The sequence below is a fragment of the Methylobacterium gossipiicola genome (assembly GCF_900113485.1).
GTDB classification, from domain to species: domain Bacteria; phylum Pseudomonadota; class Alphaproteobacteria; order Rhizobiales; family Beijerinckiaceae; genus Methylobacterium; species Methylobacterium gossipiicola.
Genome location: NZ_FOPM01000006.1, coordinates 1 through 114,138, shown reverse-complemented (window position 1 = coordinate 114,138; position 114,138 = coordinate 1). Strand labels below are relative to the sequence as shown.

The window sequence follows — 114,138 nt, the reverse complement described above, 5'->3', positions numbered from 1 at the left end:
GCTACGGCCTGACCCCGGACAAGATCGACAACACCCTCTACGACGCCTTCGGCCAGCGTCAGGTCTCGACCATCTACAACCCCCTCAACCAGTACCACGTCGTCATGGAGGTGGCGCCGCGCTACCTCCAGAGTCCCGAAACCCTGAAGCTCCTCTATGTCTCGACTTCGGGCGGCAAGGCGCGGGGCTCGGCCACCACCAACGCGGTGGCCGGCACCGTGGCGGCGGGGGGCAGCGTCAATACGAACGCGGCGGGCAACGCCGGTGCGGTCGGCGCTGCCACGACGGACACCGCCACGGCCGCGGCGCTGGCGGGTGATTCCGCCCGCAACGCCGCCGCCAACGCCATCGCGGGCGGCAAGGGCGGCGCCTCATCGAGCGCCCCCGTCTCCGCCGCCAAGGAGACCATGATTCCCCTCTCGGCCTTCGCCCGCCTCGAGACCGGCAACGCCCCCGTGCAGGTGAGCCACCAGGGGCTGTTCGTCGCCACCACGATCTCGTTCAACTTAAGCCCGGGCAAGAGCCTGTCGGACGCCACGCGCGCCATCGAGCAGACCATGACGGACCTGCGCCTGCCCGCCACCATCCACGGCGAATTCGCCGGCGGGGCCAAGACCTATCAGGAATCTTCGTCGCGCCAGCCCCTGCTGATCCTGGCCGCGTTGCTCGCCGTCTACACGATCCTGGGAATCCTCTACGAGAGCTTCGTCCACCCCCTGACGATCCTCTCGACCCTGCCCTCGGCCGGCATCGGCGCCCTCCTGGCCCTGCTGGTGTCGGGGACGGAATTCACCGTCATCGCCCTCATCGCGGTGTTCCTGCTCATCGGCATCGTGAAGAAGAACGCCATTATGATGATCGACTTCGCCCTCGACGCGGAGCGGACGCGCGGCCTGAAACCTGGGGACGCGATCTTCGAGGCCTGCCTCTTGCGCTTCCGACCGATCATGATGACAACGCTCGCCGCCATGCTCGGCGCGCTGCCCCTCATCCTCGCGGGCGGGGAGGGGTCCGAACTGCGCCGCCCCCTCGGCATCGCCATCGTCGGCGGCCTGATCGTGAGCCAGATCCTGACCCTCTACACCACCCCCGTCGTCTACCTGTACCTCGACCGCCTGCGCCGGCGGGGCACGACCCTCGGCGCGGTTCCGAGTGCCGCCGAATGAGCCTCCGGTCGTTCGAACGCCCCCTATCCCGGACGCCTGCAGCGTCAGCGGAAGGTGGTCCGGGACCCAGCGCCGAAAGCGCCGCGTCAGCGGCTCATCGTGGAGGGCGCACGCATTCGGACGCTTCGCGGCTTCTCGTGCCGGGCCCCGGATCCCCCTCCGCTGCGCTGCGGGCGTCCGGGGAAGGGCTGCGCCGACGCTTCGCCCCCCTCGCCATCGTTCTACTCCTGTCGTCATCCGTCGCCGGCTGCATGGTCGGCCCCGATTATTCGCGCCCCTCCGTCGAGACGCCGCTGGCCTTCAAGGAGGGCGGCGCCCGCGAGGATTCGGCGGCCTCTGTGGCGAGCCGCAAGGGCTGGCGCCCGGCCGCGCCCAATGACGGGGCCGAGCGCGGCGACTGGTGGCGGGTGTTCAACGATCCCACCCTCGACCGGCTGGTCCGCGCCGTCGACGTCGACAATCAGAGCCTGCGGGCCCAAATCGCCGCCTACGAGCAGGCGCGCGGCTTCGTCGCCCAGGCCCGGGCCTCGCTGTTCCCCACGGTGATCGGCGCCCCGAACGTCACCCGCTCGCGGGTCGGCGGCTCCGAGCGCACCACCGTGTCGCTCCAGGGGCAGGCGAGCTGGGAGCTCGACCTGTTCGGCCGCATCCGCCGCACGATCGAGAGCGAGGTCGCCACCGCCCAGGCGAGTGCCGCCGACCTCGCCCTCGTGCGCCTCACCATCCAGGCGGAAGTGGCGACGAACTACCTGAGCCTGCGCTATCAGGATTCGCTGCAGCGGGTGTTCGACGAGAACATCGCGGGCTTCAAGAAGAGTCTCGCCATCACCGAGAATCAGTACGCGGCCGGTGTCGCCGCGCGCTCGGACGTGATCACCGCCCAGACCCTGCTGCAGACGACGCAGGCCCAGGCCATCGCCATCGGGTTGCAGCGGGCGATCTTCGAGCACGCCATCGCCACCCTCACGGGGCGCCCGCCCTCGGAGCTGTCGCTTCCCGTGGCGCCGCTCGCCGCCCGCCCGCCCGCCGTGCCCGTGGGCATTCCCTCGACCCTGCTGGAACGTCGGCCCGACATCGCCCAGGCCGAGCGCACCGTGCAGGCCCAGAGCGAACTCATTGGCGCCGCGGTGGCGGCGTTCTACCCCACCCTCACCCTGTCGGCCTCGGGCGGTGTCTCGGGCCTCGCCTCCAACGGCATCTTCTCGGCGGCCAATCAGGTCTGGTCCGTGGCCGCCGCCGGCACGGAGGTGTTCTACGACGGCGGCGCCCGGGCGGCGGCCCTGCGCATCGCCCGCGCCGCCCACGACGCGGCGGTGGCGAACTATCGCCAGACCGTGCTGACGGCGTTCGGGGAAGTCGAGAACGGCCTGTCGGGCGTGCGCATCCTCGGCCGTCAGCAGGCGGCGCAGGATGCGGCCGTGGCCTCGGCGCAGCGCGGCGTCGAGATCACCCTCAATGAGTACCGGGCCGGCACCCAGAACTTCACCACCGTGGTCACCGCCCAGTCCCTGGCCCTCAACGCCCAGATCACCGCCCTGCAGATCCGCCTCAACCGCTTCACCACGGCCGTGTCGCTCATCCGGGCGCTCGGCGGCGGCTGGGACGTGCGCAGCCTGCCCACCGGCGACGATCTGCGCGGCACCCGCCTGCCCATCGACACCGGCCCGGCGGTGCGTACGGACGAGTGATCCGGCGTCCGCTCGATCCATACGGTTTTCGACGAGGGCGGGTCATCAATCCCGGGCGATCGTCCGGCGACGGTATGGGGCGGGGGACGCGCCCGGCCCCGAGAGAAGCGAAGCCCCTCGCCTTTCAGAAGGCGATGCCTGTCACCCGTCGCCGCTCCGAGGCGGGCGATCCGTGCCAAGCTCGGCGTACCGGTGCGCCGAGCTTGGCCCAAAGTCGAGGTTGCCACATCGAGCGGTCGCCGTGTGGTCGCCGTCCCTGGACAAGGTTTTGAGCCTCGGCGCGGCCATGCCGGGCAGCATTCTTCAGGGTGATCCGGAGCGTTCGGGTCGGGCCGGATTCCAAAATCGGTGATATCGCCGAGGAAAGCGTTCCGACGCGGCGTCGAGGACCTCGCGTACGCTGCGGTTTACGCCAGAGTTTCGCGGCTTCGTGAATTCTTAACCGCTCTACATTAGAAATCTTCGGACCGAGAGCGAGAGTCCGCCATGTTCCGCAAACCCATGTTCAGTGAAACCCAGGCCAAGCTCGACGCCCTCGATCGCTCCATGGCGATCATCGAATTCGCCATGGACGGGACGATTCTGACGGCCAACGCGAACTTCCTCGCCGTCGTCGGCTACACCCTCGCCGAACTGCAGGGCCGTAAACACAGCATTTTCGTCGAGGATCAGGCCGGCGCGAGTGCGGAGTACCGGACGTTCTGGGAACAGCTGCGCAGCGGCCAGCACGCCTCGGGCGAGTTCATGCGCCTCGACAAGAACAGGCGCCGGGTCTGGCTGGAAGCCACCTACAATCCGATCCTCGACGCGGCGGGCAAGCCCATGAAGGTGGTGAAGTTCGCCGCCGACATCACCGCCAAGAAGAACGAGGTCAGCCGTCTCCTGACGATGATCGACGACATGCCCGTCGCCGTCATGACGGCCGATCCGAAGAACGAGTTCCGGATCAACTACTTCAATGCCACCTCGCGCAAGACCCTCGGCTCCATCGAGCGCCACCTGCCGATCAAGGTCGACCAGATGATGGGCGCCTCGTTCGACGTGTTCCACAAGAATCCCCACCATCAGCGCAACATGCTGGCCGATGAGAGCCGCCTGCCGCATCGCACGAGGATCAAGGTCGGACCCGAGACCCTCGACCTGCAGGTCTCGGCCATCAAGGACCCGGAGGGGCGCTACGTCGGCCCGATGCTGACCTGGGCCGTGGTGACGGCGCAGGTCTCCATGGCGGCGGAGGTGTCCCGCGTCGTGGAAGCCCTGGGCGCCGCCATCGGCGACATGCAGCAATCGGCCGAGGGGCTGACCCGCTCGGCCGACGAAGCCAGCGCCCGCGCCTCCTCGGTGGCCGCCGGCTCCGAGCAGATGACCGGCGCCATCGGGGAGATTTCCGGACAGGTCGGCGGCGTGTCCGAGCGCGCCCGGCAGATCGCCACCCAGGCCGCCGCCACGGATGCCACGGTGCGGCTGCTGGCCGAGAACGCCACGAAGGTCGATGCCGTCGTCGGCATGATCAAGTCCATCGCCGACCAGACCAACCTGCTGGCGCTCAACGCCACCATCGAGGCCGCCCGCGCCGGGGCCGCCGGCCGGGGCTTCGCCGTGGTGGCGAGCGAGGTGAAGGCGCTCGCCGCCCAGACCGCCAAGGCCACGGACGAGATCACCCAGCAGGTCGCCGCCATCCAGGGCGCCACGGGCGACGCCGTCTCGGCCATCGGGATGATCACCGCCGCCGTGGGGGAACTCTCGGGCCTCACCCTCGCCATGGCGGGCGCCGTCGAGGAGCAGGCGGCCTCGACGCAGGAAATGTCCGGCAACGTCGCGGGCGTCTCGTCCGCCGCCTCGGCCACGGGCCAGCTCGCCGAGGCGGTGCGCAGCATCTCGGAACAGCTCGCCACCCACTCGGCCAGTCTCGATGCCAGCATGAAGAGCTTCCTCAAGGCGGGCTGAGGTCCGGTCGGCGCTTTCCGTCCGAAAGCCGACTCGCGCGTCGGGTCGGTTCGCCCTCGTGGAAGGGGGCTATCGCAGCCCCTGACGGTCTCGTGTGTCCAGCGGATCGCGCATGCGCGATCCCGTCTCCCCGCAAGCGGGGCGAGGGAACGCTCACCCCTGTCATCGCCCGTCTCTCCAAGACGGGACGGGTGTGTCTTTCACCGATCCGGGGCGAGCAAACCAAACGCCGGATGAGGCGGTCCGGCGTCTGTCGCCCAAGCGACCCACGCATGCCGGAACGGGCCGGCGGGCCATCGGTTGACGTGCCGTTCCGCGCGCGAGGACGCGCCGGAGCCACGAAACGCGAGACCGCCGCCATGAGCACCGAACCCGCCTCCGACACACCGCCGCCGAGTGACAGCCCCCAGGCTCCGCCCTGCACCCTGGTGATTTTCGGCGCGTCCGGCGACCTGACCAAGCGCCTCCTGATGCCGGCCCTCTACAACCTCGCGGCGGGCAAGCTCCTGGCGGAGGACTTCCGAATCATCGGCGTCGATCACAACGAGAACACCGACGACGGCTGGCGCCGGGACCTCACCGAGACCCTGCAATCCTTCACCCAGGATCACACCTCCGAGTTCCACCCCGACCGGATCGACGACGCGGTCTGGGGCTTCGTGCGCGAGCGCCTCCACTTCCGGCACGGCGATTTTTCGCAGGCCGCCACCTTCGAGGGACTGGCCGACGCGCTCACCGGCAACGTGGTGTTCTACCTCGCCGTCTCGGCGCGGTTCTTCGGCCCCATCGTGGAGCAGCTCGGAAAGGCCGGGCTCCTGAAGCAGGGAGAGGGCGCCTTCCGCCGTGTGGTCGTGGAAAAACCCTTCGGCAACGACCTCGCCTCGGCCAAGGCCCTCAACGCGACGCTCCTCGCCCAGGGCGACGAGGGCCAGTTCTTCCGCATCGACCACTTCCTCGGCAAGGAGACGGTGCAGAGCATCCTGGCCCTGCGCTTCGCCAACGGTCTCCTGGAGCCGGCGTGGCGCGCCGGGTCGATCGCGGCCGTGGAGATCACCGCCGCCGAGACCATCGGGGTCGAGGGGCGCGGCGCGTTCTACGAGCCGACGGGCGCCTTGCGCGACATGGTGCCGAACCACCTGTTCCAGCTTCTCTGTATGGTCGCCATGGAGTCGCCCGGGAGCCTCGACGCGGAAGCCGTGCGCGACGCCAAGGTGCGTGTGCTCGCGGCGATCCGGCCGATCCCGCCCGAGGATGCCGTGCGCGGCCAGTACGCGGCCGGGACCGAGTTCGGCAAAGCCGTGCCGGCCTATCGCGACGAGCCGAACGTGGCGGCTGACTCGAAGACCGAGACCTACGTCGCCCTGAAGCTCACCATCGACACCCCGCGCTGGGACGGCGTGCCGTTCTACCTGCGCACGGGCAAGCGCCTGACCGACCGGGTGACGGAGATCGCCGTGCATTTCCGCCGGCCCGCCGCGTCGCCCTTCGGCGCGGACACGACCCCCGACACCCTGCGCCTGCGCATCGACCCGGAGCAGGGCCTGAGCCTCGACCTCAACGCCAAGCGGCCCGGCCCGGAGATGCGCCTCGGGCGCGTCGTCGCCGCCTTCGAATATGGCGACTTCTTCCACGAGACCCCGAGCGTCGGCTACGAAACCCTGCTGTACGATTGCATGACCGGGGACGCGACCCTGTTCCAGCGCGCCGACGGCATCGAGGCGGCCTGGGCCGCCGTCGAGCCCCTGCTCCAGGCGTGGCGGGACGCCCCCGTGGCGTTCTACGCCGCCGGCAGCGACGGGCCGGAGGCGGCGGCGGACCTCGTCGCCCGTGACGGCAACGCATGGCTGCCCCTCGACGCCGCCGCGTCGGCGCGCGGCGAAACGGCGTCGGCGCCTGGCAAAAGCGCGTCAGCGTCCGACAAGCACTGACCGCGCGGGAGACGCGCCCTTGCCCCGCCGCGCCCTGCCCGCGGCGGGGCCGACCTCCCGTACGGGCACGAGGTCGGCGAGGTCGTCGTGGTGGAGGAGTTCGACGTTCGTCGCCGCCGCGAGCTTGCGCGCGGCGGGGGTGAACCCGGCATTCGACACCACCACGGCCCGGTCGCCCGACCAGTAGCGCAGGGCGGCGGCGACCTCCTGCACGGCGGCATTGCCCACGGGCTTGCCGTAGCGCTTGCACTGCACGACGAGGCGGACGCCGCCGTGCTCGGCGACGATGTCGGCGCCCTGGTCGCCGCTGGCCTGGGTCGGCCGCGCGTTCCAGCCGGCCGCGCGCAGGCGCGCCGTGCAGAACCGCTCGTAGGCGATCCCGTCCTCCGGGGCCTCCGATTCGTCGGGGAGCGGATGGGCGGCGGCGATGCGCTCGATGGTGAGGAGAATCGTGTCCCAGAGGGCGTCGCCCTCCTCGCCGTAGCCCCGCGCGTCGAGGGCCGGCAGGACGGTGCGTTCGGCGAAGTATTCCCGCTCGCGGACCCAGCCGTCGTCGATGCGGTTGCCGTAGGCGTCGACGAAGCATTCCTGCCGCCGGCGAAGCGCCAGGGTCGCGGCATGGGTGCGGATGGTGGCCCGCATGAGGCTGCGGATGCGCCGGGGCCTGTCGAGGTGGTGCAGGCCGATGAGGGCGAAGCACGCCCCCGTGGCGGCGAGGGCCGGCAGACCGTAGACGAACGCGGCGGCCCCTCCGGCGAGGCCGGTCCAGAACAGGCGTGCGACGAGGCTCGACCGGCCCGACATGGCGTGATCCCGGCGCGACCGCCGGGCTCCCATGGCGCCGATGCCATGGCGGTGCCGGGCCGCGATGCCGGAAATCCTAAGTCGCCGAATCTTGCGCCATGTCTAAAACGCCGTGGCGCCGGAGATTTCGCGGTGGACAGGTTCCGTGCGCCCCGTCCACCGGGCGGGATCAGGCGTCGGCGGTGACGCGCGGGCGACGACCGCGCGGCGCGGCGGGCTTGGCCTCCGCTGTGGCGGCCGTGCCGACGGCCTGCTTCCGGCGCTGCTGGCCGAGACCCATGTTCTTCGCCAGTTCCGAGCGGGCGGCCGCGTAGTTCGGCGCCACCATCGGATAGTCGCTCGGCAGGCTCCACTTCGCGCGGTACTGGTCCGGCGTCATGTCGTAGCGCGTGCGCAGGTGGCGCTTGAGCGATTTGAACTTCTTCCCGTCTTCCAGGCAGACGAGATAGTCGGGCGTGATCGAACGCTTGACCGAAATGGCAGGCGTGAGCGGCTCGCTCTTCTCCTCCACGACGGGCGCCGTGAGGCGGCCGAGCGTGGCGTGCACGGATGCAATGAGGCCTGGCAGTTCGACGGCCGGCACCGAATTGTTGCTCACGAACGCCGACACGATGTCCGCCGCGAGTTCGATGTAGTCCGGTTGTACCTCGTCGTCAGCCTGCATTCTGAACCCCCGTTGGTGATCTGCTCGGACATTTTCGCCCCTGACGTGTTCCCGTCAGAATCGTCCGAACAAGTCAAACATATGTGACTTGTCGGCTACTATGACGCAAGAAGCGTGAGCGCAAGTGGCGTCGACCTGTTCGTTGGGAACAGATCCTTCAACTACCGCGGTGAGACACGGCGCTGAAACGCCGTGCAATCGACCGCAACGGTATAAAATTTTCGTCAGAATCCTGAGATTTGACGGGCCCGAATGCAGATCAGCCGTCAAAAAGTTTCATGCCTCCCGGAAAATTATTTCAGGTGGATTGAGCAATCCTGAGGCGCCGCCTCTGAATGGCGCGAATCTCATCATTCGTTCAGGAGAAAATGGCATCTGGCCTCAGGATTGGGCGTCCGTGCGGGCGCGCGGGCCGTAAGTCTTGAAGCGCTCCACCGTCCGGGCGATCTCGTCGTCGGGCAAGATGACGGGCGTGCCGACCTGGAGGGCGATGGCGTATTGCCGGCACAACGTCTCCATCTCGACGGCGAGCCACAGGGCTTTCTCCAGAGTCGGCCCCGTGGCGATCATGCCGTGATTGGCGAGCAGGCAGCCCGCCCGTCCCTCCAGGGCCGCGAGGGCGAGGTCCGACAACGCATCGGTGCCGTAGGGCGCGTAGGGCGCGCAGCGGATCGTCGGTCCGCCCACGGCGGCGATCATGTAATGCACCGCCGGAATGTCACGTCCGCACAGGGCGAATGCCGTGCAGTAGGTCGGGTGCGCGTGCACCACGGCACCGATCTCCGGGCGCCGGGCCAGGATATCGCGGTGGAACCGCCACTCGGAGGAGGGGGCCAGCCGGTGGTCCCAAGTCCCCGCGAAGGTCATCGGCACGATGTCGTCGGGCGTCAGGATGTCGGCCGGGATTCCCGTGGGACTGACGAGGAAGCCGTCGCCGTGGCGCACGGAGACGTTGCCGGACGTGCCCTGGCTGAGGCCGAGGCCGATGAGGTCGCGCATGGCCGCGACTACGGCCTCGGACGCCCGGAGCGCATCGGCGGCGGGCGAACGGGGGTTGTGTTGCATCGGGAAAACTCCGGAGGGTGAGGGGTGGGGGGCGGCCCGGCGAATCGGCGTGGGCGCGACCCTTGACGACCCCGGCCTTCCGCGAAACCTCCATGCCCAGAAAATCGTCGCCGTCTTGAAGTCGTCGCCCCGATGAAACCGTCACCCCCATGAGCACCTATCGCTTCGAGGCCTTGCTCGCCCCCCGCACCGTCGCGGTGGTGGGGGGCGGGGGCGATACCGCCGCCCTCGGCGCCGCCTGCCTCGCGAACCTCACGCGGGCGGAGTCCGGCCGCCCGATCTGGGCCGTCGATCCGCATGGGCACGCCGCTGGCGTGGATTTCATCCGCGTCGATAACATGGATCAATGTCCGGAGGCACCCGATCTCGTGGTCATCGCCGCCGCCCCGGCGGATCTCGTGGCCTGGGTCGGGGCCGCCGGGCGCCGGGGCGCCGCCGCCGCCCTCATCCTCACGCCCGACGTGCCGCGCGAAGGCTGCGCGGCCGTGCGGGCCGAGGCCCGCCGTTACGGCTTGCGCCTCCTCGGCCCCGGCAGCATCGGCCTCGCCGTGCCCCGCGAAAATCTCGACGCCAGCCTGCTGGCCCAGGCGCCGAAGGCCGGCGACCTCGCCCTCGTCTCGCAATCCGGCACCGTGGCGGCCGGCATCGTCGCCTGGGCGGCCCGGCGGGATGTCGGGTTCTCCGCCGTCCTGTCGCTCGGCACCGCCTGCGACATCGACATCGCCGACGCCCTCGACCATTTCGCCGCCGATTTCCACACCCGCGCGATCCTGCTCTCCCTCGACACGATTCCCGATGCGCGGAAATTCATGTCGGCCGCCCGCGCCGCCGCCCGCGCCAAGCCCGTGGTGGTGCTCCGCGCCGGCCGCCACCGCGCCCCCACCCGCGCCATCGTCACCCATACGGGGGCGCTCGCCCGGCCGGATGCCGTCTACGAGGCCGCGTTCCGCCGCGCCGGCCTGCTGAGCGTCGAAAGCCTCGACGCCATGTTCTCCGCCGTGGAGACCCTCGGGCGCCAGCGCCCGTTCCCCGGCCACCGCCTCGCGGTTTTGGGCAACGGACGCGGCATCGCGGCCCTCGCCGCCGACCGCCTCGCCGACCGGGGCGGGACATTGGCCCCCGGCTCGCCCCTCGAACTCGGCGTCGCCGCCGGGCCTCAGGCTTATGCCGATGCCCTCGAACCCCTGCTCACCGCGCCGGACCACGACGCGGTGCTCGCCGTCCACGTGCCGACGGCCCATGCCGGCAGCGCCGACACGGCCCGAGCCCTGGCCGAGACCGTCGCGCGGGTGCGCAGAAGCGGCCAGCGCAAGAAGCCGGTCTTCGTGGCCCAGGTCGGCGACGATCCGGAGGCGGCCTCCGTCCTCGCCGGCGCCGGCATCCCGGGCTTCGCCACGGAGGCCGATGCCGTCGAGGGATTTCTGCACCTCGTGCGCTACCGCGAGGCGCAGGACGACCTCATGCGCACGCCCGACTCCCTGCCGCGCGATTTCTCGCCCGATGTCGCGGCCGCCCGCGCCATCGTGGCCCGCGCCGTGGACGCCGGCCAGACCTGGCTCGATCCCGTGGCGGTGGCGGGGCTGCTCGCCGCCTACCGCATCGACAGCGCGCCCCTGACGCTCGCCCCCGATGCCGACGGCGCCGCCACCGCCGCCTGGCCGATCATCGCGGCGGGCGGGGCCGTGGCCCTGAAGGTGGTCTCCCCCGACATCGTCCACAAATCCGATGTCGGCGGGGTCCGCCTCGACCTCACGAGCGAGGCCGACGTCCGGGCGGCGGCCGCCGACATCCTCCACCGCGCCCGGCGCCTGCGGCCCGATGCCCGCATCACCGGCTTTGCCGTGCAGCCGATGATCCGCCGGGGCCAGCAGCGCGAACTCATCGCGGGGCTGGCCGAAGACCCGACCTTCGGCCCCGTGGTGGTGTTCGGGCGCGGCGGCGTCGCCGTCGAGGTCATCGACGACCGGGCGCTCGCCCTGCCGCCCCTGGATCTCCGCCTCGCCTCCGAACTCATCGACCGCACCCGCGTCGCCCGGCGTCTGGCCGCCTACCGCGACGTGCCGGCCGCCGACCGCCACGCCGTCGCGCTGGTGCTCGTCAAACTCGCCCAGCTCGCCGCCGATTGCCCGGAGGTGCGCGAACTCGACATCAACCCCCTGCTCGCCGACGCGGGCGGCACACTGGCCCTGGACGCCCGCGTCATGGTCGCGCCCGAGCCGGTCCGCGCCGCCGCCCATCCGCGCTTCGCCATCCGGCCCTATCCCGTCGAATGGGAGCGCCGCCTCACCCTCAAGGGCGAGGCGATCCACGTCCGCCCCGTGCGGCCGGAGGACGAGGCCCTGTTCCTCACCTTCTTCCAGTCGGTGAGCGCCGAGGATTTGCGCCTGCGCTTCTTCGCCCCCGTGCGCGACTTCAACCACGCGTTTCTCGCCAAACTCACCCAGCTCGACTACGCCCGCGCCATCGCGTTCGTGGCCCTCGACGACACCGGCCGGATGCTCGGCGCCGTGCGCCTCCACGCCGACGCCAACCACGACACCGGCGAATACGCCATCCTCATCCACGGCGACCGCCGCGGCACTGGCCTCGGCTTCGCCCTCATGCGCCTGATGATCGACTGGGCCAAGGCCGAGGGGATTTCGCGGGTGGAGGGGACGGTTCTGCGCGAGAACCGGCCTATGCTGGCGGTGTGCCGGGCGCTGGGGTTTTTGCTGAAGCCGGATAAGGAGGATGGGGGGGTGATGAAGGTGGCGTTGGAGATGGAGGATTGATTTTTCCAAGACCTATCGATTTTGCAGCCTTGTCAGGCCGGCAGAGGAGTTGAACGCCTGAAATAAAAGCTGAAATTTGTTTGGCGATGTCTCGGTTTGTCCTAAAACTTGGGCCTTCATCAATGTGTCGCTGTTTTTCGAGCGCCCCGTCGTCTTGGCATCTTGAACGTATTCGAATGTCCCGCCATGCATTTCCTGCAGTTGCTTCATGCGGGCTCTGGTGCCAGTCATTCCACCTTCACTCCCCGCTAGATTGTCGGGGAGGCGCACGCTATTTGGCGTTTCAAGTAATCCTGATGTATAAAAAGTAGCAATAACTTCGCCATTTTTCATGAGTACTGCGTATCGCTTCGATGGATCATTGTCCGCATCGACTTGGCCGACCGGAGGTGGCTCGGCGGCTTTTAACTTTTCCTTCATCTCTGCTATTTCTTCGTCTGACATCTTTGTAATGGCGCTTGGTAGGTCAGACAATTTTCGAATCGTCGTTGGATCTACAGGAAATGCACTGATCATTGGTGGGGTTCCGATTTCTATGGAGATCTGGTCCGCGAAAGAAGTCATCAAATCGACCGGAATGAGCGCATGTTCAGCGATGACGCATCCATTTTGGATGCATCGATCTTGTTGGGCTCATTAAAGCGCGTTCTGTTCGCCGTTGTCGGAGCGAAGGCCGGTTACAATTTGATGGCCCCTCTTGGGCGCGGGCTTATGCGTGGTCGGCCATCTGGGTGTATTGGATCATAGTTAAAGTTGTATTTATTTTTGCCGCAACCTCTCTACAGACTGCGATAATATCAGAGTTAAGGTACCTGCGTTTTTGGAGAAAAATCCACTATGCCAAACACAGGATAACCGGTCGCAATAAAAATTGACATCTGAGGTAAATCTTGATGATTTTATGACAGAAAATATCTTAGAAGATTATTATATATTTTTAGATTACATATTACATATTCTGGTGGATATTTGGAGGATCGCATCGGATTTAAACCATGGCGTGAAGTGAGGGCGTATACGGCTGAGAGAATGCGATCTCTCAGTCTCGAGGAAGGCGGCGTTGGAGATGGAGCGTTAGGTAAGAAAAATCGATCGTGTACTTATAAGAACGGCCGTTGAGGGCAGAGGTTGAAGAATGCTTCGCATGAAATAAAATGATGATTTCAATTAATAATATTATATTACTTGGTTCTGTGTGAATTTCAAAGATTTACTCCCTCGTCTTTGCTGGCATAGCGCGTCGCCTTGCGGTGCTCGCGGAAGGCGGCGGTGATGGCGCGCAGGGTCTTCTTCGTCTTCTCATCGGATAAGGACGCGTGAAGCACGATCGCGACGGAGGGCAGCGGAGGCAGACCGAAGGCATCCCCCACATCGACCACATCCGCCGGGGCGAGGCGGTAGGGAAAGGCGGACACGGCGAGCCCCGCAGACAAGGCGGCAGCGATCGCCGTCGTGCCGCCCATGAAGACCTCCTCCCAGGCGATCCCAGCCCGGTCTAGAAGCTTCGCCGAGACGTCACGGATCCAGCAGCACGGCAAGGTCGAGGCGAGCCGCAAGGTCTCGCCAGCGCCGTACTCGAAATTCGGCGCGGCAAACCACCCATAAGGCTCTGGACTGAGAATCCTGCCGTTTCGCCGGTCATCGTCGCTTCGCACGATCACGGCGTCCAGCGTACCCTCCTCGAAGGCCCCGATGAGGACGGGCGAAATATCGAGAAGCACTTCGAGTGTAAGGGCCGGATCAAGTTTCTTCAGCTTTGCCAGGATGATAGGGACCTCTGGGCCGGCCACGTGGGTCGCGATGCCCAGCCGGAAGCGGCGACGAGGGGCGGCAAGAGCCACGAGCGCCGCCTCATGGGCGGCAATGAAGTCGCGCGCGGCTTGAAGAAACATCTCTCCGCCAGCCGAGAGCCGCACTTGGCGCGGCGTGCGCTCGATCAGGCGCCGGCCGACCCGATCCTCCAGACGCTTCAGTCGCACACTGACCGCCCCTTGGGTTGTGCTCAGCGCCTCGGCCGCCCGCGTGAAACTCTGCTGGTCGGCCACCGCCAGGAAGGCGCGGACCGCCTCGACGTCGAGAACGCTCATCCGGCCTCATCCATCCAGTTTTGTTGTCATTGATATAGCCTGCCATTCGATTGATAGGCCGGCAACCTTCGGTCCAAGTCTCGTTCCCATCCCAGCTGGCAACCGAAACCCTCGGGGCCGGCAGCATCAGGCGAGACGAACAGCCGTGAGTTCATGGACCAAGTCGACGAACCGGGCGGCACTGGCCGCCGTCTGCTTATCAGCCCTCATGCTGGGGCTCGAGATCTCCAGCATCCCCGCCATCCTGCCGAATCTTGAGCAGGTTCTTCCCGCCGACTTCCGGCAACTCCAATGGATCATGAACGCCTACACGATCGCAATGACGGCCTGTCTCATGGCGATGGGGGCGCTTGCGGATCGCTACGGGCGCAAACTCGTCTTCATGGCTGGCATTTTTGTCTTCGGCCTCGCCTCGCTCGCCTGCGGGCTGGCGACGAGCGCACCCATACTGATTGCCGCGCGCTTCGTGCAAGGGGCGAGCGCGGCAGCCATGCTGTCCTGTCAGATCGCCGTCCTATCCCACCAGTTCCGGGGCGGCGCCGAGCGCGGTTCGGCCTTTGGCTGGTGGGGCATCGTCTTCGGCTTCGGCCTTGGGTTCGGTCCGCTGATCGGCGGCCTCACCGTGGCGGTGGCCAGTTGGGAGTGGGTCTTTCTCGTCCATGTCGGGCTCGCCGGTCTGGCGCTCGCCCTGACGAAATCGGGCGTCTCGGAGTCCTCCGACCCCCATGCCGAGCGAGTCGACTGGCCGGGAATGGCGACGCTCTTCTTCGCCGTCTTCGCGCTCGTCTACCTGATTACGCAGGGGCAGGTGCCAAGCTTCGCCAATCCCACCGCTCTGACGCTCGCCCTGGTGGGATGTGTGAGCCTCCTTGCCTTCGTCGTCGTCGAGAAACTCAGTCCGCGTCCGATGTTCGACTTCGACGCTTTCCGCAACCGCGCCTTTTCCGGCGCGCTTCTCAGCTCGGTCGGGATGAACTTCAGCTTCTGGCCCTTCGTCATTTACCTGCCGATCTATTTCGGGGCGGTCCAGGGCCTCGACAGTGCGCGGATGGGGCTTGCGCTTCTCGCCTACACGGTGCCGACGTTCCTCGTGCCGCCCCTGGGCGAGCGGCTGCTGATCGCGCGCGGGCCCCGCTTCGTCATCCCCCTTGGCCTCTTCGCCATCGGCGTCGGCTTCGTCCTGATGCGGCTGGGAACCGGAAGCAGCTGGCTCGCCATGCTGCCCGGCTGCGTGGTGGCCGGCATCGGTCTCGGGCTCACCAACACGCCTGTGACCAACACAGCGACGGCGGCCGTGCCGGCCGAGCGCGCCGGCATGGCGTCCGGCATGGACATGAGCGCGCGGATCATCTCCCTCGCCATCAACATCGCACTGATGGGCTTCCTCCTCCTCGAGGGCATCCGAGCGAGCCTGGAGCGCCTCGCGCCGGAAGCCGCGTCGACCTTAGCGGCGCTTTCTGAAGCCATCGCCGCCGGAAACCTCACCGCAGCCGAAACCGGCGGTCTCTCGCGTGCCATCGCGCGACAGGCCCTCGTCCACGGATTCGAGGCGGTGATGCTCTACGGTGCGGCGACCGCCTTTGGGACCGCGCTCCTGGCCGTTCTCGTCCTTCGCGGATGGCGGACGCGATCCGCCGCTGATTGGCCCGCTCGTTCGGTCGGTCCAGACCGTTCGCCCGATTGAACAGTCAAAAATTCGAAGAGCAGGCAATGCTGAGCGAGATTGGTCAAAATATTCGGGTCGCAGCGGCTCTGGTTGTTGACGATGAGGGGTGTCCTCTCTTGGTGAGAAGAAATGGTACCAAATGGTTCATGCAGGCCGACGGTAGAATCGAACCAAGACAAGACCCCTTATTGACCCTGCGCCGGGAATTGTACGAGGAGATTGGCGTGACGTTCGGATCGGGCGACGTCCATTATCCTGGCCGCTTTGATGCTCCGGCCGCCAACGAGGCCGGCCGAACCGTGGAGGCTGAACTCTTTCGTTTTCTCTTGACCGAAGCGCCGATACCGGCGGCTGAGATCGAGGAAGCGATTTGGGTCAGGCCGGATGCAGCAGAGCGCCGACCGCTTGCCCCTCTTATACGAGATCACGTTCTCCGCTTCGCGCGTGTGATGTCATATGTCCGGTTGTATAAATGGAGAATCTTCTTGGCGAGGCGGCGAATTTGCTAAATCCCCGCAAACCGCGTACAACCCAAAAACCAGCCCAAAACCAGAGTTGTCGGCGCCTCGATTCGGAGACGAATCGGGGGCTCCAGCGCATGGTGGGGTTCGGTCGAGGTGGCCGCGCAGGTTCGCGTGGACCTCGGAATGATGAGCCCGCAAGGGCGAAGGAATACGATGCCTGTCGGTACGGTTAAGTGGTTCAACGAGACCAAGGGTTTTGGCTTCATCCAGCCGGATGCCGGCGGCAACGATGTGTTCGTGCACATCTCCGCCGTCGAGCGCGCTGGCATGCGCGGCCTGAACGAAGGTCAGAAGGTCTCCTACGAGATGGAGACCGACAAGCGCAGCGGCAAGCAGTCCGCCGGCAACCTTCAGTCCGCCTGAAATTCTGCCTGACACTTTGGGGTCGGGTGGCCGTGTGCCGCCCCTCGCTGCCACGAAGAGCCGCTTCCCGAACGGGGAGCGGTTTCTTATATGAAGGTTCTCGTCAATCCGCCGGCCCCGAGACCGGCGCAATGCAGGATGCTGTGTGAGCCAATTCAACGCCAATTCCATGACCGACCGCCTCAAGGCGGCCCAGGAAGCCCGTCAGGCGGCCCTCGCCCGTTTTCGTGACCGTCCCGCCGCCGACGATCCCGCTGTTCTGGCCCGCAAGGCCGAGCGCGAAAAGATCGTGCGCGACCGTGAAGCCCGGACCCGCGCCCGCGAAGAGGCCCGCCTCGCGGCGGAGGCCCAGCGCCGCGCCGAGGAGGATCGCGAGCGCGAGCGCCTCGCCGCCGAGGCCATCCGGTTGGCCGAAGAGAAGATCGCTCAGGCCGCCGCGATCCGCGCCGAGCAGAAAGCTCTGCGCGATGCCCGTTACGCGGCGCGCAAGGCCAAGGCCCGCAAGTAACGCGCGGTCTTCAAGTCGCTCGCGCCGGGCGCCGACCGTCCCATTCGGGGATGCGCCGGCGCGCGGCGCTTCGCGTGCGCCGCTCCGGCGGCACGCGACAGGAGACGTCCATGTCCCACAAGTTCAAGCTCGGCCAGCGCGTGCGCCGTGCCCGCCTCGGGTATGCCGAGGCCAAATCCGACCCCGGCGATGTGTTCGAGATCGTCCGCCTCGTCCCCGAGGACCAGACCGGCGAACCGTTCTACCGCATCAAATCCGGCACGGGCGAGCGCGCCGTCCGGGAGGGCGAGATCGTCCTAGCGCCCTGATTTCATTCACTAAAGCGCCCCTTCGCGAATCGCGCCGGGGTCCGCGAGGGCGTGCAGCAGCCGCGCCGCGCTGTGGGCGAAGCGGAGAGTCACGGCCTTGCGCCGTGCGCCGCTCAAGGCATGTTCGGCCGGGTCGCGCAGGATCGCGGCCCCGAACGCGTCGGCGACGATCAGTCCCGCATCCTCCGGCGTCAGTGTCGTCGAGAGCGTGTCGGGGATCGCGAAGTAGAACCGGTCGCAATAGTTGCGGTAATCCGGCCATTTCCGATCGGCCCGAAAGTCGGCGACGCTCGACTTGATCTCGATGATCGTCAGTTTACCCGCCGGGCACAGGGCGATGACGTCGGCCCGCCGCCCGTTGGCGAGGGAAAACTCCGGAATCGTCACGTGGCCGAGTTCCGAATACAGCCGCCGCACCCCCCGTTGCACGTGGAGCGCGGTGGCCGATTGCCGGCGGTCGGGGGGCAGGATCGCGGTGGCAGAGATCGCGGAGGCAAGCGCGGCGGACATCGGCTGTTCCGAATCGGGACGGTCGCCCTAGAAATCAGGCCCGGCCCGGCTTGTCACCTGCGGCGTCGCCGCGCGGGTTCGCTTAGCCTTTGAAATAGCTCAACAATCCGGCGCCCGGCGCCAGCATCACGAAGGCCCAGACCAGGGCCGACAGCACGTTCGCCACCTGAAATGGCAGGCGTTTCACCCCGAAGATGCCGGCGATCAGCGGCACCACGGCCCGGGCCGGCCCGAAGAACCGCCCGATGGCGACCCCTCCGGCCCCCCATTTCCGGCAGAATGCCTCGCCCTTCTCCACCATGGCGGGGTAGCGCGTCAGGGGCCACATCTGCTTGGCCCCCTCCTTGTAGTAATGGCCGAATTCGTAGGAAATCCAATCCCCTAGGGCCGCTCCGAGGGCCGCCGCCAGCATCACCGGCACGAACGGAATCCCGATCGTCCCCATCAGGGCACCGATGCCGAGCAGCAGCACGGTGGCGGGCACCAGCAGGGACAGGAACGCCACGGATTCGCAGAAGGCCAGCACCCCGACGATGAGCGGCGTCCACCCCTGATGGGCCTCGACGAAAGCGAGGGTCGAGGTCTTGAGGGCTTCGAAGTCCATGGTCGTCCTAGAGGGTGCGAGGTCGCGAAAAACGAGATAAGGGAAGGCGTTACGCAGGAGGACCGGCCCGCTTGAACATCCTCTCGATCCAGTCCCACGTGGCCTACGGCCACGTCGGTAACGCATCCGCCGTGTTTCCGATGCAGCGCCTCGGCGTCGAGGTTTGGGCCATCCACACCGTGCAGTTCTCCAACCACACGGGCTACGGCGCCTGGCGCGGCCGGGTGTTCGACGGCCCGGCCATCGAGGAACTGGTGGCGGGCATCTCCGAGCGCGGTGTCCTGGGCCAATGCGACGGCGTGCTCTCGGGCTACATGGGCTCGGCCGATATCGGAACCGCCATCGTACGCGCCGTCGCCACCGTCCGGGCCGCGAACCCCAACGCCCTCTACGCCTGCGACCCCGTGATGGGCGACACCGACCGGGGCATCTACGTGCGTCCGGGGATCCCGGAATTCATGGCGAATCAAGCCCTTAGGGTCGCCGATATCGCGACCCCGAACCAATTCGAGTTGAACCATCTCTCAGGGCTTGCCTCTAATACCCTCGACGCCGCCAAGGCGGCCGTGGCGGCGCTCCACGCCCTCGGCCCCCGCGTCGTGCTGGTGACCTCCCTCGTCACCGACGCGACGCCGCCGGGCGCCATCGACCTCCTGGCGGGGGAGGGCGGCCAGTTCTGGCTCCTGCGCACGCCCCGCCTCACCCTCGACGTCAACGGGGCGGGGGATGCCATCGCGGCCCTGTTCCTCGTCCACTATGCCCGCACGGGCTCGGCCGCCCTGGCGCTCGGCATGGCGGGCGCCTCCGTCTACGGCCTCCTGCGCCGCACGGCGGAGGCCGGCTCCCGCGAGATCCTGACCGTGGCGGCGCAGGACGAGTTCGTGTCCCCGAGCGAGACCTTTCCGGTCGAGCCGGTCTAAGTGTCTGACGGAGGAGTGAAAATGGCCCGACGCTTCGTCACCCTCGACGTGTTCACGAACACGCCGCTGGCCGGCAATCCCCTCGCGGTGGTCCTCGACACCGACGGCCTCGACGGCGCCGCCATGCAGGCCATCGCGGGCGAGTTCAACCTGTCCGAGACGGTGTTCGTTCTGCCCCCCGACGACCCCCGCCACCGGGCGCGGCTGCGCATCTTCACCCCGAAGGCCGAACTGCCCTTCGCCGGCCACCCGACGGTCGGCACCGCCGTGCTCCTCGCCCTTGAGGACGCCCATGCGGACCGCGCCGACGCCCTGGCCTTCGGTCTGGAGGAAGCGATCGGTACCATTTCCTGTGTGGTCGAAGCCGGTGAGGGGCGGGGGCAGGCGCGCTTTCGCATGCCGGTCCTGCCGGACTTCGTGGGCGACGGTCCTCGGATCGAGGCCCTCGCCCGCGCCCTCGGCCTGGAATCCAGGGCCATCGGCTTCGGTCTGCACGCGCCGAGCCTGCATCGCCTCGGCCAACCCTTCCTGTTCGTGCCCGTGGCGTCGCCCGAGGCCCTGGCCGAGGTCCGCCTCGATCCGGTGGCGCTCGCGCGCCTCGGCGAGCCGGCGGCCCTCTACCTCTACATCCGCGATCCGGACGGGCCGGCCCGCCACTTCCACGCCCGGGTGTTCGCGCCCCATCTCGGCGTGCCCGAGGACCCGGCCACGGGTTCGGCGGCGGCGGCGTTCGCCGGGGTGATGATGCAATTCGAACCCCTGGGGGAGGGGACCCACGACCTCGTCCTGCATCAGGGTCTCACCATGGGGCGCCCGAGCGAGATCCGGGTGCAACTCGGCATTGATGCCGGTGCCCTGCAGGCCGTCGAGGTCTGCGGATCGGCGGTGATCGTCACGGAGGGGCGCTTGCGTGCCTGAGGCGTTCACCCTCACGCGCCTCACCCGTCTCGACGCCCGCCTCGTCCCGCACGACTGGGCCTGGGCGCGGGACAACGCCGCCGCCATCGCGGCTCATTGGGCGGCACGGAAGGCGGCCAAGCCCGCGCTCTTCGATGGCCGCGTGCTCCTCAGCTGCGCCTGCACGGTGACCGAGGGCGCCTGCCGGATCGACCTGTTCGAGGTGGCGTTCTCGGAGTTCCTGGCGTTTCGCGAGGGCGGCTCACCCGATCCCGCCGTCGCCAACGCGTTCGCCGCCGTGGTGCCCTGGTCGCGCGACGGTGCCGTGGTGCTGGGCGTGATGGGGCAGGAGACCGCGAATGCCGGCCAAGTCTATTTCCCTTGCGGCACCCCCGACCGTTCGGACATCCGCCGGGATGGCCAAGTCGATCTCGAGGGCAGCGCCACCCGCGAATTCCGGGAGGAGACGGGTCTGAGCGTTCCGCTCGGAGCGCCCTCCGAATGGCTCCTCGTGAGCGGCGAGGGCCAGCACGCGTTCCTGCATCCGGTGCATATGCCGGAGGAGGCCGCCGGCTTGATCGCCCGCATGGAAGAGCACCGGGCGGCGCAAGCCGAGCCGGAACTCGCTGGTTTCGTCGCCACCCGCTCCCGCGCCGACCTCGACGCCGACCGGATGCCCGGTTTCGTGCGGGCCTACCTCAACACCGTCTACCGGTAGCCGTAGCGCGCCTTGGCGGCGGCGAGCAGGCCAAGGGCCTCACGGTCCTTCCCCGATCCGCATACCTCGGCTGCCCGGCGGAGGTCGCCGCTGAAGCGCTCACCGACGGGCGGGTTGAGGTTGCCGGTGGCGACGTCGCTGTCGACGACGGCCTGGGTCCGGGCGATGCTGGGGCCGCATCCATTGCCCTGTGGTAGGACCGTGGCCGCCGCAGCCACGGGGGCCGCCACGACGGGCGGGGCCGAGGCACTCGGTTTGCACGCGCCCACGAGGGCTCCGGCGAGGAGGGTGGCGAGCAGGCGGGTTGCGCGATGCGATGACACGACGGCTTTCCCCAGAATGGCACAGCTTGACTGGTGCGGGTTGTGCCCCTCGGGACCGGGTGGGTCAATCGCGTGTCCGATGGGCGTACCGTTGCGGGGCAGTTCCGCGACGGCACGCTTGTGGACGATGGTTCCGGTCCTGATTGTCGGAGGACGGCGGCGGCTACTTCGCCTTGTCGGCGATGGCCTTGAGACCGGAATCGTAGATGCCCGTGATGGCATCGACGGCGACCGCGTCGGGGGCGCCCTTGGCCTTGAAGCTGCCGGTCCAGGTCACCAGCGAGCCGTTGGCCTTGGGGGCGACGGAAAGGGTCGAGCTGTAGTCGCTCACGGGCAGGGGGCCCGAGACGATGCCATAGGTGTAGGACATCTTGGCGTCGTCGCGCGCGGTCTGTGACTCGACGATGGTGCCGCCGCCCTTCAGGCTGAGGGTGCGCAGGGTCTTGCCGCCGTCCTTCGACAGGGCGCATTTCTCGATGGCCGGGTGCCATTGGCCGATGCCGCAGAAATCGCCGATGACCGACCAGACCTTGGCGGGAGGTGCCGCGATATCGACGGTCTTCGTCACGTCGAGGGCGAGGCTCGGGGCGGTTCCGGCCAGTAGCGCGCAGACGGGCAGGGCGAGCGTGATCGAAAGACGGCGTGACATGATGGCGTTTTCCCTCGGATTTTTACGATCGGATGACCGGGACATCGTGGCAAGTTCCAAGTCCGGGCGGTGAGCTAGGCTTGTGCTGCTCCGAGGCAATGGCGCGAAGCGCATTCCTTGTGCGGCCGCTGGTATCGGCGGGATCACGAATGCGTCTGGCCAGTCCCCCTGTTCCGGCGCTTGTCAACCGCGACGACGCGGTCTAGGAATTTGTCATTCGTGATCGTTCGCCGTGTTCAACCGCGCGCGATTGCCCCTCGGGAGAGACGAGCCTTGGCCAGCGCCGGCTCCATGGTCAGCCGCACAGATGCCGCTTTCGCGGCCATGCGGCCCCGTGCGCGCGTCTCCGCGGTGCTTTCCAACGGCCTCCTCCTTATCCGCCCCTGAGGGCCGTCCGGGCGTGCGCCTGGGCTCTCAGGGGACGCGTTCCGACCACACCCCATCATGAAATCGGGCTCCGCCGCCATGCGAGAGTCGTCAGGCGCCGTGTCTCCTTGAGACCGCGCGTCGCCATAGGATCAGCCCCATGACCTCTTCGACCACGCCGACGCACAAAGACCGCGTCCTCATTTTCGACACCACCCTGCGCGACGGCGAGCAGTGCCCCGGTGCCACCATGACCCTGGACGAGAAGCTGGCCGTCGCCGAACTCCTCGACACCATGGGCGTGGACATCATCGAAGCTGGGTTTCCCATCGCCTCCAACGGCGATTTCGAAGCCGTGGCCGAGATCGCCCGTCGGGCCAAGCGCGCGACCATCGCGGGCCTCGCCCGTGCGATCCCCGCCGATATCGCGCGGGCCGGCGAAGCCGTTCGGCATGCCCGTCGGGGGCGCATCCACACCTTTGTCTCGACCTCGCCGATCCACCTCGCGCATCAGATGCGCAAGACGCAGGACGAGGTGATCGAGATCATCCTGAAGACCGTGTCCCAGGCCCGCGACCTCGTCGAGGATGTGGAATGGTCGGCCATGGACGCCACCCGTACGCCCATCGACTACCTGTGCCGCTGCGTCGAGGCGGCGATCCGTTCGGGCGCCACCACCATCAATCTGCCGGACACCGTGGGCTATGCCACGCCCGACGAGTACCGGGCCATATTCAGAAGCGTGCGCGAGCGCGTGCCGAATGCCGACCAGGCGGTCTTCTCGGTGCATTGTCACAACGACCTCGGGCTCGCCATCGCCAACTCGTTGGCCGGTGTCGAGGGTGGTGCCCGGCAGGTGGAATGCACCATCAACGGTATCGGGGAACGCGCCGGCAACGCGGCCCTGGAAGAGATCGTCATGGCGATCCGCACGCGCGGTGACGTGATGCCCTACGAGACCGGCATCGAGACCACGATGCTGACGCGCGCCTCCAAGCTCGTCTCGCACGCGACGAACTTCCCTGTGCAGTACAACAAGGCCATCGTGGGCCGGAACGCCTTCGCCCACGAGAGCGGCATCCATCAGGACGGGATGCTTAAGCACACCGAAACCTACGAGATCATGACCCCCGCTTCCGTCGGCGTGTCCAAGACCTCCCTGGTCATGGGCAAGCACTCGGGCCGGGCCGCCTTCCGCTCCAAGCTGGAGGAACTCGGCATCACCCTCAGCGACAACCGGATGCAGGACGCCTTCGAGCGGTTCAAGGCCCTCGCCGACCGCAAGAAGCATGTCTACGACGAGGATATCGAGGCCCTCGTCGACGAGAATCTCGCCACCGCCCACGACCGCATCCGCCTGGTGTCGCTCTCGGTGATCGCCGGGACGCACGGGCCGCAGCGCGCCACGATGAAGCTCGCCATCGACGGCCGGGTGGTGACGGAAGAGGCCGAGGGCAACGGTCCGGTGGACGCGGTGTTCAACGCCATCCAGGCCCTGGTGCCGCACGTGGCCGATCTCGAACTCTACAAGGTCGATGCCGTCACCGAGGGCACCGATGCCCAGGCGGAAGTCTCCGTGCGCCTCAAGAGCGGCGAGCGCAGCGTCACCGCCCGGGGCGCCGATCCCGACACCCTCGTGGCCTCGGCTCGCGCCTACCTCTCCGCCCTGAACAAACTCTCGGCTTCCGCCGTGCGCCTGCACGCCCAGTCCCCGGCGACGGTTTCGTGAGCCAACCTTAGCCGATTTCAAAAAATGCGCCCCGGGGGGTGGACACCCCCGGGAGGCTTTGCTATCAGCCACCTCGTCGCGGCGGACTTGGTGGGCCGCAGCGACCGCCGCAAGGCGAGGGTGCATAGCTCAGTTGGTAGAGCAGCTGACTCTTAATCAGCGGGTCCAAGGTTCGAACCCTTGTGCACCCACCAAACTAACCAATCCAGATTTTCCATCGGTGAGATGGGCGAGCCGGTCAGGAAACTGATCGGCTTTTTTCCATTTTCGGCATTGCCTGTCTTCGGTCGGTCTCAGCCTTGGAGCCAGTCCGCCTGACGGTCAGTGGAAATCCCGGCTGCGATACACGCGCCTGTCGGGCGGGGCCGAGAAGTCCGTGGTTTCGGGGGGAAGCCGCAGACCGCCCTCGCGCAGGGTGGGTAGCTCGGCCGTGAGGTCGCGGAAGCGTTCGGCGAGGAGGTGGACCACGGCCCCTTGGCGCTGGACGCGTCCCCGGACGGCGAGGAAGCGCCCCCCCATGGCGATGGCGCGATGGGCCTCAAACACCTTGGCCGAGACGATGACGTTGGCAATGCCGGTCTCGTCCTCGAGGGTGAGGAACACCGTGCCGTGCGCCGTGCCGGGACGCTGACGAGTCAATACGAGGCCCGCCACGGTGACGCGGGCGTTGTTGGGCACGCGGGTTTCGTCCTGGTGATGGCAGGCGGGAATCGCGCCGATCCGGGCCAGACGCTCCCGGAAGAACGCCACGGGATGGCCCCTGAGGGAGAGCCCGGTGGTGACGTAATCCGCAGCCACCTGTTCGGAGGCCTCCATCATCGGCAGCGCCACGGGGGCCTCTCCACGAAACAGGCCGTCATCGGCGTGAAAGGCGAACAGCGGCAGCGGCGTTTCCAGGAGATGGGCACGCCGGTCCGCTCCCGTCCGCGCGGCGGCCTTGCGGGCGGAGGTGCCTTCGAGCGTCCGTACCGCCCAAAGGGCCGCGCGCCGGTCGAGGTCGAGGGAACGGAAGGCGTCGGCTTCGGCGAGGCGTTCGAGGGCGTTGCGCGGCAGGGCGAGGGCGGCCTGCAACCCCTCGATGCTGGCGTAGCCGTTGCCGCGTAAGTGCACGAGACGCCGCATGGCCGCCTCCGGCACCCCGCTCACCTGACGCAGGCCGAGCCGCACGGCGAGGCGCCGGGGTACGCCCGGAGGCGGGGGCTCGGAGGCCGGCTCCAGGGTGCAGTCCCAGGCGCTGGCATTCACGTCGACCCCGCGCACCTCGACCCCGTGGGCCCGGGCGTCGCGCACGAGCTGGGCCGGCTGGTAGAAGCCCATGGGCTGGGCGTTGAGGATGGCCGCGAGGAAGACGTCGGGGTGCCGGCACTTCATCCAGGCGGAGGCGTAGACGAGGAGGGCGAAGCTGGCCGCATGGCTCTCGGGAAAGCCGTAGGTGGAGAACCCCTCGATCTGCTTGAAGCAGCGCTCGGTGAAGTCGCGGGGATAGCCGCGCGCCACCATGCCCTCGACGAACTTCGTGCGGAAGTTCACGATGGCGCCGTTGTGCCGGAAGGTCGCCATGGCCCGGCGCAGGCCGTCGGCCTCGTGCGGCGCGAACCCCGCCGCCGTGATGGCGATCTGCATGGCGTGCTCCTGGAACAGGGGCACGCCGTAGGTCCGCTGGAGCACACTCTTCAACTCGTCCTTCTTCCCGTAGTCGGGATGAGGGGAGGGGTATTCGACGGGGTCGATTCCCTGTCGGCGACGCAAATAGGGATGCACCATGTCGCCCTGGATCGGGCCGGGGCGGACGATGGCGACCTGCACGACGAGGTCGTAGAATTCCGCAGGTTTCAGGCGCGGCAGCATCGACATCTGCGCCCGACTCTCGACTTGGAACACGCCCACCGAGTCGGCCTTCGACAGCATGGCGTAGACGGCCGGATCTTCGCGCGGCAGGTCGGCGAGGGTCGGGTAATCGTGTCCATAGTGGTGACGCAGAAAATCGACGCCGCGCTTGAGGCAGCTCAACATGCCGAGCGCCAGCACGTCGACCTTCATCAGGCCGAGGACGTCGATGTCGTCCTTGTCCCATTCGATGAAGGTGCGGTCCGCCATGGCGCCGTTGCCCACCGGCACGGTCTCGTCGAGGCGTCCGCGCGTGAGGATGAACCCGCCGACATGCTGTGACAGGTGGCGCGGGAAGCCGATGAGGGCGTGGGCGAGATCCAGCGCCTGCCGGATCGCCTGGTTCCTCGGGTCGAGGCCTGCCTGCGCGATATGGGCGTCGGGCAGGGCGGCGCCCCACGAGCCCCACACGGTGTCGGCCATGAGGCCGGTGATGTCGGGGGTGAGGCCCAGCACCTTGCCGACTTCGCGGATGGCGCTGCGCGGCCGGTAATGGATCACCGTGGCGCAGAGGGCGGCACGGTCGCGGCCGTAGCGGGCGTAGAGGTGCTGGATCACCTCCTCGCGGCGCTCGTGCTCGAAATCGACGTCGATGTCGGGCGGCTCGTCCCGGTTCTCCGAAATGAAGCGCGCGAACAGCAGGCGGATCTCCGTGGGGTCCACGGCCGTGATGCCGAGGCAGTAGCAGACCACGGAATTCGCGGCCGAGCCCCGGCCCTGGCACAGGATGCCCCGGTCCCGCGCGAACTCGACGATGTCGAACAGGGTGAGGAAGTAGCGCGCGTAATCCATCTTCTCGATCAGCGCGAGTTCGTCCTCGATGGTGTTCGCGATGGTCTCCGGAACGCCGTCCGGGTAGCGCCACCGGGCGCGCTCCCGGACCTTGTCGGCGAGATACGCCTGCGCCGTGCGCCCCGGCGGCACTGGTTCGTCGGGATATTCATAGCGGAGTTGGCCCAGGGAGAAGTCGCAGGCCCCCACGATCTCCAGGGTGCGAGCCAGGGCCGCCGGATGGTCGCGGAACAGCCGCGCCATCACGGCGGGCGGCTTGAGGTGGCGTTCGGCATTGGCCTCCAGCCGGTAGCCGGCCTGCCCCAGGGTGCAGCCGGCGCTGATGCAGGTGAGGATGTCCTGCAGCGGGCGCCGGCCGGGGTGGTGGTAAAGCGCGTCCGAGACCGCCACCAGGGGCGTGCCGAGGCGGTCCCCCCAGGCGGCGAGGCGCCCGAGGCGCCGCGCCTCGTCGCCGCGATGACGATGGCTACCGGCGAGGAACGTGCGGCCGGGCGCGGCCTCGGCCAGGGCGACGAGCCGGGCCGCGAGGAGGGCGTCCGGATCCTCCGTGGGTGGATCCTCCGGCGGCATCGCGATGAGCATCTGGCCCTCGCTCGCCGCCAGCATCTCGGCGAAGGAGAAGCGGCACTGGCCCTTCTCGGACCGGCGATTGCCCAGGGTGAGGAGGCGGCACAGCCGGCCATAGGCCGCCCGGTCCATGGGGTAGGCCACGGCCTCGAAGCCACAATCGGTCACGAGGCGCACCCCCACGAGGAGGCGGATCGAGGGTTCCCCGGCCTTCACCCGGCGCAGGGTCTCCGCATAGGCCCGGACCACGCCCGCGACGGTGTTGCGGTCGGCAATGCCGATGGCGGCAAGCCCGAGTTCGGCGGCCCGTCCGACCATCTCCTCCGGGTGGGACGCGCCGCGCAGGAAGGAGAAGTTCGTGGTGACGGCGAGTTCGGCGTAGGGCGTCGTCATGCGCCCGGCCGAAGGCCGCATGTCCTTGCGCCCGGCCGGAGGCCGAGCGTCCTCACGCGAACATCCCGTGGACGAACCAGCCGATCACGGGTGCCACGCGGGCCGCCCGTTCCGGGGGCGGGGATTCGGCCGGGGGCGGATCCTGGCGATAGACCCAGAGACGGCGACCGGCCTCATCCTCGACCACGTAATAGTCGCGAGTGGGAGCGGGTCCCGACCACCATTCCCCGGCGATGCGCTCGGGCCCGTCCGCATGGGTGATCCGGTGCAGGCGTCGGCGCCAGCGGAAGAGCTGAGGCGGGCCGTCGGGGGCGAGCATGTCCTCCGCGGTCTCGCCCCGGGTCAGGAGAACGAGGGGGCGGGGACGCCCCCGGACCGGACGCCGCGCGACGACATCGTTCACCCGCCAGGGCTCGGCCGTCTCCGCCCGCTCGGGGACGTGGCTCTGATGCGGGGTGAGGCGCAGGAGGCCGCGTCCGAGGCGCTGGCGCAGGGCATCGGCGAGGCCGGACGCGCCCGCTCCCGTGCCGTCGTCGCCCGCGAGCGTCACCTGCCGATGGGCGATGGGGGCCGTCCTCACGATGTCGAGCCGCACGGTCTCGAAACCGAAGCCGGCGTCGAGGGCGGGGCCGAGGCGGTCGAGGCGCAGATCGAGGAGGCGCCCCACTTGGACGGGGCAGCGGGTCGGTTCGCTCAAGCCGAGGGCGAGGGTCCGGACCACGCCGTCGATCCGGTGCAGGGTGAGGCGGAGCCCCCGCGCGCCGAGGCCGGCCGCTTCGAGACGCGGCGCGATCTCGGCCAGCAGACGCTTCGTCGTGGCGACGATGGCGGCCTGATGGCCGATGGGATCGAGGAACCCGCGCGCGGCGCTGAAAACCAGCGCTTCGTCCAGGGCGACGAGGGGTTCCGGCCGATGGCCGAGGGCCTGATCGAGGCGCCGGATCAGGGTTTCGCCGAAGCGGCGGGCCAGGGGCGCGCGGGGCGCCTCGGCGAGATCGCCGATCCGGCGCAGGCCGAGGCGGCCGAGATCCGCCGCCATCGCGGCCTCGATGCGCAGGGCGATGGTGGGCAGACCGCTCAAGGCTTCCGCCTCGCCGCCGGGCGCCACGAGGCCGCCGGCCCCGTGACGGGCGAGGGCGAAGGCGCAGCCGGGGCTGCCCGCCACGGCGATTCGCGCCGGCAGGCCATTGGCGGCGAGGCGCCGGGCGAGGTCGGCCACGAGGCCGGCCTCGCCGCCGAACAGGTGGCTCGATCCCGCGATGTCGAGGAACAGCCCGTCGCGGCCCTCCGCCGCGCCGAAGGCCGCCACGCCCGGCCCGTAGCGTTTGGCCCACAGGCACAGTCGTTCGAGGGCCGCCGCATCGGCCTCCGGATCGAACGGATGGACGGCGAGGGGCGTGCTCAAGCGGGCGCGGGCGCGGGCGAGGGGCTCGCCGGGACACAGGCCGAGGGCGCGGGCGCGGACATCGACGGCGACGAGGCGCAGGCCCGTCGCTTCCCCACTGGCCACGACGAGGGGGAGCGCGTCCGAGGACTCGCCGTCACGGCTGTCCGGGGCCCGTGCCCCGGCCGCCCGTTTCAGGCGGGTGACCGGCCAATGCTCCAGCCAGACCGAAACGATGCGCGGCATGATCCCACTCCAGGAGCCAGTCTCCCATGCGTCCGTTGCGGCAGCGAGCGAGGCGTACCCGCCAGCACGGTCGTTCGATGCAGCCGAAGCGGTCGCGCAGGGCCTTGCCGGCGGCGATCCGCCAGCGCGTGGCGGCGACGTTGGGGCTGTCCGCGCCCACCGGGCGCAGGACGAGGAGCAACCGATCCGTGCGCCCCCCGGCGAGATGGAGCCGCCGGCTCTGGATCAGCGGCAGGCCGGCATCGACGAGCCCGGCCACCGCCGCGAGCCCGCCGGAGGACGTTCCGGTCCCCGTGCGCAGGGCCTCCTCCAGGGCGCGATAGGCATCGAGATCGTTGCCCGCTTCGAAGAGCAGGAGCCGATCCGGGTCGAGACCGAGGCCCGCGAGACCGTGGCCGTAGGGCATCGGGTGCCCCTTCGCGAGGACGAGGAGCGCTTCGCCCGGAACCTCGGCGAGGCGCCGGGCGACGAGGGCGAGGGCGAACCCGAGCGCCGCGGGTTCGTCTCCCTCGGCTTCGGGCGCGATCTCGTGCAGATGCCCGAGGCCGAGGCCGCCGCCCGGCAGGCAGCCATCGACGGCGTGGACTCCGAACGACAGGTGCTTTCGCGGGATGACCTCCATCGCTTGCGTGACGAGGCGCGCCCGCAGGGCGGAGAGACGCGCGGCCGAGGTTTCGGTCGCCCGTGGCGCTGCGTCGGTGGGGGAAAGAGAGGCGAGGGGGCGTTGGGTCATCCGGGTGGCTCCATGGCCGGATGATAAGAACAAAACAGGAACATATTCAACCGATTTTCCGGTGGCCCCGAGAGTCGCCCGAGAGTCCTCACGGCATCAACGGCTTGGCCTGTGGAAGGCTGTCCGACGCGTCGGGACGGGTCGGGCGGACGCGATGCACGCCTGTTTCGAGAACGTGTGAAACCCTCGCTTGACCATGAGGGACCCGCAGGGCAGCAATCGATCCTGCCGCGCGGGAGACGCGGGATCGTCCGGGAGAGTCTGTATGCGCCTCGATCGCGTCCTCGTGGTCCTGTCCAGTCTGTTCGTCTGCGCGGGGACGGTTTCCGCCGTCGCGCAACAGGCCAAACCCCGCCGGGCGCAAGCGCCCGTCCAGCCGATCCAAGTCTATGACGCGCGCTTCGAGAACGGGGATCTGCGCATCTCCGGCAGCGTGCGCAAACCCGGCATCACCGTGATCCTCGACGAGGACATTTCCGTCCTCGCCGACAGCCGGGGGCGCTTCGTGTTCCGCCTGCCGCACATGCCGCCCAATTGCGTTGCCACCCTGAAGGCGGGCGACGACGAGCGCGAGGTGGTGGTGTCCAATTGCGGCCCAACCGGTCAGGCCGGTCCCAAGGGTGATGCGGGTCCCCAAGGCGAACCCGGCGCGACGGGTCCCCAGGGCGTTGCGGGCCTTCCGGGGCCGCGGGGCGAGGCCGGTCCGAAGGGAGAAGCCGGTCCGAAGGGCGAGACGGGTCCTAAGGGGGACAGCGGTCCCAAGGGCGAGGCGGGTCCGAAAGGTGAGGCGGGACCGAAGGGCGATGTCGGCCCTAAGGGTGATACCGGCCCGAAGGGCGATGCGGGTCCCGCGGGGGCGGCTGGGCCGAAGGGGGAGGCGGGCGCACGCGGGCCTGCCGGTGCCCAGGGCCAGGCCGGCGCGGCCGGATCGGTTGCGGCCTCGGGTGGCTCATCCCTGCGGGTGGTGCGTCCGGAATCCTGCCCGGCGAGCGGCTGCGCCGTGACCTGCGAGGTCGGCGAGACCCTGGTCTCGGCCTATTGCCTGCCCACGGGCAACGCCACCATGAGCCGTGGCACCGGCGCATCCTGCCCCTCCGAGAGCCAGGGTTTGGTGGCCGTCTGCGGTCGCTTCTGAAGCCGGATCAGATGCGCGCCATCCAGGCGCGCATCCCCTCCGCCGCCGCCCGTCCGCTGGCGAAGGCACCCTGGAGCAGGTAGCCGCCCGTGGGGGCGTCCCAGTCGAGCATTTCGCCGGCGACGAAAATGCCGGGCCGGGCCCGCAGCATGAAGCGCCCGTCGATCTGCCCGAACGGGACGCCCCCGGCGGACGAGATCGCCCGCTCGATGGCGTGGGGGGCGCGCAGGCGTAAGGGCGCGGCCTTGATCAGGGCCGCCAGGGCTCCCGCTTCGGCGGGCAGGTTCGAACCGGCCGCCTCACGGAGAAATCCGGCCGCCACGGGCGAGAGTCCGGCGCCCTTGCGCAGGCGGTTCGACAGGGATTCGCCGGGTTTGGCGCGGCTCAAGGCTTGGATCAGGGCCGCCTCCGAGCAATCCGGGCGCAGATCGAGGGTGACGGCGGTGGTCGCCCCGGCGGCCAGGGCCGCCCGGATGGCGTGCGAGGCTGCGTAGAGCACCCCGCCCTCGATGCCCTCGGCCGTGATCATCGCCTCGCCGCGCACCCGGCTTTCGCCAACCGTCAGGGCGATGCGCTTGAGGGGCTGGCCGGCGAAGCGCTCGGCGAAGACCGCCGACCACGCGACGCTGAAGCCGACATTGGATGCAGTGAGGGGCGTCACCGCGATGCCCTGGCCTTCCAGCACGGGCACCCAGGCCCCGTCCGAGCCGAGGCGCGGCCAACTCGCGCCCCCCAGTGCCAGGAGCAGGGCGGCAGGCCGGGCCTCGGTCGGGCCGTCCGGCGTGTCGAACAGGACCGCGCCCGTCTCCGACCAGCCGACGAAGCGATGTCGGGTTCTGATCACGACCCCGAGATCGGCAAGGCGTGCAAGCCAGGCACGCAGGAGCGGGGACGCCTTAAAGCTCTCGGGGAACACCCGGCCGCTCGAGCCCACGAAGGTCGGCTGACCGAGCCCGTCGCACCAGGTCCGGAGCGCCGTGGGCGGGAAGGCCTCGATGGCCCCCGCCAGGGTGCCGCCCTGCGGATGATAGCGCCCGAGGAAATCCACCAGGGGTTCGGAATGCGTGAGGTTGAGGCCGCCGCGCCCGGCGATGAGGAGCTTGCGGGCCGGGGAGGGCATCCGGTCGTAGACCGTGACGGCGTGGCCCGCCTGCGCCAGAACCTCGGCGGCCGCGAGCCCGGCCGGGCCGGCGCCGATCACCGCCGCGCCGCTGTCGTGGTGTCCTGTCATGCGAAGACTTCGCCGGTCCCTCGGAAGCATCGGCGGGGCTCGCCCCCGTCCCCATGAGGCATGGCCGTCGCGGCGGGGTCCCTGTCAAGCGCCGCCCCCTGCCGGCCGCAGGGAAGCACCAAAGGTCGTGATCGCCGGGGGCCTTGATTCGCGACGCGTCCCGCCCCAACTGCGGGCCATCGGCTGCGGGCCCCTCTGGCGGGATGCTCTCGTGAAGCGTTCCGTGATGTCGGAGCCGGTGCTTTCTCCTCCTTAGAAGCATCGACGGTCCGCCCATGGATTTTCTGTACTCCGAATGGCTCGGCAAGCCGATCTGGATGTGGCTCGGCTTCCACGCCCTGGTGGCCGGTCTCCTCGCCTTCGATCTCGGCCTCCTGCACAAGGACAAGAACCACGAGATCGGCGTGAAGGAGAGCCTTCTCCTCACGGCCTTCTATTTCAGCCTCGGCCTCGTCTTCGGCGGCTGGGTGTGGTGGTATCTCGGGCCTCAGGCGGGTCAGGAATACGTCGCCGGCCTCGTGGTCGAGAAGTCGTTGTCCATGGACAACGTCTTCGTCATCGCGGTGATCCTCACGGCCCTCGGCATTCCCCGCGCCGCCCAGCACCGGGTGCTGGTCTGGGGCATCCTCGCCGCCGTGCTCCTGCGCGGCCTGATGATCGGGCTCGGCGCCGCCCTGGTGCATCAGGCGGCCTGGGTACTGTCGATCTTCGCCGCCTTCCTCATCTTCGCCGGCCTCAAGATGCTGTTTTCGAAGGAGGAGGAGCCCGGCGACATCCGTGAGAACCGGATGGTGCGGGCCCTGCAGAAGGTTCTGCGCATCACGCCCGAGCTGCACGGCCAACGCTTCGTCGTGCGCAAACCCGATCCGAAGACCGGCAAACGCGCCCTGTGGCTGACCCCCATGGCCCTGGCCCTGATTCTCGTGAACGGCGCCGACGTGATCTTCGCCGTCGACAGCGTGCCGGCGATCTTCGCCATCACCACCGACACCTTCGTGGTCTACACCTCCAACATCTTCGCGATCCTGGGCCTGCGCGCGCTCTATTTCGCCCTCGCCGCCATGGTGGACCGCTTCGCCTACCTCAAGACGGCGCTCGCGTTCATCCTCATCTTCATCGGCACCAAGATCGTCGTGGCCGACACGTTCGACCTCGTCCATGTGCCGGCCTGGGTGTCGCTGGCCGTCACCGTGGTGCTGCTGGTGGCCGGCGTCAGCTACAGCCTGTGGCGCACGCGGGGCGAGGAAGCGAAAGCCGACAAGGCCGCGCACCACGCCTGAACAGGGAAGGAGGCTCGCGCCTCCTTCACTTCTTCCGGCCGTAGAGCCCCGTGAAGGTGACGTTCATGCCGCCGCAGGCCTGGTTGCTCTCGGCCTGCAGGAAGGGCGGCACCAAGCGCAGACGAACCTGACAGACGGTGTCGTCGGGACTGCCATAGGGACGGGTCTGGCCGTCCTCACCCTCGCTGAAACCGAGAGTCGTGCCCGCCGGCTTCGCCGTGGCGGCGAATTGCCCGATGTGGACGCCGCCGCGCCGCACGCGCTCCGGGTCCTGGGCGCCATAGGTCGCATCGCCCTTGAGGGAGAGGGCCTCCCCCTTGGTCGCGATGGCGATGGTCTGCTCCGGCCCGCTCGTCCAGGTTCCGACCCAGTCGGAGAGGGCGGGCGTGACGACGGGCTCGGCCTTCAGGGACGCGTTGGCGATCCAGCCGCTGCGCGTCGCGCCCTTGGCCCCCCGGTAGGTGGCGCAGGCGAAATCGCCCGAGGTTCCGTTCACCAGGACCTGATTGCCCGCCACCAGATAGGCCGCCTCGCGGCATTCCGCGCCGGCCGACGGACAGGACTTGTTCTGCCACGTCGATTTGACGAACGGCACGCGCCCCGGCCCGATCACGGTGGCGAGGCCGGCTGGCTGCCGGAAGTCGGGACTGTCCTCACAGTCACCGGTCGGTGCGGCCGAAGCTGCCGTCGTGGCGGTGAGGAGCGCGAGGCTGACGACGAGAAGAGGGGCGCGGTGTGGAGACATGGCGCATCGTTCCGAATAGAGAGCCCCGGTTTGCGGCAAAACCCGCCCCGGGGGCAAATCCCGAGCGCCTCGGCGAAGCCGTCATCCCCGGCCCGGCAGGGCGGCGAGGAGGTCGCGCAGGGTCGTGATGGTCGAGGCATCCGCCACCCCATCGACGCGGGCGGGGCGAAAATGGCGCTGGAAGGCCGTGACCACGGCCTTCGTGCGGGCGTCGAAGGCGCCTGTTACCGGCAGATCGTAGCCGTAGAGGACGAACATCGCCTGCAGCGCCTCGACGGGCTGTCCCGCATCGCCCTCCGCGAAGAAGCGTCCGTCGCGGATCGGGGTCGGCGCCACCCAGTGGCCGATGCCGGCCCGTGCGAGGCGGTCCCACGGAAAGTGCTCGCCGGGATCCTCCTTGCGCTCGGGGGCGATGTCGGAATGGGCGAGCACGCGCTGGGGGGGGATGCTCCAGCGCGTGGTGAGGTCGTGGCAGAGGTCGATCACCGCCGCGATCTGCGCCTCCGGATAGGCCGGCAGGCCACCGGCATGGCCGCCATTGACGATCTCGATGCCGAGGGACCGGGAGTTGATGTCGCTCAACCCCGCCCAGCTGCCCTGGCCCGCATGCCAGGCCCGGCGTCCCTCGGGCACCATCTGGACCACGCGCCCGTCCTCCAGCACCACGTAATGGGCCGAGACCTCGGCCACGGGATTGGCGAGGCGCTGCAGGGCGGCGGCCGCGCCGTCCATGCCGGTGTAGTGCAGGATGAGCAGGTCGACGGGGCCGCTGCGCCGCTCGCCGTGGTTGGGCGAGGGGTGGACGGAGGAGGCCAGGGGGCTCTCGGGCGTCGGCTTCATCGCAGACCTCGCTCGCTGGAAATCCGATCGTAGGCCGCGTTGATGGCGGCGAGACGCCGGGTGGCGATGGTCACCGCCTCCGGCGGCAGGCCGCGCGCCATGGCCCGGTCGGGATGATTCGCGATCACCAGGGCGCGGTGGGCCGCCTTGAGGCCCGCATCGTCCACGTCGTGGTCGAGGCCGAGGACGGCATAGGGATCGTCCGACAGCCGGACGTGCCGCGCGGCGATGCGCCGGAACGCCGGCTCGTCGAAGCCGAAGGTCTCGGCGACGGCCCGCAGGTAGCGCTCTTCCGCCTCGTGGATCGCCCCATCGGCCTTGGCGATGTGGAACAGGCCGTCGAGGACGTCTTCCAGGAGGCCGGGCTCGCCGTGGAAGGTGGTGGCGAGCTGGCGCGCATAGGCTTCGAAGCCGTTGGACGTGCCCTTGGCGAGATCGAACAGGCGCTGGACCCCGGGGCGTTCGCGCTCGCCCACTTGCACCACCTGCGCGAAGGCCTCGACCTCGGACGGCGTCACCACGCCGTCGGATTTCGCCATCTTGGCGGCCAAAGCCACGAGGCCCGTGGTGAACACCACGTCGCGGGGCGTGGCCCCGAACGGGGCGCCCTCGCGATCCACGAGGAAGTGGCCGGCGACGCCGCCCACGAGGCCGCCGAGGGGCCCGCCGACGGCGAGGCCGAGGCCGGCGCCGCCGAGCTTGCCCCAGAGTCCGATGCTCATCGGGCGGCCCTCGCCACCGGATCGGAGGGAACGGGAGCGGGAAGGGAGGGCATCGGCGGCCGGATCGTGAGGGAGCGCAAGGCGCCCTTATAGCGGAGGGGGATCGCGACGCGAGAGGCTCCGAGTCATGACCGGACCTCCGAAACGCGGAAAGGCCGGAGCGGGGCTCCGGCCTTTCTCGAAGGTCGCGTGTCCGCCGTACCGGGGCACGGCGGCCGATCGAGCGATCTCAGCGGCAGTACACGTCGCCGTAGGCGTCGCGGTAGGTGCCGTAGGGGCAGCGAGGAGCCGTGGCCGCACCCGCGATGGCGCCGCCGGCGCCGCCGATGGCCGCACCCGCCAGCGCTCCGCCGGCCCGGCCCGTGGCGGCGCCGCCGATGGCCGCACCCGCGAGGGCGCCGAGGCCGGCGCCGCCGAGCGCCCGATCCTCGGGGGTGTTGCAGGCGCCGAGGGAGAGGGCGAGGGCCCCGGCGAGGGTGGCGGCGATGAGCTTCTTCATGGTGCGAGACTCCCGTGATGTATGGCGGCGCCCGGTCTTCGGCCGGTCCGAGGCGAGGTGCGAGCTTAGCTATTCCGTCCAAGGAATGCACGCCGTACGGCTTAGGTTCCCGCCAAGGTTCCTGCCAAGGCGATTTTTGTCCGGCTTTCCGTTCGCGTCCGAAACCCGGTAGGGGAAGGATCACCGAGCCCATCCGACCCGAGGTTCCCATGCTGCGCGCCACCACCCTGATCCGTAAGGCCGCCGTCCGCGCCGACGCCGTCGTCGACCGCGTCGTCCTCGACCATGCCGCCCGGCAGGCCCTGCCGGCGACCCTGACGGGGCAGAACGGCCTCGGCTTCACCCCGGCGCTCGCCAAGGCGGCGTCCATCGAGGACGGCGATGCCCTGCGTCTCGAGGATGGGCGCCTCGTTCTCGTGGAGGCGGCCCCCGAATCCCTGCTGGAGGTGCGCGCCACCAATCCGGCCCGCCTCCTGCGCCTCGCCTGGCAACTCGGCGGCAGTCACGTCCCGGCCGAGATCGCCGCGGATGTGCTGTACGTCCCGGCCTCCGCCGCCGAGCTCGTGCGCGGCCAGGGCTGCACGGCGAACCCCGTCACCCGCGCCTTCAAGCCCGAGCGCGCGGCCCACGACCACAGCCAGTGCGGCCACGACCACGGGCACACCCACGCGCATTCGCACGATCATGCCCACGACCATGATCACGGCCATTCCCATGCCGATCACGCCCATGCCGACCACGCTCACTCCCACAGCCATGGTCATTCCCACGATCACACGCATTCGCATGATCACGCCCATGTGCATGGGCCGGACTGCAAGCACGATCACTGAAGCCCCATCGCGTTGAACCCCTTGTCCCCGGCCCGTACAGTGCTGCGATGACTCCCGACGACCTTCGTTTCTCCATCGCGCCCATGATGGCCTGGACTGACCGATACTGTCGGGCGTTCCACCGCACCCTGTCGCGGCGCGCCCGGCTCTATACGGAGATGGTCACGAGCGGCGCCGTGATCCACGGCCCGCGCGAAACCCTGCTGGGGTTCGGGGCGATGGAGCACCCCGTGGCGGTGCAGCTCGGCGGATCGGACCCGGCCGATCTCGCGCAAGCCGCGCGCATCGCCGAAGGGTTCGGCTACGACGAGGTCAACCTCAATGTCGGGTGTCCGTCCGACCGGGTGCAGGACGGGCGCTTCGGCGCCTGCCTCATGCGCGAGCCCGCCTTGGTGGCCGACTGTGTCGCCGCCATGAAGGCGGCCGTGCGGGTGCCCGTCACGGTGAAGTGCCGCATCGGCGTGGACGAGCAGGACACCGAGATCGCCCTCGACGCCCTGACGCGGGCCGTCGTGGCGGCCGGGGTCGACGGCCTCGTGGTACATGCCCGCAAAGCCTGGCTCCAGGGCCTGTCGCCGAAGGAGAACCGCGACGTGCCGCCCCTCGATTACGCGCGGGTGGCCCGGCTAAAGCAGGCGAACCCGGCCCTCCCCATCGCCATCAACGGCGGCATCGCTACGATTGCCGACGCCGAGGCGCACCTCGCCCAGGTCGACGGCGTGATGATCGGGCGGGCCGCCTACAGCGACCCGGCGATCCTCCTCGACGTCGATCCGGTGCTGTTCGGCGAAGCGGCCCCCGCGGCCGACGCATACGCCGCCGTGGCGGCGTTCGAGCCGGTGCTTGCCGATTTCCTGCAGACGGGCGTGCGCCTGCACGCGGTGACCCGGCACATGCTCGGCCTGTTCAATGGACGGCCCGGCGCGCGCGCCTATCGCCGCCACCTCTCGACCCGCGCCCTCGACCCGGACGCCGGCCTCGAGACCCTGCGGGAGGCCGTCGCCTTCGTGGCGCGGGCGGAGGCGGAGCGCGATCAGGCGGCGTAGGGTATTGTGTGGGGACAAACCGAGTCCCCTGACCATGGAAGCGGCTGCCGAGGGGACTCCAGCGGCAGAAGTCGCGCTGCAAAGTTCCGGTCCCCGAAATCACCATGAACGGCACTGGCATCACTCTTTCGCCTCCCCATCGCCCGCTCTGATGACGGGCTGGCAGAGTAACGTGCGTTTCTTGCAAGTGGTTTTGACGTTCCGCTTACACGTGAGGAGACCCGTTGAAGATGCGGGCGCGCGCAGGGGCGGTAATTAAGAGACGCTCAAGTTCGGTGATCTAAAAATACCGCGAACGCACAAGCGCGTGGGAACCCTCGCGATGAAGAGCATAGTTCGGCAGCGAGCCGCTTTTCCGACGCGCGGCGAAGATGCCCTAGTGCGGGCGTCAGCGGGGCTCTGGGAGTGCCGCTTGCGCGACGAAGCCCTCGCATGGACCAGTGGCGTCTACGACCTGTTCGACATCCCGCGGGGAGCGCGCCTGCATCGGCCGCAGGTTCTCGAACTGTATGAGCCGGCCTCGCATCGCTTGCTGACGACGATCCGCCGTCACGCGCTGAGGACCGGCGGAGATTTCCGCCTCGATGCGGAAATCGTCACCGCCCGTGGGCGACATCGCTGGATCAGGATCACGGCATCCATCGAGAGCGTGGGCGGCCGGCCAGTCAGGCTCTTCGGGATGAAGCAGGACATCACCGAGGATATCGCAAGGCTGGCCGAGTTTGACCGGCGCGCCAAGCGTGATCCGCTGACCGGTCTGTCCAATCGTGGGGCCTTCGACGAGCTGTTTTCGGAGGTCGGTGGACGCGCTCCGATCGGCGCGCTGCTCCTCGTCGACCTCGATGGCTTCAAGAGCATCAACGACGCCTATGGACACGCGGTCGGCGACCTCTGTCTCCAGCGCTCGGCCGCGCGGCTCGCGGAAATCTGCCGGGATGCCCTTCTCGTTGCGCGTCTCGGCGGCGACGAGTTCGCGGTTCTGATCGCCCGGCCGGCTGACAAAGGCGTCGTGGCTATGCTGGGTCGGCGCATCGGCGCTGCGCTTGGATGTCCGATCGAGCACGGCGGGTGCCGGCTTCGGATCGGCGCGTCGGTCGGCATCGCGTACGGGGAAACCGGCTCCGGTATCGACGCAAAGGCAGAGCTCTTCGCCCGGGCAGACGCCGCCCTGTATGCCGCGAAGGTGGCTGGGCGGAATACCGTTCGGATCGACGGCGAGGCGCCCGGCTCAGCCGCTGGTGCCTCCTAGTGCTGTGACGCAATCACTTCGTTCCTGCGCCAGAGCACGAGGCTTTTGTTTTGGCATCAATTTTCCCAGACACGGCTGAAGCCTCCGTCTGGATCGATGCACGAGGTCACGGCATCGCGAGGCCCGACATAGCGAGCCCGGTGGCCCCCAGGCGACGAACGCCTCCCGGTCGGATCGTCGCCGGGATGATGATGCCGGGGCCGTGCGAGGGCCGCTTCGCGTTCGATGCTGGAAGACGACCAGCGTTTGCTTGCGCGCGGATCGGAGCCGAAGAGCGATCCGTGGGGAATGCGCGCGACCTGCACGCCTGGAAGCGGACCGTCGCCCATTCACCCGACCCGGTCGCTGACCCTACCCATGGCAGTCCGCGAGTCGACCTTTCCAGGGGCCGCAGCGGGTTCCTGGCAGCGCTCCGTCTCGACGGGAGGATTGAATTCGTCGCCCTATGGTGCCCGCAAAATCAACCGGTCGCCGCGCACCTCGAAGCCGGACAGGCGGTCGAGGAAGGTCATGCCGAGCAGGTTGTCGCGGAGGGCGCCCGGGCGGCTGACGAGGGCCGGGACCCGTCGCTCGACGATGCTGCCGACCCGCACACTGTCGAGGAGGACCGGTGCCGCCAGGGTGGTGCCGTTGGCGGTGGAGACGCGCACGCCGAACTCCGAGGCGGCCGGGCGGATGCCCAAGGCCGCCGCCGTCTCGGCGGTGAGCACCACGGAACTCGCCCCCGTGTCGAACTGGAAACCGTGGGGCTGGCCGTTGACCTCGGCGCGGACGTGGAAATCGCCGTCCGCCCGGCGGGTGATGGTGACGCTGCCGTCGGCGCCGACCACGGCGCTGCCCGGCCGCACGGCGCCTATCAGGCGGGCCCCCACGCTCCGGGCCTCGTCGCGATAGGCGTAGCCGGCGACCAGGGCGAGGCCCAGCGCGCCCCAGATCAGGGCGGCGCGGAGATTCGCGCCGAGATTGCCCCGGAACTGATGCCAGAACCCCGCGACGATGACGGCGAGCAGGGTGCCGCTCATGGCGAGGCTCGCGAGCTGATCGGATTCCACACCGATCACCGTGCGGTCGTCGTGCGAGAACACCAGCACGGCGAGGATGAGGCCGAGGGCGGCGAGCGCCAGGCCGGGTACGCTCATGCGGGAACTCGGTTCGGAAAGGCCCGGCGCAGGCGTTCGCCGAGGGTCGCCATGACGGCCCGGCGCTGCGGCTCCGTCATCGAGCCCCAGAGGGCGATCTCGTCGCGGCTCCGCCCGCAGCCCTCGCACAGGCCCGAGACCGCATCGAGGATGCAGACCTTGGTACAGGGACTCGAGGGTTTCGGCGCCGGCTGGATCATCCGGGGGTTCATGCCAGCCCGGAGGGCGGTGGATCAAGTGCAGGCGTTCAAACCGGCACCGTCGCCACGAGCCCGAGCAGGGCGAAAATCTCGGCGATCTGCTGGCCAGCGCCGATGACATCGCCGGTCTGGCCGCCGATCCGGCGCCGGGCCACCGCCGTCACCGCCAGGGCGCCGAGGGCGGCGAGGGGGATCATCACCGACACACCGCGCCAGGAGAGACCGAGGAGGGCGCCAGCGAAGGCGAGGCCAAGACTCAAGCTTCCCGCGACGAGCAGGGCTGCCCGCCCCGGCCGTCCCACGGCGGCGGCGGCCCCGTCGCGGCGGGCAGGGGGGAGCAGTACCATCGGCGCCAGGGCGGCGGTGCGCGACAGGCTGGCGGCGAGCACGAGGGCGGTCGCCGCGCGGGCGTCGATCCGGTCGAGGAGGGTGGCGAGCGCCCCGATGCGGAGCGACAGGGCGAGCACGAGGGCGACGCCGCCATAGGCGCCGATGCGGCTGTCGCGCATGATCTCGAGGCAGCGCTCGCGGGTGACGCCGCCGCCGAACCCGTCGGCGACGTCGGCGAGCCCGTCCTCGTGCAGGGCGCCGGTGATCAGGGCCCCCGTGGCGACCGCCAGGGTGGCGGCGAGGAACGGCCCGAGGCCGAGCTCCCAGGCAGCCAGCAGCACGAGCGCCCCCGGCAGGGCGAGGACGAGGCCGGCGAGCGGCAGCATCCGGGGCACGCGGGTGAAGTCCGGTGCGGCATGCGGGTCGCCCTCGCCGGGCAGGCGCGGCACCGGCAGGCGCGAATAGAACCGCAGGCAGGCGGCCCAGTCATGGACGAACCCCGCCCCGGGAAAGGGCGGCTCGCCGGGACGCTCGGAGTCCATCGCCACAACGCCCCGCCTTCACCACCCTGTGCGCCGCCGTTATAGCTCCGGCGACAGGCGGCCCGCCATCCCGGCGCCGCATCCGCCACCGGATCCGCGCCCCATGACCGAAATGACTTCCGCCGACCGGACCCCATTCGACGATATCCGCGCCCTCGTGGCGACCCTGCCGGGGCCGGACCGGGACGCCGTCGCCATGGTGGCCGAGCGCGACGCCACCCTGACGAAGCCCGCGGGCTCCCTCGGCCGCCTCGAACACCTCGTGAGCTGGCTCGCCGCTTGGCAGGGCAAGGGCCAGCCGAGCCTCGACCGGCCCCTGGTCTGCGTCTTCGCCGGCAGCCACGGCGTCGCGGCGCGCGGCGTTTCGGCCTACCCGACGGAAGTGAACCGGCAGATGCTTGAGAATTTCGCCGCAGGCGGCGGGGCGATCAACCAGATCTGCGCCGCCTACGGCCTCGGCTTCAAGGTGTTCGACCTCGCCATCGACCTGCCGACCGGCGACATCACCACCGGACCGGCCTTCGACGAGAAGGCGTGCGTGGCCACCATGGCCTTCGGCATGGAGGCCGTGGCCGCCGGCACCGATTGCCTCGCGGTCGGCGAGATGGGCATCGGCAACACCACCATCGCGGCGGCGATCTACGCCGCGCTCTATGGCGGCGAGGCCGCCCATTGGGTCGGGCGCGGCACGGGGGTGGACGATCCGGGCCTCGCCCGCAAGGTCGCGGCCGTCGAGGCGGCCCTCGCCCACCATGCCGGTCACCTCGACGACCCGCTCGAAGTTCTGGCCCGCCTCGGTGGCCGCGAGATCGCCGCCATGGCCGGGGCCATCCTCGCCGCGCGCCTGCAGCGGGTGCCGGTGGTCCTCGACGGTTACGTCGCCACCGCCGCCGCCGCGATCCTGCACGCCCTCGATTCCTCGCTCCTCGACCATTGCCTCGCCGGCCACGTCTCGGCGGAGGGCGCCCATGCCGACGTGCTCGAACGCCTCGGCCTCGTGCCGCTCCTGGCCCTCGGCATGCGCCTCGGCGAGGGCTCCGGCGCCGCCATGGCCATGGGCCTGCTCAAGGGCGCGCTCGCCTGCCACCGCGACATGGCGACCTTCGCGCAGGCCGGTGTCTCGGGTCGCTCCGCGGGCTGAAGCCTGGTCACGGGGGCCGATTCGCGTCGGCCCTCACGCCCGATGAGGGCAGGCAAGCAAACGAACTGCTTTCGATTCCCGCGGAATGGCGGAGTGCGGCGGATGCCGCATCAGGCGGCCCGCGCCGCCGCCCGCCCGCGCTTCACCTCGGCAATGGGCTCGATGGACCGGTCCGGCGTCTCTTCGCTCGGCAGATCCAGGGCCGGCAGGGCATCCATGACCCGGCTCGCCGGGAAGGTCACCACCACCTCGGTGCCCTCGCGCGGCTTCGACTTCAGGACGAAGTTGCCGCCGTGCAGATCGACGAGCCCCTTGACGATGGGCAGGCCGAGGCCGGACCCCTGCTCGGCGGTCTTGATGGCGAGCGACCCGCGTCCGAACGACGACATCACCGTGCCGAGTTCGTCCTCGGGGATGCCCGGCCCGCTGTCCCGCACGCTGACATATTGTCCGCCCGATGAGGTCCAGCCGACCTTGATGGTGATCTCGCCGCCGGGCGGCGTGAACTTTACGGCATTCGACAGGAGGTTGAGGACGATCTGGCGCAGCGCCCGCTCGTCCGCCCACAGGCGCGGCAGGGTGTCGTCGATGAATTCGTGGAAGGTCTGGCCCTTGCTGCGGGCGCGCAGGCCGACCATGTGGCGGCACTCGTCGACGGCGTAGCCGAGCTGGATCGCCTCCTCGTTGAGTTCGTAGCGCCCGGCCTCGATCCGTGACAGGTCGAGAATCTCGTTGATGAGGTTGAGGAGGTGCAGGCCGCTGTCGTGAATGTCGGAGGCGTATTCCTTGTAGGAGGGCGCGATATGGGCGCCGAACACCTCGTTCTTCATCACCTCCGAGAAGCCCAGGATGGCGTTGAGCGGCGTGCGCAGCTCGTGGCTCATGGTGGCGAGGAACCGGCTCTTGGCGAGGTTGGCTTCCTCCGCCCGGCGGCGCGCCTCGTCGGAATTCGCCTTGGCCTGTTCGAGTTCGCCGAAGATCGCGTCCTTCTCCGCCTGCGATTTCAGGGCCCCCACCGTGGAGGCGTAGACGCGCCGGGCGAGCCCCATGAAGAAGATCTGCCCCCCCACCGTCATGGCGACCAGCATCGCCGTGTCCATGTCCTGCGAGAGAGCGAGCAGCGACAGGGCGGCGACGTTGAGGGGAATCAGGGCGGCCACCGCCGCCGCCGGCAGGGTCGCGGCCAGCATGGTCGCCACCGCCGCGACGATCACGAGGCCGAACAGCACGAAGGTGCGGGCCCCCGGTGTCGTGCCGACGAGGATCATCAAGGCCCAGGAGGTGCTCTGCACCACCTCGCAGACCATGAAGTAGCGCCGCCAGAGGGAGACGGTGACCGCCTCTGGGTCCTGGGCGAGGAAGCGCCGGGTCGCGAACATCGACAGGGCCACCGCGCCCATCAGGCAGGCGCCCCACAGGGCCGCGATCAAGGGTGGCACCCACAGGGCGGAGGTGCCCGCGATGGCGAGGCCGAGGAGCGCGAGGGGGATGACGGCGCCGGAGCGGTACTGCGCGTAGACGCGGACGAGTTCGTAATCGAAGGCCCGTTCCAGGCCGCTCGTCGAGGTCAGCTTCTCGCGGGCAGAGCGAATCTCGCGCGCGACCTCACGGCGGCGCATCGCCTCCGAGGCGGACGGTCCGCGCCCGCGTTGAATCATCTCCGCTGTCAGGTCGGGCATTGCCGTCTTGGAAGACCACGCAAGGGGTGCCGCGCTTCGGAGAGCGCGAGCCTGTCGGAACACGACTGGATTCAAAGTGGGCCCGATACGTTAAGAACGACCTCCCATGTTCCTTCGCATTGTCCCGATTCCGCACGGCGAACTCAGCCGGCCGATCATCCCGCATGAGAGAAGGTCTGTGCGGTGGCACACATGGGTTGCGCCGGGCACAGTTTAGCCTCGTTCCAGGATACGAGCCCGGAGCGCGACCCATGGTGAAGCTGACCGTCAACGGCGTCGCCCACAGTATCGAGGCCGATCCCGAGACGCCGCTCCTGTGGGTTCTACGCGATCATCTCGACAAGACCGGCACGAAGTACGGCTGTGGCATCGCGCAATGCGGCGCCTGTACGGTGCACCTCGACGGACAACCCGTCCGTGCCTGCCAGACCCGGATCGGCGACGTGGGCGAGGCCCGGGTCACCACCATCGAGGGTGTGTCGGGACGCGTCGCCGAGGCCGTCCGAACGGCTTGGCGCGGCCTCGACGTGGTTCAGTGCGGCTATTGCCAGTCCGGCCAGATGATGTCGGCCATCGGCTTGCTGTCGGACAATGCAAAGCCGACGGATGCCGAGATCGACGGGGCCATGGACGGAAACATCTGCCGCTGCGGCACCTATCAGCGCATCCGCGCGGCGATCCATGAGGCGGCCCGCAGCCTCGCTTGAAGCCCAGCCCGTCGTCCTGAAGACCTGCCCGAACTGGAGTCCGCCATGCCGAAGGTCCGTCAGGCCCTGGAGACCCTTCCCTCCCGTCGTGCCTTCCTGGGCGGGGCCGCCGTATCGGCGGGCGCGATCCTGCTCGGCTTCCATCTCGCGGGTCCCCGCCAGGCCCGCGCGTCCGGGGGGCCGGACCTCAGCGGCGGACCGGCGAAACCCAATGCCTTCGTGCGGATCGCCGCCGACGACACCGTCACGGTGATGATCAAGCACCTCGATATGGGGCAGGGCAACACCACGGGCCTCGCCACGATCCTGGCCGACGAACTCGATGCCGATTGGGCTACCGTTCGCACGGCCTTCGCGCCGGCGGATGCGGCGCTCTACAACAACCTGCTCATGGGGCCCGTCCAGGGGACGGGCGGCTCGACGGCCATCGCTAATTCCTGGCTGCAGCTGCGCCGGGCGGGGGCCGCGGCCCGCGCCATGCTGGTGGCCGCCGCCGCCGCGCGCTGGGCCGTGCCGGCGGCCGAGATCACCGTGTCGCGTGGTGTCGTCGCCCACGCCGCGTCGAACCGCTCGGCGCGGTTCGGCGACCTCGCCGAGGCGGCGGCCGCTCAGCCCGTGCCGCAGGAGCCCACGCTCAAGCGGCCCGACCAATGGACGCTCATCGGCACGCGGGTCCCGCGCATCGATTCGGCCGCGAAGACCGATGGCAGCGCCACCTATGCCATGGATATCCGCCGGCCCGGCCAGGTCACGGCGGTGGTGCTGCATTCGCCGCGGTTCGGCGGGGTGGTGAAGCGCGTCGACGACAAGGCCGCCCGCGCCATGCCGGGGGTGCTCGACGTGGTGACGATCCCGACGGGCGTCGCGGTCATCGCCAAGGACACGTGGTCGGCCATCAAGGGCCGCGAGGTCCTCGAAGTCGCCTGGGACGATTCGGCCGCCGAGACCCGCTCGTCCGGCGCCATCCTGGCGGAATACCGTGAGCGCCTGAAGAGTCCGGGCCTCGTCGCCTCCCGGCGCGGCGACGCGGATGGTGCCATCGCGGGCGCCGCCAAGGTGCTGGAGGCGGAGTTCACCTTCCCGTACCTCGCCCATGCGGCGATGGAGCCCCTCAACGCCACCATCGAGCGGGCACCCGACGGCAGCTACGACGTGTTCGCCGGCTGCCAGTTGCAGACCATCGAACAGGCCGTGGTCGCCGCGACCCTCGGGGTCACCACCGACAAGGTTCGTTTGCACACGCAATGGGCCGGCGGCTCGTTCGGCCGCCGGGCAACGCCGGGGGCGGATTACTTCGCCGAGACGGCGTCCATCGTGAAGGCCACGGAGGGCAAGGCCCCGGTCCATCTCGTCTGGACCCGCGAGGACGACATGGCGGGCGGCTTCTACCGGCCCATGGTGGTGCACAAGCTCCGCGCCGGCCTCGACGCCGCCGGGGCCGTGGTCGGCTGGGAACACCGGATGATCGGCAAGTCGATCATGATCGGCTCGCCGTTCGAAGCCATGCTGGTGAAGGACGGCATCGATTCGACCACCGTGGAGGGCGCCTCGGACACGCCTTACGCCCTCCCGGCCTACCGGTTCGAGGTCCACAATGCCCGCGAGGGCGTGCCGGTTCTGTGGTGGCGCTCCGTGGGGCACACCCACACGGCCCATGCCATGGAGGTGTTCATCGACGAACTCGCCCACGCGGCCGGCGCCGACCCCGTCGCGTATCGCCTCGGGATGCTCAAGAGCGCCCCCCGCCTGTCCGGCGTCCTGGCGCTGGCCGCCGAAAAGGCCGGCTGGACGGCCGGGGCGTCCGAGAAGGGGCGTGGTCTGGGCGTCGCCGCCCACGAATCCTTCGGTTCCTACGTCGCCATGGTGGCCGACGTGACGACGGAGGACGCGAAAGTAAAGGTGAACCGCATCGTCGCCGCCGTCGATGTCGGCATCGCGGTCAATCCGGACATCATCCGGGCCCAGGTCGAGGGCGCCGTGGGCTTTGCCCTGTCGTCGGTCCTGCGCAACCGGATCACCCTCGAGGACGGGGTGGTGCAGGAGCGCAATTTCGATACCTACGCACCGACGCGCATGAGCGAGATGCCGCTGGTCGAGGTCCACATCATGCCTTCCACCGCCGCCCCCACGGGTATCGGCGAGCCGGGCGTGCCGGTGATCGCGCCGGCCATCTCGAACGCCGTCTTCGCCGCCACGGGCCGGCGCCTGCGATCCCTGCCCCTGGAACTCGGCGGGTTGAAAGGCGTGTGAAGCCATCGACGGGGCGGCGCCACGGTCGCCGCCTCCCAGGGTTTCAAGCAGACGGGGAAGTGCTCGAACGTGTCACATCAATCGTCAATGACTCTCGCCTATAACCAGCTCTGCGAAACACTGTTTCGAGAGCCGCCATGCTGTCCTGGGTTCCTTCCGTCTTCAAGCGATTCGGTTCGGTGAGAACCCCCCGGAAGGTGGTTGGCCAGGCAGAGGCGCTGCTTCCGGCGGTCCTGCGCCTCGGCGAGCGCACTTATGCCTGCACCGTCATCGGGAAGATCGACGACAAGACCGTCGTGAACCTGTCGCGGCCCGTTCTGATCCGGCAGAGCGATCCCATCGATATCAAGCTCGAAACGGACCGCACCTTCCGCCGTTTCCAGCTGCGGTGGAAGCAGGGCCTCCAACTCAGCGTCAAGCCCGTCACCACATGGGCGGCACCGAACTGATCGGTCCTCACGCCGATCACGGCGGCGCGTTGTCCGGTCTCACGCGGCTTCGAGGAAAAACGCCATGCCGAGACCGGTCCCCTGGGCGGCATAATCGACGAGGGCGTAGCCGCGCTCGGCGAGGGTGGTGTCCAGAATCTCGCGATGCTTGCGGAACATCTGGCCGAGGGCGAGGGGTGTCAGGCGCGGGTTGCCCCGCCGGAGTTCGTCCACGCCAATCCGGAGCGGGGCGCCCTCTCGGTCGGCGATCCGCACGAGGGCGGCGGCGAGATCCGCCGCCTTGATCTCCGACGCCGATTTCGCCTTGAACGCCATCCTGCCTCGCGCTTGCCCGTCATCGACGGGGTGGCAACGCCCCCGGACCCGAAGCGATCCCGATCCGGGGGCGTTGCTCGGAAGTGATTCGAGCGGGCTCAGTTGGGGTGGAACACCACCTTCACGCAGCCGTCCTTCTTGTCGCGGAACGTCTTGTAGAGGTCGGGGCCGTCCGCGAGGTCCGTCGAGCGGTGGGTGATCATCGACGTCATGTCGAAGCGGCCCTCCTGGATCAATTTCGTCAGCGTCTCCAGGTAGCGCTTCACGTGGGTCTGGCCGCTTTTCAGAGTCAGGCCCTTCTGCACGATGGAGCCCATGTTGATGGGCAGCGGGCCGCCATAGACCCCGGGAATCGAGACGATGCCGCAGGGGCGCACGGCCTTGATCGCCTCCATGAGGACGTAGGGCCGCTCCGTCGAAGTGAACTTCTCCTGCAGGGTGCTGACGATCCCGGCGACGCCGTGGCCGGCGGTGGCTTCCATCCCGACGCAATCGATCACCGCATCGGCACCCTCGCCCTTGGTGATCTCCTTGATCCGCTCGAACACGTCCTCCTTCATGAAATCGATGATGTCCGTGGCGCCGGATTTGCGCGCGAGCGCGATACGCTCGGGCACCGTCTCGATGACGATGATGCGCTCCGCCCCCATGATCTTCGCCGACTGGATCGTGAACAGGCCGACGGGGCCGGCGCCCCAGATTGCGATGCTCTCGCCGCCCTGGATCTCGCAATGCTCGGCGCCCTGCCAGCCCGTCGGCAGGATGTCGGTGAGGAACAGCAGGTGCTCGTCGTCGATTCCCTCGGGCGCCAGCATCGGGGCGACATCGGCCATGGGCACGCGGACGTATTCGGCTTGGCCGCCGGCATAGCCGCCGGTGAGGTGCGAGTATCCGAACAGACCGGCGGTGGTGTAGCCGAACTGCGCGGCCGCCATGGCGCCGTTGCGGTTGGATCGCTGGCAGACGGAGTAGTTGCCGAGCTTGCACTGGCGGCACTCGCCGCAATTGATGTTGAAGGGCACGACGATGCGATCACCTGGTCTGAACTTGGTGAAGCCCGCCCCGACCTCGACCACCTCGCCCATGAACTCATGACCCAGAACGTCACCGCTCTCCATGGTCGGCATCTGGCCGTCCATGAGGTGCAGATCCGAGCCGCAGATGGCGCACGACGTCACCTTGATGATGACGTCGCGCGCATCCTCTATTTTGGGGTCCGGTACCGTATCGCACCGGATGTCGCCCTTGCCGTGCCAGCACAATGCCTTCATGCGGATCGTCCTTGTGCGATATTCGCCGGGACGTTTCGGTAGAGGCCCAAGGTTTCCATATTTGAAAAACTTAACCTATATGATCTGGCGTCTACCGTGTCCCGTCTCGATATCGGTTCAAGACGGTGTGCTGACTTAGGTTCCGGTGCGCTTACGCCTTCAGGAAGGCAATGAGATCGCCCGTGAGTTCCTCGGCATGGGTGAACGGCAGGGCATGGGAGGCCCCCTTGTAGACGATGAAGGCCGAGCCGGGGATCGCCGCCGCCGCTGCCCGGCCCGACGTGTCGATGGGCACGGTTTGGTCGTCGTCGCCATGGACGATGAGAGTCGGCACACGGAAATGGGCCATGTCGGCGCGGAAATCCGTTCCGCCGAAGGCTTGAACACAGGCCGTCGTGGCTTTCGGTGAGGCACGCATGGCGATGTCGCCAGTCCAGCGCATGAGTTCCGTCGAGGCCGGCGCGGTGAAGACGCCAGCCCCGAAGAAGGTCTTGGCGAAATTGGCAAGGAAGTGCGGCCGGTCGGCCTTCAGGCCGGCGATCATCTCTTCGAAGACGCTGGCATCCACACCGTCCGGATTGTCGTTGGTCTTCAGCATCATCGGCGTCACCGCTGAAATCAGGGCCACGCGCGACACCCGCGCCCCGCCGTGGCGCGAGAGATAACGGGCGATCTCGCCCCCGCCCATGGAGAAGCCCACCAGCGCCACGTCCTGGAGGTCGAGGCCGTCGAGCACCGCCTTCAGATCGTCCGCGAAGGTGTCGTAATCGTAGCCACCCCAGGGCTGGTCCGAGCGGCCGAAGCCGCGGCGGTCGTACGCGAGGGTGCGAAAGCCCGCCTCCGTGACGGCCGGCATCTGGTATTCCCACATGTCGGCATCAAGGGGCCAGCCATGGATGAAGACGACGGGGCGGCCGGAGCCCCAATCCTTGTAGTACAGGCGTGTGCCGTCCGGAGTGTCGAGGAAGGGCATGGGAACTCCATTGCTAGGGAGCCGGTCGATCCGACGGGAAACAGATAGCGCTGATCCGTGATTCTTGGACCACAAAGGGCGTGCTCTCGTCTTTCTCTTGCGCGTTTTCGCGCTGACTTGGCCTCTCTTCGGCGGGTACGGATGCGGAGGATCGACGCGAAGGGCCGAACGGCACCTGCGTTCCCGTGCCTCCCCCCGTACCCCTGGGCCGAACGGGAGCCTCCTCCTATCTCCGTCCCCCATGCCCTCCGCTTGCGAATTCGAAGTCACCGCCGCTGCCTTACGCGCCTGCCGCCTCTGCCGCGACGCGCCGATCTACGGGCCGCCCCTGCCGCAGGAGCCCCGCCCCATCGTGCAGGGGCGTTCCAGCGCGCGCCTGTGCATCGCCAGCCAAGCGCCGGGCAACAAGGCCGACAAGAGCGGCATCCCGTTCATGGACCCGTCCGGCCTCCGCCTGCGCGACTGGCTCGGCCTCGACGAGGCGGCGTTCTACGACGCGTCGCGCCTCGCCATCGTGCCCATGGGAGCCTGCTTTCCGGGTTACGACGCCAAGGGCGGGGACCGTCCGCCCCGGCGCGAATGCGCCGAGCGCTGGCGCGCCGAGCTGTTCGCCGGGTTGCCGCATCTCGAACTCATCCTCGTCATCGGCCAGTACGCACAGGCGTGGCATCTCGGCCGGGCCAAGGGCGGCCTCACCGAGACGGTGCGGAACTGGCGGGCCGTCCTCGACGCGCCGCGCCGACCGCGGGTCCTGCCCCTGCCGCACCCGTCCTGGCGCAACAGCGGCTGGCTCAAGGCCAATCCGTGGTTCGAGGCCGAACTGCTGCCGGTGCTCCGGGCGGAAGTCGCGCGCGCCATGCGCCCGCAATCCTGATCCTCGCGTTGACACGGCCGCCCGGACGCGGGATGGCCGCCCGGTCCAGCGCCGCCAAGGAGCCGCCCATGCCCGCCCTCACCGATCCGCGCGACCGCCTCATCGTCGCCCTCGACGTCGCGACGGTGGCGGAGGCGGAAGGTCTGGTGGAGCGCATCGGCGACGCGGCGACCTTCTACAAGATCGGCTATCGCCTCGCCTACGCGGGCGGCCTCGCCCTCGTGCCGCGTCTGGCCGCCGCCGGCCTCAAGGTGTTCCTCGATCTCAAGCTCCACGATATCGGCAACACCGTGGAGGAGGGGGTCCGGGCGCTCGCCGATCTCGGGCCCACGTTCCTCACGGTGCACGCCTATCCCCAGACCATGCGGGCGGCCGTGCGGGGGCGGGGGACCGGCGGCCTCCAGATCCTGGCCGTGACGGTGCTGACCTCCTACGACGCGGCGGACGCGCGCGACGCCGGCTACGCCCTGTCCGTTCCCGATCTCGTGGCCCAGCGTGCCCGCCAGGCGGCGGAGGCCGGCATCGACGGCATCGTCTGCAGCGCCGTCGAAGCCGAATCGGTTCGCGGCGTGATCGGGCCGGACCGCCTCATCGTCACCCCGGGCATTCGTCCCGCCGGCAGCGCCCTCGGCGACCAAAAGCGGGTGATGACGCCCGGCGAGGCGCGGCGAGCCGGGATCGATCACGTCGTGGTCGGGCGTCCCATCACCGGGGCGGCCGATCCCCGCGCCGTGGCCCACGCCATCGTCGCCGAGATGGCCTGAGCCCCCTCACGGGACGCCGCGCAGGCCCTTCAGCAGAAACGCGATCATCGCCTCCAGGGGGGGGATGCCGGCATCCGGATACTGGCTCACCAGGGTCGGGTGGCAATAGCGCACGACGGCGGTGTGGAGACAGGCGGCGGCGAGCTTTGGATCGTCGACGTTGAACTCGCCCGTGGCGACACCCTCCCGAACCAGGGTCTCGAACACGATGGCGACCCGCTCGATATGCTGGGCACACACATCCCAGCTTTCGGAAACGGCGGCTGCCACCATCTCCTGCATGCGCGGATTGGCTTCGCAGCGCTCGGCGCAGGTCCGGTGCAGGGCTCGGATCACCGCTCCGATCCGATCGGCGGCGCCCGCGCCGGCATTCTCGACGGCGAGGGCAACACTCTGCTCGGTCTCGCCCATGAGACGCTGAATCACCGCCTCGTGGATCGCCTTCTTCGACTCGAAGAACCGATAGACGTTGGCCGGGCTCATCCGCAGCGACCGGGCGATATCGGCCACGGTGGTCTTCTGATAGCCGATCTCACGAAAGGCCGCCTCGGCGGTTTCGAGAATGCGGCAACGAGTGGTGGGGCCGGACTCTTCCGGAACGATATCCGTCTCCGGAAGGGGCGTCATGGGAACCGCGGCGCTCGTCATGGCGGTCACGCTAGGCGGCGCTCCGGGCGAGGTCAAAGGCCAACGCGACTCCGGACCCACGAAGTGTCGGGTGTGTGCCTTATGAGCCGAATTGGCAGCCGAGCTGCTCCAAGTATTCGGCCAGATCCACGCCGCCGATGCGCTTGCCATAATCGAAGCGCATCCCCTGGCGGATGTCGACGCTGCTGGATTTCGTGGTGAGCGTGAACGGCTTGACGCAGACCCAGGCGCCGTCGCGACGATGCTCGAAGAAGTTCAGGATCTCGTGACTGGCCATGGACGCCTCTCGCGTTGTCTGACCTGTCAACGACGATCAACCGCAACGGTTCACGGCGGGTCTAAATTTCTCAAATCCTGGAGAAGCTTAGCCGTAAGGAGCGAACGCCGGGTCGGGGATTCCCGTCCCGGCGTTCGCGGGCTTAGGCCGCGCTCTTCAGCGGCCCGATCTTGTCGTGGAAATCCGGGCCGTTGATCGTCTTCGTCACGTAGCCATCGCGGATGAGGTAATCGCCGAACCGCTCACCGGGCTGCTTGTTCTTGGCATAGGCGGCGAACAGTGGATCGAGGATCGTCTTGATCTCGGAGGCGGTCACGTCCTCGCCGTAGAGCTTGCCGAGGCGCGAGCCGTCGAAGGCGGCGCCGAGGTAGAGGTGGTAACGTTCCGGCCCGCGACCGACGAGGCCGATCTCGGCGATGTAGGGGCGGGCGCAGCCGTTGGGGCAGCCGGTCATCCGGATGGTGATCTCGTCGTCCTGAAGCCCGTGCGACGCGAGGCTCGTCTCCAGTTCGGTCATCAGATCCGGAAGGTAGCGCTCGCTTTCGGCCAGGGCGAGGCCGCAGGTCGGCAGGGCGACACAGGCCATGGAGTTGCGTCGCAGGGCGCTGGCACCCTTCTGGAGGCCGTACTGATCGACCAGCGCCTCGATCTCGGCGCGCTTCTCCGCCGGGACGTTGGCGATGATGACGTTCTGGTTGCCGGTGAGGCGGAAATCGCCCTCGTGGATCTCGGCGATTCTGCGCAGGCCCGTGAGCAGTTGGGGGCCGCCGTCGATGTCCTTGATCCGGCCGGACGGAATGTAGAGGGTGAGGTGGTGGCGGCCGTCGTCGCCCTCGGTCCAGCCGTAGCGGTCCCCGTTGTTGGTGAAGGTGAACGGCTTCGGATCGGCCAGCGGCTTGCCGACGCGCTTCTCGACCTCGGCCCGGAAGGCGGCCAGACCGTAGCGCTCGATGGTGTATTTCAGGCGGGCGTTCTTGCGCACCTTGCGGTTGCCCCAGTCGCGCTGCACCGTCATCACGGCTTCCGCCGTCTTCAAGGCGTCTTCGGGCTCAACGAAGCACATGACGTCGGCCGTGCGCGGGAACGTATCGGTCTCGCCATGGGTCATGCCCATGCCGCCGCCCACGGTGACGTTCCAGCCCGTGACCTCGTTCTTGTCGTCCAGGATGGCGATGAAGCCGAGGTCGTGGGCGAAGATGTCGACCTCGTTCGAGGGCGGCACGGCGATGACGGTCTTGAACTTCCGCGGCAGGTAGGTCTTGCCATAGACGGGCTCGACCTCGGCCTCCTCCTCACCGCCGACCACGCGCTCGCCGTCGAGCCAGATCTCGCGCCAGGCGCTCGTCTTCGGCAGCAGGGAATCCGAGATGTCCTTGCCGAGCTGGTAGGCGGCCTTGTGGGCGCCGACCTGCGCCGGATTCGTCGCCGCCATTACGTTGCGGTTGACGTCGCCGCAGGCCGCGATGGTGTCGAGGAGCGTCGCGTCGATGGCCGCCATCGTGCGCTTGAGGTTCGACTTGATGACGCCGTGGTACTGGAAGGTCTGGCGCGTCGTCGCCCGGAGCGCCCCGCCGGCATACGTGGTGGCGATCTTATCCAGCGCCAGCCACTGCTTCGGGGTGACGACGCCGCCGGCGATGCGCAGGCGGATCATGAAGCTGAACGCCTTCTCGAGCTTTTTCTTCGTACGCTCCGCGCGGATGTCGCGGTCGTCCTGCATGTACATGCCGTGGAACTTCACGAGCTGGCCGTCATCCTCCGAGATGGCGCCCGTGGCGTGCTTCAGGAGGCCGTCGGCGAGCGTTCCGCGCAGGTAGCCCGAGGCGATCTTGAGGTGCTCGTTATGGGCGAGGCCGGCCGACCGGGCGGCTTCCGCCTCGGTGATCGGGCGCTCCGTCGGCGGGGTCTCGTAGGTGCGGGGCGGGGTCTGCTCGGCCATGGCGGGATTCCGGTCTTTTCAAATCGAATGCTGTGCGCTCGGGGGCGCGTCCCTCCCCGCAGCGCGGGGGAGGGGCTTTCGGCTCTCGTCCTAGTAAACGTCCTGCTGGTAGAGGTGGGCGCGCTCCAGGGCCGCGACCGCCGCCTCGGCATCGGCCGGGCTGAGCGCCTTCGCGGTCTGATAGGCGCGCACGACGGCGTTGCGCACGTCCTTGGCCATCCGGTTGGCATCGCCGCAGACGTAGAAATGAGCGCCGCCGTCGAGCCACGCCACAAGTTCGCGGGCGTGGTGATCGATCCGGTCCTGCACGTAGATCTTCTCGGGCTGGTCGCGCGAGAAGGCGACGTCGATCTTCGTCAGCGAGCCGTCTTCCAGGGCGTCCTGCCATTCGAGCTGGTACAGGAAGTCGTGGGTGAAGTGACGGTCGCCGAAGAACAGCCAGGAACGGCCCGGAGCCTCGACGGCGCGGCGCTCCTGAACGAAGGCGCGGAACGGCGCGACGCCGGTGCCAGGGCCAACCATGATGATGTCCGTGGCCGGGTCCTGCGGCAGGCGGAAATGGCGGTTGGGCTTCAGCTTCACCCGCAGCTTGGCGCCGTTCTTCACCCGGTCGGCCACATGCGTGGAGGCGACGCCGGAGCGGGCCCGGCCATGGGTCTCGTAGCGCACGGCCGCGATGACGAGGTGGACCTCGTCGCCGACTTCCTTGCGCGATGAGGCGATGGAATAGGCGCGGGGCGGCAGAGGCCGAGTGATGGTGTTGAGGTGATCGGCCGTGACGGTGGCGGGGAAGCTCTGGATGAGGTCGATGAGGTGGCGCCCCTCGATCCAGGCCTTGGCCTCACCGCTGTCGATGAGTTTCTGGGCGTCGGCATGGCCGGTGGCCTTGGCGAATCGCTCCACCGTGGTCGCCGACAGGGTGGTGATGTCGCGTTCCGCCAGCAGGGCCTGACGCAGGGCGTCGTCGCCGGTGAGGCCCGTGGCGGCCAGGATCTCGTCCACGAGGGCCGGATCGTTCTCAGGGTAGATCTCGAGGGCGTCGCCCGGCTCGTAGGCCGGCGCGCCGTCCTCGAATTCGAGGGCGAGGTGGATCGTCTCCTTGTCGGAACGGGACGAGTTCAGGTTCACGTGATCGACGACCTCGACCACCTTCGGCTCACGGCTGGGCTCGTCGTCCTCGTCGTCCTCGACGGCGCGGGCCGCGAAGTCCACGGCCACGACGTTGTCGGTGCTGGCCGGGGTCAGGGCCTTGAGGGTGTTCTTGATCCACTCGGCGGCCGGCTTGTCAAAATCGAGGTCGAGGTCGGCCCGCTCGAAGGCACGCTTGGCGCCGAGGGCCTCGAAGCGGGCGTCCAGCGCCTTTCCGATGGCGCAGAATTCCGCATAGGAGGTATCTCCCAGGGACAGGACGGCGAACTCGATACCGTCGAGGCGCGGCGCGCCATCGCCCATGAGTTCGCCATAGGCCCGCGTCGCCCGGGCCGGGGGCTCGCCCTCGCCCCAGGTGGCGGCGATGGCCACGACACGCTTCTCCTTGGCGAGGCTCGCCACGTCGAGGTCGAAGAAATCGACGACCTTCGGCTTGAAGCCGTTCTTGCGCGCGAGCTTGGCCACGTCACTGGCGAGTTTCTCGGAGTTGCCGGATTCGCTCGCGAAGAGGATCGTCAGGGGCTCGGCCGCCTTCGGGGGCGCGGCCGGGGCGGCGGCGGGTTGTCCACCGGCGGCGTCGAGGCCGGCGAGGAAGCCCGCGAGCCAGGCCCGTTGGATCGGGGTCGCGGCGCCGAGGACGGCGTCGAGGCTCGCCCGTTCCTTGTCTTCGAACGGGGCCGTGCGGGGAAGGATCGCGTGTCGTGCCATTGCCAAAGCCATGTCGTCCTGAGTGACCGCCTGGTTAACGGAATGTCCGTTTTACAGAACGCCGCCACCGTAGAAGGAGCTGCCTGCGGGTGCGCCGCAAAACAGAAGATTATTCTTATGCCTTATTCGCCCGCGACCACCGAAAGGGTCGGGACGAAGCGCCCGCTGGTCGGCGGAGCCGGCAGGGGCAGGGCGGTGGTAGACTTCACCTTCTCCATGGCGAAGCGCGAGGTGACGTTCTTCAACGGCAGCGTCGCAATGAGGTGCTTATAGAAGGTGTCGTAAGCCCGCATATCGGCCACGACGACGCGCAGCATGTAATCCACATCCCCGGCCATGCGGTAGAATTCCAGCACCTCGGGCATGGCCGAGACGGTCTCGGCGAAGCGCTCCAGCCATTCGCGGGAGTGATCCGCCGTTTCGATGGAGACGAACACCGTGAGGCCGAGGCCGAGTTTCACCGGATCGAGCACGGCGACGCGCCGGTCGATGACCCCGTCCGCCTCCAGGCGCTGAATGCGCTTCCAGCAGGGCGTCTGCGACAGGCCGACCCGCTCGCCGATGGTGGCGATGGACAGGGTGGCGTCCTGCTGCAGCAGCCCGAGGATCTTCAGATCGATGGCATCCAAGGTCGCCTCGTGTCGGTTCGCGAGCGGCAGCGGGTGCGGGTGAGCACGGCGCGCCGGTCGTATGAGAAGGATCTTTCTCCGTCAGGCAACCGATCCCGGGACCGGGCCGTTGCCCGATCGCGCCGCCCACGGGGGCCGGATCCCCGGCTCAGAGGCGGCGATGCCTTGACAGCGTTCGTTATAGCGAACATCTCAGGGATCAGACAAGCGGACATTCCGAACATCGTCATGAGCTCACAACTGGAACACGCGGCGCGCGACCTCGCCGCTCGCATGGCGGGCCTCGACCTCAAGGGCCGCGTCGCCCTGATCGAGGCCGCCGTGCCCGGTCGCCTCGTCTTCACCACGAGCCTCGGCATCGAGGATCAGGCCCTGACGCACGCCCTCGCCATGGCGAAGGGGCGCACCGAGATCGTCACCCTCGACACGGGCCGGCTCTATCCCGAGACCTACGACACCTGGACCGAGACCGAGTCGGCCTACGGCATCCGCATCCGCGCCTACGCGCCCGAGCGTGAGGCCGAGGAGCGGTTCGTGCGGGAGGAGGGCATCAACGGTTTCCGCCAGTCCGTCGCGGCCCGGCAGGCCTGCTGCGGCTTCCGCAAGGTCGAGCCCCTCGGCCGAGCCCTGGAAGGCGCCGCCGGCTGGCTGACGGGCCTGCGCTCCGGGCAATCGGCCAACCGGGCCGACACCCCCCTGGCCGAGGCCGACGCGGCGCGCGGTCTCATCAAGATCAATCCCCTGGCCGATTGGAGCCGGGCGGACGTCGATCGGTTCGTCGCCGACAACTACATCCCCTACAACGTTCTGCACGATCGCGGATTTCCCTCCATCGGCTGCGCTCCCTGCACCCGCGCCATCAAGGTCGGTGAGGACGAGCGGGCGGGCCGCTGGTGGTGGGAGCAGGCATCGAAGAAGGAGTGCGGCTTGCACATTCACACGCCCGAGGCGGACGTTCAGCCCGGTCAGGAGCCGGCCGCGTTCGAAACCCCCAACCGCAACCTGTCCCCGGAGATGGCCCGATGAGCGCCGCCCTCGCAGCCACGCGCGCCGAGCGCCTTACCCATCTCCAGCGCCTTGAGGCGGAGAGCATCCACATCCTGCGGGAGACCGTCGCCGAGACGGAGAACCCGGTGATGCTGTATTCCATCGGCAAGGATTCGTCGGTGCTGCTGCACCTGGCTCTGAAGGCGTTCGCGCCCGGCCGGTTGCCGTTCCCCCTGATGCACATCGATACGACGTGGAAGTTCAGGGAGATGATCGCGTTCCGCGATGCCCGGGCCAAGGAGCTCGGCCTCGACCTCATCGTGCACACGAATCAGGACGGGCTGGCGCGCGGCATCGGGCCGATCAGCCACGGCTCGGAAGTCCACACCGATGTGATGAAGACCCAGGCCCTGCGCCAGGCCCTCGACAAGCACAAGTTCGACGCGGCCTTCGGGGGCGCCCGGCGCGACGAGGAGGCGAGCCGCGCCAAGGAGCGGATCTTCTCCCTGCGCACCGCCCAGCATCGGTGGGACCCCAAGCGCCAGCGCGCCGAGCCGTGGCACCTGTACAACCTGCGCAAGAAGCGCGGCGAATCCCTGCGGGTGTTCCCGATCTCGAACTGGACCGAACTCGACGTCTGGCTCTACATCGAGCAGGAAAACATCCCTATCGTGCCGCTGTACTTCGCCAAGCCGCGGCCCGTGGTGGAGCGCGACGGCCAGCTCATCATGGTCGACGACGCCCGTCTGCCCCTGGAGCCGGGCGAGACCCCGAAGGACGTGTCCGTCCGCTTCCGGACGCTCGGCGACTATCCCCTGACCGGCGCCGTCGAGAGCGACGCGGCGACCCTGCCGGAAATCATCGGCGAGACCCTGGCGGCCCGGACCTCGGAGCGTCAGGGCCGCGTCATCGACAAGGACGGCGCCGGCGCCATGGAGCGCAAGAAGCAGGAGGGCTATTTCTAAGATGACCATCCATCAATCGCCCGACGCCTTCGGCTTCGACAGTTTCCTCGCCGCCCATCAGAGCAAGGAGGTGCTGCGCTTCATCACCTGCGGCTCCGTGGACGACGGCAAGTCGACCCTCATCGGTCGCCTCCTGCACGATACGAAGCAGATCTTCGACGATCAGGTGACGGCCCTGCAGCGCGATTCGCGCAAGCACGGCACGCAGGGCGCCGAGATCGACCTCGCGCTCCTCGTGGACGGCCTCCAGGCCGAGCGCGAGCAGGGCATCACCATCGACGTCGCCTACCGGTTCTTCTCCACCGATAAGCGCTCGTTCATCGTCGCCGACACCCCCGGCCACGAGCAATACACCCGCAACATGGCCACCGGTGCCTCGACGGCGGACGTGGCGGTGATCCTGGTGGATGCCCGCCAGGGCCTGACCCGGCAGACGCGGCGCCATGCGCTCCTCGTCTCGCTCCTCGGCATCAAGCGCGTGGCCTTGGCCATCAACAAGATGGATCTCGTGGGCTGGTCGCAGGACAAGTTCGAGGCGATCACGAAGGCGTTCGAAGCCTTCGCGGCTCCCCTCGGCTTCACGGAAGTCCGGGCCATCCCGCTCTCGGCCAAGAACGGCGACAACGTCGTGCTGCCGGGTACCGCCGTTCCCTGGTACACGGGCACGCCCCTGCTCAAGTACCTCGAGGAGGTGCCCGTCCACGTCGAGGCGCAGGCCGCTCCCTTCCGCATGGCCGTGCAGTGGGTCAACCGGCCGAACTCGGATTTCCGCGGGTTCTCGGGCCTCATTGCCAGCGGTCGGGTCTCCCCGGGTGACGCCGTCGTCATCGCGCCGTCGGGCCGCACCTCCACCATCGCGCGCATCTACACCGCCGATGGCGATCTGCCCCACGCGGTGGAGGGGCAATCGGTGACTCTGGTGCTGGCCGACGAGGTCGATGCCTCGCGTGGCTCCGTCATCGCCGCCGCCACCGCGCCGATCCGCGTGACCGACACCCTCGATGCGCGCCTGTTCTGGGCGGCCGAGACCGAACTCGCCCAGGGGGCGACGCTGCTCGCCAAGATCGGGACCATGACGGTCAACGCCGTGGTCAGTGCCATCCGCAGCCGGATCGACCCCGAGACGGGGAAGGCCGAACCGGTGACCCGCCTCGTCGCCAACGATATCGGCGACGTGGTCCTCTCCCTCGACCGCGCCGTACCGGTGGATGCCTATACGGAAAACCGCGACACCGGCGGTTTCATCCTCATCGATCGCGAAAGCACCGATACGGCGGCCCTCGGCCTCGTTCAGGCCGCACCCTCCGCGCCGGCGGAGACGAAGGCCGAACTGCCCGAGCCCAGCCTCGGCAAGACCGACTCCGAAGGGGAGGAGGCGGGTAAATCCGGTGGCCTGCTCTCGGGCATCAAGCGCCTGTTCGGCGGCTGAGACGGTTTCCCCACGATCGCACCGAAAACCGTCTCACGAGGCCCACGGAGCGATCGAGGACGACCGAACCCCGCTCTTCCGAAGGACGCCAGCGGGGTTCGGATCACTCCGAAGGGTTTGATCGACCATTGCGCCGCCGCTCTCAACCGGGAGCGGCGGCGTTTCCATGCGCGGGGGATGACGGGGCCATCCCGATCGGCCTCGGTGCTGCTCCCCAGCCGTGGGGCGGCATCGGACCACGAGCTCCGGTCATCGGTCGGTGTTCGACCGGACCGTGTTGGCTCAGCGCGCCCGCACGGTGCCGCACCTCGACCAGTTCGTCGCGGGCACCCTGATCACGAGCGGGGCACAGGGGCTCGGCCATGACTTCGTAAACGTCATTGGCAGCAACTCCGCGCGTTAGGTTTTGGGTGCGCCTCAAGGGCAGTCCATCGCAGTCCCGGGCAAGGGCTCGCTCCCTCCCTTGCCCGAAGAATCCCCCGCGATTACGGTCCCGCCCGTTTCAAGAATCCACTCGAAGAATTCCGGAGCTGTTTCATGGGCTTTCTCGCCGACGCCCTGTCGCGTGTGAAACCGTCCGCGACCATCGCGATGACGCAGAAGGCGCGCGAACTCAAAGCCGGCGGGATGGACGTGATCAGCCTCTCCGTGGGCGAGCCGGATTTCGATACGCCGCAGCACATCAAGGACGCTGCCGTCGCCGCCATCGCGCGCGGTGAGACCAAGTACACGCCCGTCTCCGGCATCGTGCCCCTGCGCGAAGCCATCGTGACGAAGTTCAAGCGCGAGAACGGCCTCGACTACAAGCCGTCGCAGACCATCGTCGGCACCGGTGGCAAGCACGTCATCTACAATGCCCTGCTGGCCACCCTGAATCCCGGCGACGAGGTGGTGATCCCGCGTCCCTATTGGGTGTCGTACCCCGAGATGGTGGTGCTGTGCGGCGGCACTCCGGTCTTCGCCGAGACGACCATGGAGCACGATTTCAAGCTCCAGCCGGAGGAGCTCGAGCGGGTGATCACCCCGAAGACGAAGTGGATCATCCTCAATTCGCCCTCGAACCCGTCGGGCGCGGCCTATGCGCGGGACGAGATGAAGCGGATCACCGATGTGCTCCTGCGCCATCCGCAGGTTTGGGTGCTCACCGACGACATGTACGAGCACCTCTGCTACGGCGATTTCGAGTTCGTCACCCCGGCCCAGGTCGAGCCGAACCTCTACGACCGCACCCTGACCATGAACGGCGTCTCGAAGGCCTATGCCATGACCGGCTGGCGCATCGGCTACGCCGCCGGTCCGGAAAAGCTCATCAAGGCCATGGATTTCGTTCAAGGGCAGCAGACATCCGGAGCCTGCTCGATCTCGCAATGGGCGGCCGTCGCCGCCCTCGACGGCACGCAGGCGCATCTGGCCGAATTCCGCAAGGCGTTCCATGCCCGGCGCGACCTCGTGGTCTCGATGCTGAACCAGACGCAGGGACTCAAGTGTCCGACCCCGGAGGGCGCGTTCTACGTCTATCCATCCTGCGCCGAGACCATCGGACGCACCGCCCCCTCCGGCAAGGTGATCGAAACCGACGAGGATTTCGTGGTCGAACTGCTCCAGGCCGAGGGCGTGGCCGCGGTGCATGGCTCCGCCTTCGGTCTCGGCCCTAACCTGCGGATCTCCTACGCGACCTCGAATGCCGCGTTGGAGGAGGCCTGCACCCGGATTCAGCGGTTCTGTGGATCCTTGCGGTAAAGGGCTTGGGACAGCTGCGCCGCGGAGCGATGTCCCGCGGCGCGACGGCGGAGGGCCGGCCTGTGGCGGGGCAGCCGCATCGAGGTCCCGGCCCTCGTCGGGGCTGAAGGTTGCGCGTGGTGCGGCCCGGGGACAATTCGACTCTGCAAGTCCCGCGATGGCCTGATCCGGGATGGATCGGAGATGTTGGCGAAAGCGGTCCCTTAACGATCCTACGCGAGTATAGACCCAGGCCGGGGAACCGGCTCCGTGTCACTGCGTAGCCTCGGGCCAACCATCATGAGACGCCTCCTCACGGGTGGCATCAAGGCGATCCTCGCCATCGCCGCGCTCTCCACCGCAGCCCATTGGACCATGCGCCTGCAGCGTGAGCCTGCAGCCCCGACCTGGCCCGTCGCGTCGATTCCCGACCCGGTGACCACGGGCTCCATCGATGTGCGCAAACATGCGCCCGACCGCGATGTGACGCGTGGCCTCGACCAGCGCCGACTTTCGGAACTGTTCGCCGATACGGTGCCGGAAAAAGCCCGGGTTCAGAAGGCGGCGGCCAGGCGCTGAGGTTTGCGCATCGACTGGGAGCCCCGCCCGGGCCCTCGGAACCCGCCGCAGGGGGCTGGTGTTGGTCGACACAGCCCTTTGCAGGAGAGTCCGAATGGCCAATCCCGGCCTACCGATCCCCGAACCCTTGCCCGGCGGTATTCCCGGAGATCTCCCGGCGCCGCCTCCGCCCGATGAACAACCCGATATCGGGCCGACCGGTCCCCGCACGCCCTATCCCGTCAACGATCCCGGAATCGACGCACCGGGGGGGCCCGGTTCCGAGCCGGATTATCTCCCGGGCGTTCCGACGGATCCGGGCGTTCGGATGTGACGTCGCCCGACGCCGGGCGTTCTAGTGATCCCCATGAGATGCCCTGACATCGCGGGGGGCACTCAGGATTTCCGAGAGGCTCGTCGCCACGTGACGGGCCTCTTCGTCCGTGAGGCGGAGTTGGAACGGCGGCAGGGCGCCGGCCTGCAGGGCGACGACGGCCTGGCCTTGCTCATCCGTCCCCACCTCGATGACCGAGGATGTGACTTCGAGCATCGCCAGATCCTCGTCGCCGAGGTCATCCGGCCCATCGGCATCGTCCGGCTCGTCGATGGCCGTGAGGAGGTGACCGACGGCCCGGACCAGGGCGCGGGCGGCCCGTGCATCCATCACCACCGCCGTCGCCTGATCGTCCTTCTGGAAGGACAGCTGGATATTCGCGCCTTCGAGGGAAACCGAGATGCCCGCCATGAACCGCCTAACCGCATCGTCATCGAGTCGCTCACGTCAGCGCCGGTCCGCAATGGGTTCCCCGCGGGCGAGGCGGGGTCGGATGACGATATTCGTGGGCGACTCTCGCCGCTTGAACTCCAACTCACATATGCACCGTGTGGTGCCGGATGCCCAGCACTTGGCGCCCGTGCCGCAGGGGGCTCCCAGCGTCTCGCGGGAGGTCGGCGCGTTTCCATCGACCGAGACGCCTTGTTGCCGCCGCATGAAGCGACTACATGTGCATGCAGCGGGTATCGGTGAGCCGGGCGCTTGTAAGACAAAGCGTTTCACGTCCTGCTGATCCCCGTCAGGACGTTTTAGAAGAGGGTCTTCGCATCGACATCCTTTGGATGGCGGGTGAAGATCGACGAACGATACGAGGATCTATACGTGAATACCGGCACTGTGAAATGGTTCAACGAGACCAAGGGCTACGGCTTCATCCAGCCTGACGATGGCGGCAAGGACGTCTTCGTTCACATCTCCGCCGTCGAGCGGGCGGGCATGCGTAACCTCATCGAGGGCCAGAAGGTCTCCTACGAGATCCAGACGGATAAGCGCAGCGGCAAGGATTCCGCCGGCAACCTCCAGGCGGCCTGACGGCTTCGGCGCCAGCCCACAGGGCTGGCGTCACCTCCGGCTCCAGGGCGAGCCCTTCATCGCCAATCGACGTGGCGCCGATTTCAGAAAAACGGCTCACCGATTCGTGCTCCGCAACCCCGTAGAACGTTCCCGGTCCCGCTCTAGGAACCCTATACCTCACGACACGAGAAAGTACACAAGAAAACATATGTTGTTCGAATATACCCGGCGCCGCGGCGTCCGTTCGCCCGTCACCGACGCGGCGACCTTTCGGGTGGATCGTCTGAAGAAGACCGCGACGCGCGGTTCCCAGGCGATGGATCTGAGCCACCTCATCGATACCTCTTACAATTATCATTCGGCCCGCGAACTCCGCTGGCACCTCGCCGATCGATTCGGCATGGCCCCCGAGGCCGTTGCCCTGCGCGAGCACGCCTGACGCCGCGTCCGCTCGGTTGAGGGCGGCCTCTGGACTGCGGGTGAGGCGCTGAAAGACAACCGAACTCCGCCATTCCGAGGGAAGCGAACGGAGTTCTTGTGAGCCGGATCATCCGAGGCCGATCCCATTTCAGGGATCGGTCGCGTTTCGAGGGCTCCGTCTCGGCTCGTCGATGTCACTGAGCATGAATGCGATGTCCCTGGTCCGGCCCCATGAGCGGGACGACCTGGGCACGGCCACGTTCCAGAACGCCACGTTTCGCTTTCCCCATCGTTTCTCTCCGGTCTTGCTTGCCGAACCGGCGCTCGGGCGGTCATCGCCCCTGGGGGCCCGTGCCGATCTCAAACGGGGTGCGGGTTCCGGAGGGGCGTATGGTTCGCCCGGTGGAGGCCGCAAACGAAAGGCCCGGCGCGTGAGCGCCGGGCCTTTCGTTTGAGCCCCCCTCGAACGAAGGAAGCCCGGCCTTTCGGCCGGGCATCCCAAGTTCCGTAAGACCGGAAGCGGTTCGGCTTAGTACGAGCCGAACTTGTAGTTCAGGCCGGCGCGGATGACGGCGAACTCGGTGTCGCGGCCACGGGTGTTGCCGACGGTGGTGGTGGCGTAGGGGGTGTTGGTACGGAACTGCAGGCCGGTGCTGTTCGAGACGGCGAACACATCGCTGGCAGCGGTGCGGTCGAGGTTCACGTACAGACCTTCGACCTTCAGCGTCACGGCGGACGAACGGAAGAAGTTCAGGAACGAGTCGGTCGGGAGAGCGTACTCGATGCCACCGCCGGCAGCGTAGCCGGTGCGGAAGCTGTCGTTGCCGCGGAAGCCGCCGAACGAACGGTCGGCGCTGCCGGAGCCGTAGGCGAAGCCGCCGGTGCCGTAGAACAGGACGCGATCGAAGGCGTAACCGATGCGGCCGCGCACGGTGCCGAAGAAGTCGAGGCTGGACAGGCCGTTCGGGTTGATGAACGTCAGGTCCGGGTTCGGGGTGCCGATGAAGGCGGCGTTACGACCACGGTTGCGACCGAAATCGACGTACTGAGCGTCGGCTTCGATACCGACCACGACGCCGGAGCCCGGGGTGAACTGGTAGTTGTAGCCGATCTGGCCACCGCCCGTGAAGCCTTCCTGCGAGCTGCGGTCGGAGTAGATCACCGCGCCGTTGCCGCCGACGAGGCCGGGGTTGCGGAAGATGCCCGAAGCGCCGGAGGCAACCACGGCGGTGGTGCCGTCGAAGCTGCCGGCGTCGAAGGCGTAACCGGCGTTGAAACCGGCGTAGAAGCCCGTCCAGGTGAAGACCGGCACCGGCACGAACACCGGCGGCGCGGCGCGGCGCGGAAGGTCGGCGGCCGAGGCGGCGGCCGTGAGAGCCGTGAAGGCTGCGAAAGACGTCAGAAGCTTTTTCATTTTTTGATCCCCAGCGAGTTGCCCGATCGCTGGGCAAGCTATCCGACTTTCCACAGCCAAGATGTAGCGTGGCGGTCACACTTGCCGGGGGAAGAGGCTGCTCCCCGGGCCGAGCTCAGGTTGGCGGAGTTCCGTTGGCCGTCAGGACGGCACCGGCGAGGTAGAGCGAGCCGCAGATGAGGATGCGGGGAGGGGAGGTGAAGGTCGCGGTGCTCAGGCCCTCGAGGGCCGCCTCGACGCTCGACGCCACCTGGGCTTCGAGGCCGACCTCGGCGGCGATCTGCGCCACTTCCTCGGCCGGACGAGCCGCCATCTGGCCGGCGATAGGCACGGCGATCAGGGTTCGGGCGAGGCCGACGAAGTTGCGCAGGAAGCCCTCGGCATCTTTTGTGCCAAGAAGGCCCACGACGAGGACGAGGGGGACGTCGCCGCGTTCGCCGAGATCGGCCATGGCGGCGGCGAGGATGCGGCCGCCGTCGATGTTGTGGCCGCCGTCGAGCCACAGCTCCGCGCCCGCCGGCACGAGCTCGGACAGGCGGCCCCGGCTGAGGCGCTGGAGGCGGCCGGGCCAATCGACGGAGCCGAGACCCGCTTCGATGGCGGCCGTGCCGATATCGCCGAAGCCCGCCGCCCGCAGGGCCGCGATGGCCGTGCCCGCATTGGTGAGCTGGTGGCGGCCGTTGAGGCGCGGACGCGGCAGATCGAACAGGTCGATCTCGTCCTGGAACACGAGGCGCCCGCGCTCGGCATGGACGGAGAAATCCTGGTTGCCGACCTGGACCGGGGTGGCCCCGACGGATTCCGCGATCCGACACAGGACGGCATCGGCTTCCGCATAATCCTGCGCGGCGATCACCGCCGGACACCCGGCCTTGAAGATGCCGGCCTTCTCCGTGGCCACGGCCTCGACGGTATCGCCGAGATACTCGGCATGGTCGCGGCCGATGGGGGTGACCACGGCGCAGGCCACCCGGTCGATGACGTTGGTGGCGTCCACCCGCCCGCCGAGGCCGACCTCGAGGAGGAGCACGTCGGCGGGGGATTCCGAGAACAGCAGGAAGGCCGCCGCCGTGGTGATCTCGAACACCGTGATCGGCTCGCCGTCATTGGCGGCCTCGCAGCGGGCGAGGGCGTCGGCCAGCCGCTCCTCGGGGACGTAGTGTCCGCCCCCCACGGCTCCGATGCGGATGCGTTCGTGGAAACGCACGAGGTGGGGCGAGGTGTAGACGTGGGCGGCCAGCCCCCCGGCTTCGAGGATCGCCCGCATGAACGCGATGGTGGAGCCCTTGCCGTTGGTGCCGGCGACGTGGATCACCGGCGGCAGTTTGCGCTCGGGATGGCCGAGGCGTTCGAGCAGGCGCTCGATGCGACCGAGCGACAGGTCGATGGTGCGCGGGTGCAGGGCGAGGAAGCGCGCCATGAGCGCGTCTGAGGAATCCATGGGCGGCGTCGCGTCGGTGAGCGGGTTTCGCAAAAGTGGCCGCCGGTTTTGCGTGAAAACCCGCGATACATCAAAACCGACTTGGTTCACGCTGGCGAGCCGGCGTGAACCGGGTCGGGGCTCAAGCCGGTTCGGCCATGGGGGCCGGCCGGGGGGACAAGGGCGCGTCCTGATTCATGAGGAGACCGCACAGGCGGGTGATGGTCTCCTTGAGGGCGTGCCGGTGGACGACCTGATCGATCATGCCATGCTCGAACAGGTATTCCGAACGCTGGAATCCATCGGGCAGTTTTTCGCGGATGGTCTGCTCGATGACGCGCGGGCCGGCAAAGCAGATGAGCGCGCCGGGTTCGGCCAGATGCACGTCGCCCAGCATGGCGTAGGACGCGGTGACGCCGCCCGTGGTCGGATTGGTCAGCACCACGATGTAAGGAAGCCGGGCCGCCTTCAGCCTGCGGATCGCCACGGTGGTGCGGGGCATCTGCATGAGGGAGAGGATGCCTTCCTGCATGCGGGCGCCGCCGGAGGCCGAGAACAGGATGTAGGGTGTGCGCTTGTCGAGGGCCGTCTCGGCGCCGCGCACGAAAGCCTCGCCCGCCGCCATGCCGAGGGACCCGGCCATGAAGGCGAAGTCCTGGGCCGCCAGGGTCATGGGCAGGCCGCCGACGCGGCCGAAACCGATCTTGAAGGCGTCGGGCATGCCGGTCTTGGCGCGGGCATCCTTGAGACGGTCGGCGTAGCGCTTCTCGTCCCGGAACTTGAGCGGATCGGCGGCGACGTCCGGGAGGGGGACATCGATCCAGGTGCCCTCGTCGAACATCATCTTCAAGCGGGCGCGGGCGCTCATCTTGAGGTGATGCTCGGAGCCGGGAATGACCCAATGGTTGCTCTCCACCTCCTTGTGGAACACCATCTGGCCGGTATCGGGGCACTTGACCCAGAGGTTCTCTGGGGTCTCCCGCTTGAACAGGGTCTTGATCTTGGGGCGCACGACCTCCGAGATCCAGTTCATCGGCTCAACCATCATCGTGATGCCGTCCTTGAATGTTCCGGGAATCGGGTCAGACTTCGGCCGCCCGGCGTACGCCCGCCGCGAGGTCGCGCACGAGGGCGCTCACGGCGTCCACGGTGCTGGCCTGCGCGCGGCCTTCGGCATCGAGGCTGCTCCGCAGGACGTCGATGAGGGCCGAGCCGACCACCACGCCGTCCGCTCCCCGCGCGATGGCGGCGGCATCCGCTCCCGTCCGCACGCCGAAGCCGACGACGACGGGCAGATCGGTGTGACGCCGGATGCGCGCGACGGCGTCGGCCACCTTGCCGAAATCCGGCGTCGCCGTGCCGGTGACGCCGGTGATCGAGACGTAATAGACGAAGCCGGCGGTGTTTGCGAGGACGGCGGGCAGGCGCTTCTCGTCCGTGGTCGGCGTCGCGAGGCGGATGAAGGCGAGGCCCTTGGCGAGCGCCGGCAGGCACAGCTCGTCGTCTTCCTCCGGCGGCAGATCGACCACGATGAGGCCGTCGATGCCCGCCACCACGGCGTCGTCGAGGAAGCGCGCGACGCCGTAGGTGTGAATCGGATTGTAGTAGCCCATCAGAATCACGGGCGTCTCGGCGTTGCCGGCCCGGAAGCGGCGCACGAGGTCGAGGGTCTTGTCGACGCCCTGGCCGGCTTTGAGCGCCCGCAGGCCGGCCGCCTGGATCGCCGGACCGTCGGCCATGGGATCGGTGAAGGGCAGGCCGAATTCGACGATGTCGGCGCCCGAGGCCGGCAGGGCCTCCAGCACCTTGAGGGAGGTTTCCGGGTCGGGGTCGCCCGCCATCACATAGGTGACGAGGGCCGCGCGGCCCTCCGCCCGGCAGCGGGCGAAGGTCGCGGCGATGCGGGCCTGGGCGGGGGCGGTAACGGGGCTCGGTTCGGTCATGGGCGCTTGCGCTCTCGCGGCCGGCCCGGATCGCGGGCTTTTGGGTGGAGCCGTCGCGCCTACACCATCGGGACCGGCCCGTGAAGCGCGGGCGGCCTTCGGCGCCCCCCACGCCGGCGGTCTTCGAGCGTCTCCAATCCGATGCCTTGCGGCAGGGAATGCTTAAGCCTCTTTCGAAAGCCGTCGTTCAAACCCCGTCGGCATCGTGGCCCGACGTCGCGGATAGGCCGTTCCGGTCGCGTCGGGGAGAGACGCATGACCAGCCAGACTCTTCTGCTCCTCGTGGCGGTCCTGGTCGTGACCGTCGCGTTTCTCCTGTGCCGGACGCTCCAGGGCGGACGCCCTTCACCGGGGGAGGGGGCTGAGATCGAGCGTCTGCGCGACCGCGTCCGGCGGATCGCCGAGAGCGAGGAGCGGTACCGCTCCCTCGTGGAGGCGACCACCGAACTCATCGTGCAACGCGATTCCCTGGGGCGGATCACCTTCGCCAATGCGGGATTCGGATGCCTCGTCGGCACGGATGCCTTCGCCCTCGTCGGGTCCACCGTGGAGGTGCCCTGCCTCGAGCATGGCCCGATGGCGGAAGGCCCCGACGGGGTGCGACGGATCGAGCGGCGCCTCGCGCCCGTGAACGGGCCGCCACGCTGGTTCTCCTTCATCGAGATGCCGGTCGTCGGCTCCGACGGCCAAACCCAATGGCTGCATGCCGGCTCGGACATCACCGGCCGGATCGAAGCCGCCCGGTCCCTCGACGAGGCCCTGAGCCGCGCCGAGGCGGCCAACGTCGCGAAATCCCGCTTCCTCGCCACCGTCAGCCACGAATTCCGCACGCCGCTCAACGGCATCCTCGGAATGGCCGATCTCGTCCTCGACACCGGCCTCGACGCCGAGCAGCGCACCTACGTCGAGGCGGTGCGGACCTCCGGCAAGGCCCTCCTGTCGCTCATCGACGGCATCCTGGATTTCTCGCGGATTGAGTCGGGCCGCCTCGACCTCGCCGCCGCGCCCTTCGACCTCGCGGCCCTCGCGGAGGGCGTCGTCGAACTCCTGGCGCCCCGGGCTCAGGACAAGGGCATCGAGATCGCCCTCGATCTGGGCGAGGATTTCGCGGGCGCGGTGATCGGCGACGCCGACCGCGTGCGGCAGATCCTCGTCAACCTCGCGGGCAACGCCGTGAAATTCACGCAAACCGGCGGCGTCGGGATCGAGATCGCGCGGACGGAGGACGGTGTCGCCCTCACGGTGCGCGACACCGGGCCGGGCATTCCGCCCGAGCGGATTCCGCACCTGTTCGAGGAGTTCGAGCAGGGCGACGGCAGCGCCAGCCGCCGCCACGAGGGCACGGGCCTCGGTCTCGCCATCACCCGCCGCCTCGTCGCCCGCATGGGCGGACGGATCGAGACGGAGTCGCTTGTGGGGCAGGGCAGCCGCTTCACGGCCATCCTTCCTTTGGCCGAGGATGCTTCGGCGCCACCGCCGGAGCCGGTGTCCCTCAATGGACGTCGGGTGCTCATCGTGGCGCAATCGCCGTTCCAGGCGCCGTATCTCGCCCGCCGCCTGGTGCGCGCGGGGGCGCGCGCCGAGGTGGTCTCCATTGAGGCGGGCGCCCTCGCGGCCCTCGCGACCCAGCCCTTCGATGCCGTCATCGCCGACCGGTCGCTGGGCGATTCCACCGTGCGGACCCTGGCTCGGGCGGCCAAGGGGCACGGCGTGCGCTGCAGCCTCGTCCTGCTTTCTCCGTTCGATCGACGGGAATTCGGGGCGCCGGGGGCCGCGGGCTTCGATGGCTACCTCATCAAGCCCGTGCGCGCCCGCTCCCTCCTCGACCGACTGAAGGCGCCGGCAAGTTCGCCCTCGGCGGCCGCGGAGCCCGCCGTCGATGCCCCGTCGGAACCGGCGCCCCGCTCGGGCGCCCGGGTGCTCCTCGCCGAAGACAACCCCATCAACGCGCTCCTGGCCACGAAGGCCCTGGAACGCCTCGGCGCCACCGTGGTGCCGGCCCGCGACGGGCTCGAAGCCGTCGCCCTGTTCGAGGACGGCCGCTTCGACCTCGCCCTCGTGGATATCCGTATGCCGGGCCTCGACGGCCTCGAGACGGCGCGCCGCATCCGGGCCCTGGAGGCGGCGCGCGGCGCCCGCCGGCTCCACCTCGTGGCCCTCACGGCCAATGCCGGGCGTGAGGACGAACGGGCCGCGCAGGCCGCCGGCTTCGACGATTTCCTGCCCAAGCCCCTCAACCTTCGCGCCCTCCCGGCGCTCCTCGACCGGCGGTCGGACGCCGCCTGACGGATCGGCGCGTTGACACGGGCCCGCCGCCACGCGCACACGGATACCATGGTCGCTCCTTCCCCCTTCGCGGCTTCGACGCCGGACCCCGCCTCCGCCCGCACCGACCGAACCGTGTTGGGCGGCATCGCCGCGATCGTTCTCGCCGCGGTGCTGATCGGTACCCTAGTCCCCGCGCCGCACCGGCCCGTCGCCGTGGCGCCGAGCGCCGACCTCACCTGCGCCGAGTGGGGCGACGGCTGCCGGGTGTGTCAGCGTCAGGCGGACGGCCCCGCCTGCTCCCTGCCGGGCATCGCCTGCGTGGCGGGCGAGATGCGGTGCCTGCGCCGCACCGGTGACTGATCCGGCCGGTCCGGTATCCGTGCCGACGTTTCGGTTCGCTCCGAGCCCCAACGGTCGGCTCCACCTCGGCCATGCCTTCTCGGCCCTGCTCAACGCCCGCTTGGCCGCGCGTTTCGGCGGCCGTCTCCTCCTGCGAATCGAGGATATCGATCCTGGCCGCTCACGCCCGGACCTGATCGCGGCCGTCATCGACGACCTCGCCTGGCTCGGGCTTCGTTTCGACGGGCCGGTCCGCCGACAATCGGAGCAGATGGACGCCTACCGGGCGAATCTTGAAAGCCTCGCGGCCCGGGGCCTCGCTTATCCGTGCTTCTGCTCGCGCTCGGAAGTGGCGGCGGCGGCCAACCGTGCGGAGGCGATCCGGCGCGATCCCGATGGCGCACCGCTCTATCCCGGCACCTGCCGCCATCTCACGGAGGGGGCCGTCGCCGGCCGCCTCGCGCGGGGCGAACCCCATACCTGGCGTCTCGCCATGGACCGGGCCCTGGCGACGGCTCCGGGGCCCCACCGCTTCACCGCCTTCGATACGCAAGGGCCGGAGCACCTCGCCCCCGCCGACCCCGCCCGCTGGGGCGACACCGTCATCGCCCGGCGCGACGTGCCGACAAGTTATCACCTCGCCGTGGTGACCGACGACGCCACGCAGGATGTCAGTCACGTGGTGCGCGGCGCCGATCTCCTCGCCGCCACCGACCTGCATGTCCTTCTGCAAGCCCTCCTCGGGCTCGCTTCCCCCCGCTACCACCACCATTCCCTCTTGCTGGACGCCACGGGGGCCAAGCTCGCGAAATCCCGTGGGTCCCAGAGCCTCGCGGACCTGCGGGCGCAGGGGACCGAGCCGCAGGCCCTGCGCGCGAGCCTCGGCTTTTCCTGAAGGCCCCCTCCTGAAGGCCCCCGATCCCATCCGGGGTTCCCGAAGGGATCATCCCCTCGGCGGGTGTCGGGCAGAGCCCGACCTTTTCTCCGAGCCTCCCATGCGGCTCGAATTTCCGTGACGAGGCGGTGTATCACATCGGAAAAATCACGAGGGAGAGACCCAAGCCCGTGTCCGACCGCTTCAACGCCGCCGCCCATTGCCTGTCCGAGAACGCCCGCCTGCGTCCGGACAAGGCCGCCCTCGTCATGGCGGGCGCCGACGGAGCGAGCGCGATCCTCACCTTCGCGGAGGCGGACCGGGCCGTGCGCTCCATCGCGGCCGGGCTCCTCGGCCTCGGCCTCGAGCCCGGCGCGCGGGTGATGGTGCGCCTCGGCCACGAGGCCGACTACGTCCTCACGTATTTCGCGGCCCTCGCCGCCGGCCTCGTCGCCCTGCCGGCCTCGCCGCAGCTGACGCCGGCCGAGGCGGCGTTCCTGGCGGAGGATTCCGGGGCCGCCGTGATCGTGGCCGGCGCCGACGTTACCCTCGATCCGGACGATGTCGTCGGCCGCATCGTCCTGCGCCCCGCCGATATCGCCGCCTTCAAGGCGGGGCCGCCCCTGCCGGCCTATGCCGACACGGCGGCCGAAGACCAAGCCATCCTGGTCTACACCTCCGGCACCACCAGCCGGCCGAAGGGCGTGCGCCACGCCCATCGCTCCGTGCGCGGCCGGGCGCCGATGCACGCCCACTGGCTCGGCCTCACCGACACCGACGTGATGCTGCATGCCGGCACCCTGAATTGGACCTACACCCTCGGCGTCGGCGTCACCGATCCGTGGGCCTGCGGCGCCACCGCCGTGCTCTACGACGGCCCGCGCGATCCCGCCTTGTGGCCGGCCCTCATCGCCCGCCACGGCGCCACGATCTTCGCCGCCGTGCCGAGTCTCTACCGCCAGATCCTCAAATACGCGGACCTCGCCGCCCACGATCTCTCGGGCCTGCGCCACGGCGTCACGGCCGGCGAGGCCCTGTCGCCGGAGCTCCTCGCCGCCTGGGAGGCCGCCACGGGCAAGCCCCTCTACGAGGCCCTCGGTATGAGCGAGATCTCCACCTACGTCTCCAGCGGCCCGACCATTCCCGTGCGGCCGGGCTCGCCCGGTCGGCCCCAGCCCGGGCGCCGCGTCGCCATCCTGCCCACGGATGGACCGCCCGAGCCGTTGCCGCCGGGAGAAATCGGCCTCCTCGCCGTCCATCGCTCGGAGCCGGGCCTCACCCTCGGCTACTGGAACCGGCCGGACGAGGACGCGGCGGTGACGCGGGGCGAGTGGTTCACGGGCGGCGACCTCGCCCGCCTCGACGCGGACGGCTACCTCTGGTTCCACGGCCGCAACGACGACCTCATGAACGCGCTCGGCTACCGGGTGTCGCCGAGCGAGGTCGAGGCGGTGCTGGCGCGTCATCCCGATGTCGCCGAGGTCGGGGTGGCCGAACTCGCCGTGCGCGCCGACCTTAGGGTGATCGCGGCCTTCGTGGTTCCGAAACCCGGCGCTACGTCCGAGGCCGCCGACCTCCTGGCCTTCTGCGGCCAGCACCTCGCCGCCTACAAATGCCCGCGCGAGGTCCGCTTCCTCGACGCCCTGCCGCGCACGCCCAACGGCAAGGTCCAGCGCCGACGCCTGGGGCAGACCTGATCCGGCGGGGGCTAAATCGGCAACCTCGCGCGGCGCCTGGCGACTCGACCGGAATTCGCACGAGGTTGTGGCCGGGGAGGGGGCTCGCTAGAGCGGGGCGCCTCCCCCGCAAGGATCACAGACCCGATGTCGGCTCCGCGATGACCGCGCTTCCCCTATCCGTCTTCATCATCGCGAAGAACGAGGCCGACCGCATTGGTGCGACCATTCGGGCGGTGCGGGACCTGACCGACGACCTCGTGGTGGTGGATTCCGGCTCCACCGACGGCACGCAAGCCGTTGCGACCGCCCTCGGCGCCCGAGTGATCCACAACGACTGGCCGGGCTACGGCCCGCAGAAGCGCTTCGCGGAAGACCAGTGTCGCCACGTCTGGCTCCTCAACGTCGACGCCGACGAGGTGGTGCCGGCCGATCTCGCCGCCGCCATCCGGGCCACCTTCGCCAAGGGCGAGCCGGCGCACCCGGCCTACCGCATCGCCATCGCGGAAATCTTCCCCGGCGAGGGTCGCCCGCATCCGTGGGCCTACCGCCTCACGCCCGTGCGGCTCTACCGCAAGGACCAGGGCCGCTACGCGCCGTCCCCCGTCCACGACCGGGTCGACCTCGCGCCCGACGCCTCCGTGGGCCGCCTGCGCGGCGTGATCCACCATTTCTCGGTCCGGTCCCTCGGCGACCAGCTCGACAAGCTCAACCGCTATTCCGATCAGCAGGCCGACGATCTCGCCGCCCGCGGCGTCACGATCCCGACCTGGCGCCTGTTCGTCGAACTGCCGGGCAATTTTCTCAAGGCCTATGTGGGCCGCCGCCACTTCGTGCGCGGCACCTACGGTTTCCTCACGGCCATGAACTACGCCATCTCGCGCCACCTGCGCGTCGCCAAGCACTACGAGCGCCGCCGCGCAGATTCTCACGCAAACCCCAAATCCCGGCTTGACCATTCCGACGCGAAATTCTAGATCGACGGCCTGCGGAGACGTGGCCGAGCGGCTGAAGGCACTCGTTTGCTAAATGAGCGTACCCCGAAAGGGGTACCGAGGGTTCGAATCCCTCCGTCTCCGCCACTCTAAGTCGTTGAATTTATTGATGTTTTATGTCGTGGTGCGGGAGCATCATGGCACAGGGCCCTGTCACAGCCTGGACCCCGGTCCAAGCGCAGACCCTGGGCGCCTGTGTACGTCGTCAAGCGCGGTGACCGTTTCTGGTTTCGTAAGATCGTCCCGGTAGACCTCGTCGACGTGCTCGGCATCGCCGAGATCCGCCGGTCGCTGCGTACCGCCAGTGCCCGCGAGGCACGACGGAGGGCGCTGGACGTGCTGGTCAGGGTCGAGGACGTCTACGAGGTTCTCAGGTCCGAACGGCCCCTGCGCCCCGCCAGGGACGTGGCAATGGCGCTTCTCGAACAGGCGCTTTCCACGAACGAGGGCACACCGGGTTCCTTCGAGGTCAGGGACCGGACGCTTCGGGATGCGCGGGGGGCCATGCGACGGACCGGGGACCGCGACGTCTCGGTCGGTCGACCCGCGGATGCCGCCGGCCTCGGCGAGATCCGTACCGACGACGTCGTGACCGCGGTCGAGGCTCTCCACCTCCTCCGGCGCGAAGGACCCAGGGGAGAAGAAAACAGGATTGCGGTTTCGATCCTCGAAGCGGTTGCGAGGATGACCCAGGGGGGCCTTCCCGATACCGTGCAGGGCCTGGAGGACCTCGACGGAGCCCTCGAAACGCTGGCGACTCTGCGGAGCGCCGAGTCCGCGCTCGGGAACCCGGCGACGTTCGAGGCGTTTCGGGCGCTTTTCGCAGGCTTGATGCCGCCTCCCGCACCGGCCCGCGACGACCCGTCCGTGAAGGAAATCGTCGCATCGACGCTTCGGGACGAACTCGCGCGCAGCGAGGCGGAACGCTGGTCCGCCATGCCCGTCGCAGACGCCATCGCGCAGTTCGTCGCGGAGGAAAGCAGCAAGCGCGGCGGGGCCAAGCATCAGCAGGATGTCCCCCGGCGCCTGGCGTCGTTCCTCACCTGCGTCGGCAACAAGCCGATCCGCGACGTTTCACGGGACGACGCGAAGGCCTACAGGGACCTGCTAGACCGGGTCCCCGACCGATTCGTGCAGCGGTTCAAGACCTACGACCTGCGTGAGGCCATCGCCGCGAACGACAAATGCCGGGTGCCCAACCCGGCCATCGGCAGCGTCACCGTCGATCTCAAGTACCTCGGCCCCGTTCGGCGGATGTTCGAGTACCTCGTTCGGGAAGGACTGATCGCCTCGAACCCGTTCACCGACATCCGGTCGCGGCAACAGGAGCAGTCCGGCGCCAAGTCGAAGCGCCTCCCGCTGAAGACCGCCCACATCAACGGGCTCCTCGCCCTGACCTCGAAGGAACCGGTGCTGTCCGCCACCTACTGGCTGCCCATCATCATGCTCTTCAGCGGCGCCAGGCCGGGCGAGCTGGCGCAGTTGAAGGTCGGCGACCTTAGGGAGGACTACAACGGTCGGCCCCACCTGAACGTGCTCTGCCTCGATGATACCGAGAACGAGGAGCCGGATGTCGTCCCGCTCCGCAAGGGGCCGAAGGAAACCAGGACCGTGAAGACCCATGCCGGTCACCGGTTGGTGCCGGTGCACCCCATGCTCGTACGGATGGGGATCCTGGACCTGTTCGAACGCCGACGCCGGGTGTCGGACGTCAGGGGACAGCTCTTCGGGGACGTGGCCCCGAACGCCCACGGGCATTACAGCGCGGCCGTGACGCGACGCATCAACCGGCGCCTCCGCTCACTGGGCGTGGAGAACAAGCGGTTCGTGCTCTACAGCCTCCGCCACAACTTCATCGACGCCTGTCATGCCGCCGGGATGCCGGACGTCGCCCGCATGAAGATGGTCGGCCACCAGATGAACGGCATGGGAGGGGTCTACGGAAATCCCCTGCCTGAGCCGTGGGAGAGCGCCTGGATCGAGAAGGTCGCGTACGAGGGGCTCGATCTGGAGCCGTATCTGCGGATGGCATCCAAGATCCCCGCCCCGGGGACCCGAACTGCGCGGCAACGGACTTGGTAGGCCAGATCAGCCTTCCGCGGACTAAAGGCTGACCATCGTTTCGTGCAGGGTTCCCGCGGTTTGCCCGCGTGTGCCTTTCCAGAATGCCCAGCACCATCAAGCCGAAGGATTCGGTCACGCTGATCGGAAAGCGTGATGCTTTACGGATGCCCCGCAGCAATTCTGATTGCCGAATCGACCGGGGCGTTGAGAATGGCCACGCTGGATATCTGGATATCTGGATGGCTTCGATGGCTCGCAATCCACTTCCGGGGACGATACGGAAGGATGGGCGGAGGGCATTCTATGTTTACCTCTCGCCGCCACTCATACGCGAACTTAAGAAGGCTGCCCTCGATGAGGAGCGCCCGGCCTACGAACTCGTGGAGGAAGCCGTGGAAGCATTGTTGAAGAGCAGGCGGATCGCCCGCCCGGCTACGGACGGGGTCGCCTGACCGATGGCAATTCAGACCGTACGCCAGCTCTGCCGGATCTCGGACCTCGTCGACGACGACGGCCTGGTGGATCAGATCGCCAATCTGGACGATCTCCATCGGGGTATCGATGCGGATGCGTTCTTCCGGCGCAATCATTTCACGGAAGGCCTCAGTGCCCTCGTGCGCAACGGCTTCGACCGGCTGTCCGGGCGGTCGAGCGGCGGTGCGTTCTATCTCTCCCAGTCGATGGGCGGAGGTAAGACCCATTCGCTCATCGCCTTCGCCTTGCTGGCGCAGGACGACGGCCTCAGGCATCGCATCATTCCGAACATTGCACCCACCGCGACGTTCGGTGCGGCCAAGGTGGTGGTTTTCAACGGTCACCAGAACCCCGAGAACTTCCTATGGGGACTTGTGGCGGAGCGCCTCGGGCGACCCGAAACCATGAGCAGGTTTTGGAAGGACGGCGCCAAGGTGCCCGGCGTCGATGCATGGGAGGCGGCGCTTGGAACCGAACCGGTGCTCATCCTGCTCGACGAGCTGCCCAGCTACCTCCAGATGGCCGAGGGGCAATCCGTCGGCAATTCCACGCTCGCCGACATCACCATCGGAGCGCTGGAGCGACTGTTCAACGCGCTCACGCGTTTGCCGCGGGCCTGCGTGGTCGTCACGAACCTGATGGACGACGTCTTCGCCGAGGGGTCGGGACGCCTCAAGACGCTGATCAACAATCTCAACAAGCAATACGGGAAGTACGCCCACGCCATCACCCCGGTCCAGCAGAACAGCGGCGAGGTGTTCCAGATCATCCGCCGCAAGCTTTTCGACGACCTCCCGCCGGACGACGTGATCGACGAGGTGGCGCAGGCGTATGTCGACGAGCTCAACAAGGCCAAAAAAATCGACGACATTGCCTCCGTTCCGGAAAGCTTCATCCAGCGCATCCGCGAGACCTACCCGTTCCATCCCTCGATCCGGGACATCGTCGCCAGGTTCAAGGAGAACCCGGGTTACCAGCAGACCCGTGCCCTGATCCGCATCTTACGCCTGGCCGTCAGGAACGCATGGAAGTCGGACGAGCAGATCTTCCTGATCGGGCTGCAGCACCTCGACCTCAACCACGGCGGCACGGTCGAGGAGATCCGCAAGATCAACAACCACTTCACCAACGCGATCTCCAAGGACGTGGCGGATCGCGGCAACGCGCTGGCCGAGCTGATCGACGACGCGGCCGGCTCCACGACGGCGACGTCCGTCTCGAAGCTCGTCCTGATGGCATCGCTCTCCACCGCGGAGCAGCCGATCCTAGGCCTGCGGCGCTCGGACATCGTCGAATGTCTCGTAGACCCGCTGACGCGGACGTCGGCCATATCCACCGCGTTGGACAAGCTGAGCGGAACAGCGGAGTACCTATTCAAGGGCCCGGACGAACGCGTTTATTTCGGCCAGACCGCCAACGTGATCTCCGAGATCAATAATACCGCGACCAGCCTGACCGAGGAGGTCGTCGACAACGAGTTGCGCAAGAAGCTCGCCGAGATCTTCGAGCCGCGCTCGAAGGCTCTCTACCGGACCCTCGCGATCCTTCCTTCGCTCGACGAGATCAAGGTCCTTGAGGATGACGTGACGCTCATCGTCCTGGAGCGTTCGGCGAAGGACCTGCCGAAGGCTTTGACGGACTGGTGGGCCAAGCTGGATCGCCAGAACCGCGTTTTGGTACTCACCGCCGACCTTACCTCGCTCGGGACGCTGCGCAACGTGGCGAGGCAGATCCGCGCCATCACGATCGTGGAGAAGGCGACCCTTGCTCGGCACGGCAAGGACTCCACGCAATCCAAGGAGGTCGAGACCATTCGGGTGCGGGCGGCGAACTCGTTCACGTCGAGCGCGCGGGAAACCTTCACGACGCTCGTCTTCCCCGCCGAGCGTGGCCTGCGCGACTTCGGGCAGTTCCAGATGGTGTTCGACAACAACGATTATCGTGGCGAGGAGCAGATACTCGCCACGCTGGAGCAGCGCGGTAAGTTTTACCCCTCGGCAAAGGTAGAAAAGGAAATCAAGGCCTTGCGCGAAGAGGCTGAGACCGCACTGTTCGACGCGAACATGGTCCAGCGGTCAGAGCTGCGCAGGAAGGCTGCGGCCAAGCCGGGCTGGTACTGGCTGGCGTCGGGCGGTCTCGACTACCTTATTGAGGAGAGCGTCAGGACCAAGCACTGGCGCCTCCGCAACGACCTCGTCGAGAAGGACTATCAACGCGAGACCTCGGTGTCCGTGCGCCTCGATGGCCCGCTCGATGCCATGTTGGACAAAGGCATCTACAAGCTCGTGATCCTCCCCGAGGAGGCCGACATCGTCTACGCATCGGAGAGCGGCCCTCCCGATCCGAGCGTATCGGGCCGGGTCACGGGGCGGTCCTACGAGACGAGCGCCTCCCGCGTCTGGTTCCTCGGCGTGAACTCCAAGGGAGAGGCGATCACCGGACCGGTCCACGAATGGCTGGCACCGGTCCTGATGGCGGCCCATGCAACCTCCACGTCAGGGGGGTTGCAGGTGGAATGGACTGTGATCCCTCGCGCGGCCGAGATCCGCGCCACCTTCGACGGAACCGACCCGTCCCGCGGGACCGTCGTGACCCAACCCCTGTCCGTACCGCACGACGCATTCGAAGTCCGCCTGCTTCCGGTGGTGGACGGTCGTACAGGCGATGTGTCGGTGATCCGCCGCGCGGGATCTTCTCGTTTACCGTCCGAGCCTCGCGTCATCCGTGACGATTGGCCTCTCACTTTGCTCGAACGGCAGAAATTCGATTCCATCACCCGCCTGACCGATGCCCTCTCCGCGCTGAAGTCCGCCCACGGCTCGGCCGTGCACGGTGGCCAGGTCGACGTCGGCACCGAGGAGCCGGAGACCTTCGCCGACACCACGTTCGGGGATGACGTGGCGCTGCGGCCCGAGGCCATCGAGACGATCATGGCCACCTTGGCCGCCGCCGGCGGCTTCACGGCGACCCGCGCCAACGGCAGCTTCAACAGCATCAGCTTCGCCTCCGGCAAGGACTACAAGGTGTTCGCCGATGCGCTCGGGCTCGACTTCGAGCGGATGGCCTGGTCGCAGGACGAAGGTCGGTAGGGGACGAGAATGTCTGGTTTCGATTGCGCCGACCACTACCAGGAACACTGCTACCTCGTGCAGGTCCCCAGGACCGCAAAGGAAAGCGTGCATGTCTTCGAGGTCTATGGGCGACCGCCCAAGGCCACCGAGGATCTCTGGGCACCGGAGGTCACCCTCCGAGCCCAGCTTACCAAGGGCAAGTGGGACGCCATTTCGGCGGAGGTCCGCCTGGAATTCAACCGACGGCTCAAGCTTGAGCGTCGGAAAGCGGGAACCTGGTCACAGGGGGGGAACGGCGTCCAGCGCCTTCTGGGCAAGGAACTGCTGGTTCTGGTCTGGGCCGTCGAGCAGGATGTCGTATCGCTTGAGCAATGCGAGGTGGCGGTTCGCAACTGGCTCGGACTCAAGCCCGAAGAGCGCTGGTGGCTCTACACCATGACGGCGGCGGCGACCGGCTTCGCGCATCAGGTCGGAATGGGGTGGCGGGACGCTCTCACGAAGGCCCTTTGCTTCGGGACGAGGCGCGACGTGTTCTCCCTCGGCTCGGTGACTGGGCGCGGAACGCTCCCGCCTCGGCGCAATGACGCCTACGCGCCCGTGAAGGATGCTAGCCGAAAGAGGATCGAGTTCGCGGCGCTGCGCGCCATCGCGGCTAACGTCGAGGTCCTGGCATGAACGCCCGCGTGGACGGCCTAACCAATCCCGGCCCTGTCCCCCACTCCCTGCGGGATGCGCCCTCCTTCATCGAGGCACAATTCCCGGTCGGGCGTGTCTCGGCGGAATCCTTCAAGGAACGCTCGGCGGTGCAAGGGCAACTGCTCACAACCTTGGGGACGTACTGGAAGGGCCGCAAACCCTTGATCCTGGTCAGGGCGACCGTGCTCGGATGCCTGCTTCCCGCAACCGAGGATGCATTAGGGGATCTGCGTGTTTTCCTCCTGCTGATGGGCATGGACGACACTACGTTCGCACGCCGCATGACGAGCTTCCCGGCCAAGAAGGTTGACCCCGACTGGCCCGGCTATCTCAAGGTCATCGAACCGGGGGAGCCTCCCAAATGGCGTAAATCGCTTCCGAAGGTTGAGCGACAGGCGCTCCTGGCGCAGTGGCTGCTCACGCTTCCGTACGACCGGCGCCTGGACCTGTGCCTGAGGCCTGAGGATTGCCCGGAACGCGAGCTGCTCGAAGGGATCTGGGACGACGTGAACTCCCACCTTGGGACGACCGCCCGATCCGTGCACGAGCTAGTCCGCCAACTAGGCGTGATGCGCTTCGGACATCCGCCGACGCTCGCGGACCCCTTCTGCGGAGGAGGCTCGATCCCGTTCGAGGCTGCCCGGATTGGCTGCGAGGTGCTCGCGTCCGATTTGAACCCGGTCGCCTGCATGCTGACGTGGGGGACGTTTAACGTCGTAGGCGCCTCGGCCGAAACGCGGTTGGCGTTCGAGAAGGCTCAGAAAGACGTCGCCGCCGCGGTCGAGCGAGAGATCGCGGAACTCGGTATCGAGAATGACGCGAGCGGCAATCGCGCCAAGGCATACCTCTACTGCATCGAGACGCGTTGTCCGAAAACCGGGTGGATGGTGCCGGTCCTTCCAACCTTCGTCATCTCGAAATCACGCAACGTCGTCGCCACGCTGATCCCCGACCCTGTCAACCGCCGGTACGGGATCGAAGTCACGACCAGCGTCTCCGAAACTGACATGGCTCTAGCCGAGACGGGGACGCTCCGCGAAGGCCGGCTGGTACATCCGGCCAATCCCGAGCGTGACGGTGTCGCGCTCGGTGTCATTCGCGGTGACTACCGCGGCGAGGACGGTCGAGGGGCTAATCGTCTCCGTGCCTGGACGAAGGCCGGATTCATTCCCGAGCCCGACGACATCTTTCAGGAGCGGCTCTACTGCATACAGTGGATCGAGAAGGGTACGGTCGATAAGGCCCGCCAGACGACGTTCTTCTCCGGCGTGCGTGATGAAGACCTCGAAAGGGAGAGGAAGGTTGAAGCAATCGTTCGACGAAACATTGAGGATTGGCAGGCTGCCGGCTTGATCCCGGATCAGCCGATCATCCCGGGGGCAGAGACGGCGCGGCTGCGTCGGGAGCGCGGCTGGACCTACTGGCATCATCTTCTAAGCGCTCGGCAACTGCTGTACTTCGCACTTGTGTCCAAAAACATCCACGAACTCGAACCGAGGATGCAGACGGCGCTTTACCTCAATCTAGCCAAGGCTTTGGATTGGGGAAATAAGCTCTGCTACTACGGCACGGGTGCGGCGCGGGAATCAATCAGCCACCTGTTTTCGAATCAAGCCTTCAACACGTTTTTCAACTATGGCGTCAGGGCATCCCGGGGACTCAGCGAGCACATCCTAATTGATCTCGGGGATCTTCAGGAAATCCATGGTTCTGCCGTGGTCTCGAACCGCTCCGCGCTCGATTTCCAAGACGCGATTGACATCGGCGTCTCGGACCCGCCTTACGCCGACGCGATCAACTATCATGAAATTACCGAGTTCTTCATAGGCTGGCTACGGAAGCGGCCACCATCCCCATTCTCGGATTGGATCTGGGACAGCCGCCGAGAGATGGCGGTCAAGGGTACTGACGAACGATTCCGATCCGACATGGTCGCCGCTTACAGGGCCATGTCGGAACGCATGCCGGACAATGGCATGCAAGTCGTCATGTTCACACATCAGGACGTCGCCGTCTGGGCTGACCTTGCCGCGATCATGTGGGCGGCCGGTCTACGCGTGACGGCTGCCTGGAACGTAGTTACCGAAATCGCGAAGCCCTCTGGCGCCGGAAACTACGTACAGGGCACCGTCCTTTTGGTGCTGCGTAAGCGTCTGACCGGCACCAAGGTCAAAAAGATGGACATTGAGTACGAGATCGAGACGGAGGTCGACCGACAGCTTGCGGTCTTGAACGATCTCGACAACGATTGGACCTCGGAACGTCTCTACACGGACGGCGACCTGCGGCTTGCCGCCTACGCGGCGGCCCTCCGTGTCATCACCGGCTACACCCACATCGACGGTAGCGAGATCGGCGTCGACATCTACCGCAAGCTGGCCAAGGGCGAGAAGACGGTCATACGTAGTCTCATCGAGTACGCCGCCGAGGTAGCGAATAACAAGCTCGTCCCGGACGGGTTCCCGGAGACCCTCTGGCGGGACCTCGATCCCGCCTCGCGCTTCTACGTCAGGATGCTGGACGTCGAGGCGACCGGCGCCACCAAATACGCCGATTACCAAGATTTCGCTCGCTCGTTCTCGGTCCAGAACTACCACTTGTTGATGGAATCGAAGAAGGCGAACGCCGCTTCGCTTGCGGGAGCGGCGACCTTGAAGGGCGCCATGCTGGACGGCGAGGGGTTTGGCTCCTCGCACCTGCGACGTGTCCTGTTCGCGGTTCACAAGACCATGCAGAAGGACGATCCGAAGGAGGGCCTCGCGTACCTCCGAACGACGTACGAGGCGGACTATTGGGGCCACCGGATGAAGCTCATCGAGTTCGCCAAGTACGTCTCGACCAAGACGGCCGGGACCCGTCCGGACGAAAGCGCGGCGGCGGACATGATGGCCATGCGGCTGGAGGTGGACCGGCTGTAGGGGCGGTCCGGTGACGATCCTGCGTCATTCGTCACGGCGTGCGCCGCTCCGCGACATGCTCGCCGAGCGTTTGTCGCGAACACAGCGCTATCTGCGCATCGCCGGATACTTCCGGTCGTCCCTCCTCGAATTGGTTTCCGAGGAGATCGGCGGGGTCGACGAGATCCGCATCGTCTGCAACGCCGAGGTGGACGCGAACGATGTCAGGGTCGCACGCGCCGTCGCGGCAGGAGCGGGGGCGCTGTCTCAGGCGCTCGTCTCGGCGTGGATGGCCGACCGGACCGGCCTCGACGAACTCCTGGCGAAAGACCGGTATCGCATCCTGCACGGGCTCCTGGCGTCGGGACGGATGAAGGTTCGCGTGGTCCCCCGCGACGGCGGCAACGTGTTCCTCCACGGCAAGGCCGGGATACTGGAGTTCCGCGACGGTGGCTCGACCGCCTTCGTGGGCTCAATGAACGAGAGCGCGACCGGCCTGCGACATTCCTACGAGATCCTCTGGGAAGACGATGCGCCGGAGGCGACCGAGTGGGTCCGTGAGGAATTCGAGCACTTTTGGGCGCTCGGCATCGATCTGCCCTCGGCGGTGATCGAGCATATCGGTTCGGTCGCGGGCCGCTCGGAGTACGCATCCATCGAGGACGCTCGTGCAAAGGGGCACCTCTCCAATCCGGCGGCATCCCTCGGCGACCGCCCTCTCTACCGAACCGGTCAAATCCTGAGAACCTGGCAGAAGCGTTTCGTGCAGGCATGCGTGGACGACCATGCATTGCATGGGAAGGCCCGTTTCCTCCTCGCCGACGACGTGGGTCTCGGCAAGACCCTGTCGTTGGGCGCCGCGGCCCTCGTCCTCGCCCTCCTGTCTGATGGGCCGGTTCTGATCCTCTCGCCGGCGACCCTGACCCGCCAGTGGCAGACCGAGCTGGGGGATATGCTGGGGATACCCTCGGCGATCTGGTCGTCGACCCGCAAGCAATGGCTCGACGGCGACGACTTCGCGATCTCGCCCAAGGGGGATGCGTCCGCGGTCGCCCGCTGCCCGTTGCGTGTCGGGATCGTGTCGACAGGCGTGATCGTCAGCGGGGCCGACGACGGCGAGGCCATGCACCTGCGCGGGCGCCGATTCGGCGTGGTGGTGCTCGATGAGGCGCACAAGGCCCGGGCTGACCGTGGCGGGAAGGACGGCGGACGCGTCGGCGCGAAGCGCCTGCTCGACTTCATGGAGCGTGTCGCCGCCAACTCGGAGAACGTACTCCTCGGCACGGCGACGCCGATCCAACTCGACGCGGTCGAGATCCACGACCTCGTGGCACTCTTGTCCAAAGGTGCGATCCATGTCCTCGGCAAGGAGGGAAGCCGGGGATGGATTTCGGATACGTCCATCGAATACCTGACCGGCGAGCGTAGCTGGCCGACCGACCCGACCGATCAGTGGGGTCTCTTGCGGAACCCGCTCGCCCCGATGTCCGAGGATGCGATCTACAGGAAGATCAGGTCGCTGCACGGGATGTCGGCCGGCCAGGTGGACGGCCCGCGGTACGAGGACCTCTCCCGCGGCCTGAGGAGCCAGGTCCGTGCCGAGTTCGCGCATCTCGCCACGCAAACGAACCCGATCATCCGACGCGTGATCCGCCGGTCCCGCCCCATGCTGGAGGAGGCTGGCCTGCTGTCCCGGATCGAGGTCATGGTCCATCCCCGTCAATCGGACGGCCTTCCCTCCAACCTGTTCTCCGGTGCCGGACTGGAGATGGGCCTCTCGTTTCGGAAGGCGTACGACGCGGCGATCCGGTTCTGCGCGCTCTACGTGGCATCACGACCGGCCGCTGGTTTCATGAAGACCATCCTCCTGCGGCGGATCGGATCGTCCGTGGAGGCGGGGCTTAACACGACGCGGCTGTTGCTGCAGGGTGCGGAACCTCGTTCGATTGCCGAGGACGAAGACGACCTGCCGGACGTCAAGGCCGAACGCCTGGCCCTAATGCCATCGGAGATCACTTGCCTGCGGGAGGTCGAAGCGCACCTGCTTGCGGTCTCCCAGCGGGAAGGGCTGGATCCGAAGGTGGCCGTGATCGCGCATTACCTCCGGGAGGGGGGCTGGCTGCACCGGCACGGCATGATCGCCTTCAGCCAGTTCTACGACACCGCGGAATTCGTCGGACGGGAGCTTGCCCGCCTCTTCCCGGAGCAGCCGGTGGCGATCTATGCCGGCGGCGGCCGTTCCTTCGTACTGAGCGGAGGAGAGAGGCGACGCACCGACCGGAACGCCATCAAGGATGCCGTTCGTGACGGTGCCATCAAACTGGTCGCGGCAACCGATGCAGCCTGCGAAGGCCTCAACCTGCAGCGCCTGGGCTCGCAGGTGAACGTCGACCTGCCCTGGAACCCCTCCCGGCTTGAGCAGCGCAAGGGACGTATCCAGCGAATAGGCCAGACCCGCTCCACCGTCCACGTTGCCAACCTACGCTATGCGAACACCTACGAGGATGACGTCTACACCGCCCTCTCTGATCGTTTCGCTGACATATTCCAGGTGCTGGGACAGCTTCCGGATTCCTTCGAGGACGATTGGGTCGATGCGATACTCCGCGACCGGGATGCGGTGAAATCGTTTCCCGCACGCGTGAAGCTGACCCAACCTGCAGTCGAACGTCGCTACTCGCGGGACGTGGCCGGCGACGCGGACATGACTTGGGAGGCCACCGAGACCATCCTCTCGTCAAGGGACATAGCCGAATTCATGCGGAAGGGTTGGTAGCGTAATCCATGTGATCACTTCCCGGGGGGGCGGAGCGGGCGACCATGCCCGCTTCACGTACGCAGGTCGCGATTGCGAGCAGACCATGTGGGTTCCAGGGTCGGGTTCTCGCAAACCGGACGTGAGGGCTCGACCGGTTCGAACTCGTCCATCTGAGTTTGCGACATCCTTGGCATGCATGGAAGCCGGTCCGCCTGCCCCCAAAGCAGCATCAGGCGTATTCCCGCCGATGCAGGGGCCGTCCACTTCCAGCATCAGGTCGCATGGGGGCGGTGGGTGCAGGTCTCCGAGCCCAACCGGATGTCGGGCAGTCTTCTGCTGGCCCGACTGTGCTTCGTCACCGAGGCGATGAGTCGGTCACGATGTCCCGTTCCATCTTGCCTGGTCGCGATATCACGACCGCGTCGAACACCCGGTCCATTCGCCGGAGCCCTTCCACCAACGTCGCATGTCGTTCGGTGCGCCTGGAATCGTCCCAGACGAAGGGGATGAGCTTTTCCCATCGGGGATCGGTCGCATAGAGGGTATTGTCGGCCGCAAGCTCTTCGAGGATATCCGCGAAGCTCTTGCCCGGCCGCATGAACTTCACCTCGATGACGAGCTTCAGGCTGGGGATCGAAAGGTCCATGCGCGGGTTCTTGTGACCGACCGGCGCCGTGTACCCTTCCTTCTCCAGGTCGGGGAAGAGCGGCGCCAGCACCGCCCAGAGCAGGTTCTGGACATGGTACTCGTTCTCGATGCGCCACCTGACCGCGGCGGCGGATTTCGGGGTGGGCGAACGCTCCTCCCAGGTCCATTCCTGGAAGGAGCGAACCACCCCCTCCAGGACACGGACTACGTCCCTTGCTTCGAGGCGCCCGAGCCTGGCGGGCATGTTGCGGGCGCACAGGGCATCGAACGCCCTCAGCGCCAGTGCGGAACGGGCGGCGCCTCCCTCCCCGGGCGCCGGCCGCATGGCATTGCGCCATGCGGCCGGACCCACGGCCTCGTCGACGGGCAACAGCGCGAGGTCGGCGAGCGCCACCCGCGCCTCCGGCATCATCGATGATAGGTCAGGGCGTCCGGGGACCTGAAGGACATGCGTCGCCGCCACCATGAGCGACCGGTTGAGATCCGACAGGGTCTGCATGCCCGAACTGGTCACCGCGAGGGAGGCGAGCGGCGCCTGGGTCTTGCCATCCGTCCCGCGGGCACCGAGCGCCACGCCCAGCATCGAGATCCCGTCGATCTCAAGGGTGGGCTCCCTCAACGGGCGGTGCCAGGGCCTGTCGGCGAGCCACCGGATGCCTTCGACGAGGGTCGGGCGAAGCGCGTCCGGAAGCTTTCCCGCGGCAGCCGCGTAGCCGAGCGTCGCCACCTGCCGGAAGGAACGCTGCGTCGGGATGTCGAACTCGCGGGCAGCGTCGTCCGCGAGGCTTTCCAAGGGCCCGTGCTCGTCGAGTATCCACGACCGGAAGGCCAGCGACAGGGGAACGTCCGCATCCACCCGAGCGCCCTCGACTAGCCCGGCCCTGATGTCGGCGACCGTCGGCCCGTCGCTCATAGGAACCACGGTCGCCGCATGACCGGGTTGCCCATGACGGCGTCCCCGTCCCAGTTCGGGGTCCGTTCGAGCCCGGACAGCTGGCGGGCGATTTGATCCGCGTAGCCGAGCGAGACGGGCAGTCTGGACGGCGTGAAGGTCCGCCATGAATGGCAGGCGAAGTCCGATACCTGGCGACTCAGGGCGTACATGTTCCGGTACGTCGAGAGGTGGTGGAGCCGGAGCAGGACCGGGTCGGGCAGGCCCTGCCGCTCACCCTTGACCTCCTTGCGGCCGGTCAGCGTCACCAGCCATTCGAGATCGCTCAACTCGACAGCCTGGCCGCGTTCGGGCGCGAACGCGGCCTTGGTATCCGTACGGGCTTCGAGGTCGAACACCGTGAACGGATGTTCCTCGACGACGTGGAGGAAGGCGAAGTCCATCCGTGCCAGGCCGAGCCCCCTGACGGCTTCGACGACGGCATCCGCGGTCTCGCGTCCCAGTTGGGTGAAGGCATGGAACACGAGGCGGACGGGGTCGTTCGGACGCCATGCCTCGTCGCTGCGAACCCGTGTGACCGCCTCGACGACGACATCCCTGAGCGCCGCCGGCAGCCCCTCGTAGCCCACCGCGGACGTCCTGCTGTCGAGCAGGTACGTTCCCTGCGCCGTGAACATCGTCGCGATGCCGACAACCCGCTGGCCCGCTCCCCGGCGACCCTGCTTCTCGACGTGGGACCCCAGGCCGAAGACGAATTCGTGCGCGTTGCCGGGCGGGGCTTGCAGGAGCCACGGACGACCACCGAGCTTCGCGTATGTTCCGAGGGCCACGTTCGCCAGGGCGCAGGCGTAGGGGAAGTCCTCCATCTGCACCGTCTCGACGGACAGCGCCTGGACCACAGTTCCCTGCTTGAGGAACGCCGCCTTACCCATCCAATAGGGGCTGTCGTCGTACGGACGATCCTGCCACTCGCGCGAGACCTGCAACAGGGCGAGGTCCCACCGCTCGTCCCGGCCGGCGGCGTCGGCGTTGGCGGCGCGGGCCGCATCGGCGTAGTCGGTGCCGCCGTTCCCTTCCGCGGGAAAGAAGCGGACCTCCGGTTCTTCGAGGCGGAAACGCCCAACGAGACCAGTCGGATGCGGGGCGAGCGAGTTGGGCCCTGAACTCCGGATGTGCGGAAGGCCTTTCAGCAGGCCGTGGACGGCAGCTTCCATGCTGCGGCGATACCCTGCCTCGCACACGACCGCGATCCGAAGCTTCTTCCGGGCGAAACTCTCCCTATCGTAGGGACCTACCTCCTCCAGGCCCTTCTGCGCCCAGGACATGTTGGAGGCGCCGCCGGGATCGAACTGCAGCCTCGGCTTGTAGAAGCTCTCGACCCGCGGGAACGCGGGACCGTCGACGGTCTGGTCGAACGGGCCGTCGAACCTGAGCGGCACCCCGTCGGCGAGATGGAGGGCGTCGCACTGCGTCAGCCAGGCGATGGCCTTGCGAACCGTGTCGAAGGTGACCGCGCCGCCGTGCCACTTGGCCTCGGTGTCGGCAACGCGTTTCAGAACGTCGTCTGCACGGCCCTGCGTGAGCGCGGTGACGACGGCGATGAAATTGGCCCGCGACGGCTCCAGGTAGAGTTCGGCGTCGGGGACGGAGTCCTGGCCTTCCTCGTGATCCGCCAGGGTGATGATTCCAACGTCGTCGACGGCAAGGATGCGGCCGGCGTAGCCGAGCCGGTCGGAGATCCTGGGGTCCGACGCCTCCCGGACCGTGGACACCGTCTTGCCGACGAGAGGCACCCCGAGCTCGCGAAGCTCCGCGACGGAGGCATCGATGAAGGTGCGGAGACGGTGCGAACAGGTCAGCACGACCTGGACCGTCCCGCGGCGCACGAGCGGGCGGACATCGAACTCAAGGACCAAACGCTTCTTGAGCCATTCCGGGAGCCCGAGATCATCCGGTAGGACGTTCTCCCGACCCGAGCCGCCCGACTCGACGATCAACGGCCGCCGACGGGTCACCCGGTACCCCTTGTCGGCCCGGGTCAGCAACTCCCTGAGCACGGCCTCCCGAGCGAGCGCTGCGACGAGATTGGGATGTTCGGTTGCCTTCAATCCTAGCCTCGACGCCGGCAGGTCGGCGCCGGACGTGAGGGGGACGACGGCAAGGCGGTCACCCATCCGGAGAGGGTGCACGTCCTGGGGATCGCGATCCAGGAACCCGTGCAGGGCATCCCGTTCGTAGGGGACCATCGCCGCCGGTATGGTTCCGGCCGGCATGGCGATCCGGACCGCATTCAGTGCGAGGCGGGGAACCCGCCTCTCCCCCTGCTTGAACGCCATGCTCGCCCATAAGCCAAGGCACCGGACCCGACGCGACCAGCCCGGAATTCGGAACCGCGCGTCGATGCTTGGTACCTGCCGAACATAGCAGCCCGGCATGTTCAACCTAACGATGGTTCAGACCAACGACGCAACGAAGTGTCGAAGGCTGCTGTATCGAAGTCCGAAATGGAAGTGTGCTGCGGCGGCCGTCCCCGGTCCCATGGTCGCATTCCACCGCCTAATCGGCGGAGTCTGGGAACGCGGCAGCCAGTGCCGGCGCCCTCGACGGCCCACCGTCAAACCTGGGCGCATGCGATCCAGATTACGGCTTCAGGTGCGGAAATTTTGCCATGAGGTTTGCCGCGCATTTCGCGTCGATCCGATCCGATACTTGGATGTCCCGCCTCGTGCCCATATTCAGGTGGTTCGGAAAATCTTCGACGAAACCCGACGATCCCCAAACAGAAGGAAAGAGCCGATGTCCAAGATCAAGGGCAGGAACGACGGTCCGGGTGGCCGCAATGAACACTATGACGTCGGGTCGCGCCAGAACGTCCCCCGGCGGAACGTGGTGGCGGAGATCAAGCGCGGCGAGCATCCCGACACGCACATCGTCAACGTCAACGGACGTGAATATGCGCGCGACAATCCGGACGCATCGACGAGGGACAACGTGAACCGGGGCAAGTAGGGTTTCGCGACGGCTCCCTAGCCGTGATGCTCGATCCGGCATCGGCCCCGCCACCGTGCCTCCGAGCCTCATCGATCCTTTGAGGGATGGTCGACGGCGTTAGAGGCGGCATGCTGGCGGCGGACATACTCTTCGACGTGGATCCGGACAACTGGACCAAGACGACCGCTCGACTGGCGATGCCGTTCCTGTTGCGTTGCGCCATCGACGGTCGGACGGTCACCTACTCGGAACTCGACGAGACACTCCATGAGGCGCACGGCAGGGCGCGCATGCCGGTGCTACCGATCTACGGGCGCCCGGCCGGGCGCATAGGCGACGTCTGCGCCGCCTTGGAGCGGGAGCTCGGCGAGAGGATCCCGCCGCTGAACGCCATCCTGGTCAACAAGTCCGGCGTACCGGGTCGCGGCGCCGACTACTATCTGCGCAGAGCCGCCGGACGGTCGAAGGGCGGGTCGGGCGTAGCCGGGCGTCGGTCGTTGGCTCTTGCCACCATCGATGCGGTGCACGCCTTCGAGGGCTGGCGAAGGGTTGCCGGTAGCCTGGGACTGCATGTCCCTCCGTCGATCATGAGGCATGACGAACCTCTTGCCGTACCCAGCGGGACGGGACGGATGCCGGGGGGCGCGGAAAGCGCGGCGCACCGCGCATTGAAGGAACGCGTAAGATCGATGCCGTCGTTCTTCGCCGACTACGGCCGGTTCCCGAAAGGTCGGTCCGAGGCGCAACTTCCGTCCGGCGACAGGGTCGATGTCCTCTTCAAATCACGGTCTGGATTTCACCTGGCGGTGGAGGTGAAAACCGCCGACGCCCCGGACCACGAGCATGCGAAAGGCGTGTTCCAGGCCGTAAAGTATCGCGCGACGCTTCGAGCGCTTCTGCTGGTCAGGGGGCGGTTGCCGCAGGCGGAGGCGGTGCTCGTCCTCGGCCGTCGGCCGTCGGGGAACGTCAAGGCGATTGCGATCAGGCTCGGGGTCAGGATCTTCGTCGTCGCCTGAGCCTCTGCACAGGCGTCCTTCGTCGTGTTTGTTGGCGAACCCGGACCTAAGCCACCGGTTTTAATTCGCGTCTCGCCAACAAGCGCTCTTCCGATTTGTTCGCATTGCGCCAACAAGATGCCTGTGCTTTGTTGGCGGATAGGAAACAAAAGCGAGCGGGTTTGTTCGAGGATGACCAACAAGCTCTCGTCCGGTTTGACCGAGGCGGACGAGGTCCCGTCCTGCACCCATCGCCACCCCGTTGGGGGTTTCGCAAGGAAGCTCCTCCACGCTTGCCGGCATGGACGTCCGCGTTTCACTGATCGATTTTCGGATGGCCTGCCGGGCGGTCCACGAGGCCCATCTCGCGGGTCGCGGAGCGTTGGAGCGAAGTGCGGTGGCGTTCAAGGTCAGGCGCGCGGTCGTGATGGCGGCCATCGACCGCGTGGAGACGGCACTGGGTGGCATCCCGTTCTTCGAGGTCCGGGTCCGAAGGTCCGGGTTGCTGACACCTGCCGGCGACGCGTTCCGGCGCATGGGACCGAAGCTGATCCGAGCATGGGAGGCGCTGTTGCCGCAAGGGACGGACGCGGCCTCGGATGGCCGCAAGGATCGGGCCGATACACGGGGTGGGGCTGTGGCCCCCGTCGTCCGGGGGTCGGCGACGATTGCGGACCTGGTCGCGGCCGTCGGGCGGCAAGGTCGAAGTCTGGAGAAGATCGTCGCCCTGGCGGAGGCTTCCCGTCCTGATGCCCGCGCTGACGGAACCGCGCCTGCCGGGACCAAGGCCGCGGAGGCGATGAAGGTGGTGTTGGCGGTCCTGAAGGAGGCCGGAGCATCGGGCATCGCCAGTGGCGACTTGGCGGCAGCGCTTGAGGGTGCCGGCATCAAATCCGGTACTGCCGAGACGGCCAAGGCCGTTTTGCGAGGCGCCGGCCTAGCCCAGTGCGAGGGAAGACGCTGGTACGCGGCCGAGCTATGACAGGGGCGGGATCAGCCTCGCTAACGCTTTCGCAGGGCCAAAAATGACCCGACGGTTTCCCGACGGTTAGGATATTCCCGAGGGAAGCGGATCGAATTGAAGCCGATCAGACCAAACCCGCTCGCATCAAAATCAACGGGTTAGATCCGATTAGTTTCTTACCCATGAACAAGGATCCCCTCGAAGGCCAGGCCCCTCCCGACGGTTTCCCGACAGATGGCGTGCAGGCCCGGCTCGCGATCCCGGCGCCCTCATGGCTTCGGCGTCGCGAACCACACCTCCACCACCTTGAGCAGGAACCCGCTCAGGCCGACGGTCGCGGAGAACTTGGCCACCTCCAGCAGGACCCGCCGGTAAAGCGGCGTCCGTTCGACCCCGGCCACGACCAGCCGCCGGGTCGCCAACAGCCACCATACACGAACGCGGTCCCCGAGGCTCGGTTCACCTTCCAGGCTGGTGCACTCCATGTACGACACGAACGCCCGCCAGTGCCGCGCGGGCAGGCTTTCCCCCGTGAGGACGTGCGACCGGCGGACCCATTCCAGGAGGATCGCGTCCTCGGGCCTGCGGAACCCTTCCGACCTCGCCGGCTCCAAGGTGCACATGACCGTCCCGTTGTCGACGCGCTGGTAGACGAGGCGCGCGCCGTTCTCCGCCAGGAGACGCTCCTGGACCGAGGGAAACCGGTCCTGCCGCGGCACGAACTCACGCACGGCCTCGAACGGACGGGAACCGTAGAAGACCTCCAGCATGCGCCGGTCGATGCCGCCCATTGCACCGCCGGGCGTGATGCACAGGCGGTAGACCGGATCGAAGAACGCATTCCGCGGGTCCGCGTCGGCAAGGCGCCGGAACGTCGCCGGGGCCTCGCGGACGAAGAACTCGAAGTCCGACCGGCGTTCCAGTCGACGGGATGCGCGCGCCACCTTGGATACCTCTTGTTGGAACGTTAGGTGAACCCTTTATCCATACGGCCGGTCGCCGTCCACGCGGCGACCCGGCCTCACGGATGCCCCCCGTCCTTCGGTGGACCTACCGGGAAGAAGCCTGACATGCGCATCCCCGCAAGCCGCGGAACCGTGCTCGGCGCGTTCGCGGACGATGTCGACGGAGCGGGCTGGACCGCCTCCTGGTCCGACGTGACGAGCTGGCTGATGGAAAGGGCCGAGGCCCGGTTCGGGCCGCGCGATCCGCGGTGGTTCTTCACGGGGCTGGAGTTCGCCGACGTCGAGGCACCTACGACCTACTACCCGGCGAACCGGCCCTTCCACGTCGGCATCCGGCTGACGGCCGCCGCCGCCGCCTCCCCGGCCGAGGCCTACTTCCAGCTCGCCCACGAGGTCGTGCACCTGCTCGGCCCCTCCCCGACCCATGCCAAGGCCAACGTGCTTGAGGAGGGGGTGGCGACCGTCTTCCAGCAGGAAACCGTGGCGGCCGTCGGCCTCCCGGCGACCGTCTCCCACCCCTCGTACCTCGCCGCCGCCGGGAAGGTCGCTTGCCTGGAAGCGTTTGCGCAAGATGCCGTCCGCTCGGTCCGCGCGCTGTACCCGGACCTGCGCGACCTGACCGAGGACGAACTCGGCCGGATCGTCCCGGGGTTGCCGGCCGGGCTGGCGGGCGCGCTATGTTCCCCGTTCCGTCGATGACCGCGGGCGGTCCTTCTTCCGCCCCGCATCGGCGTCGGCGGTTCGCCGGACGGACGCGACGATGCTCTCGAACAGGGGCCGGACGCGACAGGATGGATGCGATGACGAGGTGCCAGTGACCTTACCCATGCCATCGGTGCCGACCCGGGAAGGGATCGAGAAAGGGAGCGTGGTCGAGGCCGCGAATCTCGACTTCAAGCAGCGGGTCGACCTCGACGGCGACCGCGGCAAGACCAAGCTCGTCGACGACGTGGTGGCCATGCTGACTGCCGGGCCGGGCTACCTCGTGATCGGCGTCGCTGAGGAGAAGGGCCGCTTCCGCCACTTCGAGCCGATCAGGGAGGACCGCGACGCGTTCGAGCGTCGCCTCACCTCGGTCCTGCTCGACAACATCGACCCGCGACCGCTTCGGCTGTCGATGAGCTCCTTCGAGGTCGACGACGGCTTCGTCGCCGTCCTGCACGTGCCATGGCATGGGCGCCGCGCCTTCCAGAACCGCATCACCGGCGGGTTCCTCACTCGCACCGGCGCCCGGAACACGCCTCTGACCCGCGACGAGGTGCGGGCGCTGTTCACGCCGGAGGAGCGGTTCGCCCGGGATGCCGTCGCGCTCTGGGAACGCGAGGACGCCCGCTGCGTCGAGCGCAAGCTGATGCAGGAGGACGGCCCGACCTTCCACCTGTCCGTCATCCCGGAGGAGCGCTACGAGGCGGGGCGTCCGGCATTCCATCGCGGCACCGGCGCGTTGCGGGGGGCTCCGCTGTTCCATGGGCGCGGGACGGTGCTCCAGGCGTGCCAGGACGGCTATGAGGCCCTGGAGCTCACCTTTCGCGAGAACCGCTCGATCACGCGCGTTTTCGTCGATTCCGACTGGTCGCTGTACGTCCAGGTCGTGCACCCCTTCCATGCCGACCACGAACGCGTGACGGTGCGCGACTTCGGCAAGGCGCTTCCCGGCTACATGGCGGCCCTCGCCGACATGTTCCGCGACGACCTCCACGGACCCTTCTGCGTCGCCATGGCCGTGCGGAACCTGCACCGGAACCCGAAGGTCGGGTCGGTCTTCACGAACATCGACAGCATCGTGGCACGCCCGGAGATGGTGGACCGCATCGACGACCCGGGATTATCCGAACGCTTCGCCGACGCGCTGGTGCGGGGCTCCCGCTACGGGTGACACCCTCCGCCTGGGACGAGCCCATGCCCTCAGGGCGCGGGCGTCGAGTCCTCCGCCGGAAGGCGATCCGCCACCTTCTCGAAGAGTTCACCCTCGTAGCGTTCGAGGTCGTCGCCCCCCATGCCGGCGATGCGGGTCCGATCGTCGTCGTCGACAGGTCCCAGAAGCGAGAGCAGCCTCAGGACGGAACGTACCATCTCCTGGTGCCGTCCCTCCTGCCATGAGCGTCTCGTGACGGGATTGCGCTCGTAATCAATCTCGATAACGTCGGTGACCATCTCCAGAACCTCCTGCGGCAAGCTTTCCCGGTCCATCCTGAACTGCGTCATGAGCGTGAACAGTTTCAGCGCCCGCGCTTGGTCCTCGTCCGGGAGCTTCCTCAGACCCTCCGCCACGGCGATCAGCCGCCGAGGCTCGGGCGTGAGCAGGCACGCCATGATCCTATCATTCACGTTGTCCGACGCGAAGAGGGGTTCAAGGTCCAGATCGGCCGGGGTCAGTACCTCGAAGCTCACGGGATGCCCGGCGACCATCGCGATCACGGGTGCGGGCGCGGACACGTCGTCCAGACGGACCACATGCTGCACGATCACCCTCGACTTATGTATCTCCTCAAGGCCGGTGTGGGTGTCGACGAGCCGTCGGCCGAGTTCGGCCTTGTGCGAGGTCTGCCACTCGGCGTTCCAGACGCGGTCGTCCACCAGACGGACCACCAGGTCCCCGCGCAGCCGCACCGTGTAGGTTATCTCCGTGGCGAGGTGCTCCGCGATGGGCGGCAATCCGACCATGCGGGGAAGCTCGCGGCATTGCGCCGTCAACTCGCGCAGGAAATCATCCAGGGTCAGCTTGGACGAAGGTGGGATTGTGATCGTGGCCTTGGCCATGGACGATATCCGTTCCCGTCGCGTCATCATCAGGTCCGCCGATGAGAACCACCGGCGGTCCGAGTTGCCCAACCGAACCCAATCCCGGGTTCGGCTTCCCGGAACGCCCGTGATCGCACGGGACCAGGTGGGGCCGCGTCTAGCGCTGCCGATTTCCCCGGAGGCCGGCCGGCTCATACCCGACCCGTGACCTGAGGCTCGCGCCGTTCGCACGGGCATGGTCACGCTTGCGCCGCTCCGTGACCGCCGGGTGCACGCGCGGCGGGTCCCCGGCCGGAGGCGCCTGCACGTCGGGCGCGGCCATCGGCTTGGGAATGCCGAAGAAGGTGGCCGCCTTGACCCCTGCGCCGATGGCCAGCGCGTCGGCGGCGGCGTCCTGGCCTTCCAAGGTCCATTGCCCGTAGATGCGCACCATCGTCTGGATGCTCATCCCCAGCAGGTCCGCCGCGGCCCGCACGTCCACGCGGGCGATCCGCAGCCAGGTCGCCGCCGTATGCCTCAGGGTGTGCCTGATGACGTCCTTGCTGATGCCGGCATCGGCCATGACCGCCTCCCACAGCCAGACGGGGGTGGACAGGTATTCCTGCCCGTTCGGCTGATGGAGAACGTGGTCGATGCCGGCGGCCCTGTCGCTCTTCCGCCAGCACGCCATCGTCGATGCGAGCTTCCGCGAGATGCGGGAACTCGCCCGGGGCTTCCCGATGCTCGGGTCGCGGCCGAACCCGCGCCGGTGGATGTAGCGCCCGTCCACGTCGATGCAGCCGCCATCCGCGGAGCATTCCCAGCGAAGCTCTCGCATCGCCCCGCTGCGCGTCCCGGTGTAGAGGCCGAGGGTCACGAGGCGACGCATGACCTTGCGGTTGGCGATCGTCTCGGGGTCGCGCATGACGTAGCGGGTGACGACCCGGCCGTCGTCGTCGACCACCGTCTCACGCATCCAGTCCTGCGTTGCCGCATCCCAGATCCGACCCCGGATCGCCCACATGATGCGGGCGACCTCGGAACGCCGCAGCCATCGCGTCCGGCCGGGGCCGGACTTCGGGAGGTAGACCTCCGGGTGCCAGGCGAGGGCGTTCTCGTCGGCATAGAGGTTGATCGCCTTCTTGAGTTCGAAGAGATCCTCGCGGGCGCTGGCCTCGGTGGCCATCGGCGCATCCGGATTGCCGGGCCGGTAGCGGGCGTCGGGCTGGCTCGTGCGCCAGTCGATGAACGCCTTGCACTGCGCGGTCGTCACCTCCTTGAAGACGGCATTGCCGAAGAACTTCGCCAGCGTCGCCAGCCTGGTACCGAGCTCGGCGTACTTGACGTGCTCGCGGTCCGGCGCGGTTCGCGAGGGGCGCGCCGCGTCGAGGAGGTGCGCGAGCGCCGCGGCGACCGGCACCATCCTCGGACCGACGATGCCGCGCTCCCGGGCGCCCTTCTGGAGCTTGTACAGGTCCAGCAGCGTCTCGGCCTCGGCCCGGCGTTCCGGCGGGAGCCGGGTCGAGATCTCGTCCCGCCCGTCCCTGATGTACAGGATGACCTTCCTCGACTTGCCCCTGGAGGTCCGCTCCACGAGGTGCGGGGCCTGCGGAGGGGGACCGCGCCTCCGGTCCATCTCGGGGATGGCCGCGGCCGTCGTCATCAGCGCGACGCGGATGTCCTCGGCGGCGCGCGCGAGCGCGCCGACTTGCATGGTCTCTCTCACGATTCTAGAACCTACTCTCCTGTGCCCGCAACCGTGCGGGCGTTTCGGGAGGCGGACGCGGGGCGGATCTTCCTGCAAGTTGACACGCGCCCCGTGTCCGCCGACTTGCCGCCCCGCCCACCTACGCGGAGGGCACGGCAGGCCTCTTCGTCCCGCGCCTTGCGCGCGAGCGGTTTCCGCCGAGCCTCTTGGCTTCGGCCAGCTTCATCTGGAGCAGGGCCTGGGGCGATGCCTCGGCCCGGTCCAGCCCCTTGTCCATGACGCCGACCTCGTCGACGCCCATCCGACGGATCGCCATCGGCGTGGTGAAGAACTTGCCCGCCACCTTGGTGACCGTCAGCGTTCCGTCCCGCTCGGCCGTCCGCAGGGTATTCGTGGTGATCGGGCCCGCCGGCCAGAACAGGGCGGCGGCCTCGGGAAGGGTCAGCAGCTCGTCATCGGCCCACTCCTCCACACGCGGCCGGTCGGCGATCCTCGGAGGGATCCGGGTGGATCGCCCGGCCGGCGTTCCTGCGCGAGGCAAACGATCTCCGCCTCGGGAGTCAATCGGCGGCGCCGGCGCATCGGCCGATGCAACTCGCCCCGGCTCATCGCCCCGATTTCCCCCACCCTCCCCGCTCTCCGTATCGGAAGTCTCGTCCTTGCCAGCGGCGACGACGGTGCCGACGCAAGCGTCTGCGTGACCGGCGGAAATCGTCGCGGTCGCGTCCTCGGCCCGGTCCTCGACCTGACCGCGCCAATCCTTCAGCGATCCTTGCGACGGGCCGTTGCGAGCCTCGGGTCCCGAAGGATCGCCGTAAGGATAGGCAGCGCCGGACCCTGCGACATCTCGGCACGAATAAATCGTGCCAGGCGCCTGGACTTCCGACCCCGAATCCCAGCCCGAGCCCGTCGGCAGCGGTGACGCCGTCCTGGTTGATTCGGGGGCGGCCAAGGCCGGCGAAGTCACGTTCGTCGCATCGGATCGAGGCGGCGCCTTCGCGAGGTGGGTTGCCACTACCGGGTCCACGGGCGGGAGCCCTGGGGATGCCACGCGTGGCATCCTCTGGACGGCATCCCCTGGGATGCCGGCCATGGCTGGCTCTATCCCTTCGATCTTCCTGCCCGTGTCATCCCGGTACGCCCTCGGGACCGTGGGGTTCCTGGCGGTCGTTCGGTTCGCCGTCCCAGCTTCCCGTCCATCGGGGTTTGGCCTTCGCAGCGGATCGGCCTTGGTCGGCGGGATGACGTGAACCGCCCGCAGGATGCGTGTGATGACCGTGAACACGGGTGAGCCTCATGGTTGGTGGAGGCTGGAGTATTCCCGTTCGTTCCGGTTTCTCAAAATCCCGGTCCACCGACGTGGCTATTGCCGCGACCGCAAGCCATGGATGTCATCCCTTAGTTCGAGGCAAGACGGTCGCCAACCCAACGCAAAAGAACGAATCGCCCCATTCGAACGGAAAGTCCGATCCGAACATTGATCGGCCCGATCAACGCCGCCGTCCGGGTGACGCGATCACTCGGAGGCCGGCGGGATAACAGGTAAGGTTCGTAAATCCCATTGCTAAAATTTTATACGAGTCGGGATTTAGCGCGAAAGTTGGCATCCCGACCCTATAAGAATTGTCATCCCACTAGGATTGAATGGCCTCGGTGCTTTCATGGACCTTGAGAGCCGGTTTCGGTTCGATTCGGTCGCGAAGGTACGCATATGCCGTTCGATTGGCTAAAACGCCGGCTCACCACCCCGGACGTTTCCCGTCCCCCGACCGACATCGGTGGGGATGACGGTACCGCAACCGCCCGCATCGCGGCGCCGCGGCCGACCGGGCCGTCCAGGCCGGTGTCGCTGGCGACGGCGACGCGGGACTATGCCCGCGCCGTCGAGGGGGGCACCCTCGACAGGCTCGGCGTGGACGCGCATCGGCGCCTGTTGCTGGCGATGGGCCCGGAGATCTGGGCTTGGCAGCGAGCGCGGAAGCTGACCTCGCAGACGCCGTGGCGGGCGAGCCCGAACCGCGGTGAACGTCACGAGCGCCTCAGTGCGATGCGCCAGATGATGGACGATCTCACGACCTGGGAGCAGGCGCTCGCCACCCTCGATGCCGAGGCCGGCCGCGCCCGGTTCTACAACGGTCCCGTCCCGCCGGACCTGGAGGTGCCCCCCGCGGTCATGCGGTTGATCGAGGCGCGCCGGGCCGCGGCCGAGGAGCGGGCGGCCCGCCGGAAGCCCCGTTCCGACGAGGGCGGGGGCGGGCCCGCGCTGACCCCGGACGCCGCCGTCCGCCACCCGTAGCCGACCCTTGTCGGGTCCGAGGACCCGGCCACAGTGCCAGAAAGCCCCAGGAAATGAACCACGCACCGTCCAGCGCACGCCCCGCCCGTACCCTCCCCCCTGCATCGTCCGCCCGACCGGCGGCGCCACGTCGCGGCCTCCATGTTCGCTTCGTGACCCGGATGACCGGCGAGCTCAGCGAGGCGGTGACAACGTTCGCCCATCGCGACGGTCTGACCGCCGGGGCGTGGGTACGGCGCCTGCTGCTGGACCGTGTCGCGATGCAGTCGCCGGACGACGCGCGGAGCGGGCGGCCGATCCGCAGGCCCGAGGAAGACCATGCCGCCATCGCCGCCGCCATACGGCATCTCGCCCAGGTCAGCACCGCCCTGTCCGTCCGCGACGAGGCGTCGGCGAAGTCGGGCCTGCACGAGGCTAGGTCGCTCCTGATCCCGCTGGTCGTACGCCGACCCGCCCCATGATCTCCGGGGCGACGCGCGGGTCGGGCCGAGGGGATGCCCTCCCCGCCCACCTGCTCAAATCAGAGAACGAGGTGACGGTGATCCCGGCGCGTGGCCTGGGCAGTACGACGTTGCACGATCAGGTGCGCGAGCTCGTGGCGCAATCCGCCGGCGGGCGGACCGACCGCCCGATCTACCACGTCTTCTGCAGCCCGGACCCGGGGATCGCGGACGACGCCGCGGTACGGGAGCGGTTCTGGACCCTGTTCGAAAGCGAGTTCGGAATGGCCGGACAACCCTATTGCGGGGTGGAGCATCGCAAGGGGGGCCGCCTCCACGAGCATCGCGTCTACGGCGTCGTCCGTCCCTCCGGCGCGGTGGTCGATTTGGCCTGGGACTACGTGCGCCGTGAGAAGTGCGGGCGGATCGTCGAGTTCGAGCACGGTATGGAGGCCGTACCCTCGAAGCACGCCCGTTCCATCGCCAGACGCCTGAGGCAGGACGGCCGGCCGGACGTCGCAAACTGGCTCGTCGCATCCGGTTGCACGGAGTCCGTGCGCCCCGTCGCCAGGCTCACGCCCTGCGAGCGCGCGACCGAAGAACGGACGGACGTCGCGCTCGACGACCTGCGGCGCGCGACACTTTCGGCATGGCGCGAAACCTCGGACGGTCCGGCCTTCATGGCCGCCCTTCGGGTCCGTGGGCTCGACCTGCGCCGGGGCCGCGTCGGTCCAGTCATCATGGATGCGACCGGTACAGCGCATCTCGCGACGCGTGTCCTCGGTGCGGCGTCGCGGCGCTTCGAGGGCGAACGCATCCTCGCCGCGGTGGTGAGGGCGCGCCTGGGCAACCTGCAACTTGAGGAGATGACGGATGGACGACGCGGACATCGTGCGGCGCCTGGAGACGCAGGAACGCCTGCTCCATGCGATCCTGGCGGCCCTCGGACCGCCGGAGCAGGACGGGTCGGGTTTCGACGATTTGGTGGAGACCCTTTCGGACCTGACGGTGGCGGTATCGGACGTGACGGACGCGGTCCGGGCCCTGCGATGGGACGGCTCCGCGCGATCACCCCGGCCCGCGGGCTCGTCCTCCGGCGAGGGTTGAACCGCCTCGACCCGATGCTAACCCGATACGGCGCCGCGACCGCCCGTGCCCGTCACGCCACCGATCGCATCGACGCCGATGCCGCCCGCGATCAACGTCGGGCCTGGGCCCTATGGGGGCTCACCGACATCTGGGGCATTCCGCTCCGATAGCTTCCTGTCGTCCTTGAAGACCTTGCGCCCGAGCGGGCCATCCCAGCCGGGCAGTCGGGCGTAGGCGTCCTTGCCCCGCAGCTCGAAGTATCGCGCGGCTTTGGCGCGAACCTCGATCTTCTTGCGCAGCGTCGCCTCGTCCATCGGCTCCTTCACGAACCGCCCCATGCGCATGGTCCCCCGCGAGAGGCGCTCCAGGATCCATCCGGCCGACATCGTCCCCTCCGGGGGCAGGATCTCGTATGCCTCCCCCATCACCTTTTCCCAGTAATCCTCCGACCGCACGTGATCGAGCCGCCCGCGTAGCTGCCCGACCTGATCGCGCAGGGTCGCGTTCTCGGCCCGCAACGTCTCGGCCTCGGCCCGCAACGTCTCGGCCTCGGCCCTCAGGCCGGCCGCCTCCGCCCGGGCGGCGTCCGTCTCGACCATCGCCTCCACCCGCAGGGCGTCGTTGGCGCGGGTCTCGGCAGCCAGCGTCCGACGCTCGTCCTCCATGCGCGCATCGGCCTCCTCCGTCGCCGCGGCCCAGACCGCCCTCACGAACTTCGCGTGGTCGTCCTGGAGCCGCTCGGGAAGGCGCTCGACCCGTGGCCGGGGGGCGTAGTCGCGGGCGACCTTCCATGTCTTCAAGTGCGGAGCCACCGTGCGCTCCGTGCCACCCACGGGCGGGGGCTCGCCCGGGGGGGTCGGCCTTCGCAGCTCGGCGAGAACGGTGGCGACCCTGACGGGTTCCTCGTCGCGCGCCATGACAATGTCGGCGGCGTTCCAAACTTGGTCCTGGGTCGGCATCCGCGTCCCTCCGGGGCGCGATGCTGGGGGCATGCCGCTTAACGAACGCCTTCCGCGGGAAACGGGAAACGGGAAATTCGATTTCCCGTTTCCCGTTTCCCGGATCATATCGGCGTCGGCTTGGCCGGCGGGATCGCGTCGCGATTTCCCCAGGGCGGCAACGGCGGTCCGGTGCCGACCGATGTCGGCCGTGTCGCTAGAGCTTTCATGCGCTGGGCCGACGAGCGGTCGGGAGACGCTGTCGGGAGGCCCGGCATCACGCCACAGACCCGATGTACCAAGTTACGCGGCGCGAAACCTCGCCGGGCATCCGAACCCGAGAGGGGACGGATGCCGTGCCCGGCAAACGCCGACGACCGAACGGGCTGTGCGGGGGTTCGTCAGAGCACCACGGATTCCGTGACGTTCTCGGGATTGAGCGGCAATGCGAAGCGCACGCCGATGCCGGTCTCGGTGTGCCGAACCACGGTCGCGCGCCGAACGCCGAGGGTCACCGGGAAACCGACCGGGGGACGCGATGCGACATCGACCGCGGCGCCGCCCGTGGAGACGTCGCGAAGCGTACCGGCCTCCTCGACGTCCCCCCACCGGACGACGACGCCCGGATGGGAGGGAACGACGCGCGCAGTCCCGCGACGGTCGGGACCGCTTAGCGCCTGGGCGTGGTGCCATCCGATGCGTGCTGCCAGCCTCCGCCGTTGATCCATGCCGGCTTCCAGGCCCAGACCGAAGGATCGCTCCGTGACGAAGGCGGCGCGACCGGCGAGGACACCGAGGCCGGGGATGCGGCAGACCACCCGCGAGAGAGGGACGGGGGCGACATCGACGAGGATCTCCAGGTCGTCCAGCGAGGTGCAACGCAACGTGCAATCCCGTTCGACGCCGGTCGCATCGGCGTACCGCCCGGGCAGGCTCACCGGCCCCATCTCAGAGTTCCTTCATCCAGGACAGGAGCGTCGCCCCGGTCTCCCAACGGGAGCCGACGGCGAAGTTCCGGTCGACGTCGCGCGGGTTGACCCCGTACCGCGCCCGGAAGGCCTTGCTGAAGGATTTCTGGTTCTCGTACCCGCACGCGTAAGCCACGCCGGAGACCCGGTCCGGCCCGCCGGCGTCGACGCCCGACAGCATCCGCATCGCCATGGCCAGCCGCCGGGTGCGCACGTAGGTGAGCACCCCTCTGTCCTCCTCGAAGATGGCGAACAGCGGTGTTCGGGAAAGCCCGAACCGGGCGCAGAGCATCTCCACGCCGAGATCGAAGCGGCCGAGGTTCGCCTCGATGAACTGCCGGATCTCGATGGCGACGACGGCCGGGCGGTTGTGGCCGCTGTCGGAGACGGGCGTCAGGGCGGCGTTGCACAGGGCCGCCGTCGCGACCGAAAGCAGGCCGCGCTGCGTCTCGTCGGACGCGTCGAGGCAGTCCGCCATGGTCGCCATGTGGTCGGACAGCAGCCGCGTCAGCGCGGACCCCGACCGGCTCAGGACGCTTCGATGCAGGTCGCCGATCTCGCCCACCCGCGCGTCGAAGGCCCGCCGCGGGATGCAGAGGCCAATCGAGTCCACCTTGGTCGTCGACCAGCCGAGAACCGGTTGGGCCATGTCGACCAAGGCGATGTCCCCGTGAGAGATCAGTCGTTCGCCGGAGGGCGTGTCGACGCCCGAGCGCCCGTTGCGGTGCTGCTGCAGGTAGACGTGGTCGACGGCGAGGGCACCGACCTGGGATTTCGTCCGCTCCACGGTCTGGGGCGACGAGTGCGTCCTGTAGAGATGGACGCCTCCGACCCTCCACCCGCGAAAGCTCGCCTCCCAGGGGGCCGACATCGACCGGTCCGGCGTCGACGTCCAGATCGGCCTGACGGTCTCGATCCATGCTTCCCGACGAAGTTTGTCGTCGTCCAGAAGCGATATCTGCGGGTCGATAACATCAGAGTTCATAGACATACGATCAGCAACGCAACTACAGAAACTGTAATTCTATTTCTGCGATCAAGTCAATTGCCCTCGTCAAAAAACACGTGAATCTGACCCTAATTCCGAGCATAGGACGCTGGTATACATAAACAGGACGCCAGTCGACAAGATAAGATGAAGCATAGCCAGAATATTTCTTGGTCATAAACCTTCGCGACCGATCCTTCTGCTTGCTACGACGCCCTCCGTCGAATGCAGAAGGATACAGCAATGTCTTCAGCCATTACGCTTTCGGCAGCCACGCGGCAGAACCTGCTCTCGCTACAGGACACCGCCGCTCTGGCGGCGACCAACCAGAACCGCCTCTCGACCGGCAAGAAGGTCAACTCGGCGCTCGACAACCCGGTGAACTTCTTCACCGCGCAGAGCCTTTCGGACCGGTCTTCGGCCCTGTCTGGCCTGCTCGACGGCATCTCCAACGGCATCCAGACCATCCAGGCCGCCAACACCGGCGCCTCGAAGATTGCAGACCTCGTCAAGTCGCTGCAGTCCACCATCACCCAGGCGCAGGCGGCTAATTCCCAGGCGCTGTCGACCCGCAACTCGCTCGCGGTCTCGGCGCTCTCGCTCGCGAACACCGCCCAGCAGGGCATCCTCCAGCTGCTCCGGTAAGCCCCCCTGACGCCGCTCTTGCCCCGGGGCGGCGGTCTTCGGTTTCCGACTGTTCGAGACGTGTACGAATGAAAATACCCCGAATCATTTTGCTGATCCTCGTCGCGGGTGTCAGCCTTTCTTTACCGGCGCGAGCCGGGCCGATCACCGACCGATGGTCGGCCGAGGCCACGCAGACGCGCGCGGGCCGCACCTACCGCACGGTCGCGACCTTTACCTACGATGGCATGGTCTCGAATGGGCGCGCCCTGTGGCGGGTCGATGTCCGCTGCGAGGTGCGCGGCCCAGGGGCTAACGAGACCTCGGCCGTGACAGGCTCGGGCACCGCCATGCTCGCCCAGGGCGGGTGGAGCGGCAACGCCCCGCCCCTCGGCGACGTCTATGCCATCGAAGCGGAGAACGACCTCGGGAATGGCAAAGGCAAGCTGGAGGTAGGGAACCCGAACTGCGCTTCCGGCATCCCGGTCCTCAGGCAGGGGCTCCATAGGGCCCTGCCGAAGTCCGAGCAGGACGAAGGGACGAAGCCCTCACCGACCGTAGCCCAGACCCTCGCAGGTCGGGCGTCATCCAAGGACCCGCCCGCCGGGCGGCCCTGGATGCACAACGGCAGCATGGTGTTCGCCGACCCGGAGACCGGCCTGATCGTCTACCACGAGCCCAAGGCGTCCATCCGGGACGTCGTCCCTCCCGGCGCGGTCCTGTTCCGTGGACGCCTGGGCCCCAATCGGCCCGTCGGCGGAACGGCCTACGCCTTCAAGGCCGGCTGCCCGCCCGCCCCCTACCCCGTGACGGGCACCTACTCGGATCACGCCTACACCCTGAGGCTCCGCGGCGCCGGCCCCGTCCGGCGCGGCTGCGAGGTCGTCGGCTACTCCGACGGCAGCCCGCACGCGACCCTCCTGTTCACGTACCTCCTCGACGATTGAAGGCACCGCCATGAACGAAGTCATCAAATGCCACTTCCTCGGTATCGGTTCGGTCGCCCCGGGCGACGTTCGGACCAATCCGTCCGGGCGAGAGATCTGGACCGGGGTCCGCCTCCGGACCGATGCGGGGAAGACCCGCTTCCTCAAGGGCGCGCTGATCGAGGCCGAGGCCTCGCTGATCATTAACGAGGCCATGGACCGTGGCGAGCAGCTTGAGGTCTGGTTCTCGGGCAAGGAGGAGCGCGCCTATGCCTACGCGATCAGGTCCGCGACGGAGGCGTGGTACTACGACGGGTACGCCGACTACCTCCGGCTCCAGGGCATCAAGTTCCTCGTGATCGGCGTCCTGACGCTGCCGCTCCTCGGCCTGGGCATCTTTTTCATCCTCCAGGCATTCGGCTTCTTCGGTGCCTCGACGACGTTCGCCGCCTCCTACCCCCGGTCAACATTCGAACGGGGCTACGAGGAGGGCGTACTGAAACCGCGGGCGGAGCGGGCGCTACTCTGGCAGATGCAGCGTGCCTGACGCAAGGATTCTGGGAGGATGGCACGCTCAGGGCTTGGCACGCATCCGTCCCCTTGCATCCTGTACCGCCCGCTTGCCGGCAGGTATCGCTACCATTCGCCCGTCGATACCCTGGACCGCCCGTGCACCGGACTTGATGGCGACCATACGGCCATCGTTGCCTTGGACCGCCCTCGCGCCGGCTGGTATCTCGACCATACGGCCGTCAGTCCCCTGCACCGCCCGTGCACCGGCCGCGACGGCGACCATACGGCCATCGTTTCCTTGGACCGCCCGTTCACCGGCCGGTATCTCGACCATACGTCCATCGTTACCCTGTACACCGCGCGCGCCCGCCCTGATGGCCACCATATGACCATCGGAACCTTGGAGGCCACGTCCGCCGTCGGGAATGGTCACGGTCACTCCGTCCGTGCCGGTGAGCTTACGAGGCATCGCATCCCTCCAAACCTGACCCAATCGAAAGCGGATCTGACGAAGAACGCAGTCCGCCCGAGATCGATGTAATGGTTCCGCGCCGCTCCGGCACGGGGTGAAACCTTTTGGCGATGATACCCATAAAGGTTGGCGTCGCCGCCGCCGGATGGTTGGCTTGCGCCGCCATTACGCGGACGGGGTCCGTCAGGCGACCGGCAACGGATAGTTGTGTGCCGATGGACCGGACCCTCACCCTTGGTCGACCCAATATGGTCGGATAGCCTCCACCAGCCGCGGGCTTCGCCTGGGCAAAGGGGGAAACGGAACGGCATGACCACGACACAGACCATCGAGAGCCAGGACATCACCGTGGGAGGGGTTTTCCAATCCTTCTACTCGGTCCCGAACTACCAGCGCGAGTATGTCTGGAAGACGGCCCAGGTCGAGCAACTGCTCACGGACATCCTCGGCGAGATGCCGGCCCAGCCGCAGGAAGGCCCTCCGCCGGAGTATTTCATCGGCAGCATCGTGGTATGCCCGAACGGGCACGGCGTCCTCGACCTCATCGACGGGCAGCAGCGCATGACGACGCTGTTCGTGGTGCTGTGCGCGATCCGCGACCGCCTTGAGGCACTGGGCGACACCGTCGAGACGCCGGTCCACGGGCAGCTATCGTCGCAGAGCATGGACGACTGGGGCAAGTCATCCCATCGCTATCGCCTCGACCTCCAGTACGAGGACGCGCAAGGCGTCCTTGCCGACCTCGTCGGAAGGAAGCAGGTCGCCGGAAAGCTCGGCACGAACTCGGCCGAGAACATCGTCGGCGCCCATGCAACCGCGTCGCAGTTCTTGGCGCGGGAGTTCGGGGACGACGCGGGGCGCGTCAGGGCCTTCTACGCCTACCTGATCAACCGGGTGAAGCTGATCCGCATCAAGACGGACGGCGTGACCAAGGCGCTGAAGATCTTCGAGACCGTCAACGACCGGGGCGTGAGCCTCGACTCGATGGACCTGCTGAAGAACCTGTTGTTCGTCCGCACCAAGCAGGTCGAGTTCGGCAAGCTCAAGGCCGTGTGGGACGACCTCCAGGCGGAACTGCGGCGCTCGGGCGAGAAGCCGCTCCGCTTCCTCCGCTATTTCATCTTCAGCCGCTACGCGGTCGAGCAGCTGCGCGAGGACGACATCTACGACTGGCTGAAGAAAAACGAGGCCAAGGTTGGGTTCGGGACGGAGGCCGTTCCCTTCGCCCGGGAACTCGTCGCGGCGGCGAAGGCATACACGCGTTTCCTCGCCGGACAGGGCGAGGACGGGCAGGCGCGGCCGGCGCTGCAATCCATGCGCATCCTCGGCGGAAGCGCGGCGCGCCAGCACCTCATCCTGTTGCTCGCAGCACGCCACCTTCCGTCCGACCTCTTCGACCGACTCGCGCGGGAAATCGAGAATCTGTTCTTCACGTACGTTCTGACCCGTGAACCGACGAGGGACTTCGAGCGCGACTTCGCGCGCTGGGCGGCGGAGGTCACATCCGTCCACACGGCCGAAGACCTGGAAGCGCTGGTCGAACGGCGCTTCAAGCCGGCCCGTGCCGCGCTTGCGACCCGCTTCTCGGAGGCGTTCGGGCGACTGGGCGCCAAGGACTTGCAGGCGTACCGGCTGCGATACGTGCTCGCCAAGCTGACCCAAGCCGTCGAGTTGAATGCCTACGGTGAGACCGAGGGGACGCGATGGCTCGGGAAGTACGCCGAGAGTTCGGCCTACGAGATCGAGCACATCCACCCCGTGACCGCAGGCCCCGAATGCGTGGCCGAGTTCGGCGACGGCAGCGGGACGATGACGCAACGGCTGGGGAACCTCGTGCTCGTCGAGCAAGGGATCAACGCGGCGCTCGGAAACAGGCCTTTCTCGCAGAAGCTACCCGTTTACACGCAGTCCCAACTCCTCCTGACACGGGCCATCACCGAAAAACCCAAGGTCGGGGTCAACACCCGCATCAACGCGGCCGTCTCGGAACTCGAAAGCTTCGGTTCGTGGACCCCCGTCGAGGTCGAGGCGCGGCAATCGCAACTGTCCAGCCTTGCGAGGGCGGTCTGGGACGTCCCGGGTCCGACGCCCGCGGGTCCGGGGACCCAGGCCTGAAGGCGTGCCGATGCGGCCGGGGGGCGTCAGACACCCTACGGCGGGTACGATCCTAAAGCCGTACAGGCCCATTCCCCCGGTCCTGGCGACGCCGCGCTCGTAAGATGGTGGAGGTCTGTGAAAGATCGCCCCGCGCAACGCGAGGGCGGCGGCGGTCTCGGTATACTGGGACCTGCTGACGCCCTCCGACCCAGGTCACCTTCGCGTCATCGCTCGGGGTAACAACACCGCCCAAAGCCCGTACCCTGGACCGAAGCGCGGCGATCCACATCACGCCTTTATGATGGGTGTTGACGTGCTTTCCCTGGGCTGGAATACGAGGACGGTGTCACCAGGGCCTGGCACAGCACGTCGATGGGACCGGTTCGAAATCGAACTGGATTCAATGGCTTATCCGCGGAACGGCGATGTCTCCCTCCGTCTCCGCCAGACTAAGTCATTGAAATCATTGATCTTTTTGCCTTCGGGCAATCCCTGGCCGTCACAGCTCGGACTTCGGTTCCGGCTTCGATCCGGGGTGCCCATGTACGTCGTCACACGTGGCGACCGTTTCTGGTTTCGTAAGGCCGTTCCCGTAGACCTCGTGGACGTGCTCGGCATCGCCGAGGTGCGTCGGTCGTTGCGCACCAGCAGCGTCCGCGAGGCGCGGCGGAGGGCGCTGGACGTGTTGGTCAGGGTCGAGGAGGTCTATGCCGTCCTCCGGTCCGAGCGCCCCATGCGCCCGGACCGCGACATCGCCCTGGCTCTGCTGGAGAAGGCCCTCCAATCCAATGCCGGCACTCCAGCGACCTTCGAGGTGAATGGCCAACTGCTTCAGGAGGCGGCTGGCGTTCTTCGAAGGACCGGCGACGGCGACCAATCTGTCGGCCGAAGGAACGGTATCGCCGACCGAGACGATGAGACCACGTATCCTGTCGGCGACCCCATCTCGTTCATCGGCGCCGATGACGCGTTACGCATGCTCCGCGCCGAAGGGCCGAAGGGCGAGGAGAACAGGATTGCTATCGCCATCCTTGAGGCCGTCGCGAGGATGAGCCTCGGCCGCCTCAAGGATACGAACCATGGGGCTCAGGAACTCGATACTGCGCTCTCCGCACTCTCTGCGCTTCGTGAAGGCGTCATCGCCCCGGAGGCGGCCTTCCCCTTCGAGCAGCTGCGTGCGTTGCTCGCCAGCCACTTCCCGCCGGCGGCGCCTGCGGTCGATGCCCAGGCGGTCCGCGAGATAGTCGCTGCGGAATTGCGCGACGGCATCGCCCGCGCCGAAGCGGAGAAGTGGTCGGGCATGCTGTTGTCGGAGGCCATCGCGAAGTTCGAGGCCGTCGAGGTCTGCATGCGAGGCGGCCAGAAGCATCAGGAGGACGTTCCCCGCCGCCTGGCGAACTTCATGTCCGTGGTGGGCGACAAGCCGATCCGCGACGTATCCCGGGACGAGGTGCGACGATACCGGGATCTGCTGGACCAGCTGCCCGACCGGTTCGTGCTGCGCTTCAAGACGTCCGACTTGCAGGAGGCCATCAAGGCGAACCGTGAGCGGCGGTTTCCCTACGGGACCATCAAGAAGCCCACCATCGACCTGAAGTACCTCGGACCCGTCAACCGCCTCTTCGCATTCCTGGTCAAGGAAAAGCTACTGGGGGCGAACCCGCTCGACGGCATTCGCTCGACCCAGAAGGAGGAATCGAGCGCCAAGGCCAAGCGGCTCCCACTGAAGCCGCACCACATCGACCTGTTGTTCGCGGAGACGGCGCGGCAGCCGGTCATCACGGCAACCTACTGGGTGCCGGTCATCATGCTCTTCAGCGGAGCCAGGCCGGGGGAGCTTGCCCAACTCAAGGTCGAGGACCTGCGCGAGCAGTTCAACGGCCGGCCCCACCTCAATGTCCTGTGCCAGGATGATGACTATGAGGAGGAGCCTGACGTCGAGGTCACTCGCAAGCCTGTCACTGAGGACCTGCGGCGGGTGAAGACCGAGGCCGGTCGACGCTTGATCCCGATCCACCCGATGCTGGTTCGGATGGGCTTGCTCGACTTGTTTCAGCGACGGCGTCGCGAGGTCGGAGCGAATGGCCAACTTTTCAAGGATGTGAAACCGAATGCCCATGGGCATTACAGCGCGGCCCTGACCAAGCGCATCAATCGGCGGCTGCGCGCCCTGGGCATCACCAACAAGCGTTTCGTGCTCTAGCTGTTCAGTCCCGGCATTTGATGGATTGGATCGACGATGAAGCGATTCGGTTCCGACGTCCACGTTTTGCAGATGAACTCGTACGGCGTGAGCCCCCTGAGGGTTTTGAGGCGGCGGCCGAAGTTGTAGGCGGCAACAAAGCTTTCGAGATGAGTTCGAAGTTGTGCATGGTCATCATAATGAAACCGTTTGACCGTCGCCTCCTCGATGGTCCAGTTCATGCGCTCAACCTGGCCGTTGGTCCAGGGATGCTTTGGCTTTGTCAGCCGGTGTTCGATGCCGTGGGCCTGACAAGCTCGATCGAACGGATGCCCACGCCACATGGCGGTTGGACCTGACCTGTTCTTCGGTAGATCAGCGAATTGGATGCCGTTGTCGGTCAAGACGATCTCGACCTTGTAGGGAACGGCGGCCACCAGCGCGTCCAGGAAGGCGCGGGCCGTCGCCGTATTGGCCTTCTCGACAAGCTCCACGAAGACGAACTTCGAGGTACGGTCGATGCCGACATAGAGATAAAGCTTGCCTTCTGCTGTCTGCACCTCGGCCATATCGACGTGAAAAAGCCGATCGGATAGGCTTTGAACGTCTTCTTAGGAGGCTTGTCGTCTTCGACA

Annotated in this window: 99 protein-coding genes, 2 tRNA genes and 2 pseudogenes (1 of these 103 only partly in view); 59 read left to right on the top strand and 44 right to left on the bottom strand. The window is 67.9% G+C overall.

The window, feature by feature from the left end:
- The 4 genes from BM249_RS07005 to zwf form a co-directional block, all read left to right on the top strand.
- A protein-coding gene (locus BM249_RS07005) for an efflux RND transporter permease subunit (RefSeq protein ID WP_091970309.1) crosses the window boundary here: on the top strand, positions 1–1,166 show its 3' portion. Its footprint begins 2,152 nt before the window's first position; the window shows 1,166 of its 3,318 coding nt (coding positions 2,153–3,318); its start codon lies off the left edge, out of view; it ends in the stop codon at positions 1,164–1,166.
- 188 nt (positions 1,167–1,354) lie between these two features.
- A complete protein-coding gene (locus BM249_RS07000; RefSeq protein ID WP_280142654.1) occupies positions 1,355–2,854 on the top strand; it encodes an efflux transporter outer membrane subunit in 1,500 nt (499 codons plus the stop codon).
- A gap of 486 nt (positions 2,855–3,340) precedes the next feature.
- Positions 3,341–4,801 (top strand): methyl-accepting chemotaxis protein, encoded by a 1,461-nt coding sequence (locus tag BM249_RS06995; protein ID WP_091970307.1) that lies wholly within the window; start codon positions 3,341–3,343, stop codon positions 4,799–4,801.
- Between the two features lie 359 nt (positions 4,802–5,160).
- Positions 5,161–6,729, top strand: a complete 1,569-nt coding sequence (gene zwf / locus BM249_RS06990) for a glucose-6-phosphate dehydrogenase (protein ID WP_210186988.1) — start codon at positions 5,161–5,163, stop codon at positions 6,727–6,729.
- On the opposite strand, the gene BM249_RS06985 is transcribed toward zwf, so the two are convergent.
- The 3 genes from BM249_RS06985 to BM249_RS06975 form a co-directional block, all read right to left on the bottom strand.
- Positions 6,709–7,533 (bottom strand): restriction endonuclease, encoded by an 825-nt coding sequence (locus BM249_RS06985; RefSeq protein ID WP_091970303.1) that lies wholly within the window; start codon positions 7,531–7,533, stop codon positions 6,709–6,711. The genes zwf and BM249_RS06985 overlap by 21 nt on opposite strands.
- Positions 7,534–7,702: 169 nt before the next feature.
- On the bottom strand, positions 7,703–8,197 hold the full coding sequence (locus BM249_RS06980) for a Ros/MucR family transcriptional regulator (protein ID WP_091970301.1): 495 nt from the start codon (positions 8,195–8,197) through the stop codon (positions 7,703–7,705).
- A gap of 381 nt (positions 8,198–8,578) precedes the next feature.
- Positions 8,579–9,262: a class II aldolase/adducin family protein gene (locus BM249_RS06975; protein ID WP_091970299.1), complete on the bottom strand. Its 684-nt coding sequence runs from the start codon at positions 9,260–9,262 to the stop codon at positions 8,579–8,581.
- Positions 9,263–9,411: 149 nt separating this feature from the next.
- Between BM249_RS06975 and BM249_RS06970 the strand changes: the two genes are divergently transcribed.
- Positions 9,412–12,033, top strand: coding sequence for a bifunctional acetate--CoA ligase family protein/GNAT family N-acetyltransferase (locus tag BM249_RS06970; protein ID WP_091970297.1), 2,622 nt, complete (start codon positions 9,412–9,414; stop codon positions 12,031–12,033).
- A 12-nt stretch (positions 12,034–12,045) separates the two neighbouring features.
- On the opposite strand, the gene BM249_RS21150 is transcribed toward BM249_RS06970, so the two are convergent.
- Positions 12,046–12,597, bottom strand: coding sequence for a hypothetical protein (locus BM249_RS21150; RefSeq protein WP_143103700.1), 552 nt, complete (start codon positions 12,595–12,597; stop codon positions 12,046–12,048).
- Between the two features lie 638 nt (positions 12,598–13,235).
- Positions 13,236–14,120 (bottom strand): LysR family transcriptional regulator, encoded by an 885-nt coding sequence (locus tag BM249_RS06965; RefSeq protein ID WP_091970295.1) that lies wholly within the window; start codon positions 14,118–14,120, stop codon positions 13,236–13,238.
- Between the two features lie 145 nt (positions 14,121–14,265).
- Between BM249_RS06965 and BM249_RS06960 the strand changes: the two genes are divergently transcribed.
- From BM249_RS06960 to BM249_RS06940, 5 genes are all read left to right on the top strand, one after another.
- The gene (locus BM249_RS06960; RefSeq protein ID WP_280142651.1) at positions 14,266–15,804 is read left to right on the top strand and encodes an MFS transporter; all 1,539 of its coding nucleotides are present in this window, start codon (positions 14,266–14,268) and stop codon (positions 15,802–15,804) included.
- A gap of 26 nt (positions 15,805–15,830) precedes the next feature.
- Complete coding sequence (locus tag BM249_RS06955; protein ID WP_091970292.1) at positions 15,831–16,295, top strand: NUDIX hydrolase; 465 nt, start codon at positions 15,831–15,833, stop codon at positions 16,293–16,295.
- 168 nt (positions 16,296–16,463) lie between these two features.
- Positions 16,464–16,673 (top strand): cold-shock protein, encoded by a 210-nt coding sequence (locus BM249_RS06950; protein WP_091970290.1) that lies wholly within the window; start codon positions 16,464–16,466, stop codon positions 16,671–16,673.
- 145 nt (positions 16,674–16,818) lie between these two features.
- Complete coding sequence (locus tag BM249_RS06945) at positions 16,819–17,181, top strand: DUF6481 family protein (protein ID WP_280142650.1); 363 nt, start codon at positions 16,819–16,821, stop codon at positions 17,179–17,181.
- 110 nt (positions 17,182–17,291) lie between these two features.
- Positions 17,292–17,489: a hypothetical protein gene (locus BM249_RS06940; protein ID WP_091970288.1), complete on the top strand. Its 198-nt coding sequence runs from the start codon at positions 17,292–17,294 to the stop codon at positions 17,487–17,489.
- Positions 17,490–17,498: 9 nt separating this feature from the next.
- Here BM249_RS06940 and BM249_RS06935 read toward each other — a convergent pair whose 3' ends face one another.
- Positions 17,499–17,999, bottom strand: a complete 501-nt coding sequence (locus BM249_RS06935; RefSeq protein WP_091970286.1) for an MmcB family DNA repair protein — start codon at positions 17,997–17,999, stop codon at positions 17,499–17,501.
- Positions 18,000–18,081: 82 nt separating this feature from the next.
- Positions 18,082–18,603 (bottom strand): DedA family protein, encoded by a 522-nt coding sequence (locus BM249_RS06930; protein WP_091970284.1) that lies wholly within the window; start codon positions 18,601–18,603, stop codon positions 18,082–18,084.
- 71 nt (positions 18,604–18,674) lie between these two features.
- On the opposite strand from BM249_RS06930, the gene pdxY reads away from it, so the two are divergent.
- The 3 genes from pdxY to BM249_RS06915 are packed head-to-tail and all read left to right on the top strand — an operon-like array spanning position 18,675 to position 21,138.
- A complete protein-coding gene (gene pdxY / locus BM249_RS06925) occupies positions 18,675–19,523 on the top strand; it encodes a pyridoxal kinase PdxY (RefSeq protein ID WP_091970282.1) in 849 nt (282 codons plus the stop codon).
- Positions 19,524–19,544: 21 nt separating this feature from the next.
- Positions 19,545–20,441: a PhzF family phenazine biosynthesis protein gene (locus tag BM249_RS06920; RefSeq protein WP_091970280.1), complete on the top strand. Its 897-nt coding sequence runs from the start codon at positions 19,545–19,547 to the stop codon at positions 20,439–20,441.
- A complete protein-coding gene (locus BM249_RS06915) occupies positions 20,434–21,138 on the top strand; it encodes an NUDIX hydrolase (protein ID WP_091970278.1) in 705 nt (234 codons plus the stop codon). Before BM249_RS06920 ends, BM249_RS06915 begins: the two co-directional genes overlap by 8 nt.
- On the opposite strand, the gene BM249_RS06910 is transcribed toward BM249_RS06915, so the two are convergent.
- Both BM249_RS06910 and BM249_RS06905 read right to left on the bottom strand, forming a co-directional pair.
- Complete coding sequence (locus BM249_RS06910; protein ID WP_091970276.1) at positions 21,129–21,461, bottom strand: hypothetical protein; 333 nt, start codon at positions 21,459–21,461, stop codon at positions 21,129–21,131. The genes BM249_RS06915 and BM249_RS06910 overlap by 10 nt on opposite strands.
- A gap of 163 nt (positions 21,462–21,624) precedes the next feature.
- Positions 21,625–22,110: an SRPBCC family protein gene (locus tag BM249_RS06905; RefSeq protein ID WP_091970274.1), complete on the bottom strand. Its 486-nt coding sequence runs from the start codon at positions 22,108–22,110 to the stop codon at positions 21,625–21,627.
- A gap of 526 nt (positions 22,111–22,636) precedes the next feature.
- Between BM249_RS06905 and BM249_RS06900 the strand changes: the two genes are divergently transcribed.
- Positions 22,637–24,205 (top strand): 2-isopropylmalate synthase, encoded by a 1,569-nt coding sequence (locus tag BM249_RS06900; RefSeq protein ID WP_091970272.1) that lies wholly within the window; start codon positions 22,637–22,639, stop codon positions 24,203–24,205.
- A gap of 118 nt (positions 24,206–24,323) precedes the next feature.
- Positions 24,324–24,399, top strand: a tRNA-Lys gene (locus BM249_RS06895).
- 127 nt (positions 24,400–24,526) lie between these two features.
- Here the strand turns inward: BM249_RS06895 and BM249_RS06890 are convergent.
- From BM249_RS06890 to BM249_RS06880, 3 genes are read right to left on the bottom strand one after another with little or no spacing between them, the layout of a single operon-like run.
- Positions 24,527–27,844, bottom strand: coding sequence for an error-prone DNA polymerase (locus BM249_RS06890; RefSeq protein WP_091970270.1), 3,318 nt, complete (start codon positions 27,842–27,844; stop codon positions 24,527–24,529).
- Positions 27,845–27,896: 52 nt separating this feature from the next.
- Complete coding sequence (locus tag BM249_RS06885) at positions 27,897–29,474, bottom strand: Y-family DNA polymerase (protein ID WP_143103699.1); 1,578 nt, start codon at positions 29,472–29,474, stop codon at positions 27,897–27,899.
- Positions 29,386–30,207 (bottom strand): ImuA family protein, encoded by an 822-nt coding sequence (locus BM249_RS06880; RefSeq protein ID WP_091970515.1) that lies wholly within the window; start codon positions 30,205–30,207, stop codon positions 29,386–29,388. The genes BM249_RS06885 and BM249_RS06880 overlap by 89 nt, the downstream gene beginning before the upstream one ends.
- A 265-nt stretch (positions 30,208–30,472) precedes the next feature.
- Between BM249_RS06880 and BM249_RS06875 the strand changes: the two genes are divergently transcribed.
- Positions 30,473–31,342: a collagen-like domain-containing protein gene (locus tag BM249_RS06875; RefSeq protein ID WP_091970268.1), complete on the top strand. Its 870-nt coding sequence runs from the start codon at positions 30,473–30,475 to the stop codon at positions 31,340–31,342.
- A gap of 7 nt (positions 31,343–31,349) precedes the next feature.
- Here the strand turns inward: BM249_RS06875 and BM249_RS06870 are convergent, their stop codons facing one another.
- Entirely contained in the window at positions 31,350–32,573 is a 1,224-nt protein-coding gene (locus BM249_RS06870; RefSeq protein WP_091970266.1) for a TIGR03862 family flavoprotein, read from the bottom strand.
- 275 nt (positions 32,574–32,848) lie between these two features.
- Here BM249_RS06870 and BM249_RS06865 point away from each other — a divergent pair, with 275 nt between their 5' ends.
- Positions 32,849–33,853, top strand: coding sequence for a TerC family protein (locus BM249_RS06865; RefSeq protein ID WP_091970264.1), 1,005 nt, complete (start codon positions 32,849–32,851; stop codon positions 33,851–33,853).
- Positions 33,854–33,878: 25 nt separating this feature from the next.
- Here the strand turns inward: BM249_RS06865 and BM249_RS06860 are convergent, their stop codons facing one another.
- The 4 genes from BM249_RS06860 to BM249_RS06845 all read right to left on the bottom strand — a co-directional run bounded on the left by BM249_RS06860 (position 33,879) and on the right by BM249_RS06845 (position 36,659).
- Positions 33,879–34,598 carry a hypothetical protein gene (locus tag BM249_RS06860; protein WP_091970262.1) on the bottom strand — a complete coding sequence of 240 codons (720 nt, stop codon included), beginning with the start codon at positions 34,596–34,598 and terminating at the stop codon, positions 33,879–33,881.
- A gap of 81 nt (positions 34,599–34,679) precedes the next feature.
- Positions 34,680–35,438, bottom strand: a complete 759-nt coding sequence (locus tag BM249_RS06855; protein WP_091970260.1) for an N-acetylmuramoyl-L-alanine amidase — start codon at positions 35,436–35,438, stop codon at positions 34,680–34,682.
- A complete protein-coding gene (locus BM249_RS06850) occupies positions 35,435–36,160 on the bottom strand; it encodes a molecular chaperone DjiA (RefSeq protein ID WP_091970258.1) in 726 nt (241 codons plus the stop codon). The genes BM249_RS06855 and BM249_RS06850 overlap by 4 nt, the downstream gene beginning before the upstream one ends.
- A 229-nt stretch (positions 36,161–36,389) precedes the next feature.
- Entirely contained in the window at positions 36,390–36,659 is a 270-nt protein-coding gene (locus BM249_RS06845; protein ID WP_091970256.1) for a hypothetical protein, read from the bottom strand.
- Between the two features lie 209 nt (positions 36,660–36,868).
- Between BM249_RS06845 and BM249_RS06840 the strand changes: the two genes are divergently transcribed.
- The 3 genes from BM249_RS06840 to BM249_RS06830 all read left to right on the top strand — a co-directional run bounded on the left by BM249_RS06840 (position 36,869) and on the right by BM249_RS06830 (position 39,787).
- Positions 36,869–37,492 (top strand): urease accessory protein UreE, encoded by a 624-nt coding sequence (locus BM249_RS06840; protein ID WP_091970253.1) that lies wholly within the window; start codon positions 36,869–36,871, stop codon positions 37,490–37,492.
- Positions 37,493–37,539: 47 nt separating this feature from the next.
- Positions 37,540–38,538, top strand: coding sequence for a tRNA dihydrouridine(20/20a) synthase DusA (gene dusA / locus BM249_RS06835; RefSeq protein WP_091970251.1), 999 nt, complete (start codon positions 37,540–37,542; stop codon positions 38,536–38,538).
- A gap of 412 nt (positions 38,539–38,950) precedes the next feature.
- Positions 38,951–39,787 carry a GGDEF domain-containing protein gene (locus tag BM249_RS06830; RefSeq protein ID WP_244528627.1) on the top strand — a complete coding sequence of 279 codons (837 nt, stop codon included), beginning with the start codon at positions 38,951–38,953 and terminating at the stop codon, positions 39,785–39,787.
- 443 nt (positions 39,788–40,230) lie between these two features.
- Here the strand turns inward: BM249_RS06830 and BM249_RS06825 are convergent, their stop codons facing one another.
- Genes BM249_RS06825 through cobS form a run of 3 tightly spaced genes read right to left on the bottom strand, consistent with a single transcriptional unit; the run spans position 40,231 to position 41,998 of the window.
- Positions 40,231–40,926: a retropepsin-like aspartic protease family protein gene (locus BM249_RS06825; RefSeq protein ID WP_091970247.1), complete on the bottom strand. Its 696-nt coding sequence runs from the start codon at positions 40,924–40,926 to the stop codon at positions 40,231–40,233.
- Entirely contained in the window at positions 40,923–41,126 is a 204-nt protein-coding gene (locus BM249_RS06820) for a DUF1289 domain-containing protein (protein ID WP_091970245.1), read from the bottom strand. Before BM249_RS06820 ends, BM249_RS06825 begins: the two co-directional genes overlap by 4 nt.
- Before the next feature lie 47 nt (positions 41,127–41,173).
- A complete protein-coding gene (cobS, locus tag BM249_RS06815) occupies positions 41,174–41,998 on the bottom strand; it encodes an adenosylcobinamide-GDP ribazoletransferase (RefSeq protein WP_091970243.1) in 825 nt (274 codons plus the stop codon).
- 103 nt (positions 41,999–42,101) lie between these two features.
- On the opposite strand from cobS, the gene cobT reads away from it, so the two are divergent.
- A complete protein-coding gene (cobT, locus tag BM249_RS06810) occupies positions 42,102–43,139 on the top strand; it encodes a nicotinate-nucleotide--dimethylbenzimidazole phosphoribosyltransferase (RefSeq protein ID WP_091970241.1) in 1,038 nt (345 codons plus the stop codon).
- A gap of 110 nt (positions 43,140–43,249) precedes the next feature.
- Here cobT and BM249_RS06805 read toward each other — a convergent pair whose 3' ends face one another.
- Positions 43,250–44,818 carry a sensor histidine kinase gene (locus tag BM249_RS06805; protein WP_091970239.1) on the bottom strand — a complete coding sequence of 523 codons (1,569 nt, stop codon included), beginning with the start codon at positions 44,816–44,818 and terminating at the stop codon, positions 43,250–43,252.
- A 251-nt stretch (positions 44,819–45,069) separates the two neighbouring features.
- Here BM249_RS06805 and BM249_RS06800 point away from each other — a divergent pair, with 251 nt between their 5' ends.
- The 3 genes from BM249_RS06800 (at position 45,070) to BM249_RS06790 (ending at position 48,224) form a co-directional block, all read left to right on the top strand.
- Positions 45,070–45,525 (top strand): (2Fe-2S)-binding protein, encoded by a 456-nt coding sequence (locus BM249_RS06800; protein ID WP_091970237.1) that lies wholly within the window; start codon positions 45,070–45,072, stop codon positions 45,523–45,525.
- 45 nt (positions 45,526–45,570) lie between these two features.
- Positions 45,571–47,775: a xanthine dehydrogenase family protein molybdopterin-binding subunit gene (locus tag BM249_RS06795; RefSeq protein WP_091970235.1), complete on the top strand. Its 2,205-nt coding sequence runs from the start codon at positions 45,571–45,573 to the stop codon at positions 47,773–47,775.
- A 179-nt stretch (positions 47,776–47,954) separates the two neighbouring features.
- On the top strand, positions 47,955–48,224 hold the full coding sequence (locus BM249_RS06790) for a hypothetical protein (RefSeq protein ID WP_143103698.1): 270 nt from the start codon (positions 47,955–47,957) through the stop codon (positions 48,222–48,224).
- A 39-nt stretch (positions 48,225–48,263) separates the two neighbouring features.
- On the opposite strand, the gene BM249_RS06785 is transcribed toward BM249_RS06790, so the two are convergent.
- The 3 genes from BM249_RS06785 to BM249_RS06775 form a co-directional block, all read right to left on the bottom strand.
- Positions 48,264–48,539: an adenylosuccinate synthase gene (locus BM249_RS06785; RefSeq protein ID WP_091970232.1), complete on the bottom strand. Its 276-nt coding sequence runs from the start codon at positions 48,537–48,539 to the stop codon at positions 48,264–48,266.
- Positions 48,540–48,637: 98 nt separating this feature from the next.
- On the bottom strand, positions 48,638–49,810 hold the full coding sequence (locus BM249_RS06780) for a zinc-dependent alcohol dehydrogenase (RefSeq protein ID WP_091970230.1): 1,173 nt from the start codon (positions 49,808–49,810) through the stop codon (positions 48,638–48,640).
- Between the two features lie 151 nt (positions 49,811–49,961).
- Positions 49,962–50,783 carry an alpha/beta fold hydrolase gene (locus BM249_RS06775; protein WP_091970229.1) on the bottom strand — a complete coding sequence of 274 codons (822 nt, stop codon included), beginning with the start codon at positions 50,781–50,783 and terminating at the stop codon, positions 49,962–49,964.
- Positions 50,784–51,024: 241 nt separating this feature from the next.
- Here BM249_RS06775 and BM249_RS06770 point away from each other — a divergent pair, with 241 nt between their 5' ends.
- Positions 51,025–51,657, top strand: coding sequence for a uracil-DNA glycosylase family protein (locus tag BM249_RS06770; protein ID WP_091970227.1), 633 nt, complete (start codon positions 51,025–51,027; stop codon positions 51,655–51,657).
- 68 nt (positions 51,658–51,725) lie between these two features.
- Complete coding sequence (gene pyrF / locus BM249_RS06765; RefSeq protein WP_091970513.1) at positions 51,726–52,421, top strand: orotidine-5'-phosphate decarboxylase; 696 nt, start codon at positions 51,726–51,728, stop codon at positions 52,419–52,421.
- Between the two features lie 6 nt (positions 52,422–52,427).
- On the opposite strand, the gene BM249_RS06760 is transcribed toward pyrF, so the two are convergent.
- The 5 genes from BM249_RS06760 to BM249_RS06740 form a co-directional block, all read right to left on the bottom strand.
- Positions 52,428–53,069, bottom strand: coding sequence for a TetR/AcrR family transcriptional regulator (locus BM249_RS06760; RefSeq protein ID WP_244528626.1), 642 nt, complete (start codon positions 53,067–53,069; stop codon positions 52,428–52,430).
- Between the two features lie 79 nt (positions 53,070–53,148).
- Positions 53,149–53,346, bottom strand: coding sequence for a hypothetical protein (locus tag BM249_RS06755; RefSeq protein WP_091970226.1), 198 nt, complete (start codon positions 53,344–53,346; stop codon positions 53,149–53,151).
- Between the two features lie 142 nt (positions 53,347–53,488).
- On the bottom strand, positions 53,489–55,285 hold the full coding sequence (locus BM249_RS06750) for an NADPH-dependent assimilatory sulfite reductase hemoprotein subunit (protein WP_091970224.1): 1,797 nt from the start codon (positions 55,283–55,285) through the stop codon (positions 53,489–53,491).
- A gap of 90 nt (positions 55,286–55,375) precedes the next feature.
- Positions 55,376–57,142: a diflavin oxidoreductase gene (locus BM249_RS06745; RefSeq protein WP_091970222.1), complete on the bottom strand. Its 1,767-nt coding sequence runs from the start codon at positions 57,140–57,142 to the stop codon at positions 55,376–55,378.
- 122 nt (positions 57,143–57,264) lie between these two features.
- The gene (locus BM249_RS06740; protein WP_091970220.1) at positions 57,265–57,771 is read right to left on the bottom strand and encodes an Lrp/AsnC family transcriptional regulator; all 507 of its coding nucleotides are present in this window, start codon (positions 57,769–57,771) and stop codon (positions 57,265–57,267) included.
- Between the two features lie 228 nt (positions 57,772–57,999).
- On the opposite strand from BM249_RS06740, the gene BM249_RS06735 reads away from it, so the two are divergent.
- The 6 genes from BM249_RS06735 (at position 58,000) to BM249_RS22175 (ending at position 63,763) form a co-directional block, all read left to right on the top strand.
- Positions 58,000–58,797 carry a phosphoadenylyl-sulfate reductase gene (locus tag BM249_RS06735; RefSeq protein WP_091970218.1) on the top strand — a complete coding sequence of 266 codons (798 nt, stop codon included), beginning with the start codon at positions 58,000–58,002 and terminating at the stop codon, positions 58,795–58,797.
- On the top strand, positions 58,794–59,723 hold the full coding sequence (gene cysD, locus BM249_RS06730; RefSeq protein WP_091970217.1) for a sulfate adenylyltransferase subunit CysD: 930 nt from the start codon (positions 58,794–58,796) through the stop codon (positions 59,721–59,723). Before BM249_RS06735 ends, cysD begins: the two co-directional genes overlap by 4 nt.
- Before the next feature lies 1 nt (position 59,724).
- Positions 59,725–61,152 (top strand): sulfate adenylyltransferase subunit CysN, encoded by a 1,428-nt coding sequence (gene cysN, locus BM249_RS06725; protein ID WP_091970215.1) that lies wholly within the window; start codon positions 59,725–59,727, stop codon positions 61,150–61,152.
- A 537-nt stretch (positions 61,153–61,689) separates the two neighbouring features.
- A complete protein-coding gene (locus tag BM249_RS06720) occupies positions 61,690–62,892 on the top strand; it encodes a pyridoxal phosphate-dependent aminotransferase (protein WP_091970214.1) in 1,203 nt (400 codons plus the stop codon).
- A gap of 279 nt (positions 62,893–63,171) precedes the next feature.
- Positions 63,172–63,450, top strand: coding sequence for a hypothetical protein (locus BM249_RS06715; RefSeq protein WP_091970509.1), 279 nt, complete (start codon positions 63,172–63,174; stop codon positions 63,448–63,450).
- A gap of 94 nt (positions 63,451–63,544) precedes the next feature.
- Positions 63,545–63,763: a hypothetical protein gene (locus tag BM249_RS22175; protein ID WP_091970211.1), complete on the top strand. Its 219-nt coding sequence runs from the start codon at positions 63,545–63,547 to the stop codon at positions 63,761–63,763.
- Between the two features lie 21 nt (positions 63,764–63,784).
- Here BM249_RS22175 and BM249_RS06705 read toward each other — a convergent pair whose 3' ends face one another.
- The gene (locus BM249_RS06705; protein WP_091970209.1) at positions 63,785–64,174 is read right to left on the bottom strand and encodes a hypothetical protein; all 390 of its coding nucleotides are present in this window, start codon (positions 64,172–64,174) and stop codon (positions 63,785–63,787) included.
- Between the two features lie 411 nt (positions 64,175–64,585).
- Here BM249_RS06705 and BM249_RS06700 point away from each other — a divergent pair, with 411 nt between their 5' ends.
- Both BM249_RS06700 and BM249_RS06695 read left to right on the top strand, forming a co-directional pair.
- Positions 64,586–64,795, top strand: a complete 210-nt coding sequence (locus BM249_RS06700; RefSeq protein ID WP_026175704.1) for a cold-shock protein — start codon at positions 64,586–64,588, stop codon at positions 64,793–64,795.
- Positions 64,796–64,985: 190 nt separating this feature from the next.
- Positions 64,986–65,216 carry an AsnC family transcriptional regulator gene (locus tag BM249_RS06695; RefSeq protein WP_091970207.1) on the top strand — a complete coding sequence of 77 codons (231 nt, stop codon included), beginning with the start codon at positions 64,986–64,988 and terminating at the stop codon, positions 65,214–65,216.
- A gap of 510 nt (positions 65,217–65,726) precedes the next feature.
- On the opposite strand, the gene BM249_RS06690 is transcribed toward BM249_RS06695, so the two are convergent.
- The 4 genes from BM249_RS06690 to trpA form a co-directional block, all read right to left on the bottom strand.
- Positions 65,727–66,611: an outer membrane protein gene (locus BM249_RS06690; protein WP_091970205.1), complete on the bottom strand. Its 885-nt coding sequence runs from the start codon at positions 66,609–66,611 to the stop codon at positions 65,727–65,729.
- A gap of 115 nt (positions 66,612–66,726) precedes the next feature.
- Positions 66,727–68,052 (bottom strand): bifunctional folylpolyglutamate synthase/dihydrofolate synthase, encoded by a 1,326-nt coding sequence (locus BM249_RS06685; protein ID WP_091970201.1) that lies wholly within the window; start codon positions 68,050–68,052, stop codon positions 66,727–66,729.
- 121 nt (positions 68,053–68,173) lie between these two features.
- Entirely contained in the window at positions 68,174–69,079 is a 906-nt protein-coding gene (accD, locus tag BM249_RS06680; protein WP_425284801.1) for an acetyl-CoA carboxylase, carboxyltransferase subunit beta, read from the bottom strand.
- A gap of 34 nt (positions 69,080–69,113) precedes the next feature.
- Complete coding sequence (trpA, locus tag BM249_RS06675) at positions 69,114–69,974, bottom strand: tryptophan synthase subunit alpha (protein ID WP_091970199.1); 861 nt, start codon at positions 69,972–69,974, stop codon at positions 69,114–69,116.
- Positions 69,975–70,229: 255 nt separating this feature from the next.
- On the opposite strand from trpA, the gene BM249_RS06670 reads away from it, so the two are divergent.
- The 12 genes from BM249_RS06670 to BM249_RS06615 all read left to right on the top strand — a co-directional run bounded on the left by BM249_RS06670 (position 70,230) and on the right by BM249_RS06615 (position 88,104).
- Positions 70,230–72,260: an ATP-binding protein gene (locus BM249_RS06670; protein WP_091970197.1), complete on the top strand. Its 2,031-nt coding sequence runs from the start codon at positions 70,230–70,232 to the stop codon at positions 72,258–72,260.
- A gap of 48 nt (positions 72,261–72,308) precedes the next feature.
- The gene (locus BM249_RS06665) at positions 72,309–72,602 is read left to right on the top strand and encodes a hypothetical protein (RefSeq protein ID WP_091970195.1); all 294 of its coding nucleotides are present in this window, start codon (positions 72,309–72,311) and stop codon (positions 72,600–72,602) included.
- Between the two features lie 19 nt (positions 72,603–72,621).
- A complete protein-coding gene (gene gluQRS, locus BM249_RS06660) occupies positions 72,622–73,476 on the top strand; it encodes a tRNA glutamyl-Q(34) synthetase GluQRS (RefSeq protein ID WP_244528625.1) in 855 nt (284 codons plus the stop codon).
- 170 nt (positions 73,477–73,646) lie between these two features.
- Positions 73,647–75,152 carry an acetate--CoA ligase gene (locus BM249_RS06655; RefSeq protein ID WP_244528624.1) on the top strand — a complete coding sequence of 502 codons (1,506 nt, stop codon included), beginning with the start codon at positions 73,647–73,649 and terminating at the stop codon, positions 75,150–75,152.
- A gap of 140 nt (positions 75,153–75,292) precedes the next feature.
- A complete protein-coding gene (locus tag BM249_RS06650; RefSeq protein ID WP_091970191.1) occupies positions 75,293–76,108 on the top strand; it encodes a glycosyltransferase family 2 protein in 816 nt (271 codons plus the stop codon).
- A 13-nt stretch (positions 76,109–76,121) separates the two neighbouring features.
- A tRNA-Ser gene (locus BM249_RS06645) sits at positions 76,122–76,213 on the top strand.
- 108 nt (positions 76,214–76,321) lie between these two features.
- Positions 76,322–78,208: a DUF6538 domain-containing protein gene (locus BM249_RS06640; RefSeq protein ID WP_091970189.1), complete on the top strand. Its 1,887-nt coding sequence runs from the start codon at positions 76,322–76,324 to the stop codon at positions 78,206–78,208.
- Positions 78,209–78,291: 83 nt separating this feature from the next.
- Positions 78,292–78,642 carry a hypothetical protein gene (locus tag BM249_RS21930; protein WP_244528623.1) on the top strand — a complete coding sequence of 117 codons (351 nt, stop codon included), beginning with the start codon at positions 78,292–78,294 and terminating at the stop codon, positions 78,640–78,642.
- A 3-nt stretch (positions 78,643–78,645) separates the two neighbouring features.
- A complete protein-coding gene (locus BM249_RS06630) occupies positions 78,646–81,753 on the top strand; it encodes a DUF499 domain-containing protein (RefSeq protein ID WP_091970185.1) in 3,108 nt (1,035 codons plus the stop codon).
- Positions 81,754–81,762: 9 nt separating this feature from the next.
- Positions 81,763–82,410 (top strand): DUF3780 domain-containing protein, encoded by a 648-nt coding sequence (locus BM249_RS06625; protein WP_091970182.1) that lies wholly within the window; start codon positions 81,763–81,765, stop codon positions 82,408–82,410.
- Complete coding sequence (locus tag BM249_RS06620; RefSeq protein ID WP_091970180.1) at positions 82,407–85,349, top strand: anti-phage-associated DUF1156 domain-containing protein; 2,943 nt, start codon at positions 82,407–82,409, stop codon at positions 85,347–85,349. The genes BM249_RS06625 and BM249_RS06620 overlap by 4 nt, the downstream gene beginning before the upstream one ends.
- 10 nt (positions 85,350–85,359) lie before the next feature.
- Positions 85,360–88,104, top strand: a complete 2,745-nt coding sequence (locus tag BM249_RS06615; protein ID WP_244528622.1) for a helicase-related protein — start codon at positions 85,360–85,362, stop codon at positions 88,102–88,104.
- Between the two features lie 337 nt (positions 88,105–88,441).
- Here BM249_RS06615 and BM249_RS06610 read toward each other — a convergent pair whose 3' ends face one another.
- Entirely contained in the window at positions 88,442–89,647 is a 1,206-nt protein-coding gene (locus BM249_RS06610) for a PD-(D/E)XK nuclease domain-containing protein (RefSeq protein WP_091970178.1), read from the bottom strand.
- Positions 89,644–91,962, bottom strand: coding sequence for an argonaute/piwi family protein (locus BM249_RS06605; RefSeq protein ID WP_091970176.1), 2,319 nt, complete (start codon positions 91,960–91,962; stop codon positions 89,644–89,646). Before BM249_RS06605 ends, BM249_RS06610 begins: the two co-directional genes overlap by 4 nt.
- A 460-nt stretch (positions 91,963–92,422) precedes the next feature.
- On the opposite strand from BM249_RS06605, the gene BM249_RS06600 reads away from it, so the two are divergent.
- The 3 genes from BM249_RS06600 (at position 92,423) to BM249_RS06590 (ending at position 94,594) form a co-directional block, all read left to right on the top strand.
- Positions 92,423–92,635: a DUF3892 domain-containing protein gene (locus BM249_RS06600; protein WP_091970174.1), complete on the top strand. Its 213-nt coding sequence runs from the start codon at positions 92,423–92,425 to the stop codon at positions 92,633–92,635.
- A gap of 86 nt (positions 92,636–92,721) precedes the next feature.
- Positions 92,722–93,633, top strand: coding sequence for a hypothetical protein (locus tag BM249_RS06595; protein WP_091970172.1), 912 nt, complete (start codon positions 92,722–92,724; stop codon positions 93,631–93,633).
- A 280-nt stretch (positions 93,634–93,913) separates the two neighbouring features.
- Positions 93,914–94,594, top strand: a complete 681-nt coding sequence (locus BM249_RS06590) for a hypothetical protein (RefSeq protein WP_091970170.1) — start codon at positions 93,914–93,916, stop codon at positions 94,592–94,594.
- A gap of 251 nt (positions 94,595–94,845) precedes the next feature.
- Here BM249_RS06590 and BM249_RS06585 read toward each other — a convergent pair whose 3' ends face one another.
- The gene (locus tag BM249_RS06585; protein ID WP_091970168.1) at positions 94,846–95,520 is read right to left on the bottom strand and encodes a hypothetical protein; all 675 of its coding nucleotides are present in this window, start codon (positions 95,518–95,520) and stop codon (positions 94,846–94,848) included.
- Positions 95,521–95,646: 126 nt separating this feature from the next.
- Between BM249_RS06585 and BM249_RS06580 the strand changes: the two genes are divergently transcribed.
- The gene (locus BM249_RS06580; RefSeq protein WP_091970167.1) at positions 95,647–96,240 is read left to right on the top strand and encodes a hypothetical protein; all 594 of its coding nucleotides are present in this window, start codon (positions 95,647–95,649) and stop codon (positions 96,238–96,240) included.
- 169 nt (positions 96,241–96,409) lie between these two features.
- The gene (locus tag BM249_RS06575) at positions 96,410–97,417 is read left to right on the top strand and encodes an AlbA family DNA-binding domain-containing protein (RefSeq protein WP_177232344.1); all 1,008 of its coding nucleotides are present in this window, start codon (positions 96,410–96,412) and stop codon (positions 97,415–97,417) included.
- A gap of 29 nt (positions 97,418–97,446) precedes the next feature.
- On the opposite strand, the gene BM249_RS06570 is transcribed toward BM249_RS06575, so the two are convergent.
- The 3 genes from BM249_RS06570 to BM249_RS06560 form a co-directional block, all read right to left on the bottom strand.
- Complete coding sequence (locus BM249_RS06570; protein WP_091970163.1) at positions 97,447–98,301, bottom strand: hypothetical protein; 855 nt, start codon at positions 98,299–98,301, stop codon at positions 97,447–97,449.
- Positions 98,302–98,440: 139 nt separating this feature from the next.
- On the bottom strand, positions 98,441–99,976 hold the full coding sequence (locus tag BM249_RS06565) for a tyrosine-type recombinase/integrase (RefSeq protein WP_091970161.1): 1,536 nt from the start codon (positions 99,974–99,976) through the stop codon (positions 98,441–98,443).
- Between the two features lie 133 nt (positions 99,977–100,109).
- Positions 100,110–100,442: a hypothetical protein gene (locus BM249_RS06560; RefSeq protein ID WP_091970159.1), complete on the bottom strand. Its 333-nt coding sequence runs from the start codon at positions 100,440–100,442 to the stop codon at positions 100,110–100,112.
- A gap of 1,239 nt (positions 100,443–101,681) precedes the next feature.
- On the opposite strand from BM249_RS06560, the gene BM249_RS06550 reads away from it, so the two are divergent.
- The 3 genes from BM249_RS06550 to BM249_RS06540 all read left to right on the top strand — a co-directional run bounded on the left by BM249_RS06550 (position 101,682) and on the right by BM249_RS06540 (position 103,965).
- Entirely contained in the window at positions 101,682–102,266 is a 585-nt protein-coding gene (locus BM249_RS06550) for a hypothetical protein (protein WP_091970155.1), read from the top strand.
- 152 nt (positions 102,267–102,418) lie between these two features.
- Positions 102,419–102,727: a hypothetical protein gene (locus BM249_RS06545; RefSeq protein WP_143103697.1), complete on the top strand. Its 309-nt coding sequence runs from the start codon at positions 102,419–102,421 to the stop codon at positions 102,725–102,727.
- Positions 102,724–103,965, top strand: a complete 1,242-nt coding sequence (locus BM249_RS06540) for a relaxase/mobilization nuclease domain-containing protein (RefSeq protein WP_091970151.1) — start codon at positions 102,724–102,726, stop codon at positions 103,963–103,965. Before BM249_RS06545 ends, BM249_RS06540 begins: the two co-directional genes overlap by 4 nt.
- On the opposite strand, the gene BM249_RS06535 is transcribed toward BM249_RS06540, so the two are convergent.
- From BM249_RS06535 to BM249_RS06525, 3 genes are all read right to left on the bottom strand, one after another.
- Positions 103,924–104,754 (bottom strand): DNA-binding protein, encoded by an 831-nt coding sequence (locus BM249_RS06535; RefSeq protein WP_177232343.1) that lies wholly within the window; start codon positions 104,752–104,754, stop codon positions 103,924–103,926. The genes BM249_RS06540 and BM249_RS06535 overlap by 42 nt on opposite strands.
- A gap of 380 nt (positions 104,755–105,134) precedes the next feature.
- Entirely contained in the window at positions 105,135–105,617 is a 483-nt protein-coding gene (locus BM249_RS06530; protein WP_177232342.1) for a PilZ domain-containing protein, read from the bottom strand.
- Between the two features lie 64 nt (positions 105,618–105,681).
- Positions 105,682–106,572 carry an AraC family transcriptional regulator gene (locus tag BM249_RS06525; RefSeq protein ID WP_177232341.1) on the bottom strand — a complete coding sequence of 297 codons (891 nt, stop codon included), beginning with the start codon at positions 106,570–106,572 and terminating at the stop codon, positions 105,682–105,684.
- Between the two features lie 360 nt (positions 106,573–106,932).
- Here BM249_RS06525 and BM249_RS06520 point away from each other — a divergent pair.
- The 5 genes and pseudogenes from BM249_RS06520 to BM249_RS06500 form a co-directional block, all read left to right on the top strand.
- A pseudogene (locus tag BM249_RS06520) lies at positions 106,933–107,319 on the top strand (flagellin N-terminal helical domain-containing protein); the annotation flags it as partial.
- An 83-nt stretch (positions 107,320–107,402) separates the two neighbouring features.
- Complete coding sequence (locus BM249_RS06515) at positions 107,403–108,260, top strand: hypothetical protein (RefSeq protein ID WP_143103696.1); 858 nt, start codon at positions 107,403–107,405, stop codon at positions 108,258–108,260.
- Between the two features lie 10 nt (positions 108,261–108,270).
- Positions 108,271–108,786, top strand: coding sequence for a hypothetical protein (locus BM249_RS06510; protein ID WP_091970144.1), 516 nt, complete (start codon positions 108,271–108,273; stop codon positions 108,784–108,786).
- Between the two features lie 747 nt (positions 108,787–109,533).
- Entirely contained in the window at positions 109,534–111,339 is a 1,806-nt protein-coding gene (locus tag BM249_RS06505; RefSeq protein WP_091970142.1) for a DUF262 domain-containing protein, read from the top strand.
- 523 nt (positions 111,340–111,862) lie between these two features.
- Positions 111,863–113,524: a DUF6538 domain-containing protein gene (locus BM249_RS06500; protein WP_091970140.1), complete on the top strand. Its 1,662-nt coding sequence runs from the start codon at positions 111,863–111,865 to the stop codon at positions 113,522–113,524.
- Here BM249_RS06500 and BM249_RS06495 read toward each other — a convergent pair.
- A pseudogene (locus BM249_RS06495) lies at positions 113,521–114,138 on the bottom strand (DDE-type integrase/transposase/recombinase); the annotation flags it as partial. The gene BM249_RS06500 and the pseudogene BM249_RS06495 overlap by 4 nt on opposite strands.

Excerpts from the sequence above, each read along its gene's own strand:
- BM249_RS06995 (WP_091970307.1), top strand. The coding sequence starts at position 3,341 with ATGTTCCGCAAACCCATGTTCAGTGAAACCCAGGCCAAGCTCGACGCC.
- zwf (WP_210186988.1), top strand. The coding sequence starts at position 5,161 with ATGAGCACCGAACCCGCCTCCGACACACCGCCGCCGAGTGACAGCCCC.
- BM249_RS06985 (WP_091970303.1), bottom strand. The coding sequence starts at position 7,533 with ATGTCGGGCCGGTCGAGCCTCGTCGCACGCCTGTTCTGGACCGGCCTC.
- BM249_RS06980 (WP_091970301.1), bottom strand. The coding sequence starts at position 8,197 with ATGCAGGCTGACGACGAGGTACAACCGGACTACATCGAACTCGCGGCG.
- BM249_RS06975 (WP_091970299.1), bottom strand. The coding sequence starts at position 9,262 with ATGCAACACAACCCCCGTTCGCCCGCCGCCGATGCGCTCCGGGCGTCC.
- BM249_RS06970 (WP_091970297.1), top strand. The coding sequence starts at position 9,412 with ATGAGCACCTATCGCTTCGAGGCCTTGCTCGCCCCCCGCACCGTCGCG.
- BM249_RS21150 (WP_143103700.1), bottom strand. The coding sequence starts at position 12,597 with ATGACTTCTTTCGCGGACCAGATCTCCATAGAAATCGGAACCCCACCA.
- BM249_RS06965 (WP_091970295.1), bottom strand. The coding sequence starts at position 14,120 with ATGAGCGTTCTCGACGTCGAGGCGGTCCGCGCCTTCCTGGCGGTGGCC.
- BM249_RS06955 (WP_091970292.1), top strand. The coding sequence starts at position 15,831 with ATGCTGAGCGAGATTGGTCAAAATATTCGGGTCGCAGCGGCTCTGGTT.
- BM249_RS06950 (WP_091970290.1), top strand. The coding sequence starts at position 16,464 with ATGCCTGTCGGTACGGTTAAGTGGTTCAACGAGACCAAGGGTTTTGGC.
- BM249_RS06940 (WP_091970288.1), top strand. The coding sequence starts at position 17,292 with ATGTCCCACAAGTTCAAGCTCGGCCAGCGCGTGCGCCGTGCCCGCCTC.
- BM249_RS06935 (WP_091970286.1), bottom strand. The coding sequence starts at position 17,999 with ATGTCCGCCGCGCTTGCCTCCGCGATCTCTGCCACCGCGATCCTGCCC.
- BM249_RS06930 (WP_091970284.1), bottom strand. The coding sequence starts at position 18,603 with ATGGACTTCGAAGCCCTCAAGACCTCGACCCTCGCTTTCGTCGAGGCC.
- BM249_RS06920 (WP_091970280.1), top strand. The coding sequence starts at position 19,545 with ATGGCCCGACGCTTCGTCACCCTCGACGTGTTCACGAACACGCCGCTG.
- BM249_RS06905 (WP_091970274.1), bottom strand. The coding sequence starts at position 22,110 with ATGTCACGCCGTCTTTCGATCACGCTCGCCCTGCCCGTCTGCGCGCTA.
- BM249_RS06900 (WP_091970272.1), top strand. The coding sequence starts at position 22,637 with ATGACCTCTTCGACCACGCCGACGCACAAAGACCGCGTCCTCATTTTC.
- BM249_RS06890 (WP_091970270.1), bottom strand. The coding sequence starts at position 27,844 with ATGACGACGCCCTACGCCGAACTCGCCGTCACCACGAACTTCTCCTTC.
- BM249_RS06885 (WP_143103699.1), bottom strand. The coding sequence starts at position 29,474 with ATGCCGCGCATCGTTTCGGTCTGGCTGGAGCATTGGCCGGTCACCCGC.
- BM249_RS06880 (WP_091970515.1), bottom strand. The coding sequence starts at position 30,207 with ATGACCCAACGCCCCCTCGCCTCTCTTTCCCCCACCGACGCAGCGCCA.
- BM249_RS06875 (WP_091970268.1), top strand. The coding sequence starts at position 30,473 with ATGCGCCTCGATCGCGTCCTCGTGGTCCTGTCCAGTCTGTTCGTCTGC.
- BM249_RS06870 (WP_091970266.1), bottom strand. The coding sequence starts at position 32,573 with ATGACAGGACACCACGACAGCGGCGCGGCGGTGATCGGCGCCGGCCCG.
- BM249_RS06865 (WP_091970264.1), top strand. The coding sequence starts at position 32,849 with ATGGATTTTCTGTACTCCGAATGGCTCGGCAAGCCGATCTGGATGTGG.
- BM249_RS06860 (WP_091970262.1), bottom strand. The coding sequence starts at position 34,598 with ATGTCTCCACACCGCGCCCCTCTTCTCGTCGTCAGCCTCGCGCTCCTC.
- BM249_RS06855 (WP_091970260.1), bottom strand. The coding sequence starts at position 35,438 with ATGAAGCCGACGCCCGAGAGCCCCCTGGCCTCCTCCGTCCACCCCTCG.
- BM249_RS06850 (WP_091970258.1), bottom strand. The coding sequence starts at position 36,160 with ATGAGCATCGGACTCTGGGGCAAGCTCGGCGGCGCCGGCCTCGGCCTC.
- BM249_RS06845 (WP_091970256.1), bottom strand. The coding sequence starts at position 36,659 with ATGAAGAAGCTCATCGCCGCCACCCTCGCCGGGGCCCTCGCCCTCTCC.
- BM249_RS06840 (WP_091970253.1), top strand. The coding sequence starts at position 36,869 with ATGCTGCGCGCCACCACCCTGATCCGTAAGGCCGCCGTCCGCGCCGAC.
- dusA (WP_091970251.1), top strand. The coding sequence starts at position 37,540 with ATGACTCCCGACGACCTTCGTTTCTCCATCGCGCCCATGATGGCCTGG.
- BM249_RS06825 (WP_091970247.1), bottom strand. The coding sequence starts at position 40,926 with ATGAGCGTACCCGGCCTGGCGCTCGCCGCCCTCGGCCTCATCCTCGCC.
- BM249_RS06820 (WP_091970245.1), bottom strand. The coding sequence starts at position 41,126 with ATGATCCAGCCGGCGCCGAAACCCTCGAGTCCCTGTACCAAGGTCTGC.
- cobS (WP_091970243.1), bottom strand. The coding sequence starts at position 41,998 with ATGGACTCCGAGCGTCCCGGCGAGCCGCCCTTTCCCGGGGCGGGGTTC.
- cobT (WP_091970241.1), top strand. The coding sequence starts at position 42,102 with ATGACCGAAATGACTTCCGCCGACCGGACCCCATTCGACGATATCCGC.
- BM249_RS06805 (WP_091970239.1), bottom strand. The coding sequence starts at position 44,818 with ATGCCCGACCTGACAGCGGAGATGATTCAACGCGGGCGCGGACCGTCC.
- BM249_RS06800 (WP_091970237.1), top strand. The coding sequence starts at position 45,070 with ATGGTGAAGCTGACCGTCAACGGCGTCGCCCACAGTATCGAGGCCGAT.
- BM249_RS06795 (WP_091970235.1), top strand. The coding sequence starts at position 45,571 with ATGCCGAAGGTCCGTCAGGCCCTGGAGACCCTTCCCTCCCGTCGTGCC.
- BM249_RS06785 (WP_091970232.1), bottom strand. The coding sequence starts at position 48,539 with ATGGCGTTCAAGGCGAAATCGGCGTCGGAGATCAAGGCGGCGGATCTC.
- BM249_RS06780 (WP_091970230.1), bottom strand. The coding sequence starts at position 49,810 with ATGAAGGCATTGTGCTGGCACGGCAAGGGCGACATCCGGTGCGATACG.
- BM249_RS06775 (WP_091970229.1), bottom strand. The coding sequence starts at position 50,783 with ATGCCCTTCCTCGACACTCCGGACGGCACACGCCTGTACTACAAGGAT.
- BM249_RS06770 (WP_091970227.1), top strand. The coding sequence starts at position 51,025 with ATGCCCTCCGCTTGCGAATTCGAAGTCACCGCCGCTGCCTTACGCGCC.
- pyrF (WP_091970513.1), top strand. The coding sequence starts at position 51,726 with ATGCCCGCCCTCACCGATCCGCGCGACCGCCTCATCGTCGCCCTCGAC.
- BM249_RS06760 (WP_244528626.1), bottom strand. The coding sequence starts at position 53,069 with ATGACGAGCGCCGCGGTTCCCATGACGCCCCTTCCGGAGACGGATATC.
- BM249_RS06755 (WP_091970226.1), bottom strand. The coding sequence starts at position 53,346 with ATGGCCAGTCACGAGATCCTGAACTTCTTCGAGCATCGTCGCGACGGC.
- BM249_RS06750 (WP_091970224.1), bottom strand. The coding sequence starts at position 55,285 with ATGGCCGAGCAGACCCCGCCCCGCACCTACGAGACCCCGCCGACGGAG.
- BM249_RS06745 (WP_091970222.1), bottom strand. The coding sequence starts at position 57,142 with ATGGCACGACACGCGATCCTTCCCCGCACGGCCCCGTTCGAAGACAAG.
- BM249_RS06735 (WP_091970218.1), top strand. The coding sequence starts at position 58,000 with ATGAGCTCACAACTGGAACACGCGGCGCGCGACCTCGCCGCTCGCATG.
- cysD (WP_091970217.1), top strand. The coding sequence starts at position 58,794 with ATGAGCGCCGCCCTCGCAGCCACGCGCGCCGAGCGCCTTACCCATCTC.
- cysN (WP_091970215.1), top strand. The coding sequence starts at position 59,725 with ATGACCATCCATCAATCGCCCGACGCCTTCGGCTTCGACAGTTTCCTC.
- BM249_RS06720 (WP_091970214.1), top strand. The coding sequence starts at position 61,690 with ATGGGCTTTCTCGCCGACGCCCTGTCGCGTGTGAAACCGTCCGCGACC.
- BM249_RS06715 (WP_091970509.1), top strand. The coding sequence starts at position 63,172 with ATGAGACGCCTCCTCACGGGTGGCATCAAGGCGATCCTCGCCATCGCC.
- BM249_RS22175 (WP_091970211.1), top strand. The coding sequence starts at position 63,545 with ATGGCCAATCCCGGCCTACCGATCCCCGAACCCTTGCCCGGCGGTATT.
- BM249_RS06705 (WP_091970209.1), bottom strand. The coding sequence starts at position 64,174 with ATGGCGGGCATCTCGGTTTCCCTCGAAGGCGCGAATATCCAGCTGTCC.
- BM249_RS06695 (WP_091970207.1), top strand. The coding sequence starts at position 64,986 with ATGTTGTTCGAATATACCCGGCGCCGCGGCGTCCGTTCGCCCGTCACC.
- BM249_RS06690 (WP_091970205.1), bottom strand. The coding sequence starts at position 66,611 with ATGAAAAAGCTTCTGACGTCTTTCGCAGCCTTCACGGCTCTCACGGCC.
- BM249_RS06685 (WP_091970201.1), bottom strand. The coding sequence starts at position 68,052 with ATGGATTCCTCAGACGCGCTCATGGCGCGCTTCCTCGCCCTGCACCCG.
- accD (WP_425284801.1), bottom strand. The coding sequence starts at position 69,079 with ATGATGGTTGAGCCGATGAACTGGATCTCGGAGGTCGTGCGCCCCAAG.
- trpA (WP_091970199.1), bottom strand. The coding sequence starts at position 69,974 with ATGACCGAACCGAGCCCCGTTACCGCCCCCGCCCAGGCCCGCATCGCC.
- BM249_RS06670 (WP_091970197.1), top strand. The coding sequence starts at position 70,230 with ATGACCAGCCAGACTCTTCTGCTCCTCGTGGCGGTCCTGGTCGTGACC.
- BM249_RS06665 (WP_091970195.1), top strand. The coding sequence starts at position 72,309 with ATGGTCGCTCCTTCCCCCTTCGCGGCTTCGACGCCGGACCCCGCCTCC.
- BM249_RS06650 (WP_091970191.1), top strand. The coding sequence starts at position 75,293 with ATGACCGCGCTTCCCCTATCCGTCTTCATCATCGCGAAGAACGAGGCC.
- BM249_RS21930 (WP_244528623.1), top strand. The coding sequence starts at position 78,292 with ATGCCCAGCACCATCAAGCCGAAGGATTCGGTCACGCTGATCGGAAAG.
- BM249_RS06630 (WP_091970185.1), top strand. The coding sequence starts at position 78,646 with ATGGCAATTCAGACCGTACGCCAGCTCTGCCGGATCTCGGACCTCGTC.
- BM249_RS06625 (WP_091970182.1), top strand. The coding sequence starts at position 81,763 with ATGTCTGGTTTCGATTGCGCCGACCACTACCAGGAACACTGCTACCTC.
- BM249_RS06620 (WP_091970180.1), top strand. The coding sequence starts at position 82,407 with ATGAACGCCCGCGTGGACGGCCTAACCAATCCCGGCCCTGTCCCCCAC.
- BM249_RS06610 (WP_091970178.1), bottom strand. The coding sequence starts at position 89,647 with ATGAGCGACGGGCCGACGGTCGCCGACATCAGGGCCGGGCTAGTCGAG.
- BM249_RS06605 (WP_091970176.1), bottom strand. The coding sequence starts at position 91,962 with ATGGCGTTCAAGCAGGGGGAGAGGCGGGTTCCCCGCCTCGCACTGAAT.
- BM249_RS06600 (WP_091970174.1), top strand. The coding sequence starts at position 92,423 with ATGTCCAAGATCAAGGGCAGGAACGACGGTCCGGGTGGCCGCAATGAA.
- BM249_RS06595 (WP_091970172.1), top strand. The coding sequence starts at position 92,722 with ATGGTCGACGGCGTTAGAGGCGGCATGCTGGCGGCGGACATACTCTTC.
- BM249_RS06590 (WP_091970170.1), top strand. The coding sequence starts at position 93,914 with ATGGACGTCCGCGTTTCACTGATCGATTTTCGGATGGCCTGCCGGGCG.
- BM249_RS06580 (WP_091970167.1), top strand. The coding sequence starts at position 95,647 with ATGCGCATCCCCGCAAGCCGCGGAACCGTGCTCGGCGCGTTCGCGGAC.
- BM249_RS06570 (WP_091970163.1), bottom strand. The coding sequence starts at position 98,301 with ATGGCCAAGGCCACGATCACAATCCCACCTTCGTCCAAGCTGACCCTG.
- BM249_RS06565 (WP_091970161.1), bottom strand. The coding sequence starts at position 99,976 with ATGCAAGTCGGCGCGCTCGCGCGCGCCGCCGAGGACATCCGCGTCGCG.
- BM249_RS06550 (WP_091970155.1), top strand. The coding sequence starts at position 101,682 with ATGCCGTTCGATTGGCTAAAACGCCGGCTCACCACCCCGGACGTTTCC.
- BM249_RS06540 (WP_091970151.1), top strand. The coding sequence starts at position 102,724 with ATGATCTCCGGGGCGACGCGCGGGTCGGGCCGAGGGGATGCCCTCCCC.
- BM249_RS06535 (WP_177232343.1), bottom strand. The coding sequence starts at position 104,754 with ATGCCGACCCAGGACCAAGTTTGGAACGCCGCCGACATTGTCATGGCG.
- BM249_RS06525 (WP_177232341.1), bottom strand. The coding sequence starts at position 106,572 with ATGTCGGCCCCCTGGGAGGCGAGCTTTCGCGGGTGGAGGGTCGGAGGC.
- BM249_RS06515 (WP_143103696.1), top strand. The coding sequence starts at position 107,403 with ATGAAAATACCCCGAATCATTTTGCTGATCCTCGTCGCGGGTGTCAGC.
- BM249_RS06510 (WP_091970144.1), top strand. The coding sequence starts at position 108,271 with ATGAACGAAGTCATCAAATGCCACTTCCTCGGTATCGGTTCGGTCGCC.
- BM249_RS06505 (WP_091970142.1), top strand. The coding sequence starts at position 109,534 with ATGACCACGACACAGACCATCGAGAGCCAGGACATCACCGTGGGAGGG.
- BM249_RS06500 (WP_091970140.1), top strand. The coding sequence starts at position 111,863 with ATGTACGTCGTCACACGTGGCGACCGTTTCTGGTTTCGTAAGGCCGTT.